This is a genomic window from Micromonospora sp. NPDC005172 (assembly GCF_040608555.1).
Classification (GTDB): Bacteria; Actinomycetota; Actinomycetes; order Mycobacteriales; family Micromonosporaceae; genus Micromonospora.
Genome location: NZ_JBEXIL010000009.1, coordinates 56,278 through 170,404, shown reverse-complemented (window position 1 = coordinate 170,404; position 114,127 = coordinate 56,278). Strand labels below are relative to the sequence as shown.

Below are 114,127 nucleotides of genomic sequence, written 5' to 3'. Positions count from 1 at the left end.
GCCGGAGCACGCCGCCAGGACACCGGCGGTGAGCAGGGACGCGGTGAGCGCGGCTAACCGCCGTCTGCGGTTCGGCCGATGGGGGTGGGGGTAGAACAAGGTCATGAAGCGGTCCTTCCGATCTCGCGCTGCTCTGCACGGTAGTACGCGAACGCTGTCCGCAACGTCCCGTGAAGCCCTCTACGTACGGAAAGACGGACCGAGCCGGTGTGATGAACATCGCGCGGCGGGGTAACCCGCAACCGGCCAACCTCGGACCCGCAACGGGTGAAAGGACGAAGTCCCGATCCGACGTCCGGCTAGCGGTCCGCTGACGGAGGCGGCACCCGGCAGGCCTAGGCTGGGCGGCAGAGTGACCCACAACGCGGTGGGTCGAGGGGAGTGGCACCGATGGACCGGCGTCCGGCGATCAAACCGGAACCCGACCTCCGGCAGGATGACACCGGCCGGGACGGCGACAGCTTCGATTCGGCGACCGACGGGGACGGCTACGGCCGGCTCGACACGGGCGTCACAGGGCTGACCGGGTCGAGCATCGACACCATCTACGATCTGGGTCTGCCGACCGAGGCGTTGGCAGACGACGTGGAGGACGCCGAGCTCGACGAGCCCGTCCCCAACGCGGAGCGGCTGGTGGCCCAGGCCGTCGCGCTCGCCGGGGACGACCACGACGCGGCGACCCTGGTCGGCCGCTTCTGGCGGTTCGCCCCGGACGAGGAGCTGGTCGGGTTCACGGCGGAGGAGATGCTCGACGCGGCCCGGGCGCACCGGGACCTCGCGCAGCAGCGGGTGCCCGGCGAGTTGAAGCTCCGCATCCACGAGCCGCACGCCGACCAGCACCACACGGTTGTCGAGATCGTCACCGACGACATGCCGTTCCTGGTCGACTCGGTGACCGCGCTTCTCAACTCGTACCACCTGGACGTCCACCTGCTGGTGCATCCGCTGGTGGTGGTCCGGCGCGAGCCGTTGGGCCGCCTCACCGAGGTCTCGGCGGACGTGGAACCGGACGACGCGATCGCCGGCGACATCGTCGAGAGCTGGATGCGGATCGAGATCGACCCGGTCCGGGACGCGGCCGAGCGGGAACGGTTGGTCGGTGAGCTGCAACGGGTGCTGACCGACGTACGGGAGGCGGTGGAGGACTGGCCGAAGATGCGCCAGCGGGCCCTCGCGCTCGCCGACGAGCTGGCCTCGGCCCGCACCTCGGACAACCGCCCGCCGGTGCCGGAGAAGGACATCACCGACTCGGTGGAGCTGCTGCGCTGGCTCGCGCACGACCACTTCACGTTCCTCGGTTACCGCGAGTACCGCCTGGTGGACGCCCGGGACGGGACCCCCTCCGACCCGGTGGACGGCAAGGCCCTCGAAGCGGTGCTCGGCACCGGGCTGGGCATCCTGCGCTCGGACTCACCGGACGCCCGGTCGCTGTCGTCGATGACGTCCGAAGCGCACGAGAAGGTGCTGGAGAAGCGCCTTCTCATCATCACCAAGGCCAACTCACGGGCCACCGTGCACCGTTCGGCGTACCTGGACTACATCGGCTTCAAGATCTTCAACGAGTTCGGCGAGGTCATCGGTGAGCGGCGCTTCCTGGGCCTGTTCTCCACCGCCGCGTACCGGACCAGCGTCCGGGAGCTGCCGGTGGTGCGCCGCAAGGTCGCCGAGGTCCTCGACCGCTCCGGACTTAGTCGGCGCAGCCACTCCGGCAAGGACCTGCTCCAGATCCTGGAGACCTATCCGCGTGACGAGCTGTTCCAGATCAAGACCGACGACCTGTACCACGCGGTGGTCGGTGTGCTGCGGATGGCGGGCCGGCGGCAGCTGCGGGTGTTCCTGCGGCGCGACGCGTACGGGCGGTTCATCTCCTGCCTGATCTACCTTCCCCGCGACCGGTTCACGACGCAGAACCGGCTGCGCATGCAGGAGATCCTGCTGCGGGAGCTGAACGGCGTCGGGGTGGACTACACGACCCGGGTCACCGAGTCGATGCTCGCCCGGATCCACTACATCGTCCGTACCGACCCGACCCGGCCGCCCGGTGAGATCGACGCCGACCTGCTGGCCGAGGAACTGGCCGACGCCACCCGACTCTGGGACGACGACTACCGGCTGGTGCTGGAGCGCAAGCTCGGCGACGAGCAGGCCAAGCACCTGTTCGCCCGGTACGCCGACGCGTTCCCGGAGGGCTACAAGGACGGGCACACGCCGTACGAGGCGATGAAGGACCTGGCCAAGCTGGAGCTGCTGGAGGAGCCCGGCCAGCTCGAGATGCACCTGTTCCGCAAGCAGCTCGCGCCCCGGCCGGGCACCCGCGTGCCCGGCGCCGACCTGGCCGACGAGATGAACGTGCGGTTCAAGGTCTACCGGTACGGCGAGCCGATGATGCTCTCCGCCGTGCTGCCCGTGCTGCACTCGCTCGGCGTACGGGTGGTCGACGAGCACCCGTACGAGGTGGACCGGATCGACGGTCGGGTCTACCTGTACGACTTCGGCCTGATGCTGCCCGAGGGGCACCACGAGCTGGCCGAGGTACGCCCGCACGTGGAGAACGCGTTCGCGGCGGCCTGGCGCGGCGAGGCCGAGGTGGACCGGTTCAACGAGCTGGTGCTGCGCGCCGGTCTCACCTGGCGGCAGGTGGTGGTGCTGCGGGCGTACGCCAAGTACCTGCGGCAGGCCGGCACGGTCTTCTCGCAGGACTACATGGAGCAGACCTTCATCGCGTACCCGAAGCTCGCCAGCCTGTTGGTGGAGCTGTTCGAGACGCGGTTCGCGCCGGGTGAGCTGACTGCCGAGCAGCGGCAGCAGCGCAGCGGCGAACTGGTGGAGACGATCCGGGGCGCGCTGGACGACGTGGCCAGCCTCGACCAGGATCGCATCCTGCGTTCGTACCTCACGTTGATCGAGGCGACCCTGCGGACCAGCTTCTACCAGAAGCCGGTCGGCGGGCGGCCGAAGGCGTACGTGGCGTTCAAGCTGGACCCGCAGGCCATCCCGGACCTGCCGGCGCCCCGCCCCAAGTTCGAGATCTTCGTCTACTCGCCCCGGTTCGAGGGCGTGCACCTGCGGTTCGGGCCGGTGGCCCGGGGCGGGTTGCGCTGGTCCGACCGTCGGGAGGACTTCCGGACCGAGGTGCTCGGCCTGGTCAAGGCGCAGATGGTGAAGAACACGGTCATCGTGCCGGTGGGTGCCAAGGGCGGCTTCGTGCTGAAGCAGAAGCCGGGGGACCGGGACGAGGCGGTCGCCTGTTACCAGGAGTTCGTCGGCGCGATGCTGGACGTCACCGACAACATCGTCAGCGGGCAGATCGTGCCGCCCGACGACGTGGTCCGGCACGACGGCGACGACCCGTACCTGGTGGTCGCCGCGGACAAGGGCACCGCCACGTTCTCCGACATCGCCAACGAGATCTCCGTGGCGCACAACTTCTGGATGGGCGACGCGTTCGCCTCCGGTGGTTCGGCCGGGTACGACCACAAGAAGATGGGCATCACCGCCCGGGGCGCCTGGGAGTCCGTGAAGCGGCACTTCCGGGAGCTGGGCCTGGACACCCAGACCCAGGACTTCACGGTGGTGGGCGTCGGGGACATGTCCGGCGACGTGTTCGGCAACGGGATGCTGCTCTCCGAGCACATCCGGTTGGTGGCCGCGTTCGACCATCGGCACATCTTCCTCGACCCCGACCCGGACGCAGCGACCTCGTACGCGGAGCGTCGGCGGCTGTTCGACCTGCCCCGATCCTCCTGGGAGGACTACAACCCGGAGCTGATCTCGGCCGGGGGTGGCATCTTCCCGCGTACCGCGAAGTCGATCCCGCTCACGCCGCAGGTCCGGGCGGCGATCGGCCTCGACGACGACGTGACGCAGCTGTCGCCGCAGGAGTTGATGAAGGCGATCGTCACCGCTCCGGTGGACCTGTTCTGGAACGGCGGCATCGGCACGTACGTCAAGGCGTCCACCCAGACCAACGCCGAGGTGGGCGACAAGTCCAACGACGCGATCCGGGTGGACGGGCGCAACCTGCGCTGCCGGGTGGCGGGCGAGGGCGGCAACCTGGGCTGGACCCAGCTCGGCCGGATCGAGTACGCGTTGACCGGTGGCCGGATCTTCTCGGACTTCATCGACAACGCGGCAGGTGTGGACACCTCCGACCACGAGGTGAACATCAAGATCCTGCTGAACACCGCGGTGGCCGACGGCGAGTTGACCACGGCCGACCGGGACGAGCTGCTGGCCACGATGACCGACGAGGTCGCCGAGCTGGTGCTGCGGGACAACTACGACCAGGCTCGGGCGATCAACAACGCCCAGGCCCAGGCCGCGTCGCTGCTCCCGGTGCACCGTCGGATGATCAACGAGTTGGAGCGGTCCGGCGCGTTGGACCGGTCGCTGGAGGCGCTACCGCCGGACGAGGAACTGGCGGTCCGCAGCGAGTCGGGCCTCACCGCGCCGGAGTTCGCGGTGCTGCTCGCGTACGTGAAGATCGTCCTTGAACGGGAGATCCTCACCGACGGGCTGGCCGACGAGGAGTGGACGTCCGAGGTCCTGGTCAACTACTTCCCGACGCCGATGCGCGAGCGGTTCGCCGACCGGATGGGCCGGCACCGACTGCGCCGCGACATCGTGACCACCGTGCTGGTCAACGAGGCGATCAACCGGGGCGGCATCTCGTTCGTCTTCCGGGTCGTCGAGGAGACCGCGGCCAGCGCCGCGGACGTGATCCGGGCGTACGTGGTGGTCCGCGAGGTGTTCGGGCTGCGTGACCTGTGGGACGCGGTGGAGGCGCTGGACAACAAGGTGTCTCCGGAGTTGCAGACCAGCGTCTACCTGGACACCCGTCGGCTGCTCGACCGTGCGGTGCGCTGGCTGGTCACCAACCGGCGTTCGCCGATCGACGTGCCGACCGAGATCGCCCGCCTGCGGGACGGGGTGGCTCGGCTGCTGCCGGGGATGGAGGAGCTGTTCTACGGCAGCGAGCGGCAGGGCATCGTGGCGCACATCGACTCGATGACCGGGCGTGGGCTGCCCCGCGACCTGGCGGAGCGGGCGACCCGGCTGATGTACAGCTTCGGCCTGTTGGACGTGGTCGAGACCGCGACCCGCAGCGGGCGGGACGTCGGCGAGGTGGCCTCGGTCTACTTCGTGCTCTCCGACCTGTTCCGGGTGGACTCGCTGCTGTCGAAGATCTCCCTGCTGCCGCGTGAGGACCGCTGGCAGACCCTCGCGCGGATGGCGCTGCGCTACGACCTGTACGCCGCGTTGGCGGCGCTCACCGCGGAGGTGCTCGACTCCACTCCGGAGGAGTTGCCGCCGCACGAGCGGGTGCAGCAGTGGGAACAGTCCAACGCGACGTCGATCCACCGGGCCCAGCGGGCGATGGGGGAGTTCGACGAGTCGCGGGCGGACCTCGCCGCGCTGTCCGTGCTGCTGCGCCAGATCCGCACCCTGGTGCGGACCTCGGCCGCCGCCTGAGTCGCTACGCCGGACACGGTCCGGCCGGTCGGGTCACCCCCCGACCGGCCGGACCTTTTTCGTGTACGCCGGGTCACGCCGCCAGAGTGGCGAAGACGACCACGTTGTCGCGGTAGCTGCGCACGGTCTCGTCGAACTGGCCGCCGCACGTCACCACCCGCAGCCCGGGCCGGTCGTTCGGCCCGTACACCAACTCGGTGGGAAAGGACGTCTTCGGGTACGACTTCACCGAGTCGACCCGGAACGTCGCCGGCTGACCGTCCGCCCGCCGCACGGTGATCGTGTCACCTGGCACGAGCGAGCCGAGGTCGAAGAAGACGGCCGGGCCGAGCTTCGCCGAGTCCACGTGCCCGACGATGACCGCGTTACCGGTCTCACCGGGGCTCGCCCCCGGCTCGTACCAACCAGCCTGGTCGGCCTGCTCCAGCGGGGGAACCTGGACGGTGCCGTCCGGGTTGGTGCCGAGCGACATGATCGTCGCGTCGACGCCGATCCGGGGGATCTCGATGGTGGTCGGGGCGGATCGGGTGAGCCCTGCCGGGGCTGCCCCGTCGACGGATGGGACGTCGCTGTCGGCGACCGCCGGACCGGTGACCTGGGGACCGGCCTGGGCCAGCGGCTGCGGGGGTCGGGGAGCGGGCGAAGTCTGCAACGAGGCGCCGATCATGCCGGCGCCGATCATGGCAAGGGTGACGACGACGGCCGCGCCGGCGGCACGCCACGGTCTCCCGTGACGGCCGCCGGCCCGTGTCGTCGTCACGTCAGACGAGCGAACCATCGGTCCGCCGACGACGCATCAGCACGATCCCGCCGAGCGCGGCAGCGCCGAGCAGGCTCGCGCCACCGGTGGCCAGGCCACGGTCGGTGCCGGTGCTGGCGCCGCCGTCACCACCGTCGACACCACCGTGGGGCAGGACGACCAGTTCGCCTTCGCCGCACGAGCCCTTGAGCTCGTAGCGACCCGGCTTGGCGTCCTTGTCGACCTTGGCCTCGCCGTAGTACACGAACTCGCGCTCGTCGTCCCGGCTGTCCTCGCCACGGCCGTGGTCGGAGCCGTACTCGCGGTCCTCGGAGTCCCGGCCCTTGTCGGAGCCGTACTCGTCGTCCGAGCCGGACTCGTGGCCCTTGGACTCGTGGCCCTTGGACTCGTGGCCCTTGGACTCCCAGCTCTTGTCCGAGCCGTACTCGTCGTCGGAGCCGTACTCGTCGTCCGAGCCGTACTCGTGGCCCTTGTCCGAGCCATACTCGTCGTCGGAGCCGTATTCGTGGCCCTTGGACTCGTGGCCCTTGGACTCCCAGCTCTTGTCCGAGCCGTACTCGTCGTCGGAGCCGTACTCGTCGTCGGAGCCGTACTCGTCGTCCGAGCCGTACTCGTGGCCCTTGGACTCCCAGTCCTTCTTGTCCTCGTCCTTGGACTCCCAGTCCTTCTTGTCCTCGTCCTTGGACTCCCAGTCCTTCTTGTCGCGGCTGTCATCCGCGTCCTGGCCGTGCTCCTCGCCCTTCCAGTCCTTGCTGTCCTCGTCCTCGTAGGCGTCGGCGGCAGCGCCGCCGCCCTGGCCACCGGGCTGGGCGTCGGCGGGCGGCTGCGACTTGTCGTCGCCGTTGTCGCCCTTGTCGCCGTCCTTGCCCTTGTCGCCGTCCTTGCCCTCGTGGTCCTTGCCCTTGTCGTCCTTGCCCTTGTCGTCCTTGCCCTTGTCGTCGTCCTTGCCGTGCTCGTCCTTGCCCTTGTCGTCGTCCTTGCCGTGCTCGTCCTTGCCCTTGTCGTCGTGGTCGTAGGAGTCCTCCTCCTCGCTCCACTCGCCGCGGTCCTCACCCCGGTCGTCCCGCGCCGGCTTGAGCTTGACCTTGCCGGTGACCTTGGACCACACGTACGCGTGCTCCTGCCGATCCGGGCAGATCTCGAGGAGCTTGACCTCGTCGCCAGCCTTCACGACGTGCGGCTTGGCGTAGACCTTGCCGTCCTCGTCGTGGTGCCCGTCAGCGAACGCGATCCCCGGCGCAAACACCAGGAGCGACGCGCCACCGAGGGCGGCGCCCGCAACGACCTTCCCGAGCATCTTCTTAGCCATGACCTGCGTCAACTCCATCCCTGTTGTCCTGAGCTCGGCGACAACCGAGCTAAGACCGACGTTAGACGTTTTCATGACCTATGAAGGGAAAGATTCGCGTTTCGACCTTTGCTGATAGTAAGCGTCAAAGGAGTGATACGTGGCTTTCACCGCTCGCACTGCCACCCCGGGTGCTCCTCGTCCGCCCGGGCCGACCGGCCTGTTGCTGACACGCAGCGCGCTACCGCCCACGCACGTCCGTAGCCGGCGATCTGTGCCGCTCGCGTCACTCGGGGGTATCGTCCGAGTTGAGGGCGGGCCGCGCATCGAGGCATTGCCATGGAAGCGCTCCCATGCAAGAATCGGCGCACGCGGTTCGGGGAGCCACACCGCGCAGGCAGGGCGTCGAGGGCATCCGGTTAGCCGGACGACAACCGGCCGCCAAGCGGTCGGCCACACGCCGGCCAATCACCACCACCACCACCGCCCGTCCGGGTCGGGCACCCCCCAATGAATCCCGTGGCGCCGGAGGCCGTCCGTGCAGGACGCCCGCCGGGCCGTCTCGCCGGGCCGTACGCGAGCCCGGTCTCGCCCAAGGAGATCAGTGGCATGAATGTGTGGAGAAGGCTGTCCGGCCCACGCCGGACCCTAGCGCTCGCCGGCGCGGGCGTTCTGGTCGCCGGCGGGCTGGTGACAATCCCGGTTACCGCGGCGCAGGCCGCGACGCAGTGCGACATCGCGTACGCGACCAACGACTGGCAGGGCGGCTTCACTGCCAACATCACCATCAAGAACCTCGGCGACCCGGTCAACGGCTGGACGCTCGGCTGGACCTTCCCCAACTCCAGCCAGCGCGTGCAGCAGGGCTGGTCGGCCACCTTCACCCAGTCCGGCAGCCAGGTCACCGCGCGCAGCATGTCGTACAACGGCACCCTCGCGACCGGCGCTTCGACGACTCTCGGGTTCAACGGCGCGTGGAGCGGCAGCAACCCGAAGCCGACCTCGTTCACCCTGAACGGTGTGGTCTGCAACGGTGGCACCGGCAACCCGACCACCCCGCCGCCCACCACGCCCCCGCCGACGACGCCCCCGCCCACCACGCCTCCGCCCACGACGCCTCCGCCCACCACGGGGCCGCCGCCGACCACCCCGCCCCCCGGGACCAAGGTCGACAACCCGTACGCCGGTGTGCCCGGATACGTGAACCCGGAGTGGAAGGCCAAGGCGGACGCCGAGCCCGGCGGTAGCCGCGTCTCGAACAATCCCACCGCCGTCTGGCTGGACCGGATCGCCGCGATCAACGGCACGCCGAACAGCAGCTCCAACGGTGCCTTCGGAGTGAAGGACCACCTGGACGAGGCGCTGCGTCAGGGTGCCGGTTACATCCAGTTCGTGATCTACAACCTGCCCGGCCGCGACTGCTCCGCGCTCGCCTCGAACGGCGAGCTGGGCCCGGACGAGCTGCCCCGCTACAAGTCCGAGTACATCGACCCGATCGCCGCGATCCAGAGCGACTCGAAGTACCGGAACATCAGGATCATCAACGTCATCGAGATCGACTCGCTGCCGAACCTCGTGACCAACACGTCCGGCCAGGCCGGCGGCACGGTCATGTGTGACACGGTCAAGGCCAACGGCGCGTACGTCAACGGCGTCGGCTACGCCCTCGCCAAGCTGGGCGCGATCGGCAACGTCTACAACTACATCGACGCCGGGCACCACGGCTGGCTCGGTTGGGACAGCAACTTCGGCCCGACCGCCGACATCCTGAAGACCGCCGCCGTCGCCTCCGGCAGCACGGTCAACAACGTGCACGGCTTCATCACCAACACCGCGAACTACTCGGCGCTCGTCGAGCCGAACTTCAAGATCACCGACAACGTCAACGGCCAGACGGTGCGGCAGTCCAAGTGGGTCGACTGGAACTACTACGTCGACGAGCTGTCCTTCGCCCAGGCGTTCCGGACCAAGCTGATCTCGGTTGGCTTCAACTCCAACATCGGCATGCTGATCGACACGTCCCGCAACGGCTGGGGCGGCGCCAACCGGCCCACCGGCCCGGGCGCGACGACCAGCGTCGACACGTACGTCAACGGTGGCCGGATCGACCGCCGGGCGCACGCCGGCAACTGGTGCAACCAGGCTGGCGCTGGTCTCGGCGAGCGGCCTCGGGCGAACCCGGCCACGGGTATCGACGCCTACGTCTGGGTGAAGCCCCCGGGTGAGTCGGACGGCTCCAGCGCGGAGATCCCGAACAACGAGGGCAAGGGCTTCGACCGGATGTGCGACCCGACGTACGGCGGCAACGCCCGTAACGGCAACAACCCGACCGGGGCGCTGGCGAATGCGCCGATCTCCGGTGCGTGGTTCTCGGCCCAGTTCCGGGAGCTGATGCAGAACGCCTACCCGGCGCTCTGACCGGACAGCTCACGCGCCAACCCGCCGCCGGCAGTAGGTGAGGCACTGCCGGCGGCAGGTTTCCCCGGGGTCCCCGGTCCGACCATCACGGTCGGGCCGGGGACCCCCCTTTGGTGCTTGTTCCAGCGTCAGGGCACAGTGCGCTCGATCGCCGAACGACCCTGCTCGGCCAGGTCGCGACGGGCCTTCTCCAGGTTCTCCGGCGTGAGGTCCTGCCCGCGGGCCATCACCAGGTCCTCCGGCTCCCAGGGCTGCTCGGCGCCGGTACGGATGTTGTCGCCGCCCGCGCCGGTGCCCGTTCCGGTGGCGCCGGTGCCGGCGGCGTACGGGTCGCCGATCAGGTCGTCGGTGTCCGGGGCGAGGTCCTTCGGCCGGTCGCGGGGTTCGGTGAAGGTCGGCGTGTCACTGTCGGGGCCACCCCCGGTCCGCAACTCCAGGACGGTGCTGTCGTCGTCCACGGCAGCGGCCGTCTGCGGGCTCTCCTCCAACGGCGGTCGGCGGTCGCGATCGGTCATGGTGCTGCCTCCTGTGTCCGACAGGTTGCCTGATCCCCCCTCGCGTACCCGGTGCAGGAGCGCCCATGCGCGACGCCGGCGCCGTCCGTGTGGACGACGCCGGCGGCGGACCGGGTTGTTTCAGTGGTCGGACTGCTGCTCGTTCGCGGACGGCGCCTCGGCCGGTCGCAGCCACTGCCAGAGCAGCATGAGCAGCCCGAAGGCGAGCATCACGAGCCCGGCCCACAGGTTGATGCGGACGCCCTCGGCCTTGTCGATCTCGGCCCGGCTGTCGAAGACGCCGATCAGCGTCACGATGACCCCGTACGCCACGAAGAGGCCACCGATCACCCGACGGATGTCGAACAGGCGGGCGGCGGCGGAGCGGCGTTCCTCCGCCTGCGTCTCGTCGATCAGCGGGTCCTGCGCCGGCTGGCCGTCGTTGCTCATCTGCCGACTCCTTTCCTAGAAGACCGGGATGTAGAAGAGAGCGGCGAGCGCGACGGCGATCACGCCCAGCAGCACGGGGGAGCGGTACCAGACGGCGTCTCCGGCGAGCACGTCGCCCTTCAGGTCGACGCCGCCCATTCCGTAGACCAGCCCGCGCAGCTCCTCGTCGCGCTTGGCGGCCGTGAGCGGAGTGAGGATCGCGGCGACCACCGCCACGGTGACGAACGCGATGCCGGCGCCCCAGAAGCTCTCCTCCAGGTCGGAGTTGAAGTCGATCACGCCGCCCTTGTAGAGCAGGTAGGTTGCCAGCGACGCCAAGGTGCCGAGCAACAGTGACCAGAAGCCGGCCAGCGCGCTCATCCGCTTCCAGAACATGCCGATGATGAACGTGGCGAACAGCGGCGCGTTGAACAGCGAGAAGAGCGCCTGGATGTAGTTCATGATGTTGCTGAACCCGGACGCGATGAACGCCGTCCCGATGCCGATCACCACGGCGGCGACCGTCGCCCACCGACCGATGCGCAGGTAGTACTCGTCGGATCGATCCCGGCGGACGTACGACTGCCAGATGTCGTAGGTGAAGACGGTGTTGAAGCCACTCACGTTGGCCGCCATGCCGGCCATGAACGACGCGAGCAGGCCGGTGACCGCTACCCCGAGGACGCCGTTGGGCAGCAGGTCCCGCATGAGCAGCGGAATCGCGTTGTTGTACTGCAGGTCGCCCTTGTCCGCGCCGAGCCCCTTCACCGTCACGAGTGCGACGAGGCCGGGGATGATCGTGACCAGGGGGATGAACAGCTTCGGGTACGCGGCGATGATCGGCGTACGCCGGGCGGCGCTCATGTTCTTCGCCGACAGCGCCCGCTGCACCTCGGCGAAGTTCGTCGTCCAGTAACCGAACGAGAGCACGAAGCCGAGACCGAAGACGATGCCGATCCACTGCGCGCCGAGCGGGTTGTCGGTGCTGCCGGTGTCCTGCCAGGCGTGCAGACCCGCCTCGCCGAGCTTCGAGTCCCGGACCGCGTCCATCAGCCCGCCGACCCCGCCGACCTTGACCAGACCGATCACGGTGACCGGGATGAGGCCGGCCAGGATGACGAAGAACTGGAGCACCTCGTTGTAGATCGCGCCGGACAGGCCACCGATGGTGATGTACGCCAGCACGATCGCCGCCCCGACCACGATCGCCGTCCAGAGCGGCCAGCCGAGCAGCGCCTGCATGACCAGGGCCAGCGCGTAGAGGTTCACGCCGGCGATCAGCACCTGGGCGACGGCGAAGCTGAGCGCGTTCAGCAGGTGCGTCGGTCGGTTGAAGCGCAGCCGCAGGTACTCGGGCACGCTGCGGACCTTCGACCCGTAGTAGAAGGGCATCATCACGATGCCCAGGAAGACCATCGCCGGCACCGCGCCGATCCAGTAGTAGTGGACCGTCATGACGCCGTACTGGGCGCCGTTGGCCGCCATGCCGATGATCTCCAGCGCCCCCAGGTTCGCGGAGACGAACGCGAGGCCGGTCACCCAGGCGGGCAGGGAGCGGCCGGAGAGGAAGAAGTCGACGCTGGTCCGGATCGCCCTACGGGCGGCGAAGCCGACCCCGAGGACGGTGACGAAGTACAGCGCGAGAATCAGGTAGTCCAGCCCGTTCATGTTGAGCCGGAGGCCGCCACCGTCCATCTCGTCACCCCTCGTCCGACGTTGGCACCAGATTTGATGCGCGCGCCCTATTACCCCGTAGACAGACTTTCACGCCTGCCTGTCTGTTCCGTGTGGTTCCGGCCCGTCCGCGCGGTCTTTCGTGGCGTACCCCATTGGGGTCGCCGCCGCGGCGGCGGCAGCGGCGGTGCGAGGCCTCGGTGCGGGCCCTTTGCTCTGCTTCAGCCGAGGAAACAGCGCGCGTCCGTTATCCGGACACCGGGTGTTGCCTGTGGTGAAGCAGAGCAAAGGGGCTGCTCGGCATCCGGCGCGCTCGCCCAGCTCTCGGCGCGCTCGCCCGGCACCCACCCCGCTCGACCAGCGCCCAGCTTGTCGGCGCGGACGCGAAACGGGGCGCCCGGCCGTTGTCGGCCGGACGCCCCGTGGGTTTGGTCGGTCAACGACCCAGGACGCGGTCCAGGAAGTCCCGGTAGTTGCGGACTGCCATCCGCAGCTGCTCGGTGTCCGCCGAGCCGGTGTCCTGCCATCCACCCAGCGTGTTCTTCTGCGCGGCCAGCGCCGAGGCGAGAGCCTGGATGGCTTCCTCGACCAGCGCCTGCGCCTCGCCGGCGGCGGCCTGCGGATCGTCGACGAAACGTAGCTGCACGTCCCGCCAGCGGTCCCGGAAGCCCTGCGCGGTGTCCCCGTCGAGGAGTGTGGCCGCGTCGGTGGCGACGGTCGAACCAGCGGGCCGCGACGTGCCGGCCGACTCCAGCGAGGCGCCGGTGCCCTCGGTGGCGACCGGTTCGGCGTCCGCGTCCGGGTCGACCATCTCCGGCGAGGCGCTGCCGTACCCGGCCGCGCCCGCGGTCGCCGCGTCCGGATCGCCGGCCCAGTCGGTCAGGTCACTGCGGCGCTCCGGCGCGCCGTCCGTGCTTCCCGGGACGACGACGGTACGTCGGTCCTCGACGTCGAGGTCGGTCTCGGGCGTGGTGTCACCGTCGACCTCCGCGAAGTCGTCCCGGCGGTGCAGTTCGGCGGTGGGGTCGGCACGCAACCCCTCCCGCTCGCCGTCCTCGGCGCCGTCGCCGGGCGCGGCGGTCCGCTCGGCCCGCGGGTCGGGCTGGTCCTGCGGACGCGGGCTGGCCAGGGCGGACGCGGCCACCGCGTCGGCGACAGTTGTCGCACCGAACACGGTCGGCAGCGGGCCCGGCTCGTGGAAGCCACCCTCGTCGTCGGGCTGGTTCCGCCGGTCGGTGCCGTCGGTCGGCTCGTCGTCGTCGGCCCGATCGTGCAGGACATCGGTGCCGTTGGCCCGCTCGTCGTCAACCCTCGGATCGTCGAAGGTGCCGCGGTCGTCCAGGGTGTCCTCGGGTACGTCGGAGCGGGCGGCCCGGTCGTCGGACGGCGGGACCGGAACCGGCGCGGACCGGACGGCCTCTGGATGGTCGTTACTCACCTGCTGCTCTTCGTGGCGCATCGGTGGCCTCCTCAGCGGCTCGTGGCGTCGTGCGGAGTGTCCGGGTGGGAACGCTGTTCGGGCGTGCGCTGACCGACGGGCTCCTCGCCGAGCAGGTCGGCGAAGAGCGCCCGGTAGTGCACGACCGCCTGGCGCAGCTCCTCGGTGCTCGCCTCGCCCCGGGAGTTCCGCAGGTGGATCTCGTGCGCGTCCCGGTAGTTGGTCAGCGTGCGGGCGTGCTCCACGGAGAGGTGGGCGATCTGGTCGGAGAAGTCCCCCGTCGGGTAGCCCCGCTCCTCGATGAGCCGGGTGACCAGTTCGTCCGCGTCGCCCACGGTCTCGCCCGGCGAGTCGATGAAGCGGATCTGGAGCTCTTCCCAAGCGGCGGCGTAACGGGCCCGGGATTCCGGGCTGAGCGGGGTGAGCGTGAGCTCGGCGTGCCGGCGTTCCCGGTCGCGTAGCTCGCGCTCCGCGGCGGACCGGCTCTCCTGCTCCTGGACCACCCGGTCGTACTCCGGCCCGAACCGGCTGCGCAGCGCACGGCGGCGACCGATCGTCCGGACGGCAACGGCGATCGCCGCGATGATCACCAGCACGACGAGCACGATGACGATTATCTGCGTGGGCGACATAAGCTCCTCCTTCGTCATCTGGTATTCCCTCCGCGTACTGATCGCCAATCCCGATCCGAGGGACTTTCCTCGCCGATCGCGGTCCCGGGTCGCCGTAGCTGACAGAAACCTGACTCATTCCAGATAGACGGTGTTGGTGGGCTGTGCGCCGGCGTACGACATCGCCGGCAACGTCCGATCCCTTCCCGCTCAGCACCAGCGCCCCGGGAAGTGCGGCGGCGCGGCGTTCGACGGAACGGCGGGAGCGCGCTCCGCAGCACCGACGTCGCCGCCACGGCGGTAGTGCAACCGGGCGTGATTACGTATCCTGCCCAAGGCGCGCGCGCCGGTGCCCGGCCCGACGGCCGGGTACGCGATCGGCGAGCGCGCTGCCCGGCGGTGCCGGCGCCCCTCCTGCCACCCCTTTCCGGGCGAGGTCCGATGAGAACCCGCGACTGGCCGATCCGCTCGAAGCTGACCGCGTTGGTCGTCGCGCCCGTGACGGCGCTCCTCGCGCTGTGGATCTTCGCGACGACGTTGACCTTCGGTCCCGCTCTGAACCTGCTCTCCGCGCGCACGCTGCTGTACGACCTGGGTCGCCCCGGCGAGGCGGTGGTGACCGAGCTGCAACGCGAGCGTCGACTGTCGGTGGTGCAACTCGCCGGGGACACCGAACTGCCCGCGTTGGCCGAGCAGCGGCAGCGTACGGACCGGGCGGTCGCCGAGCTGCGTCGCCGCGTCGAGGGGGAGGCGTTGCGCGACGCCGCCGACGACCTGCTTCAGGACCGCGTCGACCGGCTGGTCACCGCTCTGGCGGCGCTGCCGACGGGGCGGGACTTCATCGACGACGGGATGATGGACCGCGCGGGCGCCATCGGCCTCTACAGCGGCATGGTCTCGGCGGCCTTCCAGGCATTCTCCGCGATGGCGAATCTGAGCGATCCCGCCATCAACCGACAGGCGCTGGCCCTCACCACGCTGGGCCGCTCCCGGGAGCTGCTCGGCCAGACCGACGCCATGCTGGCCGGGGTGCTGACCGCCGGGAAGTTCGCCAACTCCGAGCACGCGCTGCTCGTACAGACCATCGGCAACCAGCGGTGGCTCACCGAGAGCGCGGTGGCCGACCTGCCCGAGGCCGCCCGCACCGCGTTCCAGCGGCTCAGCGAGAGCCGCGACTTCACCAGCCTGCGGGCCATGCAGGACGCGCTGATCGGGGCCAACAGGTCCGGCCGGCCACCGGTCGACGCCGCGTCGTGGCAGGCCAGCCACGACGCCGTACAGCAGCAGTTGCGCGACTTCGAGCTGGCCGAGGCCGACAACCTCACCGACCGCTCGGTGCCGATGGCCGTCGGGATCCTGGTCCGGCTCGCCGCCGCCGGGATTCTCGGTCTCGTCGCCGTGGTGGTGTCGGTGCTGGTCGCGCTGCGGGTCGGCCGCACCCTGGTCCGGCGGCTCAGCGGCGTCCGTACCGCCGCCCTCGAACTGGCCGAGCACCGACTGCCCGACGTGGTGACCCGGCTGCGTCGCGGCGAGCAGGTCGACGTCGCCCGCGAGGCGCCACCCCTGGAGTACGGTCACGACGAGATCGGCGAGGTCGGGCGGGCCTTCACCGAGGTGCAGCGCACCGCCGTCCAGGCCGCCGTGGACGAGGTCACCCTGCGCCGAGGGCTCAACGAGGTGTTCCTCAACATCGCCCGCCGCAGTCAGGGCCTGGTGCATCGGCAGTTGCACCTGCTGGACCGGATGGAGCGACGCGCCGAGGACCCGGACGAGTTGGCCGAGCTGTTCCAGGTGGACCACCTGGCCACCCGGCTCCGCCGGCACGCCGAGGACCTGGTCATCCTGGCCGGCTCCGCGCCGGGCCGGGGGTGGCGCAATCCGGTCGCGATGGTCGACCTGGTCCGCGGCGCGATCAGCGAGGTCGAGGCGTACGACCGGGTGGACTTCACCGCCGTGCAGTCGGCCGGCGTGCTGGGCCGGGCGGTCGGCGACATCATCCACCTGCTCGCCGAACTGGTCGAGAACGCCACCGCCTTCTCCCCGCCGGACACCCGGGTGACCATCAGCGGTGAGCAGACCCCCGAGGGGTACGTCCTGTCGGTCACCGATCAGGGGCTGGGCATGTCCGCCGCCGCGCTGGAGAACGCCAACACGCGGCTGACGAGCTCACCGGAGTTCGACCCGGCGCAGAGTGCCCGCCTCGGCCTGTTCGTGGTGGCGCGCTTGGCGGCGCGGCACTCCGTACGCGTACGACTGCGGTCCCCCGAGGACGGCGGCGTCACCGCGGTGGTGCTGATTCCCACGGACCTGGTCACCGCCGAGCCGCCGGCCGGCCCCGATCCGGCCTCGCTGCCGGCCGCGCCGGGTGATCGCCGGCTGATCCGACCCGTACGCCGAAGCACAGCTCCCCGGCCGCGCGCCGGCCGTACCGGCTCGTCCTCGGTCGTGACCAGCGACCCGCCCACCGTGACCCTGCCCACCGGCTCGACGTCCGATGGTTCGGACGGGAACAGCGAGCCGTCCTCGGACGCGACGGCGGACGATCTCGATGGGCTGCCCCGCCGGGTACGCCGGCGCACGCCCAACGCCCTGACCCGGTCCACCGCCGCCGACATGCCGTCGCCCCGGTCGCCGGAGGAGGTACGCCGGGTGATGGCGGCCCTGCAGGCGGGTACCGCCCGAGGTCGGGCTACCGTCGTCGCCCCGGGTACGACGGCGCGGCGCGGTACGCCCGCGCCTCCGCCCTCCGCAGCGCCGGTGATCCCGGCCGCTGCGCCCACGGTGGCCCCCGATGCGGTGCCCGCCGCCGACGCGCCCCCGACGGCTTCCGAACCGACCGCGACTGAGAGGGACGCCTAGTGCGGGAAACGACGAAGCAGAGCCCCGGCCTCGACTGGTTGCTCGACGAGCTGGTGCAACGGGTACCGGCCGCCCGGGAGGCGGTGGTGCTCTCCGCCGACGGACTGCTGCTCGGCTCGTCGGCCGAGTTGGAGCGCTCCGACGCCGAGCACCTCTGCGCGCTCGCCGCCGGCTTCTCCAGCCTGGCGCGGGGCGCGAGTCACCATGTGGACGGCGGTCCCGTCCGGCAGACCGTGGTGGAGATGGAGTCGGCGTACCTCTTCGTCACCACCGCCGGGCAGGGCACCTGCCTGGCCGTGGTGAGCGACGCGGACGCGGACATCGGCCTGGTCGCGTACGAGATGGCGATGCTTGTCATCCGGGTGGGGGAGAACCTGACCGCGTCGGCCCGACAGTCCGCGGATGCCGGTGATGCGGACTGAGCCGCCCGGCCCCCAGCACGAGTGGCTGGACGGCGACGCGGGCCCGGTGGTCCGCCCGTACACGCTCACCGGCGGTCGGGTGCGTTCCGCCGCCGGGTTCGACCTGGTCGCGTTCGTGCTGGCCGGCGCGGGCCACGACGCTGCGGCCCACCCGCAGTTGCCGCCGGAGCACCGGCGGCTGGTCGCGTTGGCCGGTCACCCCGTGTCGGTGGCCGAGCTGGCGGCCGAGCTGGACCTCGCGGTCGGCGTGATCCGGGTGCTGCTCGGCGACCTCCTGGCGCAGGGACTGGTCGCGGTGCACGAACCGCCGACCGGTGGCGACATTCCCAACGACGACATCCTCAAGGCGGTGGTCAGTGGACTCCGTGCGCTATGACCATGCGGGCTCAGCTCTCACCGTCCCGCTGGCACTGAAGATCCTCATCGCCGGGGGCTTCGGTGCCGGCAAGACGACACTGGTGAGTGCGTTGAGCGAGGTCCGGCCGTTGCAGACCGAGGAGGTGCTGACCGACGCCGGAATCGGCACCGACGACCTCTCTGGGGTGGAGGGCAAGACGACCACCACCGTGGCGATGGACTTCGGCCGGATCACCATCAACGACGACCTGCAGGTGTACCTGTTCGGCACGCCCGGCCAGGACCGGTTCTGGTTCCTCTGGGACGAGCTGGCCTTCGGTGCGCTCGGCGCGGTGGTGCTCGCCGACACCCGACGGCTGGCCGACTGCTTCCCCTCCATCGACTACTTCGAGCAGCGTGGCATCCCGTTCGTGGTGGGGGTGAACTGTTTCGAGGACACCCGTCGCTTCGACCTCGAGACCGTACGCCGAGCGCTCGACCTGGACCCGGACGTGCCGATGGTGCTCTGCGACGCCCGGGACCGGCAGTCCGGCAAGCTGGTATTGATCTCGCTGGTCGAGCACGTGGCCCGGCAGCGCGGCGAGCCGGTGCCGGCGACCTGAGCTGTCGTCGGGCGTCCGCGGACCGACCGGGCGTCGGAAAGCCGGTTAGCCGGTCGGCGTCGTGGGCAGCTCTGGTTGGATCTACGGAGATGTCGGCGCGAAGGGGTGCAGCGTGACTGGTCAGCACGAGATCGTCCATATCGGGGGTTACACCGCGCAGAGCGGCGGGCGGGCCAGCGGCATCGTCGCCGCCCAGCGGGACCCGGCCACCGGGGCTCTGACCCCACTCGGCACGGTGGCGGTCACGCCGTCGCCGTCGTTCCTCGTGCGGCACCCCACCCAGCCGGTGCTCTACGCGGTCAACGAGTTGACCGACGGCCAGGTCAGCGCCTGGCGGGTCGGGGCGGACGGCGCGCTGGACGCGCTCGGCAGCTTCTCGACCGGCGGTGCCGAGCCCTGCCACCTGGCGGTGCTGTCCGACGGGGGGCACCTGGTGGCCGCCAACTACGGCAGTGGGAGTGTCGCGGTCTTCCCGCTCGACGCCCAGGGTGCGCCCGGTGAGCGCACCGATCTCGTGGTGCACGAGGGCCACGGCGCCGACCCGGAACGCCAGGACCGGGCGCACGCCCACATGGTCAATCCGGACCGCGGCGGGGGGCCGCTGCTGGCGGTGGATCTCGGCACCGACTCGGTCTACCGGTACGACCTGGACACCGCGAGCGGGCGGCTGGTGCCGCGCGGTCCGCGGATGCGCACGGTGCCCGGCACCGGACCCCGGCACCTGGCCCGTCATCCCGACGGCCAGCGCTGCTACCTGGTCGGCGAGCTGGATGCTTCGGTCACCGCGTACGGGTTGTCCGACGATGGCGCGCTGCACCAACGGGGTCGGGTCGACGCGAGCGGCCGGACCGGTCACGTGCAGCCGTCGGAGGTCGCGGTGGACGAGGACGGGCGTTTCCTGTACGTCGCGAACCGGGGTGTCGGCACCATTGCCGTGTTCGACCTGGCCGGTGAGCTTCCCGCGCTGGTGTCCGAAGTGGACACCGGTGGAGAGTGGCCGCGACACTTCGCGCTGATCGGGGAGCACCTCTACGTCGCCGACGAGCGGGCGGACATGGTGCGGGTGTTCCGGCGGGACGCGAGCACCGGCATCCCGACCCCGGTCGGCGAGCCCGTTCCGGTGGCGAGCCCGACGTGCGTCCTTCCGTGAGGCGGACGTTCGACGGACGTGAATGCGAGAGCCGGACCGGTTTGGCAACGCCGTGGGGCGGATTCATCACTCTCTGTCGCTAAATGGTGATCAACTGTTTCTCCTGCGTAACTTTAGTCCGAACGGATGTGGCAGAGACGGCACCTAATACGCAAGATGGTCAGCGTGTCTGGCCGCCATCGAATGCGTTCGAAACTCCATCTAGCAGCCGCCGCCGCGACGGCGACGGTTCTCGTCGTCACCACCGGCGTCTGGTTCGGCTACAAGGAGCTGATCCAGCCCAGCTGTTCAGGGGAGATCCGGCTCGCCGTGGCGGTCGCCTCCGAGCTGGCCCCCGCGGTGGACGCCGCCGCCTCCCAGTGGGTCAAGGACGGTGCAGCGGTCGGCCCGACCTGCATCCGTGTCGATGTCTCGGCGTCCGATCCGGTCGACGTGGCTGCCGTGGTGGCCGCGAAGCACGGCGCGGTGCTCGCCGGCGTCGGGCAGGCCAGTGGCACGGCCGTCACCCCGGACGTCTGGGTGCCGGACTCCTCGACCTGGCTGCTGCGCCTCAAGAAGGACGCGACGGCGTTCGCGCCGACCAACGGCGCCTCCATCGCGCGCAGCCCGGTCGTCGTGGCGATGCCCGAGCCGGTGGCCACGAGGCTCGGCTGGCCCAACGCCAAGTTCACCTGGACCGATCTGCTCAAGCAGGTCAACAGCAGCAAACCACTGCGTACCGGAATCGTCGAGCCGACCCGGGACGCGGCGGGCCTGTCCGGCCTGCTCTCGCTGACCACGGCCGCCAGCGGCGCCGGCGGCGACGCCCAGCGCAACACCGTCGGGGCGCTGCGGGCGCTGGCCACCGGCCGCTCCTCGCTCCGCAACGACCTGCTGGCCCGCTTCCCGACCGCCACGGACCCGACCTCGATCGCCAGCGCTCTCGGTGCGGCTGCGCTGTCCGAGGAAGACGTGATCGCGTACAACAACAAGAAGCCCCCGGTGCCGCTCGCCGCGCTCTACATGGAGCCGGCCCCGATGCCGCTGGACTACCCGTACGCGGTGCTGCCCGGTATCGAGCCGACCAAGGCGGCGGCGGCGAAGGTGCTGTACGAGCTGCTCACCGCCCCGAAGTTCCGTGACCGCCTGGCGGCACAGTCGCTGCGCGGGCCGGACGGCAGTTGGGGTGCCGGCTTCAACGCGCCGCAGGGCGCCCCGAGCCCGGCCGGTGGCGCGTCGAGCGCCCCGGCGGCCGGCGGCACGGCGGCGGGCGGGTTGGACCCAGCCGCGATACAGCGTGTCGTGTCCAGTTGGTCGATCGCCACCCAGTCCGGCCGGATGCTCGCCGTCATCGACGTCTCCGGCTCGATGAAGGACGAGGTGCCCAGCGCCAACAACCGCAGCCGCGAGGAGGTCACCGTGGACGCGGCCCGCCGCGGCCTCGGGCTCTTCGACGACTCCTGGTCCATCGGCCTGTGGACCTTCTCCACCAAGCTCGTCGGCAACCGGGACTACCGCGAGCTGGTGCCGATCGGGCCGCTCTCCGGCCAGCGGGCCCAGTTGGAGGGCGCGCTCGCCACCGTCAAGCCGTCCAGCGGTGACACCGGCCTCTACGACACGATGCTGGCCGCGTACCAGGCGGTGCAGGAGGACTGGCAGCCCGGCCGAGTCAACTCGATCGTGCTGTTCACCGACGGCAAGAACGAGGACGACAACGGCATCAACCAGCAGCAGCTGCTCGCCAAGCTCAAGCAGATCGCCGACCCGGAGCGGCCGGTCCAGGTCATCATGATCGGTATCGGCGAGGGTGTCAGCAAGGCCGAGCTGGAGTCGATCACCAAGGTGACCGGCGGCGACGTCTTCGTCACCAAGGACCCGAGCGAGATCGGCAGCATCTTCCTCACCGCCATCGCACGGCGCCCACCAGCACCGCGCTGACCCGCCGCACAGCACAGGAACCCGTCGTACCGCCGAGCCGGTACGGCGGGTTCCTTTTATGGCTGCGGGATTGAGGAAAAGTGACGGCAATACGTCGGAAGCAATCGGCAGTCATAGTTGTCAGGGCAGGATGTCGACGTGTTCCGGCAATGTCGGTCCGCCTCTGGCCCGACCTGTCGGCCGGGGCCGTCCTGAGCAGAGTGGGAGGGCCGGTGACCGCGGCGACACTGTTGACCCCCGCCGACAGCTCGGCGACGTCAAAGGACCGTCCGAGCGGCCTGGTGGCCCGGGCCGACGAACGTTCCTACATTCGCGTCCTGGTGGTGCTGGACACCACCATCCTCATCATCGCGTTGTTCGTCGGCTACGTCGGCCGGTTCGGTGACGAGGAGCCGGTCGGCTCCAAGATCCCGTACGTGCTGGTGGCGCCCGGTCTGGTCCTGGCCTGGCTGATCTCCCTCAAGGCGCTCGGGTGCTACGACGACCGGGTGGTCGGCTACGGGGCGGACGAGTACCGGCGGGTCAGCTCGGCGAGCCTACGACTGGCCGGAGCGATCGCCATCGCCGGTTACATCGCCGACGTCGGCGTCTCCCGTGGCTTCCTCGGCATCTCCTTCGCGGTGGGCACCGTCGGGCTGGAGATGACCCGGTTCGCGGCGCGCAAACGCCTGCACCGGGCCCGTTCGAAGGGTGCCGGCTGGTCCCGTCGGGTGCTCGTCGTCGGCGACACCGCGCACGTCCTGGAACTCGTGCACACCCTGCGGCGCGAGCCGTACGCCGGCTACCAGGTGGTCGGCGCGTGCATCCCCGACGCGTTGCTCGCGCCGGTGGCGCAGCGGCTCGGCGACGTGCCGGTGGTGGGGTCGTTCCGGGGCATCCCGGAGGCCGCGACCGCGATCGGCGCGGACACGGTGGCGGTGACCGCCTCCGGCGAGCTGACCGCGGCCCGACTGCGCCGGCTCGGTTGGCAGCTGGAGGGGACCGGCGTCGACCTCGTGGTGGCCCCCGCGCTCACCGACGTGGCGGGCCCGCGGATCCACACCCGCCCGGTCGCCGGACTGCCCCTGATCCACGTCGAGGCACCCGAGTTCCGCGGCGCGCGCAAGCTGGTCAAGGGCTTCGTCGACCGGTCGATGTCGTCGATCGCCCTGGCGCTGCTCCTGCCGCTGATCGCGGTCATCGCGTTGGCCATCAAACTGGACAGCCGGGGGCCGGTGTTGTTCCGGCAGGTCCGGGTGGGCCGGGGTGGGCAGGAGTTCGGGGTGTTCAAGTTCCGGACGATGGTGGTCAACGCCGACGCGCTGCTCGCCGAGTTGGCGATCCGCAACGAGACCGACGGCCTGATGTTCAAGATGCGTGACGACCCCCGGGTGACCCGGGTCGGTCGGCTGCTGCGCAAGTGGTCGCTGGACGAGCTGCCGCAGCTGGTCAACGTGCTGTTGGGCCAGATGAGCCTCGTCGGGCCGCGTCCGCCGCTGCCGTCCGAGGTGGCCCGCTACGACGGCGACGTGGCTCGGCGACTGCTGGTCAAGCCCGGCATGACCGGGTTGTGGCAGGTCAGTGGCCGGTCCGACCTGAGTTGGGAGGACGGCATCCGACTCGATCTCTACTACGTGGAGAACTGGTCGCTCGCCGCCGACCTCACCATTCTGTGGAAGACCGCCGGCGCGGTGCTGAACAGCCGCGGCGCCTACTGACCGGCGCCGCTCAGAACTGCGGCCCGGTCCAGTCCAGGCAGACCACCACGGCGTCGTCGACCAGGTCGCCGGCCACGAAGGCGCGCAGGTCACCGAGCAGCGACCGGACGGCGTCCAGCGGTTCCATCGGGCCGGTCCGTCGCAGGAACCGGTCCAGCGCCGTCTCGCCGTAGCGCACGTTCCGCCCAGTGGCCTCCACGACGCCGTCGCTGACGACGAACAACCGGTCGCCGCGTTCCAGCGTGAACGTCTGCTCGTGGTAGTCGGTCGCCTCGAACATGCCGAGCGGGAACTGCGCCTCCAACGGCTGCTCGGTGACCTCGCCGCGGCGCAGGAGGACGAGCCGTGGCGAGCCGGCGTCCACCACCGTCATCGTCCCCGAGCGCAGGTCCAACTCCATCAGTAGCGCCGAGAGGTGCCGCTTGCCCCGGTACTCGTCGTAGACGGCCTGGTCGGCGAGAGCAGCCTGGTCGCCCAGACCGAGGCCGGCCCGGCGGGCGTTGCGCAGCGCGTGGGTGGCCAGCGACGTGAGCAGTGCTGCCGCGACACCCTCACCGCTGCCGTTGACCGTCGAGAGCCAGAGCCGTTCCCCGTCGTCGGACCAGTCGAAGCTGTCACCGCGCACGGCGTACGCCGGTTCGAGCTGCCCGGCCAGGCTGAACGACGTCCGGACCCGGCTGCGGCCGGGCAGCAGGTCCCACTGCATCTCGGCGGCCAGCGTGAGCCGCTGACTGCGCCGCGCGACGCTGTAGACGTCGGTGCCGGGGGAGACTGCGGCCAGCTCGTGTGCGAGCGAGGTGGCGATGTCCGCCAGCTCGCCGAGCACCCCTGCGTCGTCGGCCACCGGCGCGAGCCGCAGGACGCCCCGGCGTTCGCCGCGCATGGTGACCGGCAACCAGGCGACACCGTCGACCACGATGGGTGACTGGTGGTCGAACGCGCGCCAGGCGGGGTGCCCCGCACCCCGGAGAGCGTCACCCTCGCTGAGCGGCAGCAGCTCCGCGAGGCGGTAGTCGACCTGGTACAACTCGGTCTCGCTGATCCCGTACGCCTGGTCGAGGACCCGGCCGACACCACCCACGAGGCGGTCGGCGGGTGTCTCGTTCAGGGTGCGGCGTGCCCGATCGACCGGTTCGCTCATCAGGCCTCCTTGATCAGAGCTCGACCACCAGCGGGTTCGGAGTAGTCTCGGGCCACCATGGCCGAACACAACGGTCCACCGGACCCTGCGACGAGTATGGCCGCCGCCCTGGACGCGGCGGCGGGTGCCCTGTTGGGCGTCTGGGACTCCGCCCGCGAGGCGACCGCCAGCCGAGTCTCCGGTGCCCAACTTCGGGCGGTGATGGTCGTGGAGCAGTACGACGGGATCAACCTACGCCGGCTCGCGACCCGACTGGACATGTTGCTGAGTTCCGCCAGCCGGCTCTGCGACCGGTTGGTCGCGGCCGGCATGCTGGAGCGCGAGCCGGGCCGCTTCGACCGGCGGGAGATCTCGCTGCACCTCACTCCCGAGGCCCGCCGGCTCCTCGCGGAGTTGCGCACCGACCGCCAGGAGCGGCTCGCCGCCGTGCTGGCGGCGATGACCCCGGCCGGCCGTGCCGCGCTGGTGAGCGGGGTGCGGGAGTTCGACGAGGTCGCGCGTCGGCAGCAGGCGCGGAGCACGCCGGACGACGACCGGCCGGGTGGGCGAGGGGACTGGCCGCACGACCCGGACCGGCCCGACGGGCCGGTGCGGGAGTCGTCGAAGCAGCCGGACCGGCCGACCCGACAGGTGTGGCAGAGCGGGCCGGCGGGTCCGGAGCGGATGACGGGTACGCCGCGCGAATGGCCCACCGGGGAACCGCCCGTGGCGCGGACCGCCTGAAGGGGTCCGGTACGCGGGTCAGCCTGGTGTCGACGCGCACATCGCCAGCATGGCGATGTCGTCGTGAGCCTGCCCGCCCACCCACTCGTCGACCACCTGGAGCAGCCTGTCGACCAGGGCAGCCGGCGGCAGATCGGCTGCCGCGGCGAGCGCGGCGCGCAGCCGGTGCTCACCGAACTTCTCCACGTGCGCCGGGCCGCCGTTCGCCTCGGTCACCCCGTCGGTGTACGCGAGGAGCAGGTCGCCCGGGTCGAGGTGTACCCGCACCTCGGTGAACCGGGCGTCGGCCAGCGCGCCGACCGGCATCCCGCCGACCGGGACTCCGGCGACGGAACCCGAGGCGGTGACCAGCAGCGGCGCGGGGTGGCCGCCGCCGGCGATCCGCAGGTCCACCCCCGTCGGCCCGTGCTCCAGCGACCCGAGCAGCAGGGTGGTGAGCTGGCTGCGCCGTGCCGCGTCGGGCGCGTCGAAAAGGGTGCGGTTGAGCAGCTCGATCAGCGCCAGCGGTCGCTGCTCGACGAGTCGTAACGTCTGTAGCGACTGACGGACCCGGCCGGTCAGCACCGCCGCTCCGACGCCCCTACCGGACACGTCACCCAGCGCGAACAGCGCTCCCCGCGGCTGCGGGAACACCTCGTAGAAGTCCCCGCCGATGCGCATCGTGTCGCCTGCGGACCGGTAGCCGCCGCCCATCCGCACGCCCGGCACCGTCGGCAGGTCCGGCGGGAGCAGGCTGGTCTGCAACACCCGGGCCAGGTGGGCCTGCTCGCCGTACAGCTCGGCGGCGGCCAGCGCCGCGCCGGCCCGAGCGGCGAACTCGCGGGCCAGCTCGCGGTCGCGGGTGTCGAAGTCGGCCCGCCCGGCTCGGCGGACGAGCAGCAGAGCGCCGGCCGGACCGCCGGGGCCGCGCATCGGGCTGACCAGCACCGCGCCCGGCCGGCCGAAGCCGGGCGGGAGCAGGACGGCCAGGTCGGTGACGTCGTCGGCGTCCAGCCCGGGTGTCGGCTCGGTGGTTTCGCCGTCGAGCGCCGCGCCCAGGCCGGGGACGAGGTCGGTCAGCTCCGGTCCGGTCACCCCGGTCACCGGGCCCGGCTCGTCGTCGGCGTACCGCGTGAAGCGAGGGCGCGGCTCGGCCGGCGCGGCGGGACGGAGCAGGGCCACGGCGGCATCGGCCAGGTACGGCACGGCGAGGGTCACGGTGGTACGGAGTGTCTGGTCCCGGTGCAGTGCGAGCCCGAGCCGGCTGCCGGCCTGGGCGAGGAAGGCCGTCCGGGAGCGCTCGGCCAGCAGGGCGTCGGTGCGGGCGTGCTCCTCGGTGACGTCGCGGACGTACCAGGCGTACCGGTTGCCCGCGAGCTGCCGCCGGGCGCCGTGCAGGTGGCGGCCGTGGTGCTCGGCCTCGAAGGCGCCGGTGCCGTCGTGTACGGCCCGGGCCAGCGCCACCACCGGGCACCGGGACAGCTCGACGCCCGGGACGAGCTCCGGGAGCAGGGCCGCCGCCCGGGCGTTGACCAGGGTCACCCGGCCGGTCTCGTCGGTCGTCAGCACCGCCTCGGCGAGCCCGTCGAGCAGCTCGCGGGCCAATGGCGAGTCGGCCGACAGCGGGCTTCCGGCGTGGCAGGTCGGACGGCGCGACGCGGGCTCGTCACCGCCGACCGGACCGGCGATGCCGCCCCGTCGGATCGTGGTCACCGCCCGACGCCGGCCCGCGTCCGACGACCTGTGCGCATGCTGCTCCTCGGCTCCTCACCTGCCGGTCGTTGCTCGATGGCAAGCGTACCGAGGCGCACCGACACGACCGGAGGCCGTCGCCTCCGGTCAGCCGGCGCGACCCAGCCAACCGGCGGGGCGGGCGACGATCCGCCGTACCACCGAGCCGGCCGCGCCCACGGCGGCGGCCTCCGGCCCGAGGGTCGAGGGGCGGACCGAGACCGGCGACCAGGCGGCGGTGAGTACCCGGGCCCCGATCTCGGCGAGCACCGGCGGGCAGAGCCAGGGTGCCAGCGGGGCGTACCCGCCGCCGAGGACCACGGTGTCCAGGTCCAGCAGGTTCACGACACTGGCGACCGCCACCCCGAGGGCCGTGCCGGCGTCGTGCAGCGCGCGCAGCGCGTCCGGGTCACCGGCCTCGGCCAGCTCGGCCAGCCGGGCCGTGGCGGTGTCGGCGGGAAGCTCGGCCCGCACCAGCCCGGCGGCGGTGACGATCGCCTCCTGGCCGGCGTACTGCTCCAGGCAGCCGCGCCCTCCGCAGCGGCAGGGCCGCCCCTGCGGATGCACGGGGAAGTGCCCGATCTCGCCACTCCAGCCGCGTACGCCGCGGAACAGCGCGCCGTCCAGGACGATCCCCGCGCCGATGCCGACCTCGCCGGAGATGTGCAGGAAGCTGGCCGGGCCGGGTGGCCGGGAGTGCAGCTCGCCGAGCGCCGCGAGGTTGGCCTCGTTGTCCACCACCAGCGCCGGTACGCCCGGCACCTGGTCGGTCAGGGCCGGGTGCGCGCTGAGCAGCTCGGGCACCGGCACGTCCCGCCAGCCGAGGTTCGGCGCGAGCCGGACCTGCCCGGAGTCGTCGATCAGGCCGGGTACGGCGAGCGCGGCCCCGGCGAGGGTGAGGCCCTGTCGGGCCGCGTCGGCGCGGGCGTGCCCGGCGAGGTCGACGAGTCGGGCCAGGGCGTCCTCGGGCGCGACGGGGCGCAGGTCGGCCCGGTGCACGGTGCGGTGGCGGACCTGACCGGCGAGGTCGACGACGCACACCGTCAGATAGTCGACGTTGACCTCGAGACCGAGCCCGGCCGGACCCGTGTCGGCCAGGACGAGTCCACGCGCCGGACGGCCGGCCCCGGCCCGGGGCGCCGGGTCGGCCTCGCTGACCAGTTGGCCCGCGAGCAGGTCCTCGACGACCGCGGAGACGGTGGCCCGGGTCAGGCCGGTGGCCGTGGCCAGGTCGGCCCGGGACGGGGGGCGGTCGGCGGCGGCGATCCGGCCGAGGACCAGGGCGAGGTTGAGCTCGCGCAGGCTGCCCTGACGGGCCGCGCCGGCCGGGGCGTGGGTGGGGCTCACCCCTTGACACTGCCATAGGGCGGGCAAATAATTCAATCGCTGAACAAATACCTGACACCACCATCCCGGAGGTCACCCATGGCACCTCGTCCCACCCCCGCCGACAAGTTCTCCTTCGGGCTCTGGACCGTGGGCTGGCAGGCCCGCGACCCGTTCGGCGACGCGACCCGCCCCGAGCTGGACGCCGTCGAGGCCGTGCACCGTCTCGCCGAGCTGGGCGCGTACGGCATCACCTTCCACGACGACGACCTGATCCCGTTCGGCGCGGACGCCGCGACCCGCGACCAGCACATCGCGCGGTTCCGCAAGGCCCTCGACGAGACCGGCCTGGTGGTGCCCATGGTCACCACCAACCTCTTCACCCACCCGATCTTCAAGGACGGCGGCTTCACCAGCAACGACCGCGAGGTCCGCCGCTTCGCGCTGCGTAAGGTGCTGCGCCAGGTCGACCTGGCCGCCGAGCTGGGCGCGAGCACCTTCGTCATGTGGGGTGGCCGCGAGGGTTCCGAGTACGACCTCGCCAAGGACGTCCAGGCCGCCCTGGACCGGTACCGCGAGGCCGTCAACCTGCTCACCCAGTACTCCATCGACAAGGGCTACAACCTGCGCTTCGCGCTGGAGCCCAAGCCCAACGAGCCGCGCGGCGACATCCTGCTGCCCACCATCGGGCACGCCCTCGGCTTCATCTCCCAGTTGGAGCACCCGGAGCTGGTCGGCCTCAACCCGGAGGTCGGGCACGAGCAGATGGCCGGGCTCAACTACGCCCACGGCATCGCCCAGGCGCTCTGGCAGGGCAAGCTCTTCCACCTGGACCTCAACGGCCAACGTGGCATCAAGTACGACCAGGACCTGGTCTTCGGTCACGGTGACCTGATGAACGCGTTCGCCCTGGTGGACCTCCTGGAGAACGGCGGCCCGAACGGCGGGCCGACCTACGACGGTCCCCGGCACTTCGACTACAAGCCCTCGCGTACCGAGGACATGGACGGTGTCTGGGCGTCGGCCGCGGCGAACATGAGCACCTACCTGCTGCTCAAGGAGCGCGCGGCGGCGTTCCGCGCCGACCCGGAGGTCGTCGAGGCGCTGGCCGCCAGCAAGGTCGGCGAGCTCAGCACGCCGACGCTCGGCGACGGCGAGGGCTACGAGGAGTTCCTCGCCGACCGGTCCGCGTTCGAGGACGTCGACGTCGACGCGGTCGCCGCCCGGGGCTTCGGCTTCGTCCGGCTCAACCAGCTCGCCGTCGAGCACCTGCTCGGCGCTCGCTGAGGCCCCGCCATGCCGCTGGTCGCGGGCGTTGACTCGTCCACACAGTCCTGCAAGGTGGTCATCCGGGACGCGGAGACCGGCGCCCTGCTCCGGCAGGGCCGGGCGCCGCACCCGGACGGCACCGAGGTCGACCCGGAAGCCTGGTGGAAGGCGCTGCGCAGCGCCGTCGACGAGGCCGGTGGGTTGGCCGACGTCGCCGCGGTATCGGTCGCCGGCCAGCAGCACGGCATGGTCTGCCTCGACGAGGCGGGCGGGGTGGTCCGTCCGGCCCTGCTGTGGAACGACACCCGCTCTGCCGACGCCGCCGCCGACCTCGTCGAGGAGGCCGGCGGCGGCGAGGCGGGGCGTCGTTTCTGGGCCGACGCCACCGGCAGCGTGCCGGTGGCGAGCTTCACCATCACCAAGCTGCGCTGGCTGGCCCGTCACGAGCCGGAGCAGGCCGCCCGGGTGGCCGCCGTGTGCCTGCCGCACGACTGGCTGACCTGGCGGCTGGCCGGCGCGCCCGGTCTGTCGGCGCTGCGGACCGACCGGGGTGACGCCAGCGGCACCGGCTACTGGTCCCCGGCCACCGGTTCCTACCGTCCGGACCTGCTGGAACGGGCTTTCGGTCGGCAGCTCGTGGTGCCCGAGGTGCTGGGCCCGGCCGACTCGGCCGGCCGGCTGAGCGATGACCTGGGCAGCGCGGTGCTGGGCGCGGGCACGGGCGACAACGCCGCCGCCGCGTTCGGCGTCGGCGCCGGGCCCGGCGACGTGGTCGTCTCGATCGGCACGTCCGGCACGGTGTTCAGCGTGGCCGACGTGTCGGCGGCCGACGACAGCGGTGCGGTGGCCGGCTTCGCCGACGCGTCCGGCCGCTTCCTGCCGCTGGTCTGCACGCTCAACGCCGCGCGCGTGCTGGACGCCGCCGCCACGATGCTCGGCGTCGACCTGGACGCGCTCGCCGAGCTGGCCCTGTCCGCACCCGCTGGAGCGGACGGGCTGGTCATGGTGCCCTACCTGGAGGGTGAGCGCACGCCCAACCGTCCGCTGGCCACCGGCGCGGTGCACGGCCTGACCCTGCGCACCTCGACCCCCGCGCACCTGGCCCGGGCCGCCGTGGAGGGCATGCTCTGCGCCCTCGCCGACGGTCTGGACGCGCTGACCGCGCAGGGTGCCACCGTCCGCCGGGTCATCCTGGTCGGCGGTGGGGCACGGTCGGCAGCGGTCCGCCGCATCGCACCGCAGGTCTTCGGCTGCCCGGTCGTCGTCCCACCCGCCGGGGAGTACGTCGCCGACGGGGCCGCCCGCCAGGCCGCCTGGGTCGCCCTGGGCGGTGCGACGGCACCGCAGTGGGAGGTCAAGGGCACCGAGGAGTACGCGGCGGAGCCCGTCCCCGCCGTCCGTGAGCAGTACGCCGCAGCCAGCGGACTGGTGCTCGACCGGCGCTGAGCGTCGGATCGACCGGGTGGGCGTCGGTCAACGGTGATCGACGTCCACCCGCGTGCCAACCGGCTCGGCCGAGTCTGATTGGCTGCTGGTCATGACGGTGACCAGTGGCGGGCGGGAGCAACGCTCGCACGGCCGGGGCGGCGGCCCGGTGCACCGGCTGTACAGCGTCGTGGTGTTCGTGGTGCTCGCCTCGCTGGACAACGTGGCGATCGGGCTCGTCCCCCCGCTGTACGGGCCGATCGCCCGGACGTTCGACGTCTCGGCCGGGCTGCTGGGCCTGGTCACCGCCGTCAGTTTCCTGGTCAGCGCGGTCGCTGCGGTCGGCTGGGCGTACGTCGGCGACCGCAGCAACCGCAAGCCCCTGCTCATGGTGGGCACGCTGCTCTGGGCGGCGGGCACCGGCGGCAGCGCGCTCGCTGGCGGGTACCTCACGTTCCTGGCCACCCAGCTCGTCGCGGCGATCGGCCTCGGCGCGGTGGGCTCGGTCGGCTTCTCGGTGGTCACCGACCTGATCTCACCGGCCCGGCGCGGGCTGGTGATGAGTTTCTGGGGGCTCTCCCAGGGTGTCGGCACGCTCGCCGGCACGCTTGTCGGCGGGCTGCTCGGGGCGAACGACTGGCGGCGGCCGTTCCTGTTGCTGACCGGGGTGGGCGTCGCCGCGACCCTGGCGTACCTGTTCACCTACGACATCCGACGCGGCCAGAGCCAGCCGGAGCTGGCTGGCGCGCTGGATGCCGGCGCCGAGTACGACTACCGGATCAGCCGGGCCGATCTGCCACGCATCCTGGACCGGCGGACCAACCGGTGGCTGATCCTGCAGGGTCTGACCGCGCAGGCCGCCTTCGGCTCGCTGGTGTGGCTGCCGAGGCTCTTCGCCGAGCGGGCCGAGGCCCAGGGCTACTCCGAGTCCACGGCGGTGGTGGTCGGCAGCGTGTTCGCCACCCTGTTCCAGCTCGGCGGTGTGCTGTCCATCGTGGGTGGCCTGATCGGCGACGCGGTGCAGCGACGTACCCCTCGGGGGCGGGCCCTGGTCGCGGCGGTCGGCATCCTCGCCGCGCTGCCGTTCTACCTGGTGTTGTTCTTCGTGCCGGTGACCATCGACGTGCCGGACGACGCGGGCGGCGGCGCGGTCGTCGGCGCGGTGCTGGCAAGCGTGATCACCGAGCCGTCGGTCGGGCTGAGCCTGCTCACCGCCGTGGTGGCGCTCGCGTTGACCTCGGCCAACTCGCCGAACTGGTTCGCGCTGATCGCCGACGTGAACCCGCCGGAGCACCGGGGGACCGTCTACAGCCTTGGCAACCTGGTCAACGGGGTCGGTCGCGCGGCCGGCAACGGGCTGGTCGGGGTGGCCTTCCAAGCGCTGCGAACGGCATTCCCTCCACCACTGAACTTCGCCGTCGGGCTGGCCGCGTTCCAACTCTTCTTCATCCCGACGGGCGTCATGTACTGGCTCGCGTCCCGCAGCTCACCAACGGACATCAAGAACGTGCACGGCCTCCTGGAAACCCGCGCCACGCGTCTCTGACCCACCCCCTCCCTCCCCACCCTCCCCCTCCCCACCCTCCCCCCTCCCCACCCTCCCCCCTCCCCACCCCGCGATCTTGCACTTTCTGTCGCGACAAAGCGCCCATGCAGGCTTACCTCGGCGACAGAAAGTGCAAGATCGGCGCTGTTGCGGTGGGGTGTGGATCAGCTGCGGAGCCAGACCGTCACGTCGGTGGGGATCGTGCCTTCGGTCAGGGGTGCGCTGGTGGCTAGTACCTCGGCGTTGGGCGGGAGCGGCACGGGGGCGTCGCCGAAGTTGGTCAGCACGGTCAGCTCACCGTTGCGGAACACCAACGTCTCGTCATCGGAGGACAGCCACTCGAGCGTGCCCCGGCCCAGACCGTGGGCACGGCGCAGCCGCAGCGCCTCGCGGTACAGCTCGTACGTCGAGCCGGGCACGTCGCGCTGCCGGTCCAGCGCGTACTCCGCCCAGGACGGCGGCTGCGGCAGCCAGCTCGCGTCGGTGGGCCCGAAGCCGTACGACGGGGCGTCGGCCTCCCACGGGATCGGCACCCGGCAGCCGTCGCGGCCCCGCTGGGTGTGCCCGCTGCGTGCCCAGGTCGGGTCCTGTCGGGCCTCGTCCGGCATCGTGGTGTGCTCGGGCAGGCCCAGCTCCTCGCCCTGGTAGAGGTACGCGGAGCCGGGCAGGGCGAGCATCAGCAGGGTAGCCGCCCGCGCCCGGCGTAGACCGAGCGCGGCGTCCGGCTGCGGGTCACCGATACCGATGCCGTTGGGCCGGCCGCCACCGATCGCCAGACCGAGCCGGGAGGCGTGCCGCACCACGTCGTGGTTCGACAGCACCCAGGTCGTCGGCGCGCCGACCGAGTCGGTCGCCTCCAGGGACCGGGTGATCACCGCGTACTGGGCCGGAGCGGTCCACGCGGCGAGCAGGTACTCGAAGTTGAACGCCTGGTGCATCTCGTCCGGGCGGACGTAGCGGGCCAGGCGCTCGGCCGGCTCCACCCACGCCTCGGCGACCAGTACCCGGTCGCCCGGGTAGCTGTCCAGGACCTGCCGCCACTGCCGGTAGATCTCGTGCACGCCCTCCTGGTCCCACATCGGCGGCCGCGGCTTGTCGATCTCGTTGCCGGAGAGGATCTCCTGGGGCTCCTGCCAGTCGGGCAGGTTGGCCTGCTTGATGAGGCCGTGCGCGACGTCGACCCGGAACCCGTCCACCCCGCGGTCCAGCCAGAACCGCAGGACATCCAGGAACTCCTCGTGTACCTCCGGGTTGTCCCAGTTGAGGTCCGGCTGGCCGGTGTCGAACAGGTGCAGGTACCACTGGCCGGGCTGCCCGTCCGGATCGACCGTCCGGGTCCAGGCCGGGCCCCCGAAGACGCTCTGCCAGTCGTTCGGCGGCTGGTCCCCGGCCGGGCCGAGGCCGTCCCGGAAGATGTACCGGGACCTCGGGAGGCTGCCCGGGCTGGCGGCCAGCGCCTCCTGGAACCAGCGGTGCGCCGACGAGGTGTGGTTGGGCACCAGGTCGACGATCACCCGCAGGCCGCGGGAGCGGGCCTCGGTGAGGAGCTTGTCCGCGTCGGCGAGGGTGCCGAACAGTGGGTCGACGTTCCGGTAGTCGGCCACGTCGTACCCCGCGTCGGCCTGCGGGGACGGATAGAAGGGGGACAGCCACACCGCGTCCACCCCCAGCTCGACCAGGTGGTCGAGACGGGCGGTGATGCCCGGCAGGTCGCCGACCCCGTCGCCGTCGGAGTCGGCGAACGAGCGTGGGTAGATCTGGTAGATGGCGGCCTCGGTCCACCAGCCGGTGGGGGTCTGCTGAGTCGGGTCGGTGTTCAGGGTCGTCTCCCGTGTCGTGCCGTGGTTGATGTGTCAGTGTGCCCGGGGTGGTGCGGTGGACTCCCGGACGACCAGCCGAGTGGGCAGGATCACCGGCGAGTCGCCGTCGGCGGTGCGTTGACCGACGACCGGGCCCAGGTTGCGGTCCGCGAGCGGATCGAGCAGCATCCGGGCGGCCAGCCGCCCCTGCTCCGCGGCGGGCTGCGCGATGGTGCTCAGACCCAGCACGCCGGCGAGGTCGTGGTCGTCGATGCCGACCACGCTGACGTCCTGCGGTACGCGCAGCCCGGCATCGCGCAGGGCCGTCATCGCGCCCATCGCCATCTCGTCGCACGCGGCGACGATCGCCGTCGGCGGTTCACCGCGCGCCAGTAGTTCGGCGGCGGCCCGGTTGCCGCCGTCGATCGTGAACGACGACTCGACGTCCAGGCCCGGGTCGGGTCGCAGGCCGGCGGCCCGCAGCTCGGCCTGGTAGCCCCTGCGTCGGTCGAGGTGGGTGGTGTACGCCAGCTCGTCGTCGGGGTCCCCGGAGATGTGCGCGATCCGGTGGTGGCCGAGGTCGATCAGGTGGCGGGTGGCCATCCGCGCGGCGGCCACGTCGTCGATCCGTACGCAGGGCCAGTTGGGTACCCTGCTTCCGGAGCTGATGGTCACCCCGGGCAGGTCCAGGGCGGCCAGCGCGGTCCGGTCGGACGGGCGCAACGGCGTGGCGACCAGCATGATGGCATCGACCCGCTTGTGCAGGTTGGCGGTGCGCAGCACCCGCTGGCGGATCTGCTCCCGACCGCCGAGGTTGTAGAGCAGCAGGTCGTAGCCGGAGTGGTGAAGGTACTCCTCGACGGCCTCGACGACGGTACTGAAGAACCAGCGGGTGATCCGGGGTACCACCACCGCGACGGTGCCGGTGCGACCACCGGCGAGCCGGGACGCGCTCGGCGAGACCGCGTAGTCCAACTGCTCGGCGGCAGCGAGTACGCGGCGTCGGGTGGCGGCCGAGACCGTCGGCAGCCCGCGCAGCGCCCGCGAGACGGTGGCCGTCGAGACCCCGGCCAGCCGGGCGACGTCATCTATCTTCGTCATGGTTCCCCCGCTCGGTACCCGTTGCCCGCCGCCGCCCTCAGGGGTCGGGCGGCGGCGGGCAGGCGGGTCAGCCCTTGACGCTGCCGGCGAGCAGACCTCGCACGAAGAAGCGTTGCAGGGACAGGAATACGACGAGCGGTACAACGATCGAGACGAACGCGCCAGCGGTGAGCCGTTGCCACTCGTTGCCCCGCGTGCCGGCCATCTCGGCGAGCCGGACCGTGAGCGGGGCGGTTTCGTTGCCGCCACCGGCGAAGATCAGCGCGACCAGCAGGTCGTTCCAGACCCAGAGGAACTGGAAGATGCCGAACGCGGCCAGCGCCGGGGTGATCAGCGGCAACACGATGGTGCGGAAGATCTTCGGGTGGGTGGCCCCGTCGACCCGGGCCGCCTCCATCAGGTCTCCGGGGAGCTGCGAGATGAAGTTGTGCAGCAGGAAGACCGCGAACGGGAGCGCGAAACAGGTGTGCGCGAACCACACCTGGGCGAACTTCTGTTCGTCGACCAGGCCCCAGGCCGGCATCAGGGTGACGCCGCCGAGGGTGACGCCGGTGGAGAAGAACTTCAGTAGCGGCACCAGGGCCATCTGCAGGGGAACGATCTGCAACGCGAAGATCGCGATGTAGAGCCAGTCCCGCCCGCGGAAGTTGATCCACGCCAGCGCGTACGCGGCGAGGGACGCGAAGGCCAGCGGGAAGAGCACCGACGGGATGGTGATCGCCAGCGAGTTGATGAAGTAGCTGGCGAGCTGCCCCGACGACGCTGACCGCCCGAAGAGGACCTGTTGGTAGTTCTCGAGGGTGAACTGCGGGTTGGTGAACGCCGTCCACCAGCCGGTCGTCTTGATCTCGTCCTCCGGCCGGAGTGAGGAGATCAGCAGGCCGAAGGTCGGAATCGTCCAGACGACCGCGATGACGATCGAGACGAGCGTCGCCGTACGGCTGTTCAACCGCTTGCGAACCCGCCTGGCGGTGGACGTGGCGTCGGCGGTCTTCTGGGTGCCGGCGGCGACGGTGGGCGTTGCGGTCGTCATCTCAGCCCTCCCGCTGCTGACGGAGGTTGCGGATCTGGTAGATCACGACCGGGATGACCAGGATGAAGAGGAAGACCGCGAGCGCGGAGCCCTGCCCGTTCTGGCCGTACCGGAAGGCCTGGTTGTACATCTCGCTGGCGATCACGCTCGTGTCGTAGTTGCCGTTGGTCGAGGTCCGGACGATGTCGAAGACCTTGAGCGTGGCGATCGTGAGCGTCACCACCACGACGATCAGTGCCGGCCGGATGCTCGGCATGGTGATCTGCCAGAACATCTGCCACGGGCTGACACCGTCGAGCCGGGCGGCTTCGACGATGTCACCGGGGATGGCCTTGATAGCGGCGGAGAGCACCACCATGGCGAAGCCGGCCTGGATCCAGACCATGATGACGATCAGCAGCAGCGTGTTCAGGGGTGATTCGAGCAGCCACTGCTTCGGCTCACCGCCGAGGCTGACGACGATCTGGTTGAGCAGGCCGATCTGGTCGCCCTCGCCGCGGTACGCGTAGACGAACTTCCAGATGATGCTGGCGCCGACGAACGAGATGGCCATCGGTAGGAAGATCAGTGACTTGGCGACCGCCTCGAAGCGGGCCTTGTCCACCAGCACGGCGTAGATGAGGCCGAAGGCGGTTGCCACCAGCGGGACCAGGAGCACCCAGACCAGGGTGTTGATCAGGACCCGGAGCATCGAGCTGTCGGAGAACATCCAGCCGTAGTTGCGCAGCCCGACCCATTCGGTGCTGCCCCCGTTCATCAGGGAGAGCAGCATGGTGCGGATGGCCGGCACGACAAGACCGATGGTGAGCAGCAGCAGCGTCGGCAGCAGGAAGAACAGCGCGAAGAGCCCTTCCCGCTGCTTGGGCCGCCGGGTCAGTGGCGTGCCACTGACGGAAGCGGCGACGAGCTGAGCTTCCCGCCGTCGGGCGAACCAGGCCGGTACGACATCGAGCAGCAGGAGCAGACCGCCCACCACCAGCACGAAAGCGACCAGCCCGTACATCAGCATGAGGAGCTTCGGCTGCTCATCGGCGAAGTCGAACTCCATCAACCCTCCCTCTCGGGTCCAAATTGGCCGGTGGCCCGGCTCGCGGACGCGAACCGAGCCACCGCCGTGATCACTTCGGCCAGCTGCTCTCGATGCCCTGGAGCACCGGGGCGGTCTGCTTGCCGTTCAGCCAGTCGACCATGCCCTTCCAGAACGTTCCCGCGCCGACGGCGGCCGGCATCAGGTCGGATCCGTCGAAGCGGAAGGTGCCCGTCTTGTCCTGGAGGATCTCAACGGAGAGCTTGTCGATCGGGCTGGCCACGTTGGCGATGTCCAGCTTGTTGTTCGCCGTGACCCAGTTACCGAGCTTCGCGCGGCTGTTCACGTACTCGGCGGAGGCGAGGTAGGTCTGCACCGCCTGCACCTCCGGACGGTCGGCGTACGCGACGACGAACTCGCCAGCGCCGAGGACCGGCTTGCCCTTGGCCGGGTCGATGGCCGGGAAGTAGAACGCGAACGCGTCACCGTCCTGGGCCACCTTGGTGCCCTCGGGGAACTGGTTGGCGTAGAACGACGCCTGCCGGTGCATGGCGCACTTGCCGGTGGTCACCGGCAGACCGGCCTCCTGGAAGGCGGTGGTGGTGATGCTCTTGACCCCGCCGAAGCCGCCGTTGACGTACTTCTCGTTCTTGAGGATGCTGCCGGCGCGGTCGACCGCGTCGACGATCTTCGGGTCGTTGAAGGGGATGGCGTGGGTGGTCCACTGGTCGTAGACCTCGGGGCCCTGCGTCCGCAGGATCACGTCCTCGATCCAGTCGGTGGCCGGCCAGCCGGTGGCGTCACCGGACTCGACGCCCACGCACCAGGGCTTCATGCCGCTGGCGGCGATCTTGTCGCTCAGCGCGATGAGCTGGTCCCAGGTGGTCGGAACCTCCCAGCCCTTCTCCTTGAAGGTCTTGGGCGAGTACCAGACGAAGGACTTGACGTTGGCGCCGAGCGGCACGCCGTAGAGCGTCCCGTTGACGGTGCCGTACTTCAGCCAGTCGGCCGGCATGTTCTGCTCGGCCAGGGCCTTGGTGTCGGCGCTGAGGGACTTCAGCTTGCCGGCGTCCGCGAACCGCTTCACGAGGCCCGGCTGGGGCACGAAGGCGATGTCGGGGGCGTTGCCGCCGTCGACGCGGACGGGGAGCTGCGCCTCGAACTCGCCGCTGCCCTCGTAGGCGATCTCGATGCCGGTGCAGTCGGTGAACTGCGACCAGGACCGCTCCAGCAGGTCGGCCTCGGCGTCACGGATGGACGCGTAGATGGAGACCTTCTTGCCGTCGTTGCCCTGGTACTTCTCGTACGGGGCACACTCGGCAGATCCTGCTTTGTCGCTCTTCTTGTCATCGCCGGTACCGCAAGCGGTGGCGCTGAGCGCCAGCCCGAGTACACCGGCGATCACGAAGGCCTGGCGTGGTCTGGTAAAGACCGCCATGCCGTCCTCCTTCCTAGCCGGCGTGGTCTCGCTGACGACCCGCGCCGGTCCGATTGGGCGTGCACACATGTAAGCGCTTGCATCGGGTCTGGTCCACCCCCTGCCAGACACGAGCGAGTAACAATCCGGAAACCTTCGAGTTGCCTGGTGGGCGCGCTGCGGGGACAGGCTGGGGACTCTTTCGAAGATTGACGATATCTGTCAGGCTAGGGCCACCTCATCGAAGGTTTTCGACATAGGAGGAGCTGTATGCGCAAGCGGTGGATGAGCCTGCTGGTGACGGGTCTGCTCGTCGGGGGAGCGCTGGTGCCGGCGACCCCGGCGCTGGCCGCGCCGACCTTCAAGGTGCCGTTCCCGTGCGGCCAGTCCTGGTCCGGGCAGACGCGGTCGGACCACAGCCCGGCGTACGCCGTCGACTTCAACCGCACCGACGACCTCGGCGACCCCGTGGTGGCCAGCGCCCCCGGCACTGTCGACCGGGTCACCGACCTCGGCGGCACCAGCTACGGCAAGTACGTCCGGATCGACCACGGTGGCGGCTACACGACCTACTACGCCCACCTCAACGGCTTCAACGTCTCGGTCGGGCAGACCGTCGGCTACGGCAAGGTGCTCGGCTGGGTCGGCAGCACCGGCGGATCCACCGGACCCCACCTGCACTACGAGCAGCGCCTCAACGGCAGTGACATCCAGGTCAGGTTCAACGGCACCCTCGCGCTGTACTGGGGCAGCAAGAGCTACACCAGCAACAACGGCTGCTCCTCGGGCACCGGCAACGCCACTGTCGACACCAGTGGCACGCCGCTGACCGTCCGCTCCGGCCCCGGCACGGGCTACGCGTCGGTGGGCACCGTCGCCGACGGCACCCGGGTGACCATCGCCTGCCAGACCAGCGGCACCACGGTCACCGGTACCTACGGCACCAGCTCGATCTGGGACCGTATCGGCAGCGGTCGCTACATCGCGGACGCGTACGTCTACACCGGCTACGACGGCTACATCCCGGGCATCCCCCGCTGCTGACCCCCTGTGGTCTCCGGCGGGGTGACCCGCCGGAGACCTGCCGGTCCGTCAGACGTTCAGCCGCCAGATCGACAGGTTCAGCGCGGCGGCGAAGGTGACCCACGCCCAGTACGGCAGCAGCAGCGCCGCCGCGACCCGGGACACCCGGGCGAAGAGCACCACGGTGAGGCCGATCGCCAGCCACATCACGACGATCTCGGCGAACGCCAACCCGTACCGCCCCGCGCCGAAGAACAGTGGCGTCCAGATGGCGTTGAGCACGAGTTGGGCGGTCCACGCCCACAGGGCGGGGGAGAAGCCGACCCTGCGCCAGACCAGCCAGCCGGCGACGGCGATCAGCGCGTAGAGAACCGTCCATACCGGGCCGAAGAGCCACGACGGCGGTGCCCAGTCCGGCTGGCGCAGGCTCGCGTACTCGTCGGTGGTGCCCCGCACTCCGAGCCCGCCGATCGCGGCCGCGACGAAGACCGCCGCCGCGAAGCCGGCGAGCGCCCAGCGCGACCGCCGGCCTGAGGCGGGCCGTGCCTCGCGAGATATCTCCATGGTCGAGATATTTCCACCGAGCGTCAGGTCAAACACCAAAAAAGCGCCGGGGCCGCTGCGGCCGGTGCTTCTGTCGGGAGGACGAAGCTCCGGTCGCGGCGACCCCGACGGGTCCCGGTTTTCGTGAAGAGTGTGGTTGGAAGGACGAGCGTCAATTGAAGATGCTGACACCACCCGGGCCGACCAACAGCCCGACAACGATGAGGACGATGCCCCACAGGATCTGCCGGCGGAACAGCGCGAGGATGCCGGCGACCACGAGTACGACTGCGAGAATCCAGAGAATCAGCTCCATGACCTCTGACTACCCGACCCGCCGAGCGGGGAAACCTGGTCCGTGTCGAGTTGATCCCCGACATGAAAGACGCTGTACGCCTGCTTGATCACCGGGTGCGCCACGTTGCGCACGCGTACCCCTCCCGGGGTGGTGCCGCGCTCGGTGCCGGCGTGCGCGTGCCCGTGCAGGGCGAGGGCGGTGGGGGCCGAGTCGATCGCCTGTCCCAACTGGTACGAGCCCAGGAACGGGTAGATCTCCAACGGCTCACCGAGCAGCGTGTCCGGGACCGGGGCGTAGTGCGTGAGCGCCACCAGCATGTCGCAGTCCAGCGAGCGCAGGGCCGTGCCGAGGCGGTCCGCGCTCTCGTTGGTGGTCCGGACGAACGCCTTCATCTCCGGCTCGCCGAAGTCGCTCGCGCATCGGCCGGCGAACCCCCCGCCGAAGCCCTTGACCCCGGCGATGCCGAGCCGGCCGCCCGCGCAGTCCAGCACGACGCCGTTGCCCTCCAACACGGTGATGCCCGCGTCCTCCAGCACCTTCACCACCTGTGGCACCTGGTCACACTGGTGGTCGTGGTTGCCCAGAACGGTGACCACCGGTACGGCCAACCCACCGAACTCCTCTGCCACGCAGCGCGCCTCGGCCTCGGTGCCGTGCCGGGTCAGGTCGCCGGCCAGCAGCAGCACGTCGGCGCACTCCGGCAGCTCCTCCAGCGCCGGGCGGAACCGGCCGACCACGTCCTCGTCCAGATGCACGTCGCCCACGGCGGCGATCCGGATCACCATGAAACCTCCCTCAGGGCAGTTGCTCGATCTCCGTGGGCGCCTGGACGCGGATCACACCGATGTCGCTGGTGATCGGCACGTCCGGGAAACGCTCGGACACGAGACGCAGGATCTCCTCCCGCCGGTGCGGGCTCTCCACCTCGCCGTAGAGCACGAGGGCGTCCTCCCGCCGGATCACTGTGATTCCCTGCTCGGCGACGGCCGGATCCTCGGTGAGCAGCCGTTGGATCTCCGCTTCGACGTACTCGTCGGGTGGCGCCGCGCCACCGGCCTGATCGTTCGTCACGGTGTCTCCTCTCCTGCCGGGGTGCCGGGCTCCGGCACCACCTCCAGCCGGTCCAGCAACACCAGAAACGCCTCGGCGTACGGCGAGTGCTGCGTCTCCTTGCGTACCCGTTCCCAGTCGATCTGCTCCCGCAGCGACCGGGCCAGGGGGAGACCGCGGGCGAAGTCGCAGTAGTGCTGGGAGAAGCTGAGCAGCTTGTGCACCATGAGCTGGCTGGCGGACAGGACCGGCATCTGGATGGCGTCCACCGGGCGTACGACGGTGTCGGCGAACGTCTCCTCGGTCACCGGCGTCTCGATCGGCCGGTGGATCAGGTCCACCATCCGCTCTTCGTCGAAGACCTTGACCAGCCAGTCCTCCGGCGGTCGCTCGGCGCGGAAGCCGGCGGCCACCAGCGCCTCCAGTGACCGTTCGACGTCGGCCTCGCGAATCAGGAAGTCGACGTCGTGGTCGCTGGAGTGGCCACCGTGCGCGTAGACGGCGAAGCTTCCGCCGAGGGCGAACGGGATCTCGGACTGCTTGAGCACGGCGGCGACCTTCTTCAGGGTGTGCACCAGACTCTCGTCTCCGCGCTCAGCCATCTGGATCTCCCGTCGGTCGTGTGGGTGGACAGGCGGTTGGATTCGAACCCCCGTACCCGGCATTCCGGTCGCCCACACCTGCTCTGGTCGCGGTCGGGTGCCAACCGGAACAAACGGTATTAACCACGCAGGCCGCAAGCGTAGGTCGGATAACCTGTCGAGGGTGGCCAGACCATCGGGGATGCGACGCGACACGACCCGGTTGCGCACCGTCGCACTCATCGGCATCGACGGCTCGGGCAAGACCACACAGGCACACCGACTGGCCGACGCGCTGACCGCCGCCGGCCGTCCCGCCACGTACCGCCGCAACGCCAGTGGGCGTCGCTGGCTCGGCCGGCTCGCCCACCGTCTCGGCCTCTCCGACGCGCAGCGTCTCGTCGGGCGTGACGGCGTCCTGGCGGTGGAGTCCGTGCTGCGCTGGTTGGCCATCGCCGTGGCCCTGCTGAGCTGCCTGCTCACCGGTCGGACGGCCGTCATGGACCGCTATTCGGCCTGCCAGTACGCCAGCATCCGCGCTCACGGCGGGCACCGCTGGGAGCGCCTGGCCCGGGCCGGCTACCGACTGTTCCCGACGCCGCAGGTCACCTTTCTGCTCGCCGTCGACCCGGCCGAGGCGTACCGGCGCATCGAGGAGCGCGGCACCGACCACGAGTCGATGGGCTGGCTGACCGCAGCGGACACTGCCTACCGGACCCTGCCCGAGTACCCGAGCTTCGTCCTGGTCGACGCGGGTCGTTCGGCCGAGGAGGTGACCGAGCAGATCCAGGCGCACCTGTCCTCCTGGCTGCCGTCGGACGCTGGCCCCGACCGGGCGCGGCCCTCGACCGTGGCGCCGCCGGCGCAGTCACCCCCGGCGCAGTCACCGCCGGCGCAGTCACCGCCGGCCACCGCGGCCCGGGACAGGGACGGGCGCGGCGGCGGACCGTCCCTGGTTCAGGCGCGTCCGTAGACCGGGACGGCGACCCCGGTGGTCGGCGCGGAGTCGCTCGAGGCGAGGAAGCGGATCACCGGCGCGATCTCGGCCGGGGTGACCCTGCCCCGCCCTCCACCTCGTCGATCATGAAGTTGTTGCCTGTCGGGTCGGCGTGTCGTGGCAACAACTTCATGATCGACCGGCCGTCGGGCGGGGTGGTGTCTGCTGAGAGCAGAGGGGTTCGTCTTTTTGGATGGCTCTGGCGCAGGATCTGGGGATGGCGCGGATTCTGGTTCTTGGCGGCACTCGTTTTCTCGGTCGGGCTGTCGCTCGGCTGGCCGTCGCGCGGGGGCACGACGTGACCTGCGCGGCCCGGGGCGTGTCCGGCGCGGTGCCGGAGGGGGTGCGGTTCGTGCCGGTCGACCGCGACGACCCTGCGGCGCTGACGCCGCTCGCCGGCCAGCGTTTCGACGCGGTGGTGGACGTGACCCGCGTGATCGGCCACGCCCGGCACGCGCTCGCCGCGCTGGCCGATCACGTCGGTCACTGGTCGTTCGTCTCGACGGTCTCGGTGTACGCGGACTACGCGACCCCGGGTCTCTCCGCGGCGAACACTCCGCTGTTGCCGCCCCCGCCGTCGGACGTGGACGGGCCGGGCCCGGGTTTCCGCTGGTACGGCGAGTGCAAGGTCGTCATCGAGCGGCTGGTACGCGAGCGGGTGGGTGAGGACAGGTCGTTCATCTGCCGGGCCGGGCTGATCGTCGGCGCGGAGGATTCGAGCAACCGCTTCCCGTACTGGGTGCGACGGCTGGCTCGTGGAGGCGAGGTTCTCGCGCCGGGGCGGCCGACCGACCGGGTGCAGTTCGTGGACGTCGAGGATCTGGCCGGCTGGCTGCTGCACGCCGCAGGCACCCGGCTCGGCGGCACGTACGACGGCATCGGGCCGACGATGTCCCGGGCGGAGATGCTGGCCGGAGTGGCCGCCGGTCTGGGTGTCGCCGATCCCCGTCTCACCTGGATCGACCAGGACTTCCTGCGGGCACACGACGTACGCGAGTGGTGGGGGGAGCGGGCGCTGCCGCTCTGGGTGCGGCTGCCGGAGTCCGCCGGCCTGATGGACCGGGACGTCTCCGCGTCCCTGGCCGCCGGGTTGGTCGTCCGTCCGGTTGCCGACACTGTTCGGGCGACGGCCTCGTGGATGAGCGCTCACCCGGGCGACGTACCGCAGGGTGGACTCGACCCGGCGGATGAGGCGGCGATCCTGGGTACGTGGGAGGCTGAGCGGAACGCGTGAGCCGGACCGTCGACACGCGTCCCACCACAGACGGTGATGGTTGACGGTCACGCTTGGTGAAAGTAAGTTTCACCCGTGGCGAAGAGTCCGAAGATTTCTGCGAGTCACGAGCCTGGTGGGCTGATCGTCCACATCAGCGGGCTTCTGCCGTCGCTGTCGCCCGCCGAGCAGCGGGTCGCCCGGCTGGTCGTGTCCGACCCGGCCGCCGCCTCCCGCAGGACCATCACAGACCTCGCCACCGCAGCGGAGACATCCGAGGCGACGGTCATCCGGTTCTGCCGGTCGGTCGGGATGGACGGCTACCCGCAGCTGCGCATCCGGCTCGCCGCCGAGGCTGCCCGCCGCATCGAGCCCCCGGACGCCCGGGTCGTCGGCGGCGACATCCCGCCCGGCGCCGACCTCGCCCAGATCATCGCCACCATCGCGTTCAACGACGCGCGGGCCGTCGAGGAGACCGCCGAACAGCTCGACCCGGCCGTCTGCGAGCAGGTCGTCGAGGCGATCGCCGGTGCCGGCCGGATCGACATCTACGGTGCCGGGGCCAGTGGTTTCGTCGCCTCCGACTTCCAGCAGAAGCTGCACCGCATCGGCCGGATCGCCTTCTACTTCCCGGACGTGCACACCGCGCTGACCTCGGCGGCCCTGCTCGGTCGCGGCGACGTCGCGATCGGCATCTCACACACCGGCACCACCTCCGACGTGATCGAGGTGCTGGAGCAGGCTCGGACGCGCGGCGCGTCCACCGTGGCGTTGACCAACTTCCCACGCTCGCCGATCACCGAGGTCGCCGACTTCGTGCTGACGACCGCGGCCCGCGAGACGACCTACCGTTCGGGTGCCACGGCCAGCCGGCTGGCGCAGCTGACCGTCGTCGACTGCCTGTTCGTCGGGGTGGCCGCCCGTAACCGGTCCCGCGCCCGCAAGGCCCTCGAGGCGACCGCCGAGGCGGTCCAGTCGCACCGGGTGGGCGCGAGCCGGAGGCGGGCATGACGCCCGGTTCGGTGGAGCCGGACAAGGACATGCCAGCACCGCCCGCCCGACCGGCGGTCCGGGTGGGCGCGCCGACCGAACGGCGCAACCCGCTCAGCGTCGACCTCGACCTGATGTCGACCCGGGACGTCCTCACCGTGATCAACGAGGCCGACCGACGGGTGCCGGCGGCGGTCGCCACCGTGCTCGACGAGATCGCCGCCACGGTCGACCTGGCCGTCGCGGCCCTGCGTGGCGGCCACCGGGTGCACTACTTCGGTGCCGGCACCTCCGGCCGGCTGGGTGTGCTCGACGCGGCCGAGCTGGCCCCCACCTTCAACTCGCCCCGGGACTGGTTCTGCGCCCACCTCGCCGGCGGCCCGGACGCCATGGTGCGCGCCGTGGAGGACGCCGAGGACGACGACCAGGGCGGCGCCCTCGAAGCGGCCGGATGTGTGCGCGCTGGTGATCTCGTGGTCGGTCTGGCAGCCAGCGGGCGCACCCCGTACGTCCTCGGGGCGCTCGCCGCGTCCCGCGCCACGGGTGCCTCGACCGTGCTGCTCTGCGCCAATCCGGAGGCGGAGGCTGCCCGGTCGGTCGACGTGTTCATCGGGGTGGACACCGGACCCGAGGTGGTCACCGGGTCGACCCGGATGAAGGCGGGCACAGCGCAGAAGTTGGTGCTGAACGCGTTCTCGACCGCCGTCATGGTGCGCCTGGGTCGGGTCTACTCGAACCTCATGATCGATATGGTTGCCACCAACGCCAAGCTTCGGGGCCGAATGATCTCGATCCTGGTCGAGGCCACGGGCTGCTCCGAGGAGGTCTCCCGGCGGGCCCTCGGCGAGGCCGGGGGCGACCTGAAGACGGCACTCGTCACCCTGGTGTCCGGTGCCGAGGTGCCCGCCGCGCGAGCCGCCCTCGCCCGCTCAGCGGACCAGGTACGCGGAGCCCTCGCACTGCTCGCCTCCTGAGCCCGCCCACCCGGGAAGTGAATGAGGCTCCGGATTGTTCATCGGGGCGGAGGGTAATAACACCCCGTGGATGAACCGACCGGTCCGCCGCTGCGTATCTGGCAGTGACCAGGATCGCAGCAGGGTGGTGACCCGGGTCGCTGTGTCAGCACGGCGGGCGGTGTTGCCTATGGTGCGGGCGATGGTGATCCGTCGATCCACCAGCCCGTTCGAGGTGCCCAGCGACGTGCCACCTGACGGGTGCTGACAGCAAACATGGACCGTGCTCTCAGCAATTACTCAGGCATTCGTGACACTTTCGACTCACGGAATGGAATCCCTGACACGTCTCATCTGTTGTGTAGGTGTCAGCACCGGTGGGCACAGCAGAAGTTACCAGGGGCTGACCGGACGTGGGGAATGGCAAGGAACCGGGCAACCGGCGCGAGCGAGGGGACCGTGGGCAACGTGGACAAGAACATCGGCATGCGGACCGACGAGGTTGCCGAGGAGCGCGACCTGGTCGGCGTCTACCTGCACGAGATCTCCCGGACGCCACTGCTGGACGCCGCCAAGGAGGTCGATCTCTCCAAGGCGATCGAGGCCGGCCTCTACGCCGAGCACCTGCTCGGTGAGGATGCCGTTCCCGACGGTGTCGACCGAGATGACCTGGATCGGCTGGTCGTCGAGGGTGAGCGCGCGAAGGACCTCTTCATCCGCGCCAACCTGCGACTGGTCGTGTCGATCGCGCGTCGGTACGTGCGCTCGGGGATGCCCATGCTGGACCTGATCCAGGAGGGCAACACCGGCCTCGTCCGGGCGGTCGAGAAGTTCGACTACGAGCGTGGTTACAAGTTCTCCACCTACGCCACGTGGTGGATCCGCCAGGCCATCAGCCGGGCGATCGCCCAGCAGGAGCGCACCGTGCGTCTGCCGGTGCACCTGGTGGAGGACGTCAACCGGATGCGCAACGTGATCCGGCAGCTCACCCGTGAGCTGGGCAGCGACCCGGAGCCGGAGCAGATCGCGGCGTCGCTCGGCGTGACCGTCGAGCGGGTCAACGAGCTGCGTCGCTGGTCGCAGGACACCGTGTCGCTGGACACCCCGGTCGGCGACGACGGCGACACCAACCTCGGTGACCTGGTCGCCGACAGCGACGCGCCGTCGCCGGAGGACATCGTCCTCAGCGGCCTGGAGCGGCAGCGCATCGAGGGACTGCTCAACCACCTCGACGACCGTTCGGCGGGCATCATGCGGGCCCGCTACGGGCTGGAGGACGGCCGCGAGCACTCGCTGACCGAGGTCGCGTCGCGCTTCTCGCTGTCCCGCGAGCGGATCCGGCAGCTGGAGATCCAGGCCCTCGGCCGGCTCCGCGAGCTGGCTCGCGCGGAGGGGCTGCAGGCAGCCTGACCTGGTAGTAATGACGGCGAACGGCCGGCGTCCGATAGGGGGACGCCGGCCGTTCGCCGTCTCGGGGTCCGCTAGCGGACCCGGCCGTAACCGTGGATCGACATGAGGTTCATGCCACGCTTGAGCACGTTGCGACCCGCGCTCGGCGCGTCGATGACCTGCCCGTCGCCCACGTACAGGGCGACGTGCCCGAGACCGCTGTAGAAGACGAGGTCTCCGGGCCGCAGGTCGCCTCGGTCGATGTGCGCGACCGCGCCCCACTGCATCCGTGCGCTGTGCGGCAGCGACCTTCCGGCCGCCCGCCAGGCCGCCAGGGTGAGGCCGGAGCAGTCGTAGCCGTTGGGCCCTTCACCCGCCCAGACGTACGGCTTGCCGATCGCCCCGAAGGCGTAGCGCACGGCCGCGCCGGCATCACCGGCGACGGCCGGTACGTTCCGGGCCTCGGTCTTCGCCGTCGTGGGCGCCGGACGCTCGGTGGCCGCCCCGTACGCCTGCCGGCGCAGCTCGTACAGCTCGGCCAGGTCCTTCTCGATGCGCTTCTTGCCGGCCGCCAGCTCGCGGGCCTGTGCGGCCTGCCGGGCGAGCGTGGCGTCCAGCCGCGTCTTCTCGTCGAGGAGTCGCCGCTGGTTGTCGGTGAAGCCGGAGATGCGCTCCTGGCGCTGTCGGGTCAGCTGGTCGAGGGTGCCGAGCCGATCCATCAGGGCCGCGGCGCCGCCGGGCCGTAGCAGAGCGTCGGCGGTACGCAGACCCCCGCTCCTGTACGCGCTGTTGGCGAGTGCGGTGACGTCCGCCCGGCTCTGCTCGGCCTGCTCTTCGAGGGGGCCGATGCGGGCCTGTAATCGGGCCACCGCGGCTTTGTTGACCTTGATGTCCTCCGTGAGCTTGTTGTACGACTCCACGACCCGCTCCAGCTCGGCCGAGGACGTCTCGATCCGGCGGGTCAGGTCGGCGGGGGACGGCTCGGCGTGCGCCGCCGCCGTCGGGGCGATCAGGGCGGCCGACAGGCCGACCAGCGCCACGGTACGCAGCAGGGTTCTCAGGGATGACAAGAGCGAGAGGCTCCTCTCCCACGGCCGCCGACGGGGCTGCTGACGCCCTCGGCGACACCGGCCGGGGTCGTCCGGGTGGACGGCACTGGACCGGACCGGCCTGCTCAACCTAACCCGGGACGGTTGTGCTGCGCAGTTGAAGCAGGGGCGAATGTTGACCAAGTGGCAGGTAGGGCCGCTGCGGGAAGACAGCGTCAACGGGGCTACCGACACGGGAGCGAAGGGCAAAGCGGTCCGTTTTGCAGCTACTGACTGATATGCGACTTTCGTCGTTCCCGGCGTATGCCGCCGGTTAGCCGTCCGCCATAACCGATAAAACCTGAAATGGATGCTGTTTCCTGGCGATGTCGCCCGGACGGGTGCGCGGGCCGCTCACGTAAATGCCCAGGTGGAGTGGCGGTGCCCCAACACAATGGAGCCCGGAGCCGGGAATCCCGTCGTCGGACACGTCACACCCGTAGCCACGGACCCAGCCCGGCAGACCGCCCAGCGGGAGGAACCGTGAATCGTGAAGGCGCAACGACGCGACCGCAGCGAACGGTGCCCGGCGCCAGGTCCACGCTGCTCTACGCGCGACCCGGCATCATCGTCACCGTCGACAGGTTCACCGTCGGCCGTACCAGCTACCGCATCCTCGACCTGACCCACCTGCGTACCACCCGGGGCCCGCACGACCGGATCGCCGTCCGGGCCGTCGTGACCACCGGCTCCATGATCGGCATGGTCGGCCTGCTCCTCGGGTTCAGCGGTGGCCTGCAACGGCTGACCGCCGAGGCGTACCTCATCCTCGGAGCGGTCCTCCTGCTGCCGGCCGCGCTCGCCCTGGTCGGAGACCGCTGGCGGCCGCCCCCGTACGAGCTGTGGGGTTGGCACCGCGGCGCGGAGGTGCTGCTGTTCAGCGCCGACGACGAGCAGCAGTTCGGCCAGGTCACCCGGGCGCTGCTGCGCGCCCGGGAGGTCAACCGGTACGGCGACTGGGTCGACCCGATCGCGTCGGCCGACCCGTGGCGGCCCGACCGCTGACCGCCCTTCCCGGGCATCGCCGTTCAGCCGGCGACCGGCTCCGGGGTACGGGCGGTGGGACGCTCGAGCCAGGCGGTGACGCGGCGCTCGGCGTAGAACGAGACGAACGGCACGGTGCCGGCGAGCATCACCAGGAGCATCCGCTTCAGCGGCCAGTCGGCCCGGCGGCTCAGGTCGAACGCGGCGACCAGGTAGATCATGTAGAGGAAGCCGTGCGCCGGGCCGACCGTCTCCACGACGACCGGGTTGTCGAACGCGTACTTCAGCGGCATGCCGATCACGACCAGCACGATCAGCACCACGCCCACGATCCAGGCGATCACGCGGTACCGGGTAAGGGCTGCGCCCACCTTCGTCCGTCCTTCCGAAGCCCGGCTCAGCCGGGGTAGTCACCGGGCCGGGCGCCCGGATTGGCGTTCAACCATGACAGGTAGTCGTTGTACGCGGCCAGGGTCGCGTCGTCACCGGGCGACGCGTTGACCGGAACCCTCGTCACCCGCACCGGTCGGCGTACCGCCGGTCGGGAACCGGCGGTCGCGGCCGGCGGCGGCTCGACGGCCGGCTCCGCGGGTGGCTCGGTGCCTCCCTGCGCGGCGCGGCGGGCCAGGCGCACCTCGCGCCACCAGACGTAGACCACGAAGCCGGCGAAGATCGGCCACTCGACGGCGTACCCCCAGCTGAGGTTGTTGCCGGCCGTGGCCCGGCTGATCTGCCACCAGCCCAGCCCGAGGAAGCTCCCGACCAGCACGACCATGGCCACGTGACGTGCGATCCACGCCGGGGTCCAGAGCCACCTCATGGCGTCGAGGGTACCGGGAACGGCGGCGCTCTCCGACGCGGCGTCGTAGCTGCCGCGCGGGCGGGATGGTTTGGCGTCACCCGGTGTGGGCATCCGTCTAGACGCCAGCCCAAACGAGACCAGGGGGGCGATGATGACCGGATCGGTACGCGAGGACGGCTTTGCGTCCAGCGGCGGCACGGAGATGAGCCCGGAGCAGCGGGTGCCCGAGTGGGGCGGCGACCACCTCGCCGACCCCGGGGGCGTCGACCTCGACGGCGACGCGGTCGGCGTGGACCCGACGGAACTGACCGACGACGACCTGATCCGCGAGATGCACAGCCTGCACCGGACTCGGCTGGACACCCTCAGGCACGCGGCGGACTCCGCGCTCGCCAACCACCTGCGGCGCACCGCGGAACTGGAGACCGAGTACCTGGCCCGCAATCCCGGCCGGGAGGTCGACCCGAGCCGCCTGCGGGACGCCTGATGGCGGCGCGAGCCGTACGCGGCATGTCCGCGCCGCCCGAGGTGGTCTTCAACACGGCCACCGACCCGGCCCGCGCCTCGGCCTGGTTGCCGGCGCCGCTGCGCAGCGACGGGAGCCCTCCCGCCGAGGTCAGCGGCGAGGAGTTGCGGGCCCGGTGGGGCGAGGCCGGCTGGGCCGCCGAGATCCGGGTGGATCCGGCCGACTCGGGCGGCGCGCGGATCCAGCTCGACCTGACCGACGGCTCGGGCGCCGACCCGGACCAGTTGGCCGACGAGGCGCTGACCAACCTCGCCCGTGAGGTCGCCGACAACCTCCAGGCCGGCTGAGACACGGCCACTCGGAACGTTCACACCACGACAACATGGAAGGAGACCGGTGACCGAGACTGGCCTGCGACAGAAGGTGGCGCGGCTACGCCGGGCGTACGCGCCGCACGAGCACCGACCGCTCGGTGGCTACCTGGCGGCGATGGGCACCTACGCGGGCGTGACCGCTGCGCTCGCCGGTCTGGTCAAGGTGACCGGCCGGCCGGTTCCCGAGCGCCCCGCCACGGCCGACGTCGTGCTGCTGTCCATCGCCACCCACAAGCTCAGCCGGCTTCTGACCAAGGACGCCGTGACCAGCCCGCTGCGAGCCCCGTTCACCCGCTACGACCGGCCGATCGGCAGCGGCGAGGTGATGGAGCAGGTCCGCGACTCGGGCAGCTCCACGCGGCACGCCATCGGCGAGCTGCTGAGCTGCCCGTTCTGCCTGGCGGTCTGGGTGGCCACGGGGCTCACCGGAGGTCTGGTGCTCGCCCCCCGGCTCACGCGCCTGGTGGCCACGGCGCTCACCGCCGTGGCCGCGTCCGACTTCCTCCAGATGGCGTACGCCTCGGTGCAGCAGGCCGCCGAGGGCGGTCACGACGACTGAGCCGACGACGAGGACGGAGAGCGGGGGCCGGCGAATCGCCGGCCCCCGCTGTCGTGCAGGTGTCAACGCTGCATACCGGACCAGCCGTGCGGCGACTCCGGCTCGCGTTCGTCCTCGTCCGCGCCGGTGATGATGTCGCGATCCACCGCCGTGCGGTCGTGCTCGTTGGCGAAGTCCGGCTCGGGCGTGGTGTCCCTGCCCTCCGGCGGCTGGCCCAGCGCCGGGACCTTCTCGTCGTGGTCCTCGTGGTGCGTCATGGTGTGTCGTCCCTTCGGGTCGCCGGGCTCGCTGACTACGCTCCTACCGCTCACCCGACGTTGCCGCCCAGCAGGTCGCTGGCCTCGTCGACCGCGTACTCGCCCTCGGGCAGCGCGTCGATGCGCGCGAGCAGGTCCGGCGGGAGTTCGGCGGCGACGGCACGGCGATAGATCTCGCCCTGGGTGATGCGCTCCTGGCCCCGGTAGAGGTCGTCGAGCAGGTCGTCGAGGTCGCGGGTGTCCGGCTCGTCGGCCACGGATGCGTCGTCGGTCACGCTGATCAGCTACCCGGGCCGGAATCGGTCAAACGTCACGCCCGTCGCCCGACGGGCAAGCCGGCCGCAAGCCGATGACCTGGGCAAGCAGAGACAGCGCCGCCCCCGGCCTCGTGAGCCGGGGGCGGCGCTGGTGTCGGTGTGTAGGTCGCCTCTCGGCGAGTGGCGCGACGCGGCTCCAGCCGAACGGTATTCCGCGAGGGCTATTTAGGTGAGGCCCGGGGACACTGAACACACCGACACCTCAGTTAACCAGGCCCCACCCGTTCGTGTTCCGTGCACCGCAGTGCCGACCGTCACACCCCCGCGGCGGGGGTGGGCAGGGCGGCCCGGCGGGCGCGGACGGCGGCGGCCAGCCCGTCGAGCACCTCGGCGGTGTCGTCCCAGCCGAGGCAGGCGTCCGTCACCGAACGGCCGTACACCAGCTCGCGGGTGGGATCGAGGTCCTGCCGGCCGGGCAGGAGGAACGACTCCAGCATCACACCGGTGATCCCGCGCTGGCCGGCGGCCAGTTGGGCGGCCACGTCGGCGGCGACCAGTGGCTGGTTGCGGTGGTCCTTGCCGCTGTTGGCGTGGCTGGCGTCGATCACCAGACGCTCGGGCAGCCCGGCAGCCCGAAGCAGGTCGAGCGCACCGGCCACCGACTCGGCGTCGTAGTTGGGCCGACCGCCACCGCCGCGCAGCACCAGGTGACCGTCGGTGTTGCCACGCGTGTGCATGATCGCCGGGGTACCCGAGAAGTCGATGCCCGGGAAGACGTGCGGCACCCCGGCGGCGCGGATCGCGTCCACGGCCGTGCCGATGCTGCCGTCGGGGCGGTTCTTCATGCCGATCGGCATGGACAGGCCGGAGGCGAGCTGCCGGTGCACCTGGCTCTCCACGGTGCGGGCACCGATCGCGCCCCAGCCGACCGTGTCGGCGATGTACTGCGGGGTGATCGGGTCGAGGAACTCGCAGCCCACCGGCAGGCCGAGGCGCAGGACGTCGAGCAGCAGCGCCCGGGCCCGGCGCAGACCGGTGTTGACGTCGCCGCTGCCGTCCAGCCCGGGGTCGTTGATCAGGCCCTTCCAGCCGACCGTCGAGCGGGGCTTCTCGAAGTAGACCCGCATGACGATGAGCAGGTCGTCGGCGAGCCGGTCGGCGGCGGCGCGCAGGCGCTCGGCGTACTCCAGCGCGGCGGCCGGGTCGTGCACCGAGCACGGGCCGACCACCACCAGCAGGCGGTCGTCCTCGCGGTCGAGAACGCGGCTCACCGCGCGGCGGTGCTTCAGCACGGCCGCGGCGAGTGGGGCTTGAAGGGGCAACTCGTGGTGCAGCAGGGCGGGTGTGGTCAGCGGCACGACGCGGTCGATCCGCTGGTCGCTGACCCGATCGGTCTCCGGGGTCGTCACGGTGGGCATCCTTTCGCCGACCGTGCCCGGGGCCGGTGCCCGGGACGAGCCGGCTGCTCGTACGCAGAGGGGCGGGAACGACAGCTCCTGCCCGGCCGGCTCGGTCCTTGGTGACGTCAGATCATGGTGAAGTCACCGGCGTGAGCCGGCTGTCTAAACCATCGATACGTCCTCATCACCGGGCCAGCGTACCCGACCGGGCGGACGTCGCCCGCCCCTCGTCCCAAGATGCGGGGGGAACGTCGCGTGCCGAGGCCGGGCCCGGGGTAACAGGGGTGCCATGACTGACGAGCAGAGCGATCAGGAGCGGGCGGAGTCCCGCGCGCACCACCTCCTTCCCGAGGAGGTGGCGGCAGGCAGCGACGATCCGCAGGCGCAGGCGGAGGCCATCCTCGCCGAGTCGGACCTCCGCGAGGCGGACCAGAACGCGGCCCCGGACACGGTGCTGGAACGGCGTACCTCCGATCAGACCGTGGTCGCGGTCGAACCGCCGGACTGAACCGTCGCACCACGGGCCCGGCGTGATCCCCGGTAGGTCTGCTCGCGCAGCCAGGTGAGGGGGCCTGCCGCCCGCAGCCCGGCCGGCAGGTTGCGCACGGGGTCGAACGCGAGCGCGGCGTCCTGACGGGCGTCGAGCGGGACGCCGATGCCGACCTGGCCGACCGGCCGCCACGGCCCGACGGCGGACGCGACCGCGAGCACCAGGCGCGGCGCGTCCGTCCGGGCCGCGGCCGTGACGGCGGCCAGGGTGCGGCCGAGGTCGACCGACTCCGGGTCGGCCAACGCGGCCAACCAGAGTCGGCGTCGGTCCGTGCGATAGCCCATGATCGTGCTGTACGTCCCGGAGAAGCCGCGGCGGGGCAGGGGCAGATTCCGCAGCACCGGAGGCGCCCCGCTGGAGCTGACCAGCAGGTCGAACGGATGCCCCGCCCCGGAGTGCACGCGCAGCGCCAGGCCCAGCACGTCCGGCCACCCGCCCGGTGTGGGCGTCCCACGGGACAGGCGGACCGTGCCCGCGTACTCACCGGGGTTGTCCAGGAGGTCGACCCCGACGGGCGGTCCGGGCGTACCCCAGATCGTCACGTGGGCGGCGAACGACGCGCCCGCCGGATGCAGCAACCGGCCGCGGCGCAGGCGGCCGAGGGCGGCGCTCGCGCGTTCGACGGCGCGGGCCGCCGGTCCGGCGGCGTGACGGGCGGACTCCTCGGGGGTCGGTCGGGTCATACCCCCTGCGGAACCCCGAGCGGACGACTCGATGCCGCCGCGCGGGTCGGCTCGCCGACCCACCGCACGTCACCTCTCCGCCCGCGAGATCGGATAGCGTCGTGCCATGCCCGACAGTGGTTACCCCTGGCCCATCGAGACGTCCCGACTGGACAACGGCCTGCGTGTGGTGGTGAGCGAGGATCGCACCGCGCCCGCGGTGGCCGTCAACCTCTGGTACGACGTCGGATCCCGGCACGAGCCGGCCGGGCAGACCGGCTTCGCCCACCTCTTCGAGCACCTCATGTTCGAGGGCTCGGTGAACGTGGCGAAGACCGAGCACATGAAGCTCATTCAGGGCTCCGGCGGATCGCTCAACGCCACCACCAACCCGGACCGGACGAACTACTTCGAGACGGTCCCGGCCGAGCACCTGGAGCTGGCGCTCTGGCTGGAGGCCGACCGGATGGGTGGGCTGGTCCCGGCGCTCACCCAGGAGACGCTGGACAACCAGCGCGAGGTGGTCAAGAACGAGCGCCGGCAGCGCTACGAGAACGTCCCGTACGGGGACGCGTGGCTGCGGCTGCTGCCGCTGCTCTACCCGCCGGGGCACCCGTACCACCACTCGACGATCGGCTCGATGGCCGACCTGAACGCCGCCGATCTCGCCACCTTCCAGGCGTTCCACGAGATGTACTACGCGCCCAACAACGCGGTGCTCACCGTCGTCGGCGACGCCCCGGCCGCCGAGGTGTTCGCGCTGGCCGAGAAGTACTTCGGGGCGTTGCCCGCCCGCGACGACATCCCGGCCGCGCCGGACGGTCGCAGCGTCCCGGCGACCGGGCAGCCCGCCGTGGAGACGGTGACCGCCGACGTGCCGGCGCCGCGCGTCTACATCGCCCATCGGGGTCACCCGTTCGGCAGCCCCGGCTACGACGTGCTCACCGTGCTCGCCACCGTGCTCGGCAGCGGCCGTGGCAGCCGGCTCTACCAGCGGCTCGCCGACGGCGAGCGGATCGCCCAACCCGACCTGGTCGGCGCGTACGGGGTGGACCTCGCGCACGCCCCGGCGCCACTGATCGCCACCGCCACCGCCCGCCCCGGCGTGAGCGCCGAGCGGCTGGTCGACGGGCTCGCCGAGGTCGTCGACGAACTGGCCACCGTGCCGGTCACCGCCGCCGAACTGGACCGGGCCAAGGCGCTGCTGAGCACCGCGTGGTGGCGGCAGATGTCGACGGTGGACGGCCGCGCGGACACGCTCGGGCGGTACGCCACCCAGTTCGGTGACCCGGCCCGGGCCGCCGACCGGCTGCCCGCCTGGCTCGCGGTGACCGCCGAGCAGATCGCCGAGACGGCCGCCGAGGTGCTCGGCGCCGCAGACCGGGTCACCCTGACCTACCTGCCCGAGGAGACCGCATGACGCTGATCACCGACCGTCCCGGCCCGGGTGCCGCTCGCCCGTACCGGTTCCCGCCGGTGGTCCGCCGCGCGGTAGCCGGTGGCCAGGTGGTCGCGGCACACCTGCCCGGGCAGAACCTCGCCGTCGCGCTGCTGCTCCTCGACGCCGGCGCCGGCCGCGAGCTGACCGGCAAGGAGGGGTTGGGCGGCGTCCTCGCCAAGGCCCTCGAGGAGGGCACCGCCCAGCGGGACGGCACGGCGTACGCGCTGGCCATCGAGGCGCTGGGCACCGAGCTGGTGACCGGGCTGGACTGGGACTCGTTCCAGGTCAGCGTCCAGGTTCCGGTCGACCGGCTGACCGCTGCCGTGGAACTGCTCGCCGAGGCCGTCCGGACGCCCCGACTCGACCCTGCCGACGTGCGGCGGGTCCGCGACGACGAGGCGAACGCGCTGCGCATGGACTGGGCCAACCCCGGTCCGCGCGCCGACGCCGCGCTGCGCGCCGACCTGTTCGGCGCCGACACCCGCTGGGGACGACCGATGTACGGCGACCCGGACTCGGTGGCCGCCCTGGACACCGAGGACATCACGGTCTTCCACTCCGAGTGGTTCCTGCGGCCGGGCACCCTCGTCGTCGCCGGTGACCTCGACCGGATCGACCTGGACGCGCTGGCCCGAGCGGCGTTCGCCGGCACCGGGGGCGGCCCGGCCGAACAGAGCGGCCCGATCGAGGTGCCGGTGCACGCCGGCCGGCGGATCATCCTGGTGGACCGGCCGGGCTCGGTGCAGTCCACGCTGCGGCTGGGCCACCCGTCGCCGCACCGGGCGCACCCCGACCACGTACCGATGACCCTCGCCGGCACGGTCCTCGGCGGGGCGTTCACGTCCCGGCTCAACCACCTGATCCGCGAGGTGCGCGGCTACACGTACGGCATCCGGGGCGAGTTCGCCTCGTCCCGCCGGTTCGGCCGGTTCGCGGTCAGCTCCGGCGTGCAGACAGCGGTCACCACGCCGGCCCTGGTCGAGGCGGTGGGCGAGATCGCCCGTACGCAGGCCGAGGGCGTGACCGAGGACGAGCTGGCCGTGGCCCGTTCCTGGCGGGCCGGGCAGCTCTCGGTCGAGTTGCAGAGCCCCCGGGCGATCGCGTCCGCCCTGACCACGCTTGTGGTGCACGACCTGCCAGACGACTATCACGCCCGGCTGCGCGAGGAGCTGCTCAACGCCGACGTGGACCAGGTCTCCGCCGCGGCGGCCACGCACCTGCACGCGGACGCGCTGACCCTGGTCATCGAAGGCGACGCAGCGGTCATCCGCGAAGACCTTGAGTCCGCAGCCCTAGGAAACATGCTCCCCTAACCCTCCCCCGCCCCCCGCGCTCGTCCCGGCCCTGCCTTCCGTTGATCATGAAGTTGTTGCCACGACACGCCGCACCAGGTGACAACAACTTCATGATCGACGCGAGAGGGGGGTGGGTGGGGTGTGAGGTGGGACCCGGGGGGTGGGAAAGGGTTCCCGGTTGTGGGGGTGGGGTGGGTAGCCTCCGGGCATGAGGATCGGCATTGTGGGAGCCACCGGCCAGGTCGGTGGCGTGATGCGGCAGGTGCTGGCGGAGCGGGAGTTCCCGGCGGAGCAGGTGCGGTTGTTCGCCTCGGCGCGGTCCGCCGGGCGTACGCTGCCGTGGCGCGACGAGGAGGTCACCGTCGAGGACGCTGCGACGGCGGACTACTCCGGGTTGGACATCGTGCTCTTCTCGGCCGGTAAGGGCACAGCCAAGGAGCTGGCTCCCCAGGTCGCCGAGGCCGGTGCCGTGGTGATCGACAACTCGTCCGCGTTCCGGATGGACCCGCTGGTGCCGCTGGTGGTGGCCGAGGTCAACCCGCACGCCGCGGCCGACCGCCCGAAGGGCATCATCGCCAACCCCAACTGCACCACGATGGCCGCGATGCCGGTGCTGCGCCCACTGCACGCCGAGGCGGGTCTCATCGGGCTGGTCGTCTCGACGTACCAGGCCGTCTCCGGCGCCGGGCTGGCCGGCGTCGCCGAGCTGGACGAGCAGGTCCGCAAGGTCGCCGAGCATGCCGCCGGGCTCGCCTTCGACGGGTCGGCCGTGGAGTTCCCCGCGCCGCGCTCGTTCGCCGAGCCGATCGCCTTCAACGTGCTGCCGCTGGCCGGCTCGATCGTCGACGACGGCTCGTTCGAGACCGACGAGGAGCAGAAGCTCCGCAACGAGAGCCGCAAGATCCTGGAAATCCCCGACCTCAAGGTTTCCGGCACCTGCGTCCGCGTACCGGTCTTCACCGGCCACTCGCTGCAGATCAACGCCCGGTTCGCGCGCCCGCTCACCCCGCAGCGGGCCCACGAACTGCTCGCCGACGCACCCGGGGTCGCGCTGACCCCCGTGCCGACGCCGTTGCAGGCCGCCGGGCAGGACCCGACCTACGTGGGTCGCATCCGCGCCGACGAGACCGTCGAGTACGGGCTGGCCCTGTTCTGCTCCAACGACAACCTCCGCAAGGGCGCGGCGCTCAACGCCGTACAGCTCGCCGAGTTGGTCGCCGCCGAGCGACGCTGACCGTCACCGTCGAACTGCGGGCCCCGACCGTCCACGGTGGGGGCCCGCAGTCCGTGACGGGACCGACAGGTCGGAAGCAGGAGCACTCGGCTCGTGTTTGGATGGACGGAGCCGTCCCCGCCACCTGGAGGAAGCCGTGCCGGAAGACACCAACCAGCAGGCGTTGACCGACCTGATCGTCGGTCGTTCGATGGGTGTGCTGGCCACCATCAAGCGGGACGGACGACCGCAGATGTCCACTGTGGTCTATTCGTTCGACAGTGCCGCCGGCCTGATCCGGGTGTCCGTCACCGACGGCCGGGCCAAGACCGCCAACCTGCGACGGGACCCGCGAGCCAGCTTCCACGTCGCCAGCGAGGACGGCTGGGCGTACGCGGTGGTGGAGGGGCGTGCCGAGCTGACCTCTCCGGCGGCCGACGTGGACGACGCTACGGTCGAGGAGTTGGTGGGGCTCTACCGGTCGTTGCGCGGCGAGCACCCGGACTGGGCCGAATACCGCAGTGCCATGGTCGCCGAGCGGCGGCTGGTGCTACGCCTGCACGTGGAGCGGATCTACGGGATGCCGCCCCGCGGCTGACGGCCTGGTGGAACATCGAGCCCTCCCGGGGATGGCGGCCATCGGGTCAGCCCGGCTCGATCACGGTCACCCGAGGCCAACGCTGCGCGGGCCGGTGACGGGCCAGCCGCTGTCGGGACAGCGCGACGTCCACCCGGGCCGGGTTGTGCCGCCACACCCCGCCCAGCAGGTCCGCGAGGCCGTGCGGGGCGCAGATTTCCAGCTCACCGGTGGCCGGTAGGCGTACGGCCACCGCAGTGGCGTACTCCGGCCAGGTGGCCACCGCCTCGGCGACGCTGCGGTACGGGGCGATCGGCTCTCCGCCGAACTTCGAGGCGTACCAGGTGTGTACCGCCGCCTGGTTGCGCGCCTGCCAGGGCGCTTCCGGCCAGGCAGCGGTCAGTCGGGCGGTGGCCCGCTGGTCGTCGTCGCGGGACAGCCTCGCCGGGTCGAAGAAGACCACGTCGACGTCGTGGACGGTCGTCGGGTCGAATCCGTCGCCGTAACGCTCGCCCCAGACCAGGTCGCGCAGGGCGCCCGCGCCGATCCAGGCGTCCGGCAGGCCGGAGTCGCGGACCACGGTCAACGCCCGCGTCAACCAGGCGTTGCCGCCGATCAGGTCCCGCAGCTCACGCTCGCCACTCAGCACCTCGTGGACGCTAGCGGGTGTCGTCCAGGTGTGGTCCGGTCACCCGTCTCGCGTTCGGCAGCGACCGCAGCCGCCCCGGCCGATGGCGTTACCCCCTGCGGGGCGGCGGGTAGACGAGCCGTGCCGACACCGAGAGGGGAGCACCATGACAACGGTCGGAGAGTTCATGACGACCCGGTTGGTGACGATGGACGGCAACGACACGCTGATCGCCGCCGCGCAGGAGATGCGCGACAGCGCCATTGGCGACGTGGTGGTGACCGATGGCGACAGTGTCGTCGGTATCGTCACGGACCGGGACATCACGGTCCGGGGTGTCGCGGAGAACATGGACCCGGGCTCGACCCGGCTGAGCGAGATCACCAGCCGCGACGTGATCACCGTGAGCCAGTACGACGACGCGGTGTCCGCCGCGGACCTGATGCGTACCTACGCCGTACGCCGACTGCCGGTGGTCGACAAGGGCCGCCTGATCGGCCTGGTGTCGATGGGTGACCTCGCGGTCGAGCGGGAGCCGCAGTCGGTGCTGGCCGACATCAGCGCCGACGACCCGAACAACTGACCGGAGAGCGCCAGAGCGCCGGTCCTCCCGTCCCGGGAGGACCGGCGCTCCCACACCCACCCCACCCCCTCTCGAACCCCCGTGATCAAGAGGTTCGCGTCACCGCTTCCGGCGTCTCGTGACGCAAACTTCTTGATCACCGGGGCGGAGCGGGGGAGGGGGTGGGGGCAGGTCGGCAGGGCGGGGTGGGGTCACCCTTTTCGGGCGAGGTTGGGTTTGCGGGGTGCGGGGACCCGTGCGGGGACGTGCGGTGCCGGCCGCGAGGGCGGCGGGTGGAATCCGGGGCCTGGCCGACTGGGAGGAGTGGACCCGATGGTGGACGCGACCACGAGGTTCTTCGAGGACCTGGACCGGCGGGGGTACGAGCCTCTGCTGGCGAAGACCGCCGGGACACTGCGGATCGACCTGCACGAGGGGGCGCAGACCCGGCACTGGCTGCTGACGATCGACCACGGGCGGCTCAACGTGAGCCAGGAGGACCGGGAGGCCGACACGGTGATCGGCGCCAGCCCGGTGCTGTTCGACGAGATCGCGTCCGGTCGTGAGCACGGCCTGGCCGCCCTGCTGCGCGGGGACATGACGGTGTCGGGGGACGCCCGGTTGGTCGTACAGGTGGAGCGGATCTTTCCCGGGTCGCCGGACGCCCGTGGGCCGCGTCGCCGCTTCGCGGGGGAGATGCGCTGATGGGCCAGAGCAACACGATCCGGATCCTGGACGGCAACACGTTCGTCGTCTGCCAGGACACCGGCGACATCGAGGCGACGCCGAGCGAGCCGACCGGGCTCTTCTCCATCGACACCCGGTTCCTGTCCACGTGGGTGCTGAGCGTGAACGGAGAACGCCTCAACTCGCTCTCGTACGACGACCTGCAGTACTTCGAGTCACGGTTCTTCCTGGTGCCCGGGATGGCCACGCACTACGTGGACGCCAAGTTGTCGATCATCCGTGAGCGTGCGGTCGGCGGCAGCTTCCGCGAGGAACTCACCATCCTCAACCACGACGAGAAGGCGGTCGACCTGGAAGTTCGGATGGACGCGGCGTCCGACTTCGCCGACCTGTTCCAGGTCAAGGACGAGATCCTGAACAAGAAGGGCGAGATCTACACCGAGGTCGAGGCCGACAAGCTGCGCCTGGGCTACCGCCGGGGCAACTTCCGGCGCGAGACGGAGATCTCCTCGTCGGTGCCGGCCCGCTACGACAACCGGGGTTTCGCGTACACCGTGCACCTGGAGCCGAACGAGCGGTGGCAGGCGACGATCCACGTGGAGACGCGCGCGGTGGGGCCCGGGGACCGGGACCTGCGGATGGGGCTGCGGGTGCACGGCGCCGAGCGGCTGGCCCTGCAACACGACCTGGAGCGGTGGATCGCCGACGCCCCGAAGGTCAACAGTGAACACGGTCGGGTCGCCAGCACGTACCGACGCAGTCTGATCGACCTGGCGGCGCTGCGTTTCTCGCCGCTGTCGCTCGGTGGCGCGACGCTACCCGCCGCCGGCCTGCCCTGGTTCATGACCATGTTCGGCCGGGACAGCATCCTCACCTGCCTACAGACGTTGCCGTTCACGCCGCAGCTGTCGAAGACGACGCTGCGCATCCTCGCGTCCCTACAGGGCAGTCGGTTCGACGACTTCCGGGACGAGGACCCGGGGCGGATCCTGCACGAGATGCGCTACGGCGAGACCGCCGCCTTCGAGGAACAACCGCACTCGCCGTACTACGGATCGGTGGACGCCACCCCACTGTTCGTGGTGCTGCTCGACGAGTACGAGCGGTGGAGCGGGGACGTCGCGCTGGTCAAGGAGCTGGAACAGGAGTGCCGGGCCGCGCTCAAGTGGATCGACAGCTACGCCGACCTGGTCGGCACCGGCTACATCTGGTACGAGCGCCGCAACACCGAGACCGGCCTGGAGAACCAGTGCTGGAAGGACTCCTGGGACTCGATCTCGTACTCCGACGGGACCCTGCCGCCGTTCCCGCGCGCGACCTGCGAGGTGCAGGGGTACGCGTACGACGCGAAGGTCCGCGCGGCGCGGATGGCCCGCAAGTTCTGGAACGACCCGGAGTTCGCCGACCAGTTGGAGCGGGAGGCGGCGGAGCTGAAGGGGCGGTTCAACCGGGACTGGTGGGTGGACGACGGCGAGTACTACGCGCTGGCCCTGGACCCGGACGGCCGCCAGTGCGACATCCTCAGCTCGAACATCGGCCACCTGCTCTGGAGCGGCATCGTCGATCCCGAGCGGGCCGAGAAGCTCGCGGCGCACCTGGTCGGGCCGCGCCTGTTCTCCGGTTGGGGGGTGCGGACCCTCGCCGAGGGGGAGACACGGTACAACCCGATCGGCTACCACAACGGCACGATCTGGCCGTTCGACAACTCCTTCATCGCGTGGGGGCTGCGTCGCTACGGCTTCGCCGAGGAGGCCGCCACCATCGCCAACGGCATCCTGGACGCGGCCACCTACTTCGACGGGCGGCTGCCGGAGGCGTTCGGCGGCTACCCCCGGGAGCTGACGAAGTTCCCGGTGGAGTACCCGACGGCGTGCAGCCCGCAGGCCTGGTCGACGGGTACGCCGCTGCTGTTGTTGCGCACCATGCTCGGCCTCGAACCGCACGACGGGCACCTGGCGGTCGAGCCGCGTCTGCCGGTCGGGATGGGCCGCATCGAGGTCCTGGACATCCCGGGCCGGTGGGGGCGGGTGGACGCGTTCGCCCGCGGCCGGCTCGATCTGCACAGCCTCGCCGACTGAGCTTGGAACGACACCCGGCGGCACCGCACACGCCGCGTCGCCGCCGGGTCGGCACCCAGGCGATCTCCAGCCGGGCGGGGTAGATTCTGCGGATGCCGGAGCTCGTGTACCCGCCCGTTATCGCCGCTGCCAAGACGCTGTTCCGGGTCCTCGACCTGAAGATCACCATCGAGGGCGCCCACCACGTACCCCGCACCGGCGGCGCGGTGTTGGCCAGTAACCACGTCAGTTACCTCGACTTCGTCTTCGCGGGGTTGGGTGCGAACGCCTCGGGCCGACTGGTGCGGTTCATGGCCAAGCAGTCCGTCTTCGCGCACCGGGTCTCTGGCCCGCTGATGCGCGGCATGCGCCACATCCCGGTGGACCGGCAGGCCGGCGCGGCGTCGTTCCGGTCGGCCGTCGACGCGCTCAAGCGCGGCGAGGTGGTGGGCGTCTTCCCGGAGGCCACGATCAGCCGGTCGTTCACGGTCAAGGAGCTCAAGAGCGGCACCGTGCGGATGGCCCGTTCGGCGAAGGTGCCGGTGCTGCCGGTCGCGCTGTGGGGCACCCAGCGACTCTGGACGAAGGGCCGTCCCCGTACCCTCACCCGGCGTCACACGCCGATCACGATCCTCATCGGCGAGCCGATCCTGCCGGCGGACTTCCCGGACCCGAACGTGCTGGCCGCCGAATTGACCACCCGGCTGAGCGCGCTCGTCGAGCGGGCCCAGCGCGAGTATCCGGACGCGCCGACCGGCCCGGAGGACACCTGGTGGCTGCCGGCCCACCTCGGCGGGAGCGCGCCGACACCGGAGGAGGCCGCCGTGTTGGACGCCGCCGGTGAGGAACGCGCGCCCAGCGTCTGAGACACCCGGCGCGAGCCGCCGGCGGCACCCGCGCAAGCTGTCAGCGAAGCCCGGATGTGCCGTCGGCGAAGCCGTCCCAGGAGCTGGGCTCCGGCCCGGAGCGGTAGTAGTCGTCGCGGGAGCGGAACTCGACCGGCAGCGAGCCGGGCAGCGTGATCCGGGTTTCCCCGGCGAGCAGCGCAGGGCCGGCCCGCAGCAGCAGCACGTCGCGCTCCTGCGCGGAAAGGTCCACGAGTTCCGGACGGGTGAGCCGGAACGTGGCCACCGCCCGGCGTACCTGCCGAGCCAGGGCTACGACCTCGCCCGGTGAGCCGCCCAGTGCCAGCGCCGGCTGCTGGATGGTGCGCAACGCGTCGCAGACGATCATCAGTCGTGCCGGGTCGGTGGGCGGCAGCTCCAGCCGGGACGGCCACTGCCACCGGATCTGGCCGGTCATCAGGCCGGTCAGTCGCCCGGAGCGCCGGGAGCGGGGCGTGTCGTCGGCGACCAGGGAGAGCTGCGAGCCGGTGCCCACCCAGCAGATCCGCTGGTCGGTGACGGTCACCGAGACGGGACCGGGGAGCTGCCAGGCGCGCCGTGTCTCCGTCGGCCCGAGCAGATAGCCAGCGACGAGCAGCCGGTGTCGACCGAGCACCTTCTCGCCGGGCAGCGGACGCATGTCGTACCGCCGGTCGAGGGTGGGGCCGGCGTCGTCGTCCGCCGCATCGAATCGGTGTGGGCCTATGAAGAAGGGGGACGCGTCGCCATGCATCGTCACGACCTCCCGGTGAGTGGCTATGCGTCGAGCTTCGCCGATCGGCCGGCTACTTGTCATGACGCCCGTTAGGGGGTCGGCCGGTCGTGCGTCGCCTGTGACCGGTAGATGCCGATCTCCTCCGGGCGGACGAGGCCGTCCTCGATCGCACGGGCCAAGAGTGCCGCCTTTGTGGCTGCCGGGCGGCCCGCCCGGGTGTACTTGATCCGCGCCCGGTCGACGTACTGTTTCACTGTGTGCTCGCTGATCCGCATGCGACGGGCGACTGACGCCTTGGACATCGACTGGAACCAGAGCAGCAGCGCCTCGCGCTCCTTGTCGGAGAGCATCGGCCGGTCCGGTCTCGGATCGCCGACCATTGCGCCGGCCAGCGCCGGCGGCACGTACGGGCGGTCACTCGCCGCGGCCAGCACGGTCGCCACGCAGTGCTCGCGGCCCTCGTGCTTGGCCAGGAACGCCACCGCTCCGGCGTCCAGCGCGGCGAGCATCGTCTCCGGGTCGGTGTGCTCCGAGTAGACCACCACCCGCCGTCCCGTGGCGCTCAGCTCGGCCAGCTTGTCCAGGGCCATCCGGCCGTGCAGGCGCAGGTCGAGCAGGACGACGTCGGCGTCCGGCGCCGCGCGCAGCACCTCGTCCGGGTCGTCCCCGGTGGCCAGCACGGCCAGTCGCGGTTCGCTGGCGAGCCAGGCGCGTACCCCCTCGACGACCACCGGATGGTCGTCGACGATCGCCACCCCGACCGGCCGGTCACCGGTCACCCCGACCACCGGGTCTGCGCCCATCTGATGTCCCCGTCCCGTTCGTATAGCTGTTGCACCGGCCCGTCCTCGTGTTCGGTCGGAGGGCCGGTCGCGTCCGGTCCCTCCCGGTCCGGCGTGACGAGGCTGACCACCACCTCGTCGGGGCCGGCCACCACGGTCAGGCGGGCCCAACCCCGGGCGTCGGCCAGCAAACTGGTGAGCGGGTCGGCCAGCCGGCGACGGATCTCCACCGGCAGCGGGGGCGGGTTGCCGATCGCGACCAGGTCGATCGGCAGCCCGTTGCGTTCGGCCAGGTCGGCGGCGGCCCGCAACTCGTGCAGCAGCGGGTCGGGCACGTCGTCGGACTCGGCGATCAGGCGGCGCAGCCGGGCCGCGGCCAGTACGCACTGGCGCTGTACCTCCGGGTCGTCCGGGTCCGCCTCCCCGGCAGCCAACTCGCCGAGCACCCGCCCGGCCGCCGTGCCCACCAGGGCGAGCCGGTCACGGCGTTCCTGCCGGCCCCGCTCGGCGGCGGCCCGTTCGGCGGCGAGCGTGTGCATCGCCGTGGCTGCCGCGGCCCGGTCCCGGGCCAGGCCGACGATCACCGCGCTGCCGGCGAAGACCGCCACCTGCAGGGAGAAGGTGCCGTACACGTACATGGTGTAGCGGGCCAGGTCGGCCGTGCCCGGCGCGTACGCGAGGACGGCGGCGAGTGCGATCATCGCGTGGGTGGCCAGCAGGGCGACGAGGCCGCTGACCCGTCGTCCCCACAGGGCCAGCACGAAGAACCAGCCGAGGGTGCCCCACACCCAGTTGGCGGCGGTGAACAGCTGCCGTTCGCCGACGGTGGCGAAGACCGCCGCGTCGACGGCGAGCAGCACCCCGGCCAGCGGCCACGGCGGCAACGGCGCGCCGCGCAGCAGCCGGACGCCGGCCACCGCCCCCGTCACGGCGACCAGGACCCAGCCGCCCAGCACCACAGTGGGCGCGGTGAACTGCGTGCGGGTCGCCAGCACCGCCGGCAGTCCGATCGCGACATGCCAGGCAAGCGCGATGGCAACGGCGACGATCCGGGCCCCCCGGTCGGAGGCCTCGGCGACGGCGGCCGGCGCGGCGAGCGCGGTCGGCTCGGGTGTGGACCCGTCGGCCGGGCGGGGCCGCGGCACCGGCGCCACGCGGAGGTCGGCGCGGTCCGCCGACGCGCCGAGGTCAGCCGACACCGGGCCACTCCAGCCGGATTCGGGTGCCCGCACCCGGCGCGGACCGCACCTCGGCCCGCCCGCCGACAGCGGCCATCCGCCCGCGGATCGACTCGCGCAACCCGTACCGGTGGGCGGGGACCGTCTCCGGGTCGAAGCCGGGACCGTCGTCGACCACCTCGACCACGACGGCGACCGCGTCGCGGTTCAGCCGCAGCGTGGTCCGCGCGCACGGGGCGTGCCGGACCACGTTGGACAGTGCCGCGTAGGCGCTCTCGGTGATCGCGTCGGCCACCCCGGCGGGCACCGCGCAGGCGGTCAGCTCCAGGTGGACCGGCAGCTCGGGCAGCCGGTCGGGCACCGTGCGCAACCGCTCGTCGAGCAGCACCGGGCCGTCACCGGGCGCCGGGCCGAGGTCGGTGACCGCGACGAGGGTACGGAGGTCGGTGGCGCACCGCTCACGGAACGAGACCGACGGGCCGGACACCGCGCCCAGCCCCACCATGGTCAGGGTGCCGAGCACGGTGTCGTGCAGGTCCCGATTCTGCTGACGCTCGGCCTCCCGAGCGGTCCGGGCGACCAACGCCTCCCGGGTGACCCGCTGGTGCTCGGCGAAGGCGTGGTCGGCCCGCCCGATCCGGCGGCGCATCACCCCCGTCATCATCGCGGTACAGCCGGTCTGCACGAGCAGGGTGGCGGCGTGTGCCTGGGCCTCGGTGACGTTGCCGGCCGCCTGCGCGCCCGCCACGTACGCGGCGGTGACCAGCAGCCCGACGGGGACCGACCAGCGGGCCTTGGCGGTGGCCTGGGCGTTGATCACCGTGGTGCTGGCGAGCACCGCGATCCAGCTGCCCTCGCCGGGCAGCACCTCGGGCGCCACCAGGCGGGGGATGAGCAGGCAGGCCACCACTGTCACCGCGACGTCACCGGCGACCAGCGCGGGCCGGATCCCGTGGCGCAGCGCGCGGACGGCGTACCAGACCGACCACCCGGTCAGCGCGGCCACGCCAGGTAGCAGCAGGGCCTCGTCGACCGGTGGGGTACGCACCGACAGCGCCACGGCGGCACCGACCAGCCCGCACGTCAGCCGCAGCAGGGCCGGCAGCGTGGTGAAGATGAAGCTGAACGCGCCGCCGGCCGGACTGTCCAGGGCGGGCGGTGGCATGGTCGGGGCGGCAGTCGCCGGCATCGGGAGGTGTCCTTCCGACAACGACCCGGTCCGGGTCCGCACAGCGGAGATCGACATCGGAGAATAGCATGGCGTACGGTGAGCCTTCACCCACTGTACGCGCTGTGTCGCCGTGTCGTTACTCTGCGCTGCGGGGCTGGATCAGGTCCCACCGGTTGCCGTACAGGTCGGCGAAGACCGCCACCGAGCCGTACGACTCGTGTCGTGGCGCCTCCAGGAACCGTACGCCGGCCGTGACCATGCGGGCGTGAGCTGCGGCGAAGTCCTCGGTGTACAGGAACAGGCCGACGCGTCCGCCGGTCTGGTCGCCCACCCGCGCCTGCTGCTCGGCGGTGCTCGGGCGGGCCAGCAGCAGCGCCGTCTCGCGGGCACCGGGAGGGCGCACCACCACCCAGCGTGAGCCGTCCGGGCGGGGAGTGTCCTCCACCAACTCGAAGCCGAGCCCGCCGACGTAGAAGTCGATCGCCTCGTCGTACTCGTCAACCAGCAGGGCGACCAGTCCCAGATGTGCCATCCGGCCATTCTGCCGACGGACGCTCCCGCCTCGGCGGGCGGCGTCACCCATGGTCGGCGACATCACGCGGGAACCCCGCCGGGCCCGCACCCGTCTGATCCCACGGCAGAGAGGTGGTGAGCGGGATGCGCTCGGGCGGAACGACTCTGGTGGCGGCGCTTGTCGGCGTGGGGCTGTGCGGCCTGGCACTGGCCGGCTGCGCGGGCCCGGCCAGCACGCCGGGAGGCCCCGGCCCGGCGGCGATCGTCGAGAAGTGGACCTCGTGCGCCGAGATCGCACCGCAGGCGGGCGCCATGCTGCCCGTACCCCCGGGGGCGGGCGGGTCGGCCACGCCGGCCGGGGTCGAGCCTCGGGTCGGGCGGATCGATCCGGATTTCGTGCCGCTCGCCGCCGTGCTGTGCGGCCGTGACGTCGTGCCGGGAGCCGGTGGCGGCCGGGAGCAGGTGGCCACCGAGCGCCGCGCCGACGACATCGGGCCGCTGGTGGCCGCGCTGGGCCTGGCCGACCAGGAGAGGGGCCCAGGGCAGGTCGCCTGCACCGCCGACCTGCTCGTCCCACCCTGGCTGGCGCTGCTCGACGACAAGGGTCGGTGGCTGCGGCCGTACCTGCCGATGGATGCCTGCGGCAAGCCGCGCCCGGAGGTACGCGCGGCGCTGGACGGGCTGCGGTTGACCACCGTCGACAGTCGTACCGTCGGGGTTGTCGAATCCTCGGAGGCCGAGGCCGCCGGGTGCGCGCAGCGCTGGTCGGACATGGTGTGGGTCGAGGGCGCCGTCGGACGTCCCGGCCGCGTCGCGCCGGCCGCCGCACCGAAGGCCGGACCGCTGCGCCTCTGCGTCTACCAGGTGCCGCCGTCCGAGCGGGGCGGCGGCAAACCCGCAGGTGACTTCGTGTACGGCCGACCGCTGCCACCCGAGCGGCAGGCGGACGTGCTCCGGGCGCTGGCCGGCACCCGACCGGCGGCCGACTGCGCGACCCCGGCGTCCCGCTTCGCGGTGCTCCGGCCCGCCGACGGGAGCGGACCCGAGTGGTACGTCGAACTCGACGCCTGCCGGCGCTTCCTGGTGGTGGCACCGCCCGGCGGGTCACAGCTCGGGCAGGGTGACGCCGCGCTGGCGGCGCTGCTGGGGCCGAGCTGACCCGGCTCAGCGGATCGGCAGCGCCTTCGTGCCGCCGCCGGCGATCGAACGCTTGACGTTGGTGCCGCCGGACCAGTAGTAGCAGCGCACGCCACGGTCGCCGCGCTCCCACAGCAGGCGGTTCGGGAAGCGGTACGAGGTGCCGGTGCGGTAGATCAGATCGCCGTCCACCGGCACCTTCGCGTAACCGGCGACGACCTTCCGGCAGGCCGCGTGGATGGAGTCCTCGTCCCGGGTCGCGTCAGCCCAGGAGCGATCCGGTGCCATCCAGGTGCCGGCGTACTCGAACTGGTGTCCGGCGGTGCAGGCGACCGGCCGCAGCATCTGCCACTTGTCCTCGTTCATGCACCCGTAGTGCAGCGGGGAGCGGCTGGCCAGGGCGTTACGCAGCGATCCACCCCGTTGGATCGCCGCATCGCTCTCGCCGTTCGGGCCGTTGACCTCGTCCAGCTCGAAGATGTCGCACCGGTACCAGCGCGCGCCACCCGACCAGGCGGCCGGCGACGCCGGCGCGACCTGCACCGACAGACGGGCATCGCGCCAGTCGCCGCCCACGAACTGCTTCGCGCGCTTGTCACAGTCGGCAAAGGTCGACCGCATCGTCGCCGACTCCGTCTTGGGCGCCGCGGTGCGGGTAGCCAGAGCGCCGGTGAAGGTGCCGACGTGGAAGGTCTCCACCTTGTGCGTCTTCGCGCAGTCGACGGGGGAGTAGCTGCTGAGGTACGACGTGGCCTCGTCGATGAGGTGACACTCGTCGGCCTTCGGGACGAACTGCTGCGCCGCCGCCATTGGCCGCCAGTCGTCGGCCAGGTCACCATCCGTGCCGGCCGGCGTGCCGCAGCCCGCCAGCGCCGCCGTGAGGAACGCAGCCGTGAGCGCCGCCCAGCCGTACCGTCGCATGTGTTTCTCCCCGTGCCCCCGTGTCGAACGCGCGCAGCATATGGCACGGCCGCGACGAACCGGCACCGGCTTCCGGTGCCTTCTGGTTGGCCTTACCGTATCGCCCGTAGACACCCACCGGGCACCTCCTGTCGCTGCGTCAGCGACCTTCGTCGTGTCCACGGTCGTGCGCCCTGCCGTCGCCAGGGCCAGCAGGCGGGCCAGGCGGTCACGCAAGATCCGCGTCTGCCGCATCGAGAGGTGAAGTCGTTTTACCGCGCTGTCTTCTAGGCGCACCACCGGGGCGGCCCTACTCGCAGGTCATCGGCACGAATATCGACCTGGCGGCTGCTCACCTCTACCTGCGAGACCTGGACGGGGCGGCCGAGGCGCTGCATGGGGTGCTGGCCCTGCCACCGTACAAGCGCAACGTCTCGCTAACCGGTCGGTTGGCACGGATGGAACGTCTGTTGGACGAGGCACCGTGGAACGGCGATGCCGATGCTCGGTTGCTTGCCAACCAGATAGCGGTGTGGCTGTCGGAGACCTCAGCTCGACCGCTTGTGTGAGCGGTGCCAGGCGGCCAACACCTGCGCTTCCTTCTCCAAGCTGATCCCGATTCCGGCGGCGCGGTCGTGGTTGCTGACGCTCCCGCTCTCGACCAACCACCGCCAGGTGTCCCGGATGGTCAATTCGAGTTGGCGGGTGCGGAGGCCACCGGCCTGCGCGGCAGTGGTGTCGACGTTCCACACGCCGTCGAAGGTGCGCCAGAGCGGCAGTTCGGACCACTGCCGGACGCCCTGAGCGAGCAGAAAGTCGTCAAGAACCCAGGTGAAGAAGGCATCGGCCCTCGTCGAGTGGGCGCAGTCCGCCAGTAGTCCGCCAAAAGTCGCGCCACCCACCGGTGCGCAGACGTTGAACGCGCCAACCAAGTCGTCGGTGATGCTGCGCAGCGCGAACGCGGCCAGGTCGCGTACGTCGATCGGTTGAACTGTCCGGTTCGGCGAGCCTGGCGCTAGCACCTCGCCGCCAGCGGCCACACGGCCTAGCCACCAGGGCAGGCGGCCGACGTACTCACGCGGGCCGAGCACGACGCCAGCCCGCAGGATCGTGGCTCGGTCCGCCCCGAACGCAGCGAGTGCGGCTGTCTCGCATCCGGCCTTCTGATAGCCGTAGCGGGTCGGTCCGTCCTCGGTGTCCGTGCCGTAATCGGGGCCGGCGTCCGGTGGGCAGTAAAGCACCTCAGATTGCTCGCTCAGCGGCTTGACCGGCCAGTCTCGATAGACGCTGAGCGTCGACACGAATACGTAGCGATGGGTAACGGGGGCGAGCGCGCGAGCGACGTCGAGGACGTTCCTCGGCACGTAGCCCGAGGTGTCGACAACGGCATCCCAAGGCCCGGCGGTCGCCAGAGCAACGACGTCCGCATGACGGGTCCTGTCGCCTCTGACATGCCGCACGGCTTCCAGAAAGGGATCTGAGGTACCGCGGTTGAAAGTCGTCACCTCCCAGCCTGCACTGATAGCAGTCGTAACGACGGCATGCCCTACGAACCAGGTTCCGCCAAGCACCAGCAACCGCATGGGTTCATCTTGCGCCTTGGTCGGCTGCGGGCTGTATCTCGGACGGCTGGCGACTAGCTAGAGGCAGATCCAGCAGTAGATGTGCTCCCCGTTCGTGCGCGCTCGGCGGGCCAGTCCAACGAACTCCCGCAAGCGCGACAGCATGAGCTCCGGTCCCGTGTCGCTGTAGTGGGACAGCTCCTCGACGTGTGACCACCGCTCAGCCAGGCCCGGCAACTGGTCATCCGGGATGTCCGCAAGTACGTCGCGGGCGTGATCGCCCAACACGACGACCCACGGTCCTTCGTACTCACGGTCCTCAGCAGCACCGTCCGGCCAGATGAGCCGTTCCCCGACAAGGTCGGGCTCCCACGGCACGTCGAGGGCGAACGAGACGACCCGGCCGAGGACGACGGGCGGATCGATCCCCTTGGCGTCCACAGCATCCTCGACGGGCGAATCTCCCGCGCACACCACCGGGCCGCCGTCGGTGACGGCCATCAGCTTCGCGACGGCCTCGTCGTCGGAAGCGCGGAAGTAGTCGTACAGAACACCCACAGAAGTCTCCCGATCGGCTGCCACGTCACCACCCGTGGGGCGGCCGGGAGAACGTACACGTCCGCTACGTCATTTTGCCGACGGACCGGGGGCAATCCCTCCGGAGCGCAGCCTGCGTACGTACAGTGCCGTGCCGGTCGCACCCACCCGGTCGGACCAGAATTGGAACAGCTCGTCGCTCGGCACACCCCAGCCGAGGTCGCCGCCGGGCGCGGCGACATAGCCGTCCAGACTCACGTTCATGCCGAAGGTCAGTCTCCGCATCGTGTCAGCCTGCCGTGAATCGGCAGCGTCGCCGCGTGGAGCGCGCTGAGACGTCGACGGCCTGACCTGCTCAGCAAGCAGATCGAGGAGGCCAAGCTCCGACCTGGACGGCACTGCACGAGCCTCAGACAGACGGTGTGGCGCCCGGAGGTGTCCGGATGGCGTCAGCGGCAAGGCGGCAGTAATTTGACAGCGGGATCATGCTCGTCCGTCCCAGGGCCGGTTCTCCACGCTGGTTCGACGTTCGTCCGGAGGATTCTCCTGTGCGGGCAGACATGAACGACACGGGGGTTGACACCATGCGTACGTACATTGCGGCACCACCGGAGGCGATGCTGCACCGACTGCTCCTGCGGGCGGCGACGCGCATGTCCGACGAGGCGCTGGTGAAAGCCCGCCTCGCCCTGGCCGAGGGCGACGCAGCAACAGCGGCGGAAGTAGTCGCTGACGCCAACCCCGAGTTGCATCAGAATGATCGCCAGCTACTCGGCCTGTACCTTCCCGAGGGTGTGGAGCCACCCGTGCCGGTGTCGGCCGCGGTGACCGGGATCGCGTTCACGCCCGTTGAACCGGGTTCCGTGCCAGCCGAACAGATGCCGCCCGTACTAGACCTCACCAGCGGGCCTGAGCCGGCCAGCGACGCGGCTATGGACGCGGCCGACCGCGCCGCAGTAGCTGAGGCAGCTCGACTCTCGGGCGCGGTCGCGCTCTGGCGTTCCTGGCGTGGGCCCGGCGAACGGGTGTATGTGCTCGAGCTCGATGCCCCGGTGACCGAGCTGGCCGAGGCGACCGGTGCGGTGATGCAGGCGTTGATCGCTACCGGTGTGGAACTGCCGCTGGTGGAGTCCTATGCGACAGGTACGGAACAACCCGCACATCTGCAGCGTGCCCGAGCGTCATCGGCGTTGCTGTGGGCCGCCGAGGTGGTCGCGCCGATCGAGTTGGCCCGTGTCTTCGACTCCGTGGACGCCGTCGGGGGACCACGTTTCGCCGATGACCATGGGCGGATGTCCGATCCGGAGCGGCGACAGCTGCTGCGCTACCTGGACCAGGGTGTCGGTGTGCTCGAAACCACCGACCTCATGGCGGACGTCGTCGATCCGCATCGGGGTGACGTGGTGCCGATGTCGTACCGAACCGACGGGACGTTCGTGTGGACCGACACCGTGACGTACTACCTGCGCGAGTACGGGCTCGCTCCGGATCCCAGCCTGGTTCAGCAGGCACGGCGCAACACCTACCGAGTGCCGCAGGTTGGGGGCGTGGCGCTGCACCGTGCGCTCGCCGAGCTGTTCCGTCCGGTTGACGACGATCCCGTGTGGATTACGTGATCGCCGACGGGCGATGCCGCCTCCGCTGACCGCGTGCCCAGGCCCCGCCTGAGGTCAGGGGTACGTCAGCAGTTGAGGATGCCGTTAGCCAGGATGTGGAGTTGGGCGTCGTTGTCCCGCATGATCTGGCGCAGGTCGGCGATGGCGTCCACCCATTGTTGTTTCTGAGCGACGGTGAGCTTGCCGCGGTTGGCTTCGATGAAGGCATTGGCGTTCTCGAAATTGCCGGCCTTGACCTCGCCGATGACGGTGAGTACCGAGGCGGAGATGTCGGTGGTGCCCACCTTGGTGACCATGTCCGCCAGTTGGCCGGTGGTGAGGCCACCGTCGACGTCGAATGGCGTGTTGAGCTGTCCGGCTGTGTCCAGTCGGCCCACCGAGTCGAGGAGGACCTTGGGTCGTTGGGCCTCGTCGGCAGTCGCGTAGTCGAAGACGACATCTTCGTGGCCGATCGCGCCCAACTTCAGGACCGGCGCGAAGACACTCAACTCCGGCTGGTTGGGTACCCGGCCGATCATCTGCTCGACCTCGGTCAGGTTAGCCTTCATCTGCTCAGCCGACCAGCGCGCCCGTAGCCGTTGGAAGACGGCCTTGCTCGCCTCAAGGTCCACCGCCCAGATCAACTCGCCGAGCGCGTCGTCGACGCGCGCCACGGGGTTGTTCTTCTGGGCCTTCTTCGCCGCCGTGCGCACCACGGCGGGCGTGATCGCATCCAGAATTTCGGCGGGGGTGTTGGGCTGCCCGTGCTGGCGAGGAGAGGTGACGGTCCATCGGTAGGTGGTATCAAGAGCCATTCTGGAACTGTCGGACTTCTTCGTGGTCGTGTGCAGGATCGTCACACCGTACCTGTCTGTCACGGCAAGGAGATCCAGAGTGACCGCCCCGCGGGTGATCACGACGGGGGGATTGCCGCGTTGGGCGAGCTGTTCGAGCAGATAGTTCACCGTGGCGATATCGGCGGGCAGCAGGTCGTGGCCGACGCGCGGAGTGTCCAGAAGGATCACCGGGTGTTCGGCGTCAGCCATCGCGGCCAACTCACCGATCATGCGGTCCGGCACTCTCGCACTGTTCGCGGAGACGACGTACACGTCGCCATGTGCCGTGACGTGCCAGCGGCTGGATGACGATCCCGTCGCCAGCGGACCACCGGTCAGTCGCAGCGGCCAACTCGGCTGCGCGATCGCCTCCACCGGTTCGACCACCTCAGCCGGAGATCTCGGCTCTTCGGCGGCGGTCACGGCCCGTGCCCTGCCCCGATCGCCGAATTGGTGGTACACGTCGTTGGGGGCGTCCGGAGTGCTGTCATGGATATCCAGCCCGAGGGCCTCCGCGCCGTGCCACGCCGGTGATTGATGGAGGCGCGGGTACGGCGTGCCGGGTAGTAGCGGCGTGTCGAGATCCTCGATCTCGGTGAGGAGCGGTCCATCCTGTGCTGTCGGCGTCGTGCGGAAGCGGTGGAACGTCCCGTTGCCAGGCGTACCGGGTCGCATTCGGCCGTCTCTGCCAACAGCGACCTTGGGCGCGACGAAGGCGTGGCCGATGGCGGAGGTCCATACCGTTCCGTTGGCGGCGACGACATCGGTGCCATGCATCAGGGGGTGCTTGGACAACTCGGCGGCCGGTGATTGCGCCTCGGGCGCGGTCACGAAGTCGCAGGAAATGACGTCGACCGGTTTGCCGTAATCCGGATGCAGGCGGATGGACGAGGCGATGTCCGGCACCGAGAAGGCCCTCGACGCGCTGTCGACGAAGACACGCAGCCGTGACGGGTCTGCCGGGAAGGCTTGGGCAAACCGCAGCTTCTCGGCGTAATCCCTGTCGGCTGGGTCGGCCAGCACGAGCCCTGCGGGAACCCGTCGTAGCGCCGGCCGACGCTCGTGGCCGAAGCGCATCAGAGCCTCATCTGGCACACCGAGACGGCCGAGGATCGCGTACATGTCGGTCTCGTTCTTGGCCTGCGACACCGGCAGATCCATGCCGACCGACTCGGCGCCCCGTAGCACCTCGTACAGCGAGTGTTCGTCGGTGACCAGCATCCAGGCCGTGATCCCGAGGAGAAAGTCGTTGCGTGACTGCGCGGGCAGGCCGAGCATGTCGTACGCCCACAGCAGCCGCACAGTGGTGCCCGAAATCGCGCTGACGGTCGGGATGCCGGCCTGACGCACGGAATTCGTCCACGGCGCGGCCGACGAGGATTGCATCATGTACTTCGCACTGCCGGTCAACCAGGCCAACGGGAACTCTGGTCCTGACTCACCCTCACCCAGCCGGGACTCGAGCGCGTCGATCGCCTCGTCGTCAGGGGTGTCCAGAGTCGGCTTGAACGGAAGGTTGCCGGCTTCCCGTTGGTACTGTTCCTCCAACGGGTGCAGGCCCACGTTGAGGTCGTCGAGTTCTCGCCTGGTTGCCTGACCATAGAGGCCGAGATTGAACTTGTACGTGTTCTGCGGTACGCGCGGAATTTTCTCGAAGTGGCTCAGCGCGGTGACGAGGGTCTCGTACTCCGGGGCGGTGCTCACGACGGCGTGAATGTTGCCGACCGCGAACAGGTCGTCGGCGTAGGGCTGCGCATTGTGCATTGGCGTGGTGATGAGGTTCATGGCGGCACGCCGCCGACTCTTGAGCTGTGCGCTGGCCCGCTGAAGCAACTCGACATTGAGCTTGAGTCGGTCGGCCTCGCCCCAGGCCTCATTCCTGACGATGTCACCGAGGACGGTCTTCAAGGTGACCGCCTCCGCGCTCTCCTTGTAATATGCCGCGTTGTAGAACGCCGTCATCATCATCCGCAGGTTTCCCTGCGTCAGTACGTGGCGGACCTCCTCGTCGCTCAGTGTGTCGCCGACCTGTCCAGCGCTGGTGGGGTCGTCGTGAACGAATGCCCGCAGCGGCTCGATGTCGAGGTGCCCGTTGAGCCGGGAATTTACCAGCACCGCGCGCAGGCGCCGTACAGCCATTCGAACGGCGGAGCGTACCCGTGGAAGTTGGTACAGGTGTGCCCCGACGTATCGCTCGAAATTGCGGTCGGCGATCTCGTCGCCGCCCCATCCGGTCAGTGCCGGCAATGCCAACTCGTCGGTGAGGTTACTTGACACCTCGTGTTGGCTAGCTGCCGTCTCAATCAGACGGTCCAGCTCTTGTTGCCGCGCATCCGTTCGGTTCAATTCGGCGACCGCTTCCCGCAACCCCTGTTGCGTGACATCGAACATGTCGACGATTCGCTGGGCCTCTTCTGCTGCCGACGTCAATTGACCTTCGAGATCTTTTACGTCGCCGGCGGTCCGCAGCACGTGGCCGGTCCATTGGACTTCGGCCCTGTTGGCGGCTTTAGCAGCGACTCTATGATGTTCTACGCGGTCCTTGTTGGCTTTGGCGAGGGTCTTCGCCAACCGCTCGTCGGCCCTGCTCCCCTCCTCCAGGCTAACTGCGACATTCCGCAGTGCCTCGTACGCTGCCAGATCGGCCCCAGCGACATCCATTGTGGCAGCGACTACCCGCGTCTCGAGGTCCGAGATGTGGAACCCCGCCCTGCTCACTCGGCTGGCAACCTGCTCGACAGACTTTCTGTGCTGTTCGGCCGCGGACCTGGCTTCGGCGGTCTCGTCCACCAGTTGTCCGAGGCGGGTTAGCGCGGACGAGGGTGCGTCGCTGCCCGAGGCCTGCTCGAATGCCTTTCGAGCGGCATCATGGGCGTCGACAGCCGCCCACTCGGCCTTGTTGGCCCTGGATTGCGCGAGAACCGAAATGTGCCTGGCAGACTCGAGTTCCGAAATCAGCTCCTTGGACTGGCCGTCCATGGGCTTTACTACTTGTCCGACGCTTCTCGTCTCGCGCTGAAGATCGGTTAACCTCGCCTTCAAGTCGTCTAGCCCCTGGCGCAGCGCCGCTACCTCGCGCAGTGCTTTGTCGCGCGCGGCGGAGAAAGCTTCACTGCTGACACCGCGTGGAGCCACCTCGTGTGCTTCGATCTTCTCGATGCCGTCTTCTATTTTTCGTGAGCTGACCTCGAAGACAGAAATGGGAAGGAGTAGCCGCTCTTTTTCCTTCCTGGTCATAGAGAACGGCGTGATGTCGCGGCCGCTGAACTCCGCCAGGTGCAGGGTGAGTTTCACCGGCCTGGTGAGGAGCTTGTCCCGATGTAGTGACAAGAATTCCCTATCAGTGATCTCTTCGCTGGCCGACGTGCTGCGCAAGCGAGAGAATGTTAGGGTTGCGCCATCGTACTCGGAGAATCCGGTTTTGAACTTGTAGTCGCCCCGGAACACCTCACCATGAGCTGCCGGCAGAATCATCAGTGCGTCAACCACCATGTCGAAGTGTGCACGCGCCTCGGCTTCGAATTCTGCGGCGATCTGCTTCCCCCGGGCATACATCAGCTTCTCGATCGCACCTCTGTTGCCCTGCTTGTATTCGAGATTCTGCCTTAACTTAACTAACTCCACATCCCTCCAGATGAGGTCAGGGAAGTCGCTTGGTTCAACTCCATCCACCGAGTCGATCACTTCGGCGACGCGCATCTGCACGACTACTTCGAGTTCTGACTTGACCGTCCGAGCGGCTCGGTGGAGCAGGCCACCCGGCGGGGCGACCGCGTTGATCAGCGCGTGGTTCGATCCCGTGTAGGCCGCGAGCGCCAGCAGGTGCGCGATGGTGAGCTTAATCTTGAGCTGCAGAGGGTCGGCGTCTGAGTCATCGAACCAATCAGTCAGCCATATTTCACTCTCGGGCTTGGGCCTTGCACTATTTTCGTCATAATCTTCGAGCAGTACTTTGGTGGCTTGTGCGCGTTGAAAATCGTTGGAGCCGAGGCCTTTGAAGACATTAGCTTTGCTCAGCTCGTAATACGCTGCCTCGGGGGGCAGCATCTCCATGCCCGCCTGTGTGAGAGAGAGCCGTGACACGCCGAGCTGTCCGAGTTCTTCGTACACCAGTTCAGGGGAGGGGGCGGCGGATACGGTCACCGGCGTCCGGCTCTCCTCGGCGACCCGAAGGACTTCGTAGAGGCGGTCCGGGCCGGCCGGGGCCGTGGCGACGAGTGCGAGGACGAAGTCATTGCGAAGTGCCGGGTCGAGGTTCAGCCAGTCGAAGGTGCGCAGAAGTCGGTCGGCGTAGTCGAGTGCGCCGCCCCCGCTCCCATCCCCGGTGTACCAATCGGCGTGGTCCAGGTCGCGAGCTGTTGTTGCGAAAGGATCGCGAGTAAGGTCGGCTGTATTCTTCAACGGACCAAGCAGGGGCAGCCACGAATCTGCGAACTGTCGCATTGCCTCGTGGTCGACGCCGATCCGTTCGGCGTACTCGGGTTCGGCGAACAGTCCGGCCGCCAGCCGGGTGAACGTGGGCGCCTCTCCGACCACCCCGTCGCCGACCGCCAGTGCGAGCGCCGCCATCAGCGCCTCGGCATCGTCGAGCTCGCGGGCCGTCGCCAGATCGCGGGCCGTGGCGCCATACCCAACATCTGTTGCCGCTGCCTGGCCCATGATCATTTCTAGCCGTTTGATCGCCTGCCGGGCGGCGTTGATCACCCGAGGCAACTGGGCCAGATGGCCGGCTAGGGCGGCATCGAATTTCTCGGCCTCGACCCGGTACTGCGGCCACTCTGTGACGGGCCGGACCTGGTACGGGCGCGCTCCATGCCAGGAACTCCAATCGTTCCGCCGCAGGTGCCCCGGGGACGGCTCCATCGTGCCCGGCAGAACCGCTACCCGGAGATCGATCACCTCGGTATCGGTGGGCCCCACCTGCTCTTCGCCGACCGGTGGGGGAGTGCGGAACGCGTAGAACGATTCGCCGGCCGCGCCAGGGGATTGTGGGCGCATCTTGCCGTCATCGTGGACGCGGGAACCGGATGCGATGACGTGGCCCTGGGGTGAGGTCCACACGATCCCACTGGCAGCACGCACCTCGATACCCAGCATCTGGTCCTGCCGGGAGAGTGTCGCCGCGAGCGAGCGTAGGCGGTCCACGGCGGCGCCGACCACCCCGGCGGCATTGCAGACGACGACGTCCACCGGCGCGCTGTACCGGGGGTCAAGCGCGATCATGGGGGCGATGTCCTCGGCCGCGAATCCGGCATCCTCGTGCATGAATACCCGCAGGTGAGTCTGGCTCACGGGCATTCGCGCCGCCGCCTCCATCACCGCGGCGTAACGAGGCGCCGACGGGTCGGCGAACACCAGGCCGGCCGGCACACGACGCACGGCAACCGCGCCACCGTTCGCAGACGCGGTGTACCCGACGTGTTCGGCGGGCCACGCGAGCACCGCACCGGTTTCCGGGTAGGCCTCGAACGGCACGACCTGCGGACCACTGAGGTCGAGTGCTCGAGCAGCGCGGAGGAGGACCGGCAGGCCGAGTTGCTCGGCGCGGACGGCCGCCGCCTCCAGGCCGGGCTCCAGTCCCAACGGCACATGCACCATCTGCGCGGCCACGGTCTGCGGCTGGCGGCGGAGGGTGTTGTTGACGCGCACGTCGCCTATCGCGGCAGGCTCGACGTACACCTGGTGGAAGTTGGCAAGGGGCAACGCGTCCCACACCTCGGCCGGAACGGGACCGCCACTGATGCTGAGCGATTGGCCGGCGGGCACCCAGGTGCTGACGGCTTCGATGCAGTCGGTGCCGACAGCACCCGTCATCTCGCTGGTCCTCCGTTGAGTCGCGCTGCGGTGCCGGCAGCCAGTCGAGGGAGGTCGGTCTCAGGGGTCGTCAACGGCGAGCCGGGCGTGGGTTTGAACGGCCGGGCGAGGTGGTGGGTTCACCACCTGAGCGTCCGTTGTGGTCGCTCGGCAAGTGACGGCACGAAGGCCCTGGTGATCATCGACCAGGAGCGGCAAGTGATCGGCCTGCGACGATGAGGGTGCGCCCGGCAGGATTCGAACCTGCGGCCTTGGGATTAGAAGTTGAATCCCGTACGGGTTAGCGCGTCATCGTGAGTTGCTAGGGGTGTCTATCTGTCCAGGTAGACACCCCTACCCATGGTGGTCGCTGTTCGCTCGTGCTGCCGGGTCCGTAGACGTCCGGGCTCACACCGGGCTCACCTGCGGAGGGTGTACCGACATGGCGAAGGCCCCCAGCCGACTCGGCGAGGGCCTCCGGCGGGGGTCTAAGTTAGTGCTGCTTGGCGAAGTTGACGAACGACTGCCAGACGGTCGAGTCGAACTGGAGCGTGCCGCCGTCCCGGTCCTTGGTGTCGCGCACGAGCACGACGCCGGGCAGGTTGTCGGCCACCTCTACGCACGACCCGCCGTTGGTCCCGGAGCGAGTCGACTTGTGCCACCTGGCACCGGTCATGTCCATGTCTGCGCCGCTTCCTTGATCAGTTTGAGTGACTGCCTGCGCGAGAGGGCTTCACCTCTGATGGTCTCCCACACGCGCTGGAGGCTAGCAAGGTCATCGGTGACGTTCACGACCTGTGCGCGGACCTGGTGATCGAGATGTGCGATCACCGAGCCGTCACCCAGCGTGGCCAGGATGAAGCCTCCTTGCAATCCAGGGTAGACCCCGGCGTCTTCAGTCACCACGTGTATATGCACGTGCGGCAGCTCGGCCATCTTGGCGAGGTGTTGTAGCTGCTCTGCCATCACGCCCGGGTGGTCGTTGAGTGATCTCCGGAGCACCATCACGTCGAGTACGGCAACCAGGGGCACAGGTTCTTCACGGGTGAGGATCGACTGTCGATCGAGCCGTGACGCTACGCGCTGGTCGATCTCGTCGGGCAACAGCAGACCGCCACTAGCGAGAGTGGCACGTGCGTACGCCTCCGTCTGGAGAATGCCCGGCACGAACGCAGGTTCGTACCAGCGGAGCAAGGTTGCCTCACGCTCGAACTCGATCCATTCGCGCAGCCAGGCTGGGGTGTGATCGAGCTTCGACAGCTCACGCAACATGCGGGCGAACCGTCCGCCGGTCTTGTGCGCCTCGTCGACTGCGTTCATGTATTCGCGTGTTGGTGGACGACCGCCGGTTTCCACCGAGCTGACGTGCGAGCCGGAGTATCCGATGACCCTGCCGAAGTCATCCTGGCTGAGTTCTTGGGCCGCCCGAAACAGGCGCAGTTCTTCGCGTACGTAATCGGTGGCGGTCCCCATTGAGTCCCCAATCTCTGCCCAGTTTCGTCGGCGAGCCGTTCGTTCTTGCCCGCCCCTGCTCACTTCGCCTTCTGAGCTGGCACAACAGTGGTGAGCACGTATCGAAGACCGCTGTGTCCCCAGCAGACTGTCACACATCGGAGCCGCTCCTATCCAGAGAGGGACGGGGTGGTTTTTGACCGGGGCCGTCTCGTCCCCCCATGCGGGGCGGCCCCCTCCGAAGGACCGAGGAGGGCGACGTGCGGCTGCTGCGACGGATCAAGAGGAAAGCCAAGGTGCCCGTGACTCCCGCGCCTGAGACGGCTGTTGTGCTGGGGCGAGCCTGCTGCCCTCCGTCGTGGTACTCGCAGCGCACCGAGCCGTTCTTGGTGTGGGGGCGTGCGGGCAGGTTGACGCTCGGCCAAGCGTCTCGGTCTCCGGTACCCGGATGGCTGGCGCGTGCCAGTGCGGAGGATGCGCTCGACGGGCTTGGTCGTGGGTGACGACGACGCGGATTTGATCCGTCCTCGGCATCGGCCGCATCGGTCGCGGCGCTTTCCCGGCGGGAAGCCGTGTGCCTGTCCGGCGTGCCGGACGGCCCGCAAGCGGCAGCGCAAGCCTCCGGGCACAGCACTGCCTCAAGCTGCGGTTGGTCGGGCGGCAGAGCAGCCGACGCAGATCGACTGGACCCGCGCGGCGGAGCTGGTCACCCGGGGGCAGTTCGCCCGCGCGCAAGGTGTCGCACCGATTGAAAGGAGCGGACTCTCGGCACGTCAGTTCATGGCACCAACCCCGTCAGCTCTACCGAAGGAGACACGGCACCATGACCGACACGATCACTGGTAACCCGACGATCGAGGCTCACACCGGCCCCATTGACCTGTCCCGCCCGCACTTCGTGGGCGTCGGTGGGTCTGCCATGTCCGGCCTGGCCCGGTTGCTGGCCGAACTGGGCCACCAGGTCAGCGGCAGCGACCTGAACGACCCCGCCACACTCGCGGCCCTGGGCGTCGCGGGCGTGCGGGTGCACCTGGGGCATGACGCCTCCCACGTGCGGGGCGCAAGCTGCGTCGTCTACACCACGGTTGCGCAGAATGCGCCGGAGATCGACGCGGCTCGTGCCGCCGGTATCCCGGTGGTCCACCGGGCGCAGGTCCTCGATGCGCTCAGCGCCAATCGGCGGTTCGTCGCGGTCTCCGGCTCACACGGCAAGTCCACCACGACCGCCATCCTGGCCCACATCCTGCGGACGCTCGGCGAGGATCCGACCTACCTCGTCGGGGCTGACCTGACCGATCCGGGCTCTGGCGCCCGTCTCGGCGGGTCCCGGCTGCTGGTTGCGGAGGCAGACGAGTCGGACCGGTCGTTCCACTTCCTCACCCCGTCGATTGCCATCATCACCAACGTCACGGACGACCACCCGGAAAACTTCGTCAACCACGCCGCCGTGATGCGTGCCTACGTCGAGTTCGGCTCTCGGATCGCTCCTCGGGGGTACCTGATCGCGAATGCCGACTGCGTGGGGGCGAACGTCGCCGCCGAGGTCATCGCTGAGGAACGACCTGACCTGACGGTGCTGCGCTACGGCCGGAGCCGCACGGCCGATATCTGCCTGCTCGACGTGTACGCGGAGGGATGGAACGTTTCGGCGACCGTCCGGATGCCGAACGGGACGAGGGTGCGGCTGACTCTGCCGACCCCGGCAGCGCACCACCTGGAGAACGCGCTCGCGGCCACGGCGTGTGCGGTGCTCCTGGGCCTGGACCCCGCCCACGTGGCGGGAGCGGCATGCACCTTCACCGGGGTACGCCGTCGCTTCGAGCACATCGACACCCTGGCCGGAGTAACGGTGGTCGACTCCTACGCCGATCACCCGAAGGAGATCGCAGCCGACCTGGAAGCCGCGCGCACGTTGGCTCGCGGCCGGGTCATCGTGGTGTTCCAGCCGTCCGGGCATGCCCGGGTGCTGGCTTTCGGTAGGCGGATCGGCCGGCTCCTGGCGGACAAGGCCGATCACGTCCTGGTGCTCGATGTGCACGGCACTGTGCCTGAGGGGCGGCCGGCGGCCGACGCAACAATGATCGTGACGCAGTTGCGCGACGGTCAATACTGCCTGCCGCTTGGCGCGGATCACGTGGCCCGGCTTGTCGGCCGGATGGCCGGTCGCGGTGACGTGGTCCTGACGATGGGCACCGGTGACGTGACCGGCTACGGTGCGGCGATCCTGGACGCCCTGAGCCAGCGTTCCGAGGTCGCGTTGTCCGCGTGATCCTTACGCCTGGGCGGTGACAGTGCCGGGTTCCTCGATCAGCTTGTCTGCGAGCGCGAGGAGCCCGGCGCTGTTCGATGCCTTGACCAACACGACATCGCCCGGTCGTAAGCCGTCGTTGAGCATGTTCCACGCCTCGGCCACGTCCACCGCTCGATCAACCGCCGTGGCGCTGCCTGCGGCCCCGGCCGCGTACTGGTCGGCGTTCGTCCCGCCGATCGCCACCAGCCATCCGGCCCCGATCTCGGCTACCTGCTGGCCGATCTCGCGGTGCACCGCCATGGCGTGCTCGCCCAACTCGGCCATCTCGCCCAACACCGCGACCGCGCGTTGGTTGTTCCCGCTCATTGTGTGAAGGGCACGTATTGCGGCGCGCATGGCATCGGGCGCAGCGTTGTAGGCGTCGTTGATGATCGTCACCCCGTCCGCGCGGGTGGTGACCTGCATCCTGCCCGGTGACACGGCCTCGGCTTGCGAAACGGCTTCGGCTACGGCCTCGATCGGGTGGCCCAGCCCGAGAGCGACGGTCGCGGCGGCGAGCGCGTTAGACGCCTGGTGTAACCCGTACAGGCGCAACCGCACTTCGGCAGCCTGGCCGTCGTGCACGAGCCGGAAGCCGGCGCGGCCCAGCTCGTCCAATGTCACGTTCTCGGCCCGCACGTCCGCCGGGTTCTCGACTCCGTAGGTCAGCACGCGGGCGTTTGTGCGGCTCGCCATCGCGGCCACCAACTCATCGTCGGCGTTGAGCACCGCTAGACCGCCGTCCTGTGCGGCGGGCAGCGCTTCCACGATCTCGCCCTTGGCCTGAGCGATGTTTGCCACCGATCCGAACTCGCCCAGGTGCGCGTGCCCGACGCGGGTAACGATGCTGACGGCGGGCGGGGCGATCCCAGTCAGGTAAGCCACGTGCCCGATCCCACGTGCGCCCATCTCCAAGACGAGATAGCGGGTGTCGACGGTGGCGCGGGTGACCGTGTACGGCAACCCAAGCTCGTTGTTATTCGACGCGCGGTTGGCCACCGTCTCACCCCACCTGGGGAGCACCTGGGCAAGGATGTCCTTGGTCGAGGTCTTGCCGACTGAGCCGGTCACCCCGATCACGGTCGTCTGCGGTAGCCGGTCCACGACCGCGCGAGCGAGGCGTCCGTAAGCGGCGGGTACGTCCTCGACGACCACCGCCGGTACGCCAACCGGCCGTGACGCCAGCACCGCTGCCGCGCCGGCCTCGATCGCCTGGGCGGCGTAGTCGTGCCCGTCGACGCGCTCACCGGCAAGCGCCACATACATCCCGCCGGGCTCGACGCGCCGGCTGTCGAACATCACCGGGGCGGTTACGGTGACGTCCTGAGCAGCGTCGTGGACGGCTCCGCCGACAACGGCCGTGATCTCCTGCAAAGTCATCGCAAGCACGGGATGAACCTACCGTGTGAGGTCAGCGGATCGAGGGTTGTAGCCGGATCATGGACGCTTGTCCGCCGTCAGCTACTGGCAAAAGCTCAACTGGCGGAAGGCCAACTGTCGCTAGCGCTACTGGCACTATGCCAAGCTGTGTTTTATGTACCGCAATTCGCCTGCCGGTCGTCGGAGCTTGTGTGCTCGGCGGTCGACGCGTCGGCGCTTGCGTTCACTGCCGGGGATATTGCCGAAGCCGCGTACGCGGGCGGCTTGGGCGGCCTGGGTTGATGATCTGTACAACTTGCGGTCCGAGGTCGCGCACGATCAGGTGTGGCGCGATCAGGCCGCCGGTGGGAACACCTCGATGAGGGTGCTGCCGGTGGGTGATCCGGCGGTGCCGTGGGGCAAGCGTGCTGCGGAGCCTCGGGGGTTATCGGAGCCAGCGCGTCGTCGCCGGGCGCTGGCTGATCAGGTTGCGAACGCTCTTGCGGATCAGCCGACGATCGACCCGTGGCGCAGTGGGGGGAACGTGCTCGTAGAACAGGTGTTGCCGGCTCGGTTGGGCGATGACCCGGCAATGCGGCAACCGTTCGTTGACGCTGCGGCCGTGGTGGAGCGGGGCGGGCCGGGTGTGCTGCGCGTCGTTCCTGGGCAGGGCGGGGTGACGCTGCGCGTGCACGGCCCGTCGTGGTCGCTGGTGTTCCGGGTCAGTCCGATCGTCAACGCCATCGTGGTGTTTCTCGACTCGACGTCTCGTTATGGCTGGCGAGTGGAGGATGACACGGAGTCCCGGGGGCTGATTCAAGAAGCGGTGACGCGGGTGGTTGCGGAGGCGGTCCGTTACGGTTGGGGCGGGGACAAGTACGCGCGGCCCGTGACGCCGGTCGCCTGATAAAATCATTGACGGATGTGCACTCGCAAAGAAATGGTTTGGTAGCTATGGTGGCGAAGACCGGTCGACGAAATACGATCATCGCGTCCGTCGTCGCGGCACCGTTCGCGCTTCTTGCTGGCATCACCACGTTCAGCACCTTGAGTCCTGATGTCGCAAATCCTGTTTCTTCTCCTCGACCCAGCCGGACTGATGTTCGACTTGGGGCGACGACTCCGGTTCCTATGGCCATGCCTCAGCTTTCCGCCGACCAAGCACGCGCTTGCCTGGCTTTAATTTCCCAGTTGCCCCCTCAGTTGCGCGAGCTACCGGCCAGGCGGGTGAGCGACGGCCCTGAGCAAAATGCGGCCTACGGAGATCCTGCCTTGATGATCCAGTGCGGTGCTCAAGAGGCGAAGCCGGAGCCAACAGCGAAGATCTGGATCATCTCCGGTGTTTGTTGGTATGCGGAGGCGGGCGAGGCATCGACAACGTGGGCGACGTTGGACCGCAAGGTTCCAGTTGCTGTGACGATCCCGCCTATCTACGCCCCGGCGGGTGAAGGCTCCGGTCAATGGATTGCTGCCCTGTCCGGACCACTAGTCAGTGCGATGCCTTCCAAGCCGACGCGCTACGACTGCGGTCCAGAGTAGGCTTCCTGCCGGTCGACGCGATGGTCGACCGGCAGGAGCTCAGGGCACGCCCGACTTGTTGCTGGCCGCGCTAGAAATTCTTGTTGCCGCCCGCTGGGCCGGCGCAAGTTGAAGTGCCGGAGCAGCAGACTTGGATGCTTGCGTTCGAGTTCCCGTCCGGGTCGGTGAACGTGAACGACGTTCCGGACGAGTTGCACGAAGTCGCCATTGTGATCCCTTGCAGCTTCGCGACGACGCAGTAACCGTCACTGGTGGCGATGTCGTCGTAAACCGTGGCCCGGTAGACGTTGTCGCCGTCGCAGGTGCCGGACGCGGCCCGAATTGTGCCGATGGCCTGCGGACTGGTGATGCCCATGCTCAAAACGCAGCCATTGGAGGTGTAGTTGACGTAGGCGTACGCTGGCGCAGCTCCAATGAACAGTCCGAGGACTGCGACCACGGCCACTACTGCGCCTCGCTTAAGTGCGATCACTAGCGCTTCCTTCCGGTGGATGGAATGCGAAACCCCGAGGCCCCTCCTACCCTGCCGACCACCGGAAAAGATGTCAATGACTTGCGCTCCTAAATGTAGATGCGAATAGATGCGCCTGCGGAGATTGCGTGCGTGGGATTTCCTGAATGAGCACATCTGTTCGGAGCGTTTTATCGACCTGCAAATAGCGGAGAACGCTTGGATCGCGGCTTTGGAAAGCCAGTAGATTGAACTGAACGCCATCCATCGTCCGGTGCGTTGGCCCGGTATAGCGTCTTATGTCTGCTCGAAGATTTTGATCTAGCTGGGCGGTCGCTCGTTTGGGATCTGTCGGGCGATGAGCCGGCGGAGTTGCCGTACGGCGGTGGCGCGGCGCTTGGATGCGTTGCTGGGCGACATGTTCAGATCGGCGGCGACCTGGCCGAGGGGTTCACCATTTAGGTAGGTGCGTCGCAGGAGTTCGGCGCTGGTGGGGTCAATGCGGTCGGCGGGCGGCATCCGGGCGGACTGGGCAACGAACTCTTGTAGGCGGGCGATGGCGGCATCCATGCCGCCGGGGCTGGGTTCGTTGGGGTGCTTGCCGTGGTAGGCGTTGAGTTCGGCGACGCCGCCCATGGGTATCTCTCGGGGTTCCTCCTCGCGGAGTCTGGCGATGCGGGCTTGGTGTTCGGTGGCGGTCTCGTCGGGCCGGCGGGTGAGCTGTTTGCGGCGGTGTTCAGTGCGTCCGCTGGCGTGGTCATACGCGCCGCCGAGTAGCCGTGAGTAGACGTTGAGCCGGTCGATATCCAGTCGCCAGCGGGTGCCGGCCGCGGTGGTTACGGTGGCCTGCATCCGTTCGAGGAAGGCGTGTATCAGCGTGTGCTGGGCGGCGATCACGCGCTTGGCGGGATCGTCGGGCATGGCGAGTCGGGCGGCGCGGGAGAGAAGTCCATGGGCGGCGACGCCGAGGGCGTAGAGGTTCCAGTCTTCACGGTTGTCGGTGTCGGCGCGGACCTGTCCGACGATGTGCCGCCATATCTGGTCTTTGATCTCGCGGGTGGCGTCGTCGGCCAGCAGGTGGCGAACGACTTCATCAGCGCGGGCGGGGCGGGGGTCGTCGGCGCCGGTGATCCATCCTTTCGGCACGCCGACACGGCACAGGGTGATGGCGGCGGACAGGACTTGGCCGGCGGGCATCGCCTTTTGCTCAACGAGTGCGGCTACCGGGTCGGACGAGGCGTCTGTGTCGGCGGTGGGTGGTGCGGAGAAGGTGAGTTGGCCAGGCAGGGCTATGCCGTGGGGGTGCCTTGTGGGCACTCGGTGTTCGGGCACGAGTTCGTGTCCTCCCAACGTCGCCTCGGGCTGGGTGGGGACACACCGGGCCGCCTGTCGGCGGTGATGAGCCGGGTCGCCGCTGACCCCTGGTGCGGCCCCCGGCGTGCTGCGGACACCGCCGGGAATCGCACAAGCGTCTGAGAGATCGCGTCAGGGTGCCATGGTGTTGCGCGGCCCCCGCTGCGAGCACTCGTTGTCGCTCGGCTCCACTACCGACAGTCGGACCGGTCCCCGTTCCGGCCTGACCTTGATCTCTTCGAGCGTACGCGCGGGCCAGAAAGATTCTTCAAGTTGCGCCGACGAAGTTGTCGATCTTGGAACATTCGGGCCTTTGGCGGTCCCCTTGAATAAGAACTCCTAACTCTTTGAGTGGTGGAGTCGGCGCCAGCAGATGATGGCGCAGGCGAGGGTGAGGAAGGCTTCGTGGATGTCGTCGCGGATCTCCCAGCGGATGCGCAGACGGCGGAACCAGTGCAGCAGGGCGATGGTCTGTTCGACGACCCACCGTCTGGTGCCGAGTCCTGAGCCGTGTCCGGTTCCGCGTCGGGCGATGACCGGGGTGATGCCCTTGGCCCGTAACTCGCGGCGGTACTTGTCGAAGTCGTAGCCGCGGTCGGCGTAGATCCGCTTGGGTCGTTGCCGGGGTCTGCCTCGGATGCCCTTGATTGGTGGGATCTTGTCGACCAGGGGCATGAGCTGGGTGACGTCGTGACGGTTGCCGCCGGTCAGGCTGACCGCGAGGGGGATGCCGCCCGCGTCGGTGATGACGTGGTGTTTCGAGCCTGGCTTGCGGCGGTCGACCGGGCTCGGACCGGTTTTGGGCCGCCCTTGAGGGCCCGGACATGGGTTCCGTCGATCACCGCCCGGGACATGTCGAGCTGGTCGGCGGCTCTGAGCTTGCCGAGCAGGACTTCGTGCAGTCGTTGCCACACGCCGGCGTCGTTCCAGTCCCGCAACCTGCGCCAGCAGGTCATCCCCGACCCGAACCCGAGCTCTTGGGGCAGGTACTCCCACGGGATCGCGGTGTAGAGCACGAACAGGATCCCGCACAACACCTTGCGATCGTCCAAGGGCTTGCGGCCAGGGAACCGGTCCCGCCGTGGTGGTCGGGGCGGCAGCAGCGGCGCGATCTCGGCCCAGAGATCGTCCGACACGATCCACGGCGGCTGCTCACCCCTCCTCACGTTCAGACAGAACGACTCTCACGTCCCCGGGTTACGCCCAACATCATTTCGTTAGGAGTTGTAAGTAGAAGGAAACGTGCACGTGGCGCACCGGCATCAAGGGGGGTGGCGATCGGTGGTGTCGAGCGGTGAGTGACCGGCGGTGCCGTCGTGCTTACTGAAGTCACGTTCGTGCTGCTCAGCCTCGGTGTTCGAGGGCAAGCCGGCTTGCCGGCGCGGCAGCACCTCAAAGCCTGACCATGAATCGACCGGGCCGGCGTCGGCGGCGCTGTCGGTGCTGTGGCCTGCGGTTTCGGCCGACGTTGGTCACATCCGTGAGAATTGGTCACGGTTCGGGCGTGTCGGCTGGCGTCCTGGCGGCGATTCGTGGTCCGGCCCGTGGCCAGTTCGCGGACGGATGGGTCGCTATCCGTTCGTGCTGTCGTCCGCTGTGGTCGGTGTGCGGTGTGGCCTGTGCCCGTGGTCGGCGTTCGACGTGAGGGCCTGACGCCTGGTTGTTGACTGCTGGTCGCCCCTCGGGTTCGTGTGCGCTCTGTTTCTCTCTGGGGCGGGGCGGGGGACCGGCCGCCAGGCCGCAGCCCCCGACCCCGCCCACGCTCCTCTCCCCTCTCCCTTCTCTCGCGGGATCGGCCATGCCGATTCCGCTTCTTGACAAAGTAGGGAAACTCGTACGCACTCCCGGTTCTCCGGGGTGTTGACCGTGCTCGTCTGAACTTCTGGCGTCCTGGCCGTGCTCGCCGATTCGCCCGGTGCGCGGGTGCCGGCGGCGTTCCCCGTGCCGCCGTCCTGTCGTGGGCGTCCGGCTGCGAATCGTCTGTGTGTCCGCTCGCGTCGCGTTGCGCTGGGTCCGTCCGTCGGGTTCCCGGCTCGTCGGCCCTGGGTCGTCTCGGCCCGGATCGCTCCCGTCCTGCTCGTCGTCCTGGTCCTGGGCGGCGCTGCCACCGTCTTCCGTCCTCTATGGAGGCCTGTTATGTCCTGCTATGTCTGTCGCCCAACTGCCGGGCCGCTTTGGCCATGTCGCGTCCCGCTGGCTCGGAGTCGCGGCCCGCCCCGGCTGCCTGACTCCCGTTCTGCCCCTGTTCCGACTACCGCACCACCTGTGAGCACCACCTGTACGGCACCACCTCAGAGCACCAGTCATCCGACTTTTGGAGTTCGTTGTGAACAGCATTCCTGTTGATCTTTCTCGTCTGACCGGCCTGCTGTGCGTGGCTGTGCCGGAGCCCAAGACCGATCTCGACGGCGAGCAGCGCAAGGACCGTGACGGTAACCGCGTCTGGGTGACTGGTATCGCGGTGCGTCGAGCCGGCACGCGCAAAGCGTCGGTGATCGACGTCAGCACCTCCGCTCAGCCGGAAGGCGTGACGGAGGGCAGCCCGGTCGGTGTGACCGAGCTGGACGTGTCGCTGTGGGAGATCGAGGGCCGGCACGGCCTGTCCTACAAAGCCGCGTCGATCTACCCGAAGCGGCCGGGCAACGGCGACGGGTCCTCGTCGGCTCCGGTGCCCGGTCCCGCCGGTCGGGAGCGCGGCGGTAAGGCCAACCCGTCATGACCGCCATTGCAGTGATGCCGCCGGCATCGGCCGCGCCGCCGACGCCTTCGCCGTCACCGTCGATGACCCCCGGGTTCCCTGGCTTCGCGCCGGAGTTCCCGGGGGTCACCCTCGACCGGCTCCAGGCGTGGCTACCGACGATCGTTACCGTCGTCGTGGTCCTGGTGGCCGTCGTCGTGGCGCTGGGCGTGGTGTCGCGGCTGCTGCGCTGGAAGGCACCTCGGGCGCACTGGTACCTGTTCGGTTTCCCGCTGCTGCGCCTGCGAATGCGTCATTCCTGGCGGCACCTGTGCCTGAACGCCAGTTTGACCGGCACTGACCGGCCGACCACGGGGCAACTCGGGCCGCTGCTGGTGAAGGGACAGCCGATCATGCCGGTCCTGCCGCTGCTGCGGCGCATCCGCCCTCGGACGTTCGGGGCAACGGCGGTGATCCTGCTGCACCCCGGGCAGGTCCCGGAGCCGTTCGTGAACGCGGCGGAAGCGATGGCGCATGCCTGGGGTGTGCACGCGGTGCGGGTCGACGCGCGGCTACGCGGCCGGGTCCGGTTGACCATCCTGATCACCGACCCCCTCACTTCGCAGCGGACGGGGGAAGCGACCTGGACGACCGATCCGCCACCGAAGCCGGGTGTCGCTGTCGCCCAACCGGGGATCGGTGTGGCGAGTTCAACCCAACGGCGGCGGCCTGTTGGGTCGCTGTTGGGTTCGGGCGCGGCGGGAGACGTCGTGTTGGCCACCCAACAGGGGGCTTTCGTGGGTAAGACATCGGTCCCAGAGGCGGCGGTAGCGGTGCCGGCGGACCTGATGGCCGATGTCGGTGATCGGGAAGACGGGCAGCGGTGGGTGATCGACCTGGTGACCTTTCCGCACTGGCTGATCACCGGGGCCACGCAGTCCGGGAAGTCCACGCTCATCAACGCGGCTGTAGCGCGGTGGGCAGGGCGGCCGGTCGCTTTGGTGGGGATCGACTGCAAAGGCGGCATGGAGCTGGCCCCGCACGCGCCCCGGCTGTCCGCCCTGGCCACCGACCGGGCGCAAGCGGCGGACATCCTGGCCGCGCTCGTCGTCGAGACACAGCGGCGCATGGCGTTGTGCCGCCACCACGGGGCACGCAACATCTGGCAGCTCCCACCCCTGGTGCGGCCGGTGCCGGTGGTCGTGATCGTCGACGAGCTGGCAGAGCTGTACCTGGTCGCCTCCCGCGCGGACAAGGACGAAGCCCTTCGGGCGACCACGCACCTGTTGCGGCTGGCGCAGCTCGGCGCGGCTCTCGGCGTGCATGTGATCGTGGCCGGGCAACGGGTCGGCTCGGACTTCGGCCCCGGCGTGACCGCGCTGCGTGCCCAGCTCGCCGGACGGATCTGCTTGCGGGTCAACGACGAGGAAACCGTGAAGATGACCCTTGGTGACCTCTACCCCGATGCGGTGGATGCCGCCCAGCAGATCGACCCGGCGGTAAAGGGCATCGCGGTCACCACCGCCGACGAAGCCGGCTGGATCCGCGCCCGCTCGGTGTACCTGTCGCCGGAGCAGTTGACGGCCGTCATCGCCGCCACGGCACACCTGGCGCCGGCCCTGCCCGACCTCACCCCACCTGCCGCCTGATCCGGCGGCCCTCCCCTCGACACGAACGGAGGCAACCGATGCGACCACGACCAACCCGCCCCGCCGTCCCACCGACCGGTGACGGCGGGCCACCACCGGACCGGCAGCGCAGCGCCGGGCATCCCTACGCGAGGAGCAGAGGACCACCATGCCTACCCCCGCCCCTGGCGGGCCTGATGAGGGCCTGTCGTTCACTGACCGCGAGATCGTGTTCACCGCGACGCACCCCGACTTCCGGGCGTGGCTGGCCCGTGTCCGGCACATCGGCGGCTGCCAACACCCGGTGCACCTGATCGGCCACACGCTGACCGTGGACGCCGCCACCGGCCGCCTGGTGAACGCCTTCACCTCGGCGGAGCAGCCGCACGGGCGGCTCACCATCGCCTGCGGCAATCGCCGCCAGTCCCGCTGCGAACCCTGCGCCCGGCTGCACCAGGGTGACACCTATCAACTCGTCGTGTCCGGGCTCGCCGGCGGCAAGGGCATCCCCGACACCGTACGCGCGCATCCACGTGTGTTCGTGACCTTCACCGCGCCGAGCTTCGGCCCCGTCCACCGGCACACCACCGACGAACCCTGCCGCCCGTCACGCGGTCGTCGGGGCCTCGTCTGCGGCCACGGCCGCCCGCTGTGGTGCCTCGACCGGCACACCTCCGGCGACCCGCTCACCGGCTCCCCGCTCTGCGCGGAGTGTTACGACTACCCGGCTGCGGTGCTCTGGAACGCCCACACCCGCGACCTGTGGCAACGGCTGCACCGCAACCTCTATGAAGCCCTTGCCACCGTACGCGGGATCTCTCGCATTGCCGCCCGCCAGACGGTCCGCGTCGCGTACGCCAAGGTTGCCGAGTACCAGCGGCGCGGGTCGGTGCACTTCCACGCCGTCATGCGCTTCGACGGCCCCACCCCCGACGCCCCGCCCCCGACCTGGGCCACCCTGGCGCTCCTGGTGCAGACCATCCGCACCGCCGCCCGCCGCGTGCACCTGGCCGTGCCCGGCCTCGACACGATCTTGCGGTTCGGCGCGCAGCTCGACATCCGGCCCATCCTGCCCGGCCGCAGCGACGACGACTTGACCGAGCGGGCGGTGGCCTCGTACATCGCCAAGTACGTCACCAAGCCCGATGTCGCCGGCATCACCGTGGACCGGCCCATCCGTGACGCCATCACAATCTCCGTGCTCCCCATCACCGAGCACGCCCGCACCCTCATCCGCACCTGCTGGACCCTCGGCAGCCGCCCCGAGTACAAGGCGCTGAACCTGCGGCGGTGGGCACACCAACTCGGCTACCGAGGCCACATCGCCAGCAAAAGCCGCGCCTACTCCACCACCTACACCGCGCTACGCGCCGCCCGCGAACAACACCGCCGCGACCACAACCAGGAGGACACCCACCACGACACCCCCGACGCCATCACCGACAAGCACTGGACCTACGCCGGAACCGGCCACACCGCCGGACAAGCCATGTTCGCCGACGCCATCGCAGACGACCTCCAGGCCGCCCGCGATGCCGCCCACGACGCGAGGTTGAGCGTTGACACCCCTCAAGGAGAATTGCAATGAGCACCACGACTGACAACCCCTGGACCATTGACGCCGTTCGCGCTCTCGGCGTGACAACGGGTGTGGAGACTGCCGGAGCGATTCTCGGCATCGGTCGGAGCAAGGCGTACGCGCTCGCGAAGCGTGGACAGTTCCCCGTGCGGGTGCTCCGCGTGGGGCGAAGCTACGTCGTGCCTGTCCTAGAGATCCTGGAACTACTCGGCGTTCGAGCCGTCACTTGACCCTGCGGTCCATTGAGGAACCGTCCGACCGGACAGCACGTCATCCACAAGGAGCGCGACGATGCCGGCGGCGGTGAGATCCGGTCGCAAACTCACCAGCTTTTCCACCTCGCTGGCAGTGAGCCGAATCTTGACCTGCTGGTCGCGCTTCTCCTCGCCGGGGAGCGCCGGCAATCCCTGAGCGGCCTCGACCACCCGGCGTCGTCGCATGACTCACCTTCAATCAGTCGGCAGGGGAAGTGGTACCATAATAGGTACCACTTCCCCTCTCCCAAGGAGGAGCCTTGAGAGGATCAGTATTTCGTCGCTGCGCTTGCCGCGATCCGGAGACTGGCAAGCAGTACGGGCAATCCTGCCCGAAGCTCAATCAGCGCCGTCACGGCACCTGGGGCGTTCGTCAGGAGCTTCCGCCGAATGCTGGGGGCGAGCGTCGCACCTTCCGTCGGTCCCGCTACACAGCGGCCACGGAAGCTCAGGGGGACCTGGATGCGGTCCGCGCGCTGCTGGCGTTGCCCGAGATCGATGACGAAGACGGCCGGCAACGCATGGGCGACTTGTTGGAGCGCGTGGCGGCCAACCGGGAACCGCTGCCAGACTTGGAAGAGACTCGGCGGAAGTTCCGTAGCGGCCAGTCTTTGACCGCGCGCATCACAGTCGGGGAATTCCTCGACACCTGGCTTGCTGGCCGCAAGATTCGCGCCAGCACGATCAACCGCTATGGGCGGGACATCCGCCTTCATCTCAAGCCGCGTATCGGCGAAGTTCGCCTAGACCGGCTTCGCGTTTCGCACCTATCGGAGATGTTCAACGCGATTGGTGAACGCAACATCGAGATTGAGGAAGCAAACGCGCTCCGACGTGCCGCTATCGAAGAACTCAAGACGCTTCGAGGTCGTGAGCGTCGCCGTGCGGCGCGTGCCGCCGTCGCTGGAATGCCGCCCTTCCGCCGCCCGGTTGGCCCGACGACCCGGCGGCACATCAGAGCGACGCTCCGCGCTGCACTGAACGATGCGATTACGCAAGAGCTGATCACCTTCAACCCGGCCGCCCACGTCGAACTCGACCCGGTGAACCGACCCAAGGGACTCGTGTGGACTGACGAACGAGTCGCGCGATGGCGGGCTACCGGCGAAAGGCCGTCGCCAGTCATGGTGTGGACGACTGAGCAGACGATCGCCTTCCTTGACGGCATCGCGGAGGACGAGCTGTACGCACTGTTCCACCTCGTCGCACTTCGTGGCCTGCGGCGTGGTGAGGCGTGCGGGCTGCGGCCCGAAGACCTGGACCTCAAGGGTCAGACGTTGACCGTCGCGACGCAGCTTGTAGACATCAACGGCGAGATCGAAGAAAACGCGCCGAAGAGTGACGCTGGTAACCGCATGGTGGCGCTCGACGTTGGCACCGTGAGGGTGGTGAAGCGCCACAACAAGCGGCAGCGACAGGCGCGTGAAGACGCCGGGACGGCGTGGGTGGAAAGTGGCCGTCTCTTCACGCGGGCCAATGGCGAGTGGGTAGAGCCGACGTGGCTGTCTGACTACTTCGACCGGCTCGTTAAGCGCTTGGGCCTTCCGCCGATCCGCCTGCACGACCTTCGCCACGGCGCGGCCACGATGGCGCTCAAGGCCGGAACCAAGCTGAAGGTGGTACAGGAAATGCTTGGGCACTCCTCGTGCGCACTCACTGCGGACACGTATACGGCTGTCCTGCCCGAACTGGCCTTGGAAGCCGCCGAAGCGACCGCCCGCCTGATCTCTGGTCGGGGCACCAAGCACACCCCCGGGCTCACCCCGGGCTCACAGGTGGACAAGGCATCGAAGGCTGCCAGTAAGAAAGATCGCAAGAAGAGCAAGAAGCAGCAGGTCAAGCCTGCTGCGTGAGAGTGCGCCCGGCAGGATTCGAACCTGCGGCCTTGGGATTAGAAGTCCCCTGCTCTATCCGCTGAGCTACGGGCGCGCGGCGTGGAAGTCGCGCCAGAAGGGTACCGCCGACCCACGGCGCGTCGGGTCGATGGGTGCCGCGTCCACGTTGGCGAGCAGAGTCTCACGAGGCGGCTCCGGTCGGCATTCGGGTTCCCGCGAGGAGGCCGGCCGTCGGCCCGTACCCTCGGCTGGTGTTGCTGGACCCCGACGCCGAGAGCAGCGTCGCCTACGAGCTGTGCCAGGTCGTCGGTCGGGCGATCCTGCCCTACCGGACGGCCGACGCCCACGGCACCGCCTTCTTCTTCCAGGGTGGCGACGACCCGGTGGGGGAGGCGTTGCTGACGGCGGCCGACCTCGTCGGCGCGGCGGGCGGTGAGCTGGGCCTGCGGGCGAGCGTCACCGAGCCGGCCGGTGTCGCGCCGGACGCCGTCGCGGCGGCCGAGATCGTGCCCGGTTGGGCCCGCTTTCCGGACGACGGGGTCGCGGTGCTGCCGACCGCCGGCCTGCACCGCTACGCCGGCGACGGTGGCTGGCGGTGGCGCGTGCAGCCGGTACCGGCGGGGATCGCCGCCGGGCCCGAGGCCGTCGCCGACCTCGGCGCCGACGGCAGTTCCGCTTTCGTGCTGGCCCACGGAGTACGCGACGACGGCTCCCGCCCCCTGGAGGTGGCGATCGAGCGCGTCGTCCGCGACGGGGACGACGTGCGGATCACCACGGAACTACCGCCGGGGTACGTCGGCGCGCCCGTCTTCGTCGTCCAGGCTGACGCGGCCGGCGACGTGTCGCTGTACTGCCTCGGCCTGGTGCTGCCCGGCGTCGACGGGCACCCGGTGGCGACCTTCGACCGGATCGGCGCCGTCCTGTCGGCCGCGCACGGCGACGCCTGAACCCGGCTCGACCGCTCAGCCGCTGACCGCCGCCGCTACCACGCTGCCGGTCGACCGATGGTGACGGATCAGTCGCATCAGCGCGCCGTCGCTTTCGGGGCTGATCAGTCCCGACGCCGTCGCCCCGGAGCGTCCCGCTCGTCTGGGGCGGCTGATCAGTCGCCGACCGCTGTTGCCTCGGCGGCGTCGGTCGACGGGCGGCGGCTCTGCGGCAGCGTGGGCGCGTCGGTGTCGGCATCGTCGTCGGCCGGAGCGGTGGGGCCGGCGGCCAGGAACGCCTCGGCCCAGCGGCCGACCTCGTCCAGGACCTTCGCGCGTACGGTCGGTCCGGAGAGCGTGAGGTCGTGCAACCCGCCGTCGAAGCGGGCCAGCGTGACGTGCTGGCCGAGGCGGGGCGCGTACCGGACCATGTGCTCGACGTCCAGCACCGCGTCGGCAAGGGTGGCGTTGTCGTGCCACTTCGTGCCCCGGAAGGAACGGGTCGAGCAGGCCAGCAGCACCGGCACCGGGATGTCCAGGCCGGCGCGCAGCCGACGCTGACCGGTGCGGATCGCATTCAGCCAGCCGGCCCGCACCGGGAACCCGGCCAACGGCTTCCACGCCAGGTCATAGGCCCACTCGCCGCGGTGGTCGGCGTGCAGGCTCTCGCCGTACACCGTGCCCAGGCTGAAGGGCAGGACGCGGTGCGGCGCCCTGCGGCCCAGCCGCGCGACGGCGGCCGCGAGGGGTCGACGGACCGCCCAGGGGGCGTTCAGGTCGAAGAAGGGGCTGTTGAGGACCAGTCCGTCGACGATGCCGGCGTCGCGGCGGGCGTCCGCCCAGAGCGAGATGATCAGGCCGCCGGTGGAGTGGCCCATCACCAGCAGGGTGTCGTGCCCGTCCTCGGTGCGGATGATCTCGGCGGCGGCGTCCAGCTCGGGGAAGTAGTCGCTGAGGTCGCGGCAGAAGTTCGGCGTCTGGTGCCCGAGCAGGCTGCGACCGTACTTGCGCAGGTCGAGCGCGTAGAAGTCCCAACCGCGCTCGGCGAAGAAGTCGGCCAGGTGGGTCTGGAAGAAGTAGTCGACGAAGCCGTGCACGTAGAGCACCGCCCGCCCGGTGGGGCGCTCGGCCCGCCGCCGGACCAGTGTCGCGACAACGGGGCCTTCGTCGTCGGTGCCCAGGTCGATCGTCTGCCGCTCGTACGGCAACCCCAACACGTCCGGTTCCACAACGACGACGCTACGCCCGCACCACTACCGAGCGGTAGCCCCGCCCCCCGCCCCCGCCCCCGCGCCCCCGCGCTCCCGCGCCCGCCCCCGCGATCTTGCACTTTCTGTTGCGACATAAGCCTTGGGAATACTCATATCGGCATCCGAAAGTGCAAGATCGCGGGTCGGTCGTGGGTGGGTCAGGCCGTTTCCGCGTCGACGCGGGCCGGGTCCTGGTCGATCGGGTCGGGCTCGCCCTGCGGCTGCGGGATGTCCCGCAGGTGCTTGTTGTTGCGTGGCTCCTGCTTGGTCTTGGCGTCGTTGAGCTTCCGACGCAGGTCGTCGCGAACGTCGTTGAGGGCGGCGTGCAGGTCCTCCTCGGTGGAGGTGGTGACGATCTTCTGCCGGCCGGCGATCCAGCACTCCAGGGTGACCTTCTGACCCCGGGCCTCCCGGTCCTTCACCGACACCTCCAGCTCGGTGGCGTCGGCGTGGAAACCGGCCAGCCGGGCGTCGAGGGTGGCGAACTGCTCGGCGATCCAGTTGCGGTCGCCCTGGGAGAAGCCCGCGCCCACCCGCAGGCACTCGCCCACGGTTGCCGGGTTCGCCACGGCGCTCATCGCCGCACCTCGGAAGTGGTCGCGGAGCCGAAAGTAGTGATCATCATGGTGCTGACCTCTCGTCGACGTGGAGCTTGTCGGTGGTGCGTTGATCAAATCCATACCCAGTTCGGGCGGTTCCGGAACCGCCATCGGCCGCTCGGGTGGGTCGGCCGTACCACAACAGGGGCTTGATCAGGGCGTTGTCCACAGGTGGCCCGTTGTCCACAGGTTCGGGTGGCGGCGCTGGCGGTGGCCGTCGACATCGCACAGGCTCGATGCCGAGTCGACTCGCGCTGGCAGACCCCGATCCCCTGGAGGGACGATGTTCGACACGTACGTCACGATCGTCGGCAACATTCTGACGGCGCCCGAGTGGCGGCGGACGAAGGAGAGCAACACCCTGGTGGCCAACTTCAAGGTCGCCTCCACCGCCCGCCGACTCGACCGCGACAGCGGCCGGTGGGTCGACGGCAACTCGCTGCGCGTCCGCGTCAACTGCTGGCGCAAGCTCGCCGAGGGCGTCGCCGCGTCGGTGATGGTCGGCGACCCGGTGGTGGTCTGCGGGCGTCTCTACACCCGCGACTGGACCGACGAGGCCGGCAACCACCGCACCCTCTACGAGCTGGAGGCGGTCGCCGTCGGCCACGACCTGTCCCGAGGGCGGGCCCGTTTCCTTCGCAACCGACCCACCATGAGCACCAGCGCCGTCGAGGACGCGGCCACCGAGGGTCGCGTGCACGGCGAGCCCACCGAGCCGGTACCCGCCGAGGAGGCGCCGGCGCTGCCCGACGACGGGCCGCTCGACGACGACTTCGAACTGCCCGAGTACGCCTCGCCGCGCACCAGTCCCCTCGGCCACGGCCCGCTCGACGAGGTCTCCCTCGGTGACATCGGTGGCGTTCCCGCGGCCCTGGACGACGACGAGCTGACCCGTGCGGCGGCGGACGACGTCGACCCGGAGGACGACCCCGACGACGAGTTGGGACCGGTTCCCGACGAGGGTCGGCCGGATGGTCCGCCGTCCGGTCGGGGCCGGCGGGGCCGAGGTCGGGTTCCGCAGCCGGCGTGACCGTCCGGTCCCGGGGCGACAGCAGCACCGCTGCCTGAGGTCGGTGCCGGCGACGTTCGCACCGACGGCACGATGGGGGCGGGGTGGCGGCGTGGTCGGCGTCGTCACCCCGCGTGAGCGGAACGGCCAGAGGAGGTTCCGATGGAGTACGGCAGGCGCGGCTGGCTCATGCGGCGCTCGTCTAGGCTGGCCGGCCGGGGGGTGGTACGCGTGCGGCAGACAGCGCCGGTGGCGAACGCGGTGGGCCTGGTGGCCGGTTACGCGCTGGACAGGCTGCTCGGCGACCCCCGACGGTGGCACCCGGTAGCCGGTTTCGGCCAGGTGGCCGGCGCTCTGGAGCGTCGCCTGCACCGGCCGGACCGGACAGCCGGCGCGGTGTTCACGGCGCTGGCGGTCGGCGGGCCCGTGGCGCTCGGGGCGGTCGCCGCGGTGGCCACCCGGCACCGGCCGGTGAGCCGCGCGGTCCTCGTCGCCGTCGGCACCTGGACCGTGCTGGGCGGTCGTACGCTGCGGCGCGAGGCCGCGATCATGGGTCGTACGCTCCGCGACGGCGACCTGCCCGCCGCCCGGGAACGCCTCGGCAACCTCTGCGGGCGGGACCCGTCGACCCTGGACGAGTCGGAGTTGGCCCGCGCCACCGTCGAATCGGTCGCGGAGAACACCTCCGACGCGGTGGTCGCCCCGCTGCTCTGGGGTGCGGTCGCCGGCCTGCCCGGGCTGCTGGGCTACCGCGCCGCCAACACCCTCGACGCGATGGTCGGGCACCGATCGGAGCGCTACGCGCGGTTCGGCACCCCGGCCGCTCGGCTGGACGACCTGCTCAACCTCGTGCCGTCCCGGCTGACCGGGCTCCTCACCATCGCCGTCGCACCGGTTGCCAACGGCGACCGGGACCGGGCCTGGCGGGTGTGGCGGCGGGACCGCAACGACCACCCCAGCCCCAACGCCGGCCAGTGCGAAGCGGCGATGGCCGGGGCGCTCGGCGTCCGCCTCGGTGGCCGCAACATGTACTTCGGGCGCTCCGAGGTCCGCCCGTTCCTGGGCGACGGCCCCCGTCCCGAGGCGCGACACCTCAAGCGGGCCGCGCGCATCTCCGGCGCTGTCGGCCTGGCCGCCCTCGGAGTGGCCGCTGCCTACCCGGTGACCGTCGGCCGCCTGACCGACGCAGTGGCGCGCCGCAGCTTGCGAGCCGTGACGGGACGGCGCACCGGTCGTCCAGCGACCCGGGAGGCGTTTCGACGTGGCTGGTCGGCGGGCGGCCTGCTGCCCGTCGGGCCGGAGCATGGCCGGGTCGGGGGCGTCGTGGGGCGGGGGAGCGGGCGATGAGCGGTGGGCTGTTGGTCGCCGGCACCACCTCGGACGCCGGCAAGAGCGTGCTCACCGCCGGCATCTGCCGCTGGCTGCACCGGCGTGGCGTGAAGGTGGCGCCGTTCAAGGCGCAGAACATGTCGAACAACTCGGCCGTCGTCGTCGGGCCGGACGGGCGTGGTGGGGAGATCGGCCGCGCCCAGGCCATGCAGGCCGCCGCGTGCGGGCTCGCACCGGACCTGCGCTTCAACCCGGTGCTGCTCAAACCGGGCAGTGACCTCGCCAGCCAGGTCGTCCTCCTCGGCGAGGCGGTCGATACGATCACCGCCGGCACCTTCCGGCAGTTGCGGCCCCGGCTCGCCGAGACCGCGTACGCGGCGTTGGCCGAGCTGCGCGCCGCGTACGACGTGGTGATCTGTGAGGGCGCGGGCAGCCCGGCGGAGATCAACCTGCGGGCCGGGGACTACGTCAACATGGGGCTCGCCCGGCACGCCAACCTGCCCGCCATCGTGGTCGGCGACATCGATCGGGGTGGCGTCTTCGCGTCGATGTTCGGCACGGTGGCCCTGCTCGATCCGGCCGACCAGGCGCTCGTCGCGGGCTTCGTGATCAACAAGTTCCGGGGGGACCTCGGTCTGCTCCAGCCCGGGCTGGAGATGCTGCGGCACGTGACCGGCCGGCCCACGTACGGGGTGCTGCCCTGGTCGCTCGACCTGTGGCTGGACGCGGAGGACTCGCTCGCCTACGGGCGGGTGCTCGGTCGGCCCGCCGCCCCGCACGGCACCGAGTGGCTGGACGTGGCCGTCGTCCGACTGCCCCGCATCAGCAACGCCACCGACGTGGAGGCGCTCGCCACCGAGCCGGGTGTCCGCGTACGCCTCACCGTCGAGCCTGCCGAACTGGCCTCTGCCGATTTGATCGTCCTGCCCGGCTCGAAGTCGACGGTCGCGGACCTCGCCTGGCTCCGCGAGACGGGCCTCGCCGACGCGGTCGCCGCCCACGCGGCAGCCGGTAAGCCGTTGCTCGGCCTCTGCGGCGGCTTCCAGATGCTCGGCCGGGCCATCCACGACACGGTCGAGAGCCGGCGGGGCAGTGTGCCCGGGCTCGGCCTGCTGCCCATCGAGATCACCTTCGATCCCCGCAAGACCGTCCGGCAGTCGGTGGGCGCCGGCCCCGGCGACGTGACGGTCCGCGGCTACGAGATCCACCACGGGTACGTCTCGCAGGCCGACCCGGCACTGACCCCGCTGCTGACCGGGGCCGACGGCGCGGGCGAGGGGGCGGTGCTCGGCGCGGTGCACGGCACGCACTGGCACGGGGCGTTCGAGTCCGACGGATTCCGCCGCTGGTTCCTCACCGAGGCGGCCCGGCTGGCCGGACGCAGGGGATTCCGGGTCGCGCCGACCACCAGCTTCGCCGCCGCCCGGGAACGCTCGCTCGACCTGCTCGGCGACCTCGTCGAGGAGCACCTCGACACCGACGCCCTCTGGCGTCTCATCGAGACCGGCGCGCCCACGGACCTCCCCTTCATCCCGCCCGGCGCCCCGCCCACCTGAGCGCGCCACCCCCGCAAGGGACCGCCCGAGCGTCCACCCCCGCGACGGGCCGCCCGCCGACAGCGCATGATCGGCCAGGTAGGCGGGCTCCCCGGTGGCTCGTAGAGCGGTCTGGGGTAGCGGGCGGGTCAGAGGCGGATGTCGGCGGGGCGGTCCGTGGTGGGCAGTCCGGCGGCCAGCCACGCGTCGACGCCACCGATCATGTCGGTGGCCCGGCGCAGGCCGAGGGTCTGGAGGCTGGCGGCGGCCAGGCTGGAGCTGTAACCCTGGCGACACACCACGATGATCTCCCGGTCGTACGCGGTGGCCTCCGGAATGCGCCAGGCGCTGGCCGGGTCGAGCCGCCACTCCAGCACCGTGCGGTCGATGACGACCGCCCCGGGAAGATCACCCTGTTCGCGGCGCTGTGTGTCGGTACGGGTGTCGACAAGCAGAGCGCCACCGCGGACCGCCTCGACGGTCTGCTGTGGAGTAAGTCGGTGCAGCCCGGCGCGGGCCTGTTCGAGCAGGGCGTCGATGCCGGGGCTCATCACGTCTCGGAGCACCACCCGATCATGCCGACTCGGCCACCGGCCCGCGCGCCGAACGGTCCGCCCGTCACCCGTCGCCACGCCAATTCCCCCGGACGTGAGAGTGGCCGCCCGAGCCGGCTCAGCCGGACGTGTCACAGCCGTCGGAGCCAGCATGATCGACTCGGTTTCCGTGATGTCGGGCCGTCCTGGCCGGCGGGACACCCCGACATCCGTGAACCCGAGTCGATCACCCCGTCCGGCGGGCTCGGACCGGGGGGGCATACTGCGGTCGTGCGTGGAGTCGTCGGCAGGGAACCGCTCGACCGCGGCGGTCCGCGGCGGCGCGACCCGGGTCCGCACCAGGGCGAGGGCGGCCACGTCGGCGGGCCGACGGGGCGTGCCGTCGGGCAGGTGGCACGGGTGGTGGTCGTCGAGGCGTACGCCGAGGTGGCGCGGCGGGTGCTCGCGGGCCCGGCGCGGTTGGGGCGGACCCGGCTGGTCGCCGTCGACGGGCCGAGCGGCGCGGGCAAGAGCCGGTTCGCCGCGCACCTCGCGGATGCCCTGGCGGCGCTGCCCGGCGGGCGACCACCGGTGGTGCACACCGACGACCTGCTCGACGGCTGGGACGACCAGTTGACCTTCTGGCCCCGGTTCGACGACGAGGTGCTGGTCCCGCTGCGGCGGGGGGAGCCGGGCGCGTACCGGCGGTACAGCTGGGTGCGGCGGTCCTTCCTGCCGCGCCCGATGGCGGTGCCGGTGACGCCGGTGCTGATCGTGGAGGGGGTCAGCGCCGCCCGTGCGGTGATCCGGCCGGAGCTGACGCTCGCCGTCTTCGTGACCGCGCCGGCGCCGCTGCGGCTCGCCCGTGCCATCGAGCGGGACGGGCCGGAAGTCCTGCCCGAGCTGCGCCGCTGGCATGCGGGGGAGCGCGCGCACTTCGCCGCCGACGACACCGCAGCCCACGCCGACCTGGTGGCCGACGGCGCGCCGGCGCTGCCGCTCGACACGTCCCGCTACCTGGTGCGGGTCGGCGGGGTGGGCACGGGCTCCGCCGGCACGCCGGGGTAAGGCCGGCATACGATGCCGGTCATGACCTCACCGATCATGTCCGAGTCCGAGGTACGGGCCGCCGTCGAGCGGGAGATGCCCGGGGTACGGGCCGACCTGGAACGCCTCGTCCGCATCCCCGGCATCGCCTTCGACGGCTTCGACCACTCGCACGTCGAGCGTTCCGCCGAGGCGGTCGCCGAGCTGCTGCGCGGTTGCGGCCTGGACGTCGACATCGTGCGTTCCGGCGGCCAGCCCGCCGTGATCGGCCGTCGCGCGGCCCCGCCCGGCGCGCCAACCGTGCTGCTCTACGCCCACCACGACGTGCAGCCGATCGGTGACCGGTCGCTGTGGGAGTCCGACCCGTTCGAGCCGGTGGAGCGCGACGGCCGCCTGTACGGCCGGGGTGCGGCCGACGACAAGGCCGGCATCATGGCGCACGTGGCGGCCCTGCGGGCGTACGGGGACGCGCTGCCGGTCGGTGTGGTGCTGTTCATCGAGGGCGAGGAGGAGTTCGGCTCCGACTCGTTGGAGCGGCTGCTCGACGAGCACCGCGACGAGATCGCCTCGGACGTCATCGTGATCGCCGACTCGGGCAACTGGGACATCGGTGTACCGGCGCTGACCACCTCGCTGCGCGGCATCGTCAACTGCTTCGTCGAGGTGCGCACGCTGGACCACGCCGTGCACAGCGGCATGTTCGGCGGTGCCGTGCCGGACGCGCTGACCGCGCTGGTCCGGCTGCTGGCGACCCTGCACGACGACGCCGGCGACGTGGCGGTGGACGGGCTGGTCGGCCGGGTGGGCGCCGCCGTCGACTACCCGGAGGACCGGGTACGCGTCGAGGCCGGGCTGGCCGAGGGTGTGCAGTTCATCGGCACCGGCCGGCTCACCGACCGGCTCTGGACCAAGCCGGCGCTGGCCGTGCTCGGCATCGACGCGCCGGCCACCGGTGAGGCCCCGAACGCCCTGGTGCCGGCCGCGAAGGCGAAGCTCAGCGTCCGTCTCGCACCGGGCGACGACCCCAAGCGGGCGTACGCGGCGGTGCGCGCCCACCTGGAGAAGCACGCGCCGTGGGGCGCTCAGGTGACGGTCACCTTCGAGCACGACGGCGACCCGTGCGTGATCGACGCGTCCGGGCCGATGTTCGACGCCGCCCGCTCGGCGTTCCGCACCGCCTGGGACGGCACCGACCCGGTGGACATCGGCGTCGGCGGCTCGATCCCGTTCATCGCCACGTTCCAGGAGATGTTCCCGCAGGCGGCGATCCTGGTGACCGGCGTGGAGGACCCGCACGCCCGCGCGCACGGTCCGAACGAGAGCCTGCACCTCGGCGAGTTCGCCAAGGTCTGCCTCGCCGAGGCGCTGCTGCTGGGCAAGGTGGCCGCAGCGGCTGAGTGATAACGGCAAGTTTGCGTCTGATCTGCGCGTTTACGGCGTGTCGCGGATGGGATTGCTATAGGCTTTCGAACATGAGTACGAACGAGGTGATGGCCCGCCTGGGGGCCGCCGTCAGCGCACTGGGGGACGTCGACGTCTCCGCGTGGTCCGAGGACACGCTCAATGAGCAGCTCGGTGAGCTTTCCGCCGCCCTGGTCGCCCTCGACTCGGTGCTCTCCCGGGTGGCCGGCGAGGTCCGCGCCCGAGGGTTGCGCATCGAGGAGCCCGTCTCCGCCTGATTCCTGCCGTCCGTCAGTGCCTGTTCCACAGGGGCAGCCCGCCTCCGTGGACCAGGGCCCGGCGGGCTGCGGCACCGCGCCGACACCGCCCGGGCACGGCAATGCCCGGGCGGTGTCGGAGGTGACTGGCAGGATGGGCGTCGTGCGGTTCATCGACCTGGCGGCCACCTCCGCCGCCGTGGGCGCCACCAGTGGCCGGCGGGCCAAGGTGCAGCTGCTCGCCGACGCGCTGCGCCGGCTCGACCCGCCCGAGGTGGAGCCCGGCGCCGGCTATCTCGCCGGTGAGCTGCGGCAACGCCAGACCGGCGTGGGCTACGCGAGCCTGCGTGACCTGCCACCGCCGGCCGCCGAGCCGACGCTGACCGTGGCCGCCGTCGACGCGGCCATCGAGCAGATCGCCGCCGTGCAGGGCACCGGTTCGCAGGCTCGCCGCCGGGCTCTGCTCGGCGCCCTCTACGCGGCGGCCACCACCGACGAGCAACGGCTGCTCACCGGCCTGTTCGGCGGCGAGCTGCGCCAGGGTGCCCAGGCCGGGCTGCTCGCCGACGCCGTGGCGCGGGCCGCCGAGGTGCCGGTCGCCACCGTCCGTCGGGCTCTGCTGCTCGCCGGTGACCTGCGCGCCGTGGCGGTGGCCGCGCTGGCCGGGGGCGAGGCCGAGCTGGCCGGGTTCGGCCTGCGGGTCGGCCGGCCGTTGGCGCCGATGCTCGCGCAGAGCGCCCCCTCGGTCGACGAGGCGCTGGCCGCGACCGGCACGCCCGCCGTGGTCGACGTCAAGCTCGACGGCATCCGCATCCAGGTGCACCGCTCCGGCGCCGACATCGCCGTGTTCACCCGCAGCCTCGACGAGATCACCAGCCGGGTGCCCGAGGTCGTCGCGGCGGTTCGCGCCCTGCCTGGCCGGGAGTTGGTGCTCGACGGCGAGGCGATCGGCCTGGACGAGACGGGCCGCCCGCTGCCGTTCCAGCAGACCTCCAGTCGGGCCGCCCGGCGCACCACGCCGAGCACCACCGGCCGTACGCCGGTCGCCCCGGCGGTGCTCGCGGCTGCCGCCACCACCGGCACGACAGTGCTCACGCCGTACTTCTTCGACCTGCTGCACCTCGACGGTGAGGATCTGATCGACCTGCCCGGCCGCGAGCGGTGGGCAGCTCTGGCCGGCGCGGTGGACGCCTCGCTGCTGGTCGGGCGCATGGAGGTCGACGGTCCGGAGCAGGCCGCTGCGGCATTCGCCGCCGCCCTCGACGCGGGGCAGGAGGGTGTGGTGGTCAAGGCGCCGGACGCACCCTACGACGCCGGCCGTCGAGGCGCGGCCTGGGTCAAGGTCAAACCGCGCCACACCCTCGACCTGGTGGTGCTCGCCGTCGAGTGGGGCAGCGGCCGGCGCAAGGGCTGGCTCTCCAACCTGCACCTCGGTGCCCGTGATCCGCGCACCGGCGACTTCGTCATGCTCGGCAAGACGTTCAAGGGGCTCACCGACGAGCTGCTGCGCTGGCAGACCGACCGCTTCCTCGGCCTCGCCGTCGAGCGTGGTGACTGGGTGGTCCGGGTCCGCCCCGAGCAGGTCGTGGAGATCGCGTTCGACGGCGTGCAGACGAGCACCCGCTACCCGGGTGGGATGGCGCTGCGGTTCGCCCGGGTGGTGCGCTACCGGGAGGACAAGTCCGCCGCCGAAGCGGACACCATCGACGCTGTCCGCGCGATCCACGCCGGACGGCCCACCGGCTGACGCCGGGGCGCAGGCCGGACGGTTCAGGCGGACGTGCTCGGCGTGGGGTCGGCCGCCCGGTCCAGCGGGGCGGTCGTGCCATCCAGGCCTGCGGCCCGGCGTGCCTCACGGCGGGCCACCCAGCCGTAGCCGAAGATCGCCATCGCGGCGAAGAGCCACCACTGCACCACGTAGCCGAAGTTCTGCCAGTTGTTGGTGTGCCCCACCGGAACGGCCTTGAAGACCGGGTCGGCGGCCGGGGTCTGCTCGTCCAGCAGCAGATAGCCGCCGTAGACCGGGTAGGGCAGCTCGCGGGCCAGACGCGGTACGGCGATCCGCCGCGTCTCCAGCCGCCCGTCGCGGCGGTCCACCGCGCCGGCGCCGCTCTCGGTCTCGTGCACCCGGCCGTTGACCGTGACGTCGCCACCCGGCGGGGTGGGCACCGACGGCTGGGCGGTCGCGCCCCCCGGAGCGGGCGGAATCCAGCCGCGGTCCACCAGCAGCGCGGTGCCGTCGGCGAGCACGAGGGGGGTGAGCACCTCGAAGCCGACCCGGCTGTCGACCGTCCGGCCACGGACCAGGACGGTGTTCGACGTGTCGTACCGGCCGGTGGCGGTGATCCGGGTCCAGACCCGGTCCTTCGCAGGGGCCGGACCGGCGGTGCCGGGGCCGCCGGTCGGCGGGCGGAACGCCTCGGCCAGGGGCGCCGCAGGCATCCGCTCGCCCGCGTCGATCCGCTCGTTGATCTCGGTACGACCTCGGTAGCGGTCCAGCTGCCAGTTGCCGAGCCACACCATCACGGCGGCGGCGACCAGGGTCAGCGCGAGGGCGCCCAACCAGCGTGGGCTCAGCAGGAACCGGTACACGGGACCGAGGCTACCCGTATGACCGGGACCACTCACCGCGACCGGGCCGGGACGGTCCGCCGACCCCCGGTTGGCGGTGCTCGCCCGTCGGATCGGACGGGTATCGTCACGCCGACGGATCGACCCCCTCGGTTGTCCGTCGTGTACCCGCCACCGCCCGCGAGGAGTCGATGATGACCGTCGTGCCGCGCCTGGTGCTCAGCGCGCCGTCCTCCGGGCACGGGAAGAACGCGCTGGCGATCGGGCTGCTCGCCGCCCTGGCCGAGCGAGGTGTCGACGTCGCCGGGTTCAAGCTCGGCCCGGACCACGTCGACGCCGCGTACCTCGGTCTCGCCGCCGGTCGGCCCGGCCGGGTGATCGACCCCCGGCTGGTCGGCGTCGACCGGCTCGCCCCGCTGGTCGCGCACGGCGCCGCCGGCGCCGGGCTCGCCGTCGTGCAGGGCAGCATGGGCCTGTACGACTCGGTCGGTGGCCGTCCCGAGCAGGAGTCAACGGCCGCCGCGGCCGCCGCGCTGCGCAGTCCGGTGGTGCTGGTGGTCGACGTGGCCGCGATGGGCCAGTCGGTCGCCGCCCTGGTGCACGGTTTCCGCTCGTACGACGAGCAGTTGTGGCTGGGCGGGGTGATCCTCAACCGGGTGGCGTCGTCGCGGCACGAGGGGATGCTGCGCGAGGCGCTGGACGACGTGGGCGTGCCCGTCTACGGCGCGCTGCGCCGCCAGGACCTGCCGGCGGTGCTGCCGTCCCGCCGGCACGGGGTGGCGCCGGTGGTCGACTCCTCGGCCGACGCGGTCCGTGCCGTGCGCCGCCTCGGCGAGGCCGTCGCCGCCACTGTCGACCTGGAACGCCTGCTCGGGCTGGCCCGTTCCGCTCCGCCCCTGCCGGCGGCGGCCTGGTCGCCACGGGACGTGCTCGGCGAGCTGGTCGTGCCGGCTCAGCGTCCGCTGGTCGCGGTGGCGGGCGGGCCGGGTGGCAGCTTCAGCCACCCGGAGACCGCGGAGTTGCTGTCGGCGGCCGGCGCCGAGGTGGTCACTGTCGATCCGCTGCGCGACGAGGCGCTGCCCGTCGGCACCCGTGCGCTGGTCGTCGGCGGTGCGCTGCCGGAGACGTACGCCGAGCAGCTGTCGGCCAACCGCCGGCTCTGCATCGCGGTGGCCGAACTGGCCCGCACCGGCCGGCCCGTGGTCGCGGAGGGTGCCGGCCTGCTCTGGCTTGCCCGGGAGCTGGACGGGCTGCCGATGTGCGGTGTGTTGGACGCGGTCGGGGCGAGCCGCGACGGTCTCGTGGTGGGCTACCGGGAGGCGACCGCCCAGACCGACAGCGTGGTCGCCGCGGACGGCACGGTGATCGTCGGGCACAAGGAGCACCGGGCGGTGCTCACCCCGCGCGCCGGTCAGCGGCCGGCGTGGAGCTGGGACGGCGGCACCCCGGAGGGCTTCGTCTGGCGCAACGTGCACGCCTCGCAGCTCGCCCTGCACTGGGCCGGGCATCCGGCGACGGCCGCCCGGGTGGTGGCCGCGGCCGTGAGTGAGCCGGCAGCCGAGGTGGTGTCACCGCCGGTGGTGCCCGCGTGATCGGTCAGGTGGCGGTCCGCCGGTTTCCGGCGTTGACCGTCTCCACTCCGCGTACGGAGGTGCGCCGGCTCACCGCGGCCGACGCGTCGGCGGCCGGTGAGATCTTCGCCGACAAGCTGACCCGGCGCTGGCTGCCGCTGCCCGGCGACTCCGGCCCGATCGACGGGCACGCCTGGTGCACCGACCTGGCCCGGCAGCGACGCGACAGCGGCGAGGGCGACCACTACGCGGTGGTCCGCCGGGAGGACCACGAGGTGGTCGGCTCCCTCTGGACCCGGCGTACCGACTGGGGCGCCCGCCTCACCGAGGTCTCCTACGCGATGGCTCCCCACGCCCGGGGCTTCGGCCTGGCCGCCGAGGCGGTGGACGCGGTGGCCATCGCGCTGATCCTGGAGCACGGCTTCCAGCGGGTCGAGCTGCGTGTCGCGCCCGGCAACCTGGCGTCCCGGCGGGTCGCCGAGAAGGCCGGCTTCACCTACGAGGGGCTGCTCCGCAACGCCGGCTATGTCGGCGGCGGCCGGGTCGACCTCGAAGTGTGGTCGTTCGTGGCGGCGGACCTGCGCTGATCCACGCCGCCGGACGGCCCTGCGCTGCTGTCGCCGTCACCCGACGATGGTGTCCGACGGTGGCGTGAACTGGCGGGTCGGCGTGCCCTTCAGGCCGTCGCGCAGTGTCTGCGCCACCGCCGCGATGGGGATCTGGGACTGCCCGTCGCCGACCGCGTTGAACGGATTGTCCGGGTCGGAGATGAAGCTCGCCGCGGCCAGTTCCGGTGTGTACCCGACGAACCATGCCGACCGGGTGCTGTCGGTGGTGCCCGTCTTGCCGGCGACCGGGCGGCCGACCGTACCCCGGACGCTGTCGGCGGTCGACCAGCCGCCGCAGCCCCCGCGTGCCGGGGTGTCCCCGGTCGGGCAGCGGGCGGCGTCGGTCGCCGCGCGGGCGGCGTCGGCGCTGACCACCTGGCGGCAGCGTGGCTTCGCCACCTCGCGCTGGATGCCGCCGGGGGTGGTGTACGTGGCCGGGGTGCCGTCCCGGTTCATGATCGCCTGCACGGGGATGGCCTCGCAGTAGCGTCCGTCGGCCGCGATGGCCGCGTAGGCGTTCGCCATCTCCAGCGGGGTCGCGTCGGAGACGCCGAGCGTGAACGCGCCCCACTTGTTGGCCTTGCCGGGCGACGCCTGCTCCCGGTCGACGTCGGTGCGCCAGCGCAGGCCGAGCTGTTCGGCGAGCCGGACCGCCCGTTCCGCGCCCACCTTCTCCTCCAGCCACACGAAGTACGTGTTGACGGACTTGCCGAAGCCGGACCACATGGTCTGCTGGCCGGTCATCGCGCCGCTGGCGTTGGAGGGCGCCCAGCCGTCGTAGACGGACGACTTGTAGCGGTACGGGGCGTTGAACGAGGTGGACAGCGTCATCCCGGAGTCCAGGGCGGCCAGCATCGGGAACATCTTGAACGTCGATCCGGCCTGGTAGCCCGGCAGGTCGCCGCCGCCGAGCAGCGGCGCCACCGTGTTCGGATAGTTGGCCTTCACCTTCGGCCCGGCCTCGGGATTGGAGCTGGGTGGGTTGTCGGCCAGGTCCAGGGAGTAGTTCCGGTTCACCGCCATCGCCTTCACGCGCCCGGTGCCCGGCTCGGAGACCACGATCCCGTTGGCGAACGGGCTGCCGGTGCCCTCCTTGGCGCCGACGTTCTTCTCCGCCGCCTCCTGGATCTTGGGGTCGAGGCTGAGCACGATGCGGTAGCCGCCCCGACGCAGCTTGTCCATCCGCTCCAGCCGGTTGGCCCCGAACGCGGGCTGCGAACTCCACCAGTTCTTCAGGTAGTCGCAGGCGAAGCCCCAGCTCCGGTACTTCTCGATGAGCGAGGCGCAGTCGCTCGGCGGGGTGGTGAGCTTCAGCCGGATCGGCTCGGTCTTGGCGGCGGCGGCCGAGTCGGGGGAGAGGTAGCCGAGCTGACTCATCCGGTCCAGCACGTAGTTGCGCCGCCCGGTGGCGTCCTTCTGGTCGGTGTCGGCCGGGTCGTACTCGGAGGGGGACTTGACCAGCCCGGCGAG

The 114,127-nt window shown here is 70.6% G+C and carries 102 protein-coding genes, 1 tRNA gene and 1 pseudogene (2 of these 104 running past the window's edge); 52 read left to right on the top strand and 52 right to left on the bottom strand.

Translation table 11 applies throughout. The features are described from left to right. Nucleotides 1–105: the start of a penicillin-binding transpeptidase domain-containing protein gene (locus ABZV06_RS09100; RefSeq protein ID WP_355619926.1), read on the bottom strand. Its footprint begins 1,860 nt before the window's first position; 105 of the gene's 1,965 nt are visible here — the first part of the coding sequence; its start codon is at nt 103–105; its stop codon lies off the left edge, out of view. Nucleotides 106–390: 285 nt separating this feature from the next. On the opposite strand from ABZV06_RS09100, the gene ABZV06_RS09095 reads away from it, so the two are divergent. Then, nucleotides 391–5,472: an NAD-glutamate dehydrogenase gene (locus tag ABZV06_RS09095; RefSeq protein WP_355619923.1), complete on the top strand. Its 5,082-nt coding sequence runs from the start codon at nt 391–393 to the stop codon at nt 5,470–5,472. 73 nt (nt 5,473–5,545) lie between these two features. Here the strand turns inward: ABZV06_RS09095 and ABZV06_RS09090 are convergent, their stop codons facing one another. Continuing rightward, nucleotides 5,546–6,232 carry a class F sortase gene (locus tag ABZV06_RS09090; RefSeq protein WP_355241923.1) on the bottom strand — a complete coding sequence of 229 codons (687 nt, stop codon included), beginning with the start codon at nt 6,230–6,232 and terminating at the stop codon, nt 5,546–5,548. A 1-nt stretch (nt 6,233) separates the two neighbouring features. Then, the gene (locus ABZV06_RS09085) at nt 6,234–7,559 is read right to left on the bottom strand and encodes a hypothetical protein (protein WP_355619921.1); all 1,326 of its coding nucleotides are present in this window, start codon (nt 7,557–7,559) and stop codon (nt 6,234–6,236) included. 570 nt (nt 7,560–8,129) lie between these two features. On the opposite strand from ABZV06_RS09085, the gene ABZV06_RS09080 reads away from it, so the two are divergent. Then, nucleotides 8,130–9,938 carry a glycoside hydrolase family 6 protein gene (locus ABZV06_RS09080; RefSeq protein WP_355241917.1) on the top strand — a complete coding sequence of 603 codons (1,809 nt, stop codon included), beginning with the start codon at nt 8,130–8,132 and terminating at the stop codon, nt 9,936–9,938. Nucleotides 9,939–10,066: 128 nt separating this feature from the next. On the opposite strand, the gene ABZV06_RS09075 is transcribed toward ABZV06_RS09080, so the two are convergent. From ABZV06_RS09075 to ABZV06_RS09055, 5 genes are all read right to left on the bottom strand, one after another. Beyond that, nucleotides 10,067–10,453: a hypothetical protein gene (locus ABZV06_RS09075; protein ID WP_355619918.1), complete on the bottom strand. Its 387-nt coding sequence runs from the start codon at nt 10,451–10,453 to the stop codon at nt 10,067–10,069. Nucleotides 10,454–10,573: 120 nt separating this feature from the next. Next, nucleotides 10,574–10,882, bottom strand: a complete 309-nt coding sequence (locus ABZV06_RS09070; protein ID WP_355241911.1) for a hypothetical protein — start codon at nt 10,880–10,882, stop codon at nt 10,574–10,576. A gap of 15 nt (nt 10,883–10,897) precedes the next feature. Further along, nucleotides 10,898–12,556 (bottom strand): sodium:solute symporter family protein, encoded by a 1,659-nt coding sequence (locus ABZV06_RS09065; RefSeq protein WP_355241908.1) that lies wholly within the window; start codon nt 12,554–12,556, stop codon nt 10,898–10,900. A gap of 415 nt (nt 12,557–12,971) precedes the next feature. Next, the gene (locus ABZV06_RS09060; protein ID WP_355619915.1) at nt 12,972–13,994 is read right to left on the bottom strand and encodes a hypothetical protein; all 1,023 of its coding nucleotides are present in this window, start codon (nt 13,992–13,994) and stop codon (nt 12,972–12,974) included. Between the two features lie 11 nt (nt 13,995–14,005). Further along, nucleotides 14,006–14,605 (bottom strand): hypothetical protein, encoded by a 600-nt coding sequence (locus tag ABZV06_RS09055; protein ID WP_355241979.1) that lies wholly within the window; start codon nt 14,603–14,605, stop codon nt 14,006–14,008. A 420-nt stretch (nt 14,606–15,025) separates the two neighbouring features. On the opposite strand from ABZV06_RS09055, the gene ABZV06_RS09050 reads away from it, so the two are divergent. The 7 genes from ABZV06_RS09050 (at nt 15,026) to ABZV06_RS09020 (ending at nt 23,588) form a co-directional block, all read left to right on the top strand. Then, a complete protein-coding gene (locus ABZV06_RS09050) occupies nt 15,026–17,443 on the top strand; it encodes a nitrate- and nitrite sensing domain-containing protein (protein WP_355619912.1) in 2,418 nt (805 codons plus the stop codon). Further along, complete coding sequence (locus ABZV06_RS09045) at nt 17,443–17,865, top strand: roadblock/LC7 domain-containing protein (RefSeq protein ID WP_355241896.1); 423 nt, start codon at nt 17,443–17,445, stop codon at nt 17,863–17,865. Before ABZV06_RS09050 ends, ABZV06_RS09045 begins: the two co-directional genes overlap by 1 nt. After that, nucleotides 17,855–18,241 (top strand): DUF742 domain-containing protein, encoded by a 387-nt coding sequence (locus ABZV06_RS09040; RefSeq protein ID WP_355241893.1) that lies wholly within the window; start codon nt 17,855–17,857, stop codon nt 18,239–18,241. The genes ABZV06_RS09045 and ABZV06_RS09040 overlap by 11 nt, the downstream gene beginning before the upstream one ends. After that, a complete protein-coding gene (locus ABZV06_RS09035; protein WP_355619909.1) occupies nt 18,222–18,824 on the top strand; it encodes an ATP/GTP-binding protein in 603 nt (200 codons plus the stop codon). Before ABZV06_RS09040 ends, ABZV06_RS09035 begins: the two co-directional genes overlap by 20 nt. A 112-nt stretch (nt 18,825–18,936) precedes the next feature. Then, nucleotides 18,937–19,974 (top strand): lactonase family protein, encoded by a 1,038-nt coding sequence (locus tag ABZV06_RS09030; protein WP_355619906.1) that lies wholly within the window; start codon nt 18,937–18,939, stop codon nt 19,972–19,974. 183 nt (nt 19,975–20,157) lie between these two features. After that, nucleotides 20,158–21,891: a substrate-binding domain-containing protein gene (locus ABZV06_RS09025; RefSeq protein ID WP_355619903.1), complete on the top strand. Its 1,734-nt coding sequence runs from the start codon at nt 20,158–20,160 to the stop codon at nt 21,889–21,891. Between the two features lie 212 nt (nt 21,892–22,103). Continuing rightward, a complete protein-coding gene (locus tag ABZV06_RS09020; protein ID WP_355241881.1) occupies nt 22,104–23,588 on the top strand; it encodes a sugar transferase in 1,485 nt (494 codons plus the stop codon). Nucleotides 23,589–23,598: 10 nt separating this feature from the next. On the opposite strand, the gene ABZV06_RS09015 is transcribed toward ABZV06_RS09020, so the two are convergent. After that, a complete protein-coding gene (locus ABZV06_RS09015; RefSeq protein WP_355241878.1) occupies nt 23,599–24,729 on the bottom strand; it encodes a PP2C family protein-serine/threonine phosphatase in 1,131 nt (376 codons plus the stop codon). Between the two features lie 57 nt (nt 24,730–24,786). On the opposite strand from ABZV06_RS09015, the gene ABZV06_RS09010 reads away from it, so the two are divergent. Continuing rightward, a complete protein-coding gene (locus tag ABZV06_RS09010) occupies nt 24,787–25,452 on the top strand; it encodes a MarR family transcriptional regulator (RefSeq protein WP_355619900.1) in 666 nt (221 codons plus the stop codon). Nucleotides 25,453–25,470: 18 nt separating this feature from the next. Here the strand turns inward: ABZV06_RS09010 and ABZV06_RS09005 are convergent, their stop codons facing one another. After that, nucleotides 25,471–27,144: a PP2C family protein-serine/threonine phosphatase gene (locus tag ABZV06_RS09005; RefSeq protein WP_355241872.1), complete on the bottom strand. Its 1,674-nt coding sequence runs from the start codon at nt 27,142–27,144 to the stop codon at nt 25,471–25,473. A 126-nt stretch (nt 27,145–27,270) separates the two neighbouring features. Then, nucleotides 27,271–28,509, bottom strand: coding sequence for an ROK family transcriptional regulator (locus ABZV06_RS09000; protein WP_355619897.1), 1,239 nt, complete (start codon nt 28,507–28,509; stop codon nt 27,271–27,273). A 78-nt stretch (nt 28,510–28,587) separates the two neighbouring features. Here ABZV06_RS09000 and xylA point away from each other — a divergent pair, with 78 nt between their 5' ends. From xylA to ABZV06_RS08985, 3 genes are all read left to right on the top strand, one after another. Continuing rightward, nucleotides 28,588–29,775, top strand: a complete 1,188-nt coding sequence (xylA, locus tag ABZV06_RS08995) for a xylose isomerase (protein WP_355241866.1) — start codon at nt 28,588–28,590, stop codon at nt 29,773–29,775. 9 nt (nt 29,776–29,784) lie between these two features. Next, nucleotides 29,785–31,203 (top strand): xylulokinase, encoded by a 1,419-nt coding sequence (gene xylB / locus ABZV06_RS08990; RefSeq protein ID WP_355619894.1) that lies wholly within the window; start codon nt 29,785–29,787, stop codon nt 31,201–31,203. 91 nt (nt 31,204–31,294) lie between these two features. Beyond that, nucleotides 31,295–32,728: an MFS transporter gene (locus ABZV06_RS08985; protein WP_355619891.1), complete on the top strand. Its 1,434-nt coding sequence runs from the start codon at nt 31,295–31,297 to the stop codon at nt 32,726–32,728. Nucleotides 32,729–32,892: 164 nt separating this feature from the next. On the opposite strand, the gene ABZV06_RS08980 is transcribed toward ABZV06_RS08985, so the two are convergent. From ABZV06_RS08980 to ABZV06_RS08960, 5 genes are all read right to left on the bottom strand, one after another. Next, a complete protein-coding gene (locus tag ABZV06_RS08980; RefSeq protein ID WP_355619961.1) occupies nt 32,893–34,548 on the bottom strand; it encodes a glycoside hydrolase family 13 protein in 1,656 nt (551 codons plus the stop codon). Nucleotides 34,549–34,581: 33 nt separating this feature from the next. Beyond that, complete coding sequence (locus ABZV06_RS08975) at nt 34,582–35,628, bottom strand: LacI family DNA-binding transcriptional regulator (protein ID WP_355241857.1); 1,047 nt, start codon at nt 35,626–35,628, stop codon at nt 34,582–34,584. A 67-nt stretch (nt 35,629–35,695) separates the two neighbouring features. Continuing rightward, entirely contained in the window at nt 35,696–36,661 is a 966-nt protein-coding gene (locus ABZV06_RS08970) for a carbohydrate ABC transporter permease (protein ID WP_355241854.1), read from the bottom strand. Nucleotide 36,662: 1 nt separating this feature from the next. Beyond that, nucleotides 36,663–37,709, bottom strand: coding sequence for a sugar ABC transporter permease (locus ABZV06_RS08965; RefSeq protein ID WP_355241851.1), 1,047 nt, complete (start codon nt 37,707–37,709; stop codon nt 36,663–36,665). Nucleotides 37,710–37,779: 70 nt separating this feature from the next. Beyond that, on the bottom strand, nt 37,780–39,126 hold the full coding sequence (locus ABZV06_RS08960; RefSeq protein WP_355241848.1) for an ABC transporter substrate-binding protein: 1,347 nt from the start codon (nt 39,124–39,126) through the stop codon (nt 37,780–37,782). A 249-nt stretch (nt 39,127–39,375) separates the two neighbouring features. Between ABZV06_RS08960 and ABZV06_RS08955 the strand changes: the two genes are divergently transcribed. After that, a complete protein-coding gene (locus ABZV06_RS08955; protein WP_355241845.1) occupies nt 39,376–40,149 on the top strand; it encodes a peptidoglycan DD-metalloendopeptidase family protein in 774 nt (257 codons plus the stop codon). A gap of 48 nt (nt 40,150–40,197) precedes the next feature. Here the strand turns inward: ABZV06_RS08955 and ABZV06_RS08950 are convergent, their stop codons facing one another. From ABZV06_RS08950 to ABZV06_RS08930, 5 genes are all read right to left on the bottom strand, one after another. After that, nucleotides 40,198–40,692 carry a TspO/MBR family protein gene (locus ABZV06_RS08950; protein WP_355241842.1) on the bottom strand — a complete coding sequence of 165 codons (495 nt, stop codon included), beginning with the start codon at nt 40,690–40,692 and terminating at the stop codon, nt 40,198–40,200. Nucleotides 40,693–40,843: 151 nt separating this feature from the next. Continuing rightward, nucleotides 40,844–40,987, bottom strand: coding sequence for a GPGG-motif small membrane protein (locus ABZV06_RS08945; RefSeq protein ID WP_007464364.1), 144 nt, complete (start codon nt 40,985–40,987; stop codon nt 40,844–40,846). After that, nucleotides 40,978–41,754 carry a metallophosphoesterase gene (locus tag ABZV06_RS08940; RefSeq protein ID WP_355241839.1) on the bottom strand — a complete coding sequence of 259 codons (777 nt, stop codon included), beginning with the start codon at nt 41,752–41,754 and terminating at the stop codon, nt 40,978–40,980. Before ABZV06_RS08940 ends, ABZV06_RS08945 begins: the two co-directional genes overlap by 10 nt. Nucleotides 41,755–41,764: 10 nt before the next feature. Further along, nucleotides 41,765–42,040 carry a hypothetical protein gene (locus ABZV06_RS08935; protein WP_355241837.1) on the bottom strand — a complete coding sequence of 92 codons (276 nt, stop codon included), beginning with the start codon at nt 42,038–42,040 and terminating at the stop codon, nt 41,765–41,767. Then, nucleotides 42,037–42,684: a nucleotidyltransferase gene (locus ABZV06_RS08930; RefSeq protein ID WP_355241973.1), complete on the bottom strand. Its 648-nt coding sequence runs from the start codon at nt 42,682–42,684 to the stop codon at nt 42,037–42,039. Before ABZV06_RS08930 ends, ABZV06_RS08935 begins: the two co-directional genes overlap by 4 nt. A gap of 118 nt (nt 42,685–42,802) precedes the next feature. Between ABZV06_RS08930 and ABZV06_RS08925 the strand changes: the two genes are divergently transcribed. From ABZV06_RS08925 to ABZV06_RS08905, 5 genes are all read left to right on the top strand, one after another. Beyond that, nucleotides 42,803–43,573: a thymidylate kinase gene (locus ABZV06_RS08925; protein WP_355619958.1), complete on the top strand. Its 771-nt coding sequence runs from the start codon at nt 42,803–42,805 to the stop codon at nt 43,571–43,573. 241 nt (nt 43,574–43,814) lie between these two features. After that, nucleotides 43,815–44,831, top strand: coding sequence for an NAD-dependent epimerase/dehydratase family protein (locus ABZV06_RS08920; protein WP_355619888.1), 1,017 nt, complete (start codon nt 43,815–43,817; stop codon nt 44,829–44,831). A gap of 75 nt (nt 44,832–44,906) precedes the next feature. Then, nucleotides 44,907–45,821 carry a MurR/RpiR family transcriptional regulator gene (locus tag ABZV06_RS08915; protein WP_355241831.1) on the top strand — a complete coding sequence of 305 codons (915 nt, stop codon included), beginning with the start codon at nt 44,907–44,909 and terminating at the stop codon, nt 45,819–45,821. Beyond that, nucleotides 45,818–46,774: an N-acetylmuramic acid 6-phosphate etherase gene (locus ABZV06_RS08910; protein ID WP_355241828.1), complete on the top strand. Its 957-nt coding sequence runs from the start codon at nt 45,818–45,820 to the stop codon at nt 46,772–46,774. The genes ABZV06_RS08915 and ABZV06_RS08910 overlap by 4 nt, the downstream gene beginning before the upstream one ends. A gap of 399 nt (nt 46,775–47,173) precedes the next feature. Then, entirely contained in the window at nt 47,174–48,163 is a 990-nt protein-coding gene (locus ABZV06_RS08905) for a sigma-70 family RNA polymerase sigma factor (RefSeq protein ID WP_355619885.1), read from the top strand. A gap of 71 nt (nt 48,164–48,234) precedes the next feature. Here the strand turns inward: ABZV06_RS08905 and ABZV06_RS08900 are convergent, their stop codons facing one another. Beyond that, the gene (locus tag ABZV06_RS08900) at nt 48,235–49,212 is read right to left on the bottom strand and encodes an NlpC/P60 family protein (protein ID WP_355619882.1); all 978 of its coding nucleotides are present in this window, start codon (nt 49,210–49,212) and stop codon (nt 48,235–48,237) included. Nucleotides 49,213–49,713: 501 nt separating this feature from the next. On the opposite strand from ABZV06_RS08900, the gene ABZV06_RS08895 reads away from it, so the two are divergent. Then, nucleotides 49,714–50,235, top strand: a complete 522-nt coding sequence (locus ABZV06_RS08895) for a DUF6232 family protein (protein WP_355619879.1) — start codon at nt 49,714–49,716, stop codon at nt 50,233–50,235. Nucleotides 50,236–50,258: 23 nt separating this feature from the next. Here the strand turns inward: ABZV06_RS08895 and ABZV06_RS08890 are convergent, their stop codons facing one another. Together ABZV06_RS08890 and ABZV06_RS08885 are read right to left on the bottom strand one after the other, a co-directional pair. Beyond that, complete coding sequence (locus tag ABZV06_RS08890; RefSeq protein ID WP_355241817.1) at nt 50,259–50,585, bottom strand: DUF3817 domain-containing protein; 327 nt, start codon at nt 50,583–50,585, stop codon at nt 50,259–50,261. Nucleotides 50,586–50,611: 26 nt separating this feature from the next. Then, a complete protein-coding gene (locus ABZV06_RS08885; protein WP_355241814.1) occupies nt 50,612–51,034 on the bottom strand; it encodes a hypothetical protein in 423 nt (140 codons plus the stop codon). Nucleotides 51,035–51,164: 130 nt separating this feature from the next. Between ABZV06_RS08885 and ABZV06_RS08880 the strand changes: the two genes are divergently transcribed. Genes ABZV06_RS08880 through ABZV06_RS08870 form a run of 3 tightly spaced genes read left to right on the top strand, consistent with a single transcriptional unit; the run spans nt 51,165 to nt 52,415 of the window. Continuing rightward, nucleotides 51,165–51,503: a DUF6158 family protein gene (locus ABZV06_RS08880; protein ID WP_355619876.1), complete on the top strand. Its 339-nt coding sequence runs from the start codon at nt 51,165–51,167 to the stop codon at nt 51,501–51,503. Beyond that, nucleotides 51,503–51,829 (top strand): hypothetical protein, encoded by a 327-nt coding sequence (locus ABZV06_RS08875; protein ID WP_355241808.1) that lies wholly within the window; start codon nt 51,503–51,505, stop codon nt 51,827–51,829. The genes ABZV06_RS08880 and ABZV06_RS08875 overlap by 1 nt, the downstream gene beginning before the upstream one ends. Nucleotides 51,830–51,878: 49 nt before the next feature. Continuing rightward, nucleotides 51,879–52,415, top strand: a complete 537-nt coding sequence (locus ABZV06_RS08870; RefSeq protein WP_355619873.1) for a DUF1360 domain-containing protein — start codon at nt 51,879–51,881, stop codon at nt 52,413–52,415. Between the two features lie 62 nt (nt 52,416–52,477). On the opposite strand, the gene ABZV06_RS08865 is transcribed toward ABZV06_RS08870, so the two are convergent. From ABZV06_RS08865 to ABZV06_RS08855, 3 genes are all read right to left on the bottom strand, one after another. Then, nucleotides 52,478–52,672 carry a hypothetical protein gene (locus ABZV06_RS08865; RefSeq protein ID WP_355052229.1) on the bottom strand — a complete coding sequence of 65 codons (195 nt, stop codon included), beginning with the start codon at nt 52,670–52,672 and terminating at the stop codon, nt 52,478–52,480. 50 nt (nt 52,673–52,722) lie between these two features. Beyond that, nucleotides 52,723–52,947, bottom strand: coding sequence for a hypothetical protein (locus ABZV06_RS08860; protein ID WP_355619870.1), 225 nt, complete (start codon nt 52,945–52,947; stop codon nt 52,723–52,725). A 296-nt stretch (nt 52,948–53,243) separates the two neighbouring features. Continuing rightward, the gene (locus ABZV06_RS08855; RefSeq protein ID WP_355241800.1) at nt 53,244–54,347 is read right to left on the bottom strand and encodes a 3-deoxy-7-phosphoheptulonate synthase; all 1,104 of its coding nucleotides are present in this window, start codon (nt 54,345–54,347) and stop codon (nt 53,244–53,246) included. A gap of 271 nt (nt 54,348–54,618) precedes the next feature. Here ABZV06_RS08855 and ABZV06_RS08850 point away from each other — a divergent pair, with 271 nt between their 5' ends. Next, nucleotides 54,619–54,837 carry a hypothetical protein gene (locus ABZV06_RS08850; RefSeq protein ID WP_355052232.1) on the top strand — a complete coding sequence of 73 codons (219 nt, stop codon included), beginning with the start codon at nt 54,619–54,621 and terminating at the stop codon, nt 54,835–54,837. On the opposite strand, the gene ABZV06_RS08845 is transcribed toward ABZV06_RS08850, so the two are convergent. Further along, nucleotides 54,804–55,562 (bottom strand): phosphodiesterase, encoded by a 759-nt coding sequence (locus tag ABZV06_RS08845; protein ID WP_355619867.1) that lies wholly within the window; start codon nt 55,560–55,562, stop codon nt 54,804–54,806. The two genes, ABZV06_RS08850 and ABZV06_RS08845, sit on opposite strands and share 34 nt — an antisense overlap. 106 nt (nt 55,563–55,668) lie before the next feature. Between ABZV06_RS08845 and ABZV06_RS08840 the strand changes: the two genes are divergently transcribed. The 4 genes from ABZV06_RS08840 (at nt 55,669) to ABZV06_RS08825 (ending at nt 60,088) form a co-directional block, all read left to right on the top strand. Then, a complete protein-coding gene (locus ABZV06_RS08840; protein ID WP_355619864.1) occupies nt 55,669–56,961 on the top strand; it encodes a pitrilysin family protein in 1,293 nt (430 codons plus the stop codon). Further along, a complete protein-coding gene (locus tag ABZV06_RS08835) occupies nt 56,958–58,295 on the top strand; it encodes a pitrilysin family protein (RefSeq protein WP_355241791.1) in 1,338 nt (445 codons plus the stop codon). Before ABZV06_RS08840 ends, ABZV06_RS08835 begins: the two co-directional genes overlap by 4 nt. Nucleotides 58,296–58,485: 190 nt before the next feature. After that, a complete protein-coding gene (locus ABZV06_RS08830; RefSeq protein WP_355241788.1) occupies nt 58,486–59,511 on the top strand; it encodes an aspartate-semialdehyde dehydrogenase in 1,026 nt (341 codons plus the stop codon). A gap of 136 nt (nt 59,512–59,647) precedes the next feature. Further along, nucleotides 59,648–60,088, top strand: a complete 441-nt coding sequence (locus tag ABZV06_RS08825) for a PPOX class F420-dependent oxidoreductase (RefSeq protein WP_355241785.1) — start codon at nt 59,648–59,650, stop codon at nt 60,086–60,088. A gap of 46 nt (nt 60,089–60,134) precedes the next feature. Here ABZV06_RS08825 and ABZV06_RS08820 read toward each other — a convergent pair whose 3' ends face one another. Then, complete coding sequence (locus ABZV06_RS08820; RefSeq protein ID WP_355241783.1) at nt 60,135–60,716, bottom strand: nucleotidyltransferase family protein; 582 nt, start codon at nt 60,714–60,716, stop codon at nt 60,135–60,137. Nucleotides 60,717–60,861: 145 nt separating this feature from the next. Between ABZV06_RS08820 and ABZV06_RS08815 the strand changes: the two genes are divergently transcribed. From ABZV06_RS08815 to ABZV06_RS08800, 4 genes are all read left to right on the top strand, one after another. Beyond that, nucleotides 60,862–61,278, top strand: a complete 417-nt coding sequence (locus ABZV06_RS08815; protein WP_355619861.1) for a CBS domain-containing protein — start codon at nt 60,862–60,864, stop codon at nt 61,276–61,278. 312 nt (nt 61,279–61,590) lie between these two features. Further along, the gene (locus ABZV06_RS08810; protein WP_355241777.1) at nt 61,591–61,962 is read left to right on the top strand and encodes an SCP2 sterol-binding domain-containing protein; all 372 of its coding nucleotides are present in this window, start codon (nt 61,591–61,593) and stop codon (nt 61,960–61,962) included. Beyond that, complete coding sequence (locus tag ABZV06_RS08805; protein ID WP_355619858.1) at nt 61,962–64,022, top strand: glycogen debranching N-terminal domain-containing protein; 2,061 nt, start codon at nt 61,962–61,964, stop codon at nt 64,020–64,022. The genes ABZV06_RS08810 and ABZV06_RS08805 overlap by 1 nt, the downstream gene beginning before the upstream one ends. Nucleotides 64,023–64,114: 92 nt before the next feature. Then, nucleotides 64,115–64,867, top strand: a complete 753-nt coding sequence (locus ABZV06_RS08800) for a lysophospholipid acyltransferase family protein (RefSeq protein ID WP_355241771.1) — start codon at nt 64,115–64,117, stop codon at nt 64,865–64,867. 40 nt (nt 64,868–64,907) lie between these two features. Here the strand turns inward: ABZV06_RS08800 and ABZV06_RS08795 are convergent, their stop codons facing one another. The 5 genes from ABZV06_RS08795 to ABZV06_RS08775 all read right to left on the bottom strand — a co-directional run bounded on the left by ABZV06_RS08795 (nt 64,908) and on the right by ABZV06_RS08775 (nt 69,263). After that, nucleotides 64,908–65,618, bottom strand: a complete 711-nt coding sequence (locus ABZV06_RS08795; protein ID WP_355619955.1) for a hypothetical protein — start codon at nt 65,616–65,618, stop codon at nt 64,908–64,910. Between the two features lie 71 nt (nt 65,619–65,689). Next, a complete protein-coding gene (locus ABZV06_RS08790) occupies nt 65,690–66,403 on the bottom strand; it encodes a response regulator transcription factor (RefSeq protein WP_355241765.1) in 714 nt (237 codons plus the stop codon). Continuing rightward, nucleotides 66,376–67,527: a hypothetical protein gene (locus tag ABZV06_RS08785; protein WP_355619952.1), complete on the bottom strand. Its 1,152-nt coding sequence runs from the start codon at nt 67,525–67,527 to the stop codon at nt 66,376–66,378. Before ABZV06_RS08785 ends, ABZV06_RS08790 begins: the two co-directional genes overlap by 28 nt. A 43-nt stretch (nt 67,528–67,570) precedes the next feature. Then, nucleotides 67,571–68,749, bottom strand: coding sequence for an ATP-binding protein (locus ABZV06_RS08780; RefSeq protein WP_355619855.1), 1,179 nt, complete (start codon nt 68,747–68,749; stop codon nt 67,571–67,573). Between the two features lie 118 nt (nt 68,750–68,867). Beyond that, a complete protein-coding gene (locus ABZV06_RS08775) occupies nt 68,868–69,263 on the bottom strand; it encodes a VOC family protein (protein WP_355241760.1) in 396 nt (131 codons plus the stop codon). Nucleotides 69,264–69,388: 125 nt separating this feature from the next. Here ABZV06_RS08775 and ABZV06_RS08770 point away from each other — a divergent pair, with 125 nt between their 5' ends. Then, nucleotides 69,389–70,402, top strand: a complete 1,014-nt coding sequence (locus ABZV06_RS08770; RefSeq protein ID WP_355619852.1) for a hypothetical protein — start codon at nt 69,389–69,391, stop codon at nt 70,400–70,402. 6 nt (nt 70,403–70,408) lie between these two features. Here the strand turns inward: ABZV06_RS08770 and ABZV06_RS08765 are convergent, their stop codons facing one another. The 4 genes from ABZV06_RS08765 to ABZV06_RS08750 all read right to left on the bottom strand — a co-directional run bounded on the left by ABZV06_RS08765 (nt 70,409) and on the right by ABZV06_RS08750 (nt 73,665). Then, nucleotides 70,409–71,302: a septum formation family protein gene (locus ABZV06_RS08765; RefSeq protein WP_355619849.1), complete on the bottom strand. Its 894-nt coding sequence runs from the start codon at nt 71,300–71,302 to the stop codon at nt 70,409–70,411. A gap of 527 nt (nt 71,303–71,829) precedes the next feature. Next, entirely contained in the window at nt 71,830–72,864 is a 1,035-nt protein-coding gene (locus ABZV06_RS08760; protein WP_355619846.1) for an NAD-dependent epimerase/dehydratase family protein, read from the bottom strand. A 57-nt stretch (nt 72,865–72,921) separates the two neighbouring features. Further along, nucleotides 72,922–73,401, bottom strand: a complete 480-nt coding sequence (locus tag ABZV06_RS08755; protein ID WP_355241748.1) for a hypothetical protein — start codon at nt 73,399–73,401, stop codon at nt 72,922–72,924. Between the two features lie 69 nt (nt 73,402–73,470). Further along, nucleotides 73,471–73,665: a hypothetical protein gene (locus tag ABZV06_RS08750; protein ID WP_355241745.1), complete on the bottom strand. Its 195-nt coding sequence runs from the start codon at nt 73,663–73,665 to the stop codon at nt 73,471–73,473. Between the two features lie 332 nt (nt 73,666–73,997). Between ABZV06_RS08750 and ABZV06_RS08745 the strand changes: the two genes are divergently transcribed. After that, entirely contained in the window at nt 73,998–74,996 is a 999-nt protein-coding gene (locus ABZV06_RS08745; protein WP_355619844.1) for a hypothetical protein, read from the top strand. Between the two features lie 65 nt (nt 74,997–75,061). On the opposite strand, the gene ABZV06_RS08740 is transcribed toward ABZV06_RS08745, so the two are convergent. From ABZV06_RS08740 to ABZV06_RS08730, 3 genes are all read right to left on the bottom strand, one after another. Further along, a complete protein-coding gene (locus tag ABZV06_RS08740) occupies nt 75,062–81,625 on the bottom strand; it encodes a hypothetical protein (protein WP_355619841.1) in 6,564 nt (2,187 codons plus the stop codon). 472 nt (nt 81,626–82,097) lie between these two features. Continuing rightward, nucleotides 82,098–82,280, bottom strand: coding sequence for a DUF397 domain-containing protein (locus ABZV06_RS08735; protein ID WP_355241964.1), 183 nt, complete (start codon nt 82,278–82,280; stop codon nt 82,098–82,100). Then, complete coding sequence (locus tag ABZV06_RS08730) at nt 82,277–83,077, bottom strand: helix-turn-helix transcriptional regulator (RefSeq protein ID WP_355241736.1); 801 nt, start codon at nt 83,075–83,077, stop codon at nt 82,277–82,279. The genes ABZV06_RS08735 and ABZV06_RS08730 overlap by 4 nt, the downstream gene beginning before the upstream one ends. A gap of 802 nt (nt 83,078–83,879) precedes the next feature. Here ABZV06_RS08730 and murC point away from each other — a divergent pair. Continuing rightward, nucleotides 83,880–85,325, top strand: coding sequence for a UDP-N-acetylmuramate--L-alanine ligase (gene murC / locus ABZV06_RS08725; protein ID WP_355619838.1), 1,446 nt, complete (start codon nt 83,880–83,882; stop codon nt 85,323–85,325). A gap of 3 nt (nt 85,326–85,328) precedes the next feature. Here murC and murF read toward each other — a convergent pair whose 3' ends face one another. Then, nucleotides 85,329–86,726, bottom strand: a complete 1,398-nt coding sequence (gene murF / locus ABZV06_RS08720; RefSeq protein WP_355619835.1) for a UDP-N-acetylmuramoyl-tripeptide--D-alanyl-D-alanine ligase — start codon at nt 86,724–86,726, stop codon at nt 85,329–85,331. A gap of 217 nt (nt 86,727–86,943) precedes the next feature. On the opposite strand from murF, the gene ABZV06_RS08715 reads away from it, so the two are divergent. Together ABZV06_RS08715 and ABZV06_RS08710 are read left to right on the top strand one after the other, a co-directional pair. Further along, complete coding sequence (locus ABZV06_RS08715) at nt 86,944–87,612, top strand: hypothetical protein (protein ID WP_355619832.1); 669 nt, start codon at nt 86,944–86,946, stop codon at nt 87,610–87,612. A 47-nt stretch (nt 87,613–87,659) separates the two neighbouring features. Then, complete coding sequence (locus ABZV06_RS08710) at nt 87,660–88,244, top strand: DUF3515 family protein (RefSeq protein ID WP_355241724.1); 585 nt, start codon at nt 87,660–87,662, stop codon at nt 88,242–88,244. Nucleotides 88,245–88,314: 70 nt separating this feature from the next. Here the strand turns inward: ABZV06_RS08710 and ABZV06_RS08705 are convergent, their stop codons facing one another. The 3 genes from ABZV06_RS08705 to ABZV06_RS08695 form a co-directional block, all read right to left on the bottom strand. Then, the gene (locus tag ABZV06_RS08705; RefSeq protein ID WP_355619829.1) at nt 88,315–88,716 is read right to left on the bottom strand and encodes a hypothetical protein; all 402 of its coding nucleotides are present in this window, start codon (nt 88,714–88,716) and stop codon (nt 88,315–88,317) included. A 300-nt stretch (nt 88,717–89,016) separates the two neighbouring features. After that, nucleotides 89,017–89,892 (bottom strand): hypothetical protein, encoded by an 876-nt coding sequence (locus ABZV06_RS08700; RefSeq protein WP_355619825.1) that lies wholly within the window; start codon nt 89,890–89,892, stop codon nt 89,017–89,019. 495 nt (nt 89,893–90,387) lie between these two features. Next, nucleotides 90,388–91,187 (bottom strand): IS5 family transposase gene (locus ABZV06_RS08695; protein WP_355619950.1). Its coding sequence is split into 2 segments (ribosomal slippage): nt 90,388–90,851 and nt 90,851–91,187, totalling 801 coding nucleotides; the frame shifts between segments, so codons are not numbered across the junction. Between the two features lie 1,175 nt (nt 91,188–92,362). Between ABZV06_RS08695 and ABZV06_RS08690 the strand changes: the two genes are divergently transcribed. From ABZV06_RS08690 to ABZV06_RS08675, 4 genes are all read left to right on the top strand, one after another. Next, a complete protein-coding gene (locus tag ABZV06_RS08690; protein ID WP_355619822.1) occupies nt 92,363–92,767 on the top strand; it encodes a hypothetical protein in 405 nt (134 codons plus the stop codon). Further along, on the top strand, nt 92,764–94,374 hold the full coding sequence (locus ABZV06_RS08685; protein WP_355619819.1) for an FtsK/SpoIIIE domain-containing protein: 1,611 nt from the start codon (nt 92,764–92,766) through the stop codon (nt 94,372–94,374). Before ABZV06_RS08690 ends, ABZV06_RS08685 begins: the two co-directional genes overlap by 4 nt. Nucleotides 94,375–94,522: 148 nt before the next feature. Further along, nucleotides 94,523–95,941, top strand: coding sequence for a replication initiator (locus tag ABZV06_RS08680; RefSeq protein ID WP_355619816.1), 1,419 nt, complete (start codon nt 94,523–94,525; stop codon nt 95,939–95,941). Beyond that, nucleotides 95,938–96,162 (top strand): helix-turn-helix domain-containing protein, encoded by a 225-nt coding sequence (locus ABZV06_RS08675; RefSeq protein ID WP_355619813.1) that lies wholly within the window; start codon nt 95,938–95,940, stop codon nt 96,160–96,162. Before ABZV06_RS08680 ends, ABZV06_RS08675 begins: the two co-directional genes overlap by 4 nt. Here ABZV06_RS08675 and ABZV06_RS08670 read toward each other — a convergent pair. Continuing rightward, nucleotides 96,136–96,372, bottom strand: a complete 237-nt coding sequence (locus ABZV06_RS08670; RefSeq protein WP_355619810.1) for a hypothetical protein — start codon at nt 96,370–96,372, stop codon at nt 96,136–96,138. The genes ABZV06_RS08675 and ABZV06_RS08670 overlap by 27 nt on opposite strands. Before the next feature lie 74 nt (nt 96,373–96,446). Between ABZV06_RS08670 and ABZV06_RS08665 the strand changes: the two genes are divergently transcribed. Beyond that, nucleotides 96,447–98,039 carry a tyrosine-type recombinase/integrase gene (locus ABZV06_RS08665; protein WP_355619807.1) on the top strand — a complete coding sequence of 531 codons (1,593 nt, stop codon included), beginning with the start codon at nt 96,447–96,449 and terminating at the stop codon, nt 98,037–98,039. Between the two features lie 3 nt (nt 98,040–98,042). Here the strand turns inward: ABZV06_RS08665 and ABZV06_RS08660 are convergent. Beyond that, nucleotides 98,043–98,115: transfer RNA gene (locus tag ABZV06_RS08660), tRNA-Arg, on the bottom strand. Between the two features lie 157 nt (nt 98,116–98,272). Here ABZV06_RS08660 and ABZV06_RS08655 point away from each other — a divergent pair. Beyond that, entirely contained in the window at nt 98,273–98,968 is a 696-nt protein-coding gene (locus tag ABZV06_RS08655; protein ID WP_355619804.1) for a hypothetical protein, read from the top strand. Between the two features lie 155 nt (nt 98,969–99,123). Here ABZV06_RS08655 and ABZV06_RS08650 read toward each other — a convergent pair whose 3' ends face one another. Then, nucleotides 99,124–100,176 (bottom strand): alpha/beta hydrolase, encoded by a 1,053-nt coding sequence (locus ABZV06_RS08650; RefSeq protein WP_355241699.1) that lies wholly within the window; start codon nt 100,174–100,176, stop codon nt 99,124–99,126. A 179-nt stretch (nt 100,177–100,355) separates the two neighbouring features. After that, a complete protein-coding gene (locus ABZV06_RS08645; protein WP_355241696.1) occupies nt 100,356–100,775 on the bottom strand; it encodes an HPF/RaiA family ribosome-associated protein in 420 nt (139 codons plus the stop codon). A gap of 304 nt (nt 100,776–101,079) precedes the next feature. Between ABZV06_RS08645 and ABZV06_RS08640 the strand changes: the two genes are divergently transcribed. The 3 genes from ABZV06_RS08640 to ABZV06_RS08630 all read left to right on the top strand — a co-directional run bounded on the left by ABZV06_RS08640 (nt 101,080) and on the right by ABZV06_RS08630 (nt 104,690). Then, nucleotides 101,080–101,826: a single-stranded DNA-binding protein gene (locus tag ABZV06_RS08640; RefSeq protein ID WP_355241693.1), complete on the top strand. Its 747-nt coding sequence runs from the start codon at nt 101,080–101,082 to the stop codon at nt 101,824–101,826. Between the two features lie 210 nt (nt 101,827–102,036). Continuing rightward, complete coding sequence (locus ABZV06_RS08635; protein ID WP_355619947.1) at nt 102,037–103,152, top strand: cobalamin biosynthesis protein; 1,116 nt, start codon at nt 102,037–102,039, stop codon at nt 103,150–103,152. After that, nucleotides 103,149–104,690, top strand: coding sequence for a cobyric acid synthase (locus ABZV06_RS08630; protein ID WP_355619801.1), 1,542 nt, complete (start codon nt 103,149–103,151; stop codon nt 104,688–104,690). The genes ABZV06_RS08635 and ABZV06_RS08630 overlap by 4 nt, the downstream gene beginning before the upstream one ends. A gap of 128 nt (nt 104,691–104,818) precedes the next feature. On the opposite strand, the gene ABZV06_RS08625 is transcribed toward ABZV06_RS08630, so the two are convergent. Next, nucleotides 104,819–105,220: a rhodanese-like domain-containing protein gene (locus ABZV06_RS08625; protein WP_355052319.1), complete on the bottom strand. Its 402-nt coding sequence runs from the start codon at nt 105,218–105,220 to the stop codon at nt 104,819–104,821. A 393-nt stretch (nt 105,221–105,613) separates the two neighbouring features. Here ABZV06_RS08625 and ABZV06_RS08620 point away from each other — a divergent pair. The 4 genes and pseudogenes from ABZV06_RS08620 to ABZV06_RS08605 form a co-directional block, all read left to right on the top strand. Then, a pseudogene (locus ABZV06_RS08620) lies at nt 105,614–106,314 on the top strand (hypothetical protein); the annotation flags it as partial. Continuing rightward, nucleotides 106,307–107,650 carry a dipeptidase gene (locus ABZV06_RS08615; protein WP_355619944.1) on the top strand — a complete coding sequence of 448 codons (1,344 nt, stop codon included), beginning with the start codon at nt 106,307–106,309 and terminating at the stop codon, nt 107,648–107,650. The pseudogene ABZV06_RS08620 and the gene ABZV06_RS08615, both read left to right, overlap by 8 nt. Nucleotides 107,651–107,721: 71 nt before the next feature. Continuing rightward, the gene (locus ABZV06_RS08610; RefSeq protein ID WP_030333429.1) at nt 107,722–107,928 is read left to right on the top strand and encodes a hypothetical protein; all 207 of its coding nucleotides are present in this window, start codon (nt 107,722–107,724) and stop codon (nt 107,926–107,928) included. Nucleotides 107,929–108,061: 133 nt separating this feature from the next. Next, nucleotides 108,062–109,654: an ATP-dependent DNA ligase gene (locus ABZV06_RS08605; RefSeq protein WP_355619941.1), complete on the top strand. Its 1,593-nt coding sequence runs from the start codon at nt 108,062–108,064 to the stop codon at nt 109,652–109,654. A 23-nt stretch (nt 109,655–109,677) separates the two neighbouring features. Here ABZV06_RS08605 and ABZV06_RS08600 read toward each other — a convergent pair whose 3' ends face one another. After that, nucleotides 109,678–110,499, bottom strand: coding sequence for an SURF1 family protein (locus tag ABZV06_RS08600; protein ID WP_355619798.1), 822 nt, complete (start codon nt 110,497–110,499; stop codon nt 109,678–109,680). Between the two features lie 173 nt (nt 110,500–110,672). On the opposite strand from ABZV06_RS08600, the gene ABZV06_RS08595 reads away from it, so the two are divergent. Then, entirely contained in the window at nt 110,673–112,070 is a 1,398-nt protein-coding gene (locus ABZV06_RS08595; protein ID WP_355241684.1) for a cobyrinate a,c-diamide synthase, read from the top strand. After that, on the top strand, nt 112,067–112,636 hold the full coding sequence (locus ABZV06_RS08590) for a GNAT family protein (RefSeq protein WP_355241681.1): 570 nt from the start codon (nt 112,067–112,069) through the stop codon (nt 112,634–112,636). Before ABZV06_RS08595 ends, ABZV06_RS08590 begins: the two co-directional genes overlap by 4 nt. Nucleotides 112,637–112,672: 36 nt before the next feature. On the opposite strand, the gene ABZV06_RS08585 is transcribed toward ABZV06_RS08590, so the two are convergent. After that, nucleotides 112,673–114,127, bottom strand: partial view of a transglycosylase domain-containing protein gene (locus ABZV06_RS08585; RefSeq protein ID WP_355619795.1) — the 3' portion only. The gene runs 675 nt beyond the window's last position; only the last 1,455 of its 2,130 coding nucleotides appear in the window; its start codon lies off the right edge, out of view; its stop codon occupies nt 112,673–112,675.

Coding starts and splice junctions, on each gene's coding strand:
- ABZV06_RS09095 (WP_355619923.1), top strand. CDS start 391: ATGGACCGGCGTCCGGCGATCAAACCGGAACCCGACCTCCGGCAGGAT.
- ABZV06_RS09085 (WP_355619921.1), bottom strand. CDS start 7,559: ATGGAGTTGACGCAGGTCATGGCTAAGAAGATGCTCGGGAAGGTCGTT.
- ABZV06_RS09080 (WP_355241917.1), top strand. CDS start 8,130: ATGAATGTGTGGAGAAGGCTGTCCGGCCCACGCCGGACCCTAGCGCTC.
- ABZV06_RS09075 (WP_355619918.1), bottom strand. CDS start 10,453: ATGACCGATCGCGACCGCCGACCGCCGTTGGAGGAGAGCCCGCAGACG.
- ABZV06_RS09070 (WP_355241911.1), bottom strand. CDS start 10,882: ATGAGCAACGACGGCCAGCCGGCGCAGGACCCGCTGATCGACGAGACG.
- ABZV06_RS09065 (WP_355241908.1), bottom strand. CDS start 12,556: ATGGACGGTGGCGGCCTCCGGCTCAACATGAACGGGCTGGACTACCTG.
- ABZV06_RS09060 (WP_355619915.1), bottom strand. CDS start 13,994: ATGCGCCACGAAGAGCAGCAGGTGAGTAACGACCATCCAGAGGCCGTC.
- ABZV06_RS09055 (WP_355241979.1), bottom strand. CDS start 14,605: ATGTCGCCCACGCAGATAATCGTCATCGTGCTCGTCGTGCTGGTGATC.
- ABZV06_RS09050 (WP_355619912.1), top strand. CDS start 15,026: ATGAGAACCCGCGACTGGCCGATCCGCTCGAAGCTGACCGCGTTGGTC.
- ABZV06_RS09040 (WP_355241893.1), top strand. CDS start 17,855: ATGCGGACTGAGCCGCCCGGCCCCCAGCACGAGTGGCTGGACGGCGAC.
- ABZV06_RS09025 (WP_355619903.1), top strand. CDS start 20,158: ATGCGTTCGAAACTCCATCTAGCAGCCGCCGCCGCGACGGCGACGGTT.
- ABZV06_RS09015 (WP_355241878.1), bottom strand. CDS start 24,729: ATGAGCGAACCGGTCGATCGGGCACGCCGCACCCTGAACGAGACACCC.
- ABZV06_RS09010 (WP_355619900.1), top strand. CDS start 24,787: ATGGCCGAACACAACGGTCCACCGGACCCTGCGACGAGTATGGCCGCC.
- xylA (WP_355241866.1), top strand. CDS start 28,588: ATGGCACCTCGTCCCACCCCCGCCGACAAGTTCTCCTTCGGGCTCTGG.
- xylB (WP_355619894.1), top strand. CDS start 29,785: ATGCCGCTGGTCGCGGGCGTTGACTCGTCCACACAGTCCTGCAAGGTG.
- ABZV06_RS08985 (WP_355619891.1), top strand. CDS start 31,295: ATGACGGTGACCAGTGGCGGGCGGGAGCAACGCTCGCACGGCCGGGGC.
- ABZV06_RS08975 (WP_355241857.1), bottom strand. CDS start 35,628: ATGACGAAGATAGATGACGTCGCCCGGCTGGCCGGGGTCTCGACGGCC.
- ABZV06_RS08970 (WP_355241854.1), bottom strand. CDS start 36,661: ATGACGACCGCAACGCCCACCGTCGCCGCCGGCACCCAGAAGACCGCC.
- ABZV06_RS08965 (WP_355241851.1), bottom strand. CDS start 37,709: ATGGAGTTCGACTTCGCCGATGAGCAGCCGAAGCTCCTCATGCTGATG.
- ABZV06_RS08960 (WP_355241848.1), bottom strand. CDS start 39,126: ATGGCGGTCTTTACCAGACCACGCCAGGCCTTCGTGATCGCCGGTGTA.
- ABZV06_RS08955 (WP_355241845.1), top strand. CDS start 39,376: ATGCGCAAGCGGTGGATGAGCCTGCTGGTGACGGGTCTGCTCGTCGGG.
- ABZV06_RS08950 (WP_355241842.1), bottom strand. CDS start 40,692: ATGGAGATATCTCGCGAGGCACGGCCCGCCTCAGGCCGGCGGTCGCGC.
- ABZV06_RS08945 (WP_007464364.1), bottom strand. CDS start 40,987: ATGGAGCTGATTCTCTGGATTCTCGCAGTCGTACTCGTGGTCGCCGGC.
- ABZV06_RS08940 (WP_355241839.1), bottom strand. CDS start 41,754: ATGGTGATCCGGATCGCCGCCGTGGGCGACGTGCATCTGGACGAGGAC.
- ABZV06_RS08930 (WP_355241973.1), bottom strand. CDS start 42,684: ATGCCGGGTACGGGGGTTCGAATCCAACCGCCTGTCCACCCACACGAC.
- ABZV06_RS08925 (WP_355619958.1), top strand. CDS start 42,803: ATGCGACGCGACACGACCCGGTTGCGCACCGTCGCACTCATCGGCATC.
- ABZV06_RS08920 (WP_355619888.1), top strand. CDS start 43,815: ATGGCGCGGATTCTGGTTCTTGGCGGCACTCGTTTTCTCGGTCGGGCT.
- ABZV06_RS08910 (WP_355241828.1), top strand. CDS start 45,818: ATGACGCCCGGTTCGGTGGAGCCGGACAAGGACATGCCAGCACCGCCC.
- ABZV06_RS08905 (WP_355619885.1), top strand. CDS start 47,174: ATGGCAAGGAACCGGGCAACCGGCGCGAGCGAGGGGACCGTGGGCAAC.
- ABZV06_RS08885 (WP_355241814.1), bottom strand. CDS start 51,034: ATGAGGTGGCTCTGGACCCCGGCGTGGATCGCACGTCACGTGGCCATG.
- ABZV06_RS08880 (WP_355619876.1), top strand. CDS start 51,165: ATGATGACCGGATCGGTACGCGAGGACGGCTTTGCGTCCAGCGGCGGC.
- ABZV06_RS08875 (WP_355241808.1), top strand. CDS start 51,503: ATGGCGGCGCGAGCCGTACGCGGCATGTCCGCGCCGCCCGAGGTGGTC.
- ABZV06_RS08865 (WP_355052229.1), bottom strand. CDS start 52,672: ATGACGCACCACGAGGACCACGACGAGAAGGTCCCGGCGCTGGGCCAG.
- ABZV06_RS08855 (WP_355241800.1), bottom strand. CDS start 54,347: ATGCCCACCGTGACGACCCCGGAGACCGATCGGGTCAGCGACCAGCGG.
- ABZV06_RS08850 (WP_355052232.1), top strand. CDS start 54,619: ATGACTGACGAGCAGAGCGATCAGGAGCGGGCGGAGTCCCGCGCGCAC.
- ABZV06_RS08845 (WP_355619867.1), bottom strand. CDS start 55,562: ATGACCCGACCGACCCCCGAGGAGTCCGCCCGTCACGCCGCCGGACCG.
- ABZV06_RS08840 (WP_355619864.1), top strand. CDS start 55,669: ATGCCCGACAGTGGTTACCCCTGGCCCATCGAGACGTCCCGACTGGAC.
- ABZV06_RS08835 (WP_355241791.1), top strand. CDS start 56,958: ATGACGCTGATCACCGACCGTCCCGGCCCGGGTGCCGCTCGCCCGTAC.
- ABZV06_RS08830 (WP_355241788.1), top strand. CDS start 58,486: ATGAGGATCGGCATTGTGGGAGCCACCGGCCAGGTCGGTGGCGTGATG.
- ABZV06_RS08815 (WP_355619861.1), top strand. CDS start 60,862: ATGACAACGGTCGGAGAGTTCATGACGACCCGGTTGGTGACGATGGAC.
- ABZV06_RS08810 (WP_355241777.1), top strand. CDS start 61,591: ATGGTGGACGCGACCACGAGGTTCTTCGAGGACCTGGACCGGCGGGGG.
- ABZV06_RS08805 (WP_355619858.1), top strand. CDS start 61,962: ATGGGCCAGAGCAACACGATCCGGATCCTGGACGGCAACACGTTCGTC.
- ABZV06_RS08800 (WP_355241771.1), top strand. CDS start 64,115: ATGCCGGAGCTCGTGTACCCGCCCGTTATCGCCGCTGCCAAGACGCTG.
- ABZV06_RS08795 (WP_355619955.1), bottom strand. CDS start 65,618: ATGCATGGCGACGCGTCCCCCTTCTTCATAGGCCCACACCGATTCGAT.
- ABZV06_RS08790 (WP_355241765.1), bottom strand. CDS start 66,403: ATGGGCGCAGACCCGGTGGTCGGGGTGACCGGTGACCGGCCGGTCGGG.
- ABZV06_RS08780 (WP_355619855.1), bottom strand. CDS start 68,749: ATGCCGGCGACTGCCGCCCCGACCATGCCACCGCCCGCCCTGGACAGT.
- ABZV06_RS08775 (WP_355241760.1), bottom strand. CDS start 69,263: ATGGCACATCTGGGACTGGTCGCCCTGCTGGTTGACGAGTACGACGAG.
- ABZV06_RS08770 (WP_355619852.1), top strand. CDS start 69,389: ATGCGCTCGGGCGGAACGACTCTGGTGGCGGCGCTTGTCGGCGTGGGG.
- ABZV06_RS08765 (WP_355619849.1), bottom strand. CDS start 71,302: ATGCGACGGTACGGCTGGGCGGCGCTCACGGCTGCGTTCCTCACGGCG.
- ABZV06_RS08760 (WP_355619846.1), bottom strand. CDS start 72,864: ATGCGGTTGCTGGTGCTTGGCGGAACCTGGTTCGTAGGGCATGCCGTC.
- ABZV06_RS08750 (WP_355241745.1), bottom strand. CDS start 73,665: ATGCGGAGACTGACCTTCGGCATGAACGTGAGTCTGGACGGCTATGTC.
- ABZV06_RS08745 (WP_355619844.1), top strand. CDS start 73,998: ATGCTGCACCGACTGCTCCTGCGGGCGGCGACGCGCATGTCCGACGAG.
- ABZV06_RS08740 (WP_355619841.1), bottom strand. CDS start 81,625: ATGACGGGTGCTGTCGGCACCGACTGCATCGAAGCCGTCAGCACCTGG.
- ABZV06_RS08735 (WP_355241964.1), bottom strand. CDS start 82,280: ATGACCGGTGCCAGGTGGCACAAGTCGACTCGCTCCGGGACCAACGGC.
- ABZV06_RS08730 (WP_355241736.1), bottom strand. CDS start 83,077: ATGGGGACCGCCACCGATTACGTACGCGAAGAACTGCGCCTGTTTCGG.
- murC (WP_355619838.1), top strand. CDS start 83,880: ATGACCGACACGATCACTGGTAACCCGACGATCGAGGCTCACACCGGC.
- murF (WP_355619835.1), bottom strand. CDS start 86,726: ATGACTTTGCAGGAGATCACGGCCGTTGTCGGCGGAGCCGTCCACGAC.
- ABZV06_RS08710 (WP_355241724.1), top strand. CDS start 87,660: ATGGTGGCGAAGACCGGTCGACGAAATACGATCATCGCGTCCGTCGTC.
- ABZV06_RS08700 (WP_355619825.1), bottom strand. CDS start 89,892: ATGCCCGCCGGCCAAGTCCTGTCCGCCGCCATCACCCTGTGCCGTGTC.
- ABZV06_RS08685 (WP_355619819.1), top strand. CDS start 92,764: ATGACCGCCATTGCAGTGATGCCGCCGGCATCGGCCGCGCCGCCGACG.
- ABZV06_RS08680 (WP_355619816.1), top strand. CDS start 94,523: ATGCCTACCCCCGCCCCTGGCGGGCCTGATGAGGGCCTGTCGTTCACT.
- ABZV06_RS08675 (WP_355619813.1), top strand. CDS start 95,938: ATGAGCACCACGACTGACAACCCCTGGACCATTGACGCCGTTCGCGCT.
- ABZV06_RS08670 (WP_355619810.1), bottom strand. CDS start 96,372: ATGCGACGACGCCGGGTGGTCGAGGCCGCTCAGGGATTGCCGGCGCTC.
- ABZV06_RS08645 (WP_355241696.1), bottom strand. CDS start 100,775: ATGAGCGCCGTGGCGAACCCGGCAACCGTGGGCGAGTGCCTGCGGGTG.
- ABZV06_RS08640 (WP_355241693.1), top strand. CDS start 101,080: ATGTTCGACACGTACGTCACGATCGTCGGCAACATTCTGACGGCGCCC.
- ABZV06_RS08630 (WP_355619801.1), top strand. CDS start 103,149: ATGAGCGGTGGGCTGTTGGTCGCCGGCACCACCTCGGACGCCGGCAAG.
- ABZV06_RS08625 (WP_355052319.1), bottom strand. CDS start 105,220: ATGAGCCCCGGCATCGACGCCCTGCTCGAACAGGCCCGCGCCGGGCTG.
- ABZV06_RS08615 (WP_355619944.1), top strand. CDS start 106,307: ATGTCCGAGTCCGAGGTACGGGCCGCCGTCGAGCGGGAGATGCCCGGG.
- ABZV06_RS08610 (WP_030333429.1), top strand. CDS start 107,722: ATGAGTACGAACGAGGTGATGGCCCGCCTGGGGGCCGCCGTCAGCGCA.
- ABZV06_RS08605 (WP_355619941.1), top strand. CDS start 108,062: ATGGGCGTCGTGCGGTTCATCGACCTGGCGGCCACCTCCGCCGCCGTG.
- ABZV06_RS08595 (WP_355241684.1), top strand. CDS start 110,673: ATGACCGTCGTGCCGCGCCTGGTGCTCAGCGCGCCGTCCTCCGGGCAC.